This is a genomic window from Priestia aryabhattai (assembly GCF_023715685.1).
Classification (GTDB): domain Bacteria; phylum Bacillota; class Bacilli; order Bacillales; family Bacillaceae_H; genus Priestia; species Priestia aryabhattai_B.
On the sequence record NZ_JAMBOQ010000008.1, the window covers coordinates 1 to 115,343 of the forward strand.

At 37.5% G+C, this 115,343-nt stretch carries 118 protein-coding genes, 1 rRNA gene, 1 pseudogene and 3 riboswitches (1 of these 123 running past the window's edge); of the genes and pseudogenes, 44 read left to right on the forward strand and 76 right to left on the reverse strand.

Annotation, left to right across the window (positions count from 1 at the left end):
• The 5 genes from M3225_RS24365 to M3225_RS24385 all read right to left on the reverse strand — a co-directional run.
• A 16S ribosomal RNA gene (locus M3225_RS24365) occupies nt 1–219 on the reverse strand; the annotation flags it as partial.
• Nucleotides 220–631: 412 nt separating this feature from the next.
• Nucleotides 632–1,408, reverse strand: coding sequence for an enoyl-CoA hydratase-related protein (locus M3225_RS24370; protein ID WP_251398779.1), 777 nt, complete (start codon nt 1,406–1,408; stop codon nt 632–634).
• 38 nt (nt 1,409–1,446) lie between these two features.
• Complete coding sequence (locus tag M3225_RS24375; protein ID WP_251398781.1) at nt 1,447–2,976, reverse strand: fatty acid--CoA ligase family protein; 1,530 nt, start codon at nt 2,974–2,976, stop codon at nt 1,447–1,449.
• Between the two features lie 169 nt (nt 2,977–3,145).
• Nucleotides 3,146–4,135: a lipoate--protein ligase gene (locus M3225_RS24380; protein WP_251398787.1), complete on the reverse strand. Its 990-nt coding sequence runs from the start codon at nt 4,133–4,135 to the stop codon at nt 3,146–3,148.
• Between the two features lie 15 nt (nt 4,136–4,150).
• Nucleotides 4,151–4,882, reverse strand: coding sequence for an MBL fold metallo-hydrolase (locus tag M3225_RS24385; RefSeq protein WP_251398790.1), 732 nt, complete (start codon nt 4,880–4,882; stop codon nt 4,151–4,153).
• 228 nt (nt 4,883–5,110) lie between these two features.
• Between M3225_RS24385 and yhfH the strand changes: the two genes are divergently transcribed.
• Entirely contained in the window at nt 5,111–5,242 is a 132-nt protein-coding gene (gene yhfH / locus M3225_RS24390) for a protein YhfH (RefSeq protein WP_013055337.1), read from the forward strand.
• Between the two features lie 39 nt (nt 5,243–5,281).
• Here yhfH and M3225_RS24395 read toward each other — a convergent pair whose 3' ends face one another.
• The 3 genes from M3225_RS24395 to M3225_RS24405 form a co-directional block, all read right to left on the reverse strand.
• Nucleotides 5,282–6,865 carry a response regulator gene (locus tag M3225_RS24395; RefSeq protein ID WP_251398793.1) on the reverse strand — a complete coding sequence of 528 codons (1,584 nt, stop codon included), beginning with the start codon at nt 6,863–6,865 and terminating at the stop codon, nt 5,282–5,284.
• Nucleotides 6,843–8,663 (reverse strand): cache domain-containing sensor histidine kinase, encoded by a 1,821-nt coding sequence (locus tag M3225_RS24400; RefSeq protein WP_251398797.1) that lies wholly within the window; start codon nt 8,661–8,663, stop codon nt 6,843–6,845. Before M3225_RS24400 ends, M3225_RS24395 begins: the two co-directional genes overlap by 23 nt.
• A 148-nt stretch (nt 8,664–8,811) precedes the next feature.
• The gene (locus M3225_RS24405; RefSeq protein WP_251398800.1) at nt 8,812–10,101 is read right to left on the reverse strand and encodes an ABC transporter substrate-binding protein; all 1,290 of its coding nucleotides are present in this window, start codon (nt 10,099–10,101) and stop codon (nt 8,812–8,814) included.
• 278 nt (nt 10,102–10,379) lie between these two features.
• Here M3225_RS24405 and M3225_RS24410 point away from each other — a divergent pair, with 278 nt between their 5' ends.
• A complete protein-coding gene (locus M3225_RS24410; protein ID WP_251398803.1) occupies nt 10,380–12,545 on the forward strand; it encodes a peptidoglycan D,D-transpeptidase FtsI family protein in 2,166 nt (721 codons plus the stop codon).
• 53 nt (nt 12,546–12,598) lie between these two features.
• Here M3225_RS24410 and M3225_RS24415 read toward each other — a convergent pair whose 3' ends face one another.
• The 5 genes from M3225_RS24415 to M3225_RS24435 form a co-directional block, all read right to left on the reverse strand.
• The gene (locus M3225_RS24415) at nt 12,599–13,168 is read right to left on the reverse strand and encodes a TetR/AcrR family transcriptional regulator (RefSeq protein ID WP_251398806.1); all 570 of its coding nucleotides are present in this window, start codon (nt 13,166–13,168) and stop codon (nt 12,599–12,601) included.
• 162 nt (nt 13,169–13,330) lie between these two features.
• Nucleotides 13,331–14,752: a protoporphyrinogen oxidase gene (hemY, locus tag M3225_RS24420; RefSeq protein WP_251398809.1), complete on the reverse strand. Its 1,422-nt coding sequence runs from the start codon at nt 14,750–14,752 to the stop codon at nt 13,331–13,333.
• A gap of 137 nt (nt 14,753–14,889) precedes the next feature.
• Nucleotides 14,890–15,822, reverse strand: a complete 933-nt coding sequence (gene hemH, locus M3225_RS24425) for a ferrochelatase (protein ID WP_251398812.1) — start codon at nt 15,820–15,822, stop codon at nt 14,890–14,892.
• 97 nt (nt 15,823–15,919) lie between these two features.
• Nucleotides 15,920–16,963 (reverse strand): uroporphyrinogen decarboxylase, encoded by a 1,044-nt coding sequence (gene hemE, locus M3225_RS24430; RefSeq protein WP_251398815.1) that lies wholly within the window; start codon nt 16,961–16,963, stop codon nt 15,920–15,922.
• A 196-nt stretch (nt 16,964–17,159) separates the two neighbouring features.
• On the reverse strand, nt 17,160–19,289 hold the full coding sequence (locus tag M3225_RS24435; RefSeq protein WP_251398818.1) for a transglycosylase domain-containing protein: 2,130 nt from the start codon (nt 19,287–19,289) through the stop codon (nt 17,160–17,162).
• Between the two features lie 185 nt (nt 19,290–19,474).
• Here M3225_RS24435 and M3225_RS24440 point away from each other — a divergent pair, with 185 nt between their 5' ends.
• Together M3225_RS24440 and M3225_RS24445 are read left to right on the forward strand one after the other, a co-directional pair.
• Nucleotides 19,475–19,981, forward strand: a complete 507-nt coding sequence (locus M3225_RS24440; RefSeq protein WP_116740346.1) for an antibiotic biosynthesis monooxygenase family protein — start codon at nt 19,475–19,477, stop codon at nt 19,979–19,981.
• Between the two features lie 83 nt (nt 19,982–20,064).
• Nucleotides 20,065–21,453: a hypothetical protein gene (locus M3225_RS24445; RefSeq protein ID WP_251398821.1), complete on the forward strand. Its 1,389-nt coding sequence runs from the start codon at nt 20,065–20,067 to the stop codon at nt 21,451–21,453.
• A 48-nt stretch (nt 21,454–21,501) separates the two neighbouring features.
• On the opposite strand, the gene M3225_RS24450 is transcribed toward M3225_RS24445, so the two are convergent.
• The gene (locus tag M3225_RS24450) at nt 21,502–22,167 is read right to left on the reverse strand and encodes a phosphatase PAP2 family protein (protein ID WP_251398824.1); all 666 of its coding nucleotides are present in this window, start codon (nt 22,165–22,167) and stop codon (nt 21,502–21,504) included.
• A gap of 224 nt (nt 22,168–22,391) precedes the next feature.
• On the opposite strand from M3225_RS24450, the gene M3225_RS24455 reads away from it, so the two are divergent.
• Nucleotides 22,392–23,609: a M20 family metallopeptidase gene (locus tag M3225_RS24455; RefSeq protein WP_308215768.1), complete on the forward strand. Its 1,218-nt coding sequence runs from the start codon at nt 22,392–22,394 to the stop codon at nt 23,607–23,609.
• 113 nt (nt 23,610–23,722) lie between these two features.
• Nucleotides 23,723–24,442 carry an EcsC family protein gene (locus M3225_RS24460; protein ID WP_251398827.1) on the forward strand — a complete coding sequence of 240 codons (720 nt, stop codon included), beginning with the start codon at nt 23,723–23,725 and terminating at the stop codon, nt 24,440–24,442.
• A gap of 39 nt (nt 24,443–24,481) precedes the next feature.
• Here M3225_RS24460 and M3225_RS24465 read toward each other — a convergent pair whose 3' ends face one another.
• Both M3225_RS24465 and M3225_RS24470 read right to left on the reverse strand, forming a co-directional pair.
• Nucleotides 24,482–25,687, reverse strand: a complete 1,206-nt coding sequence (locus tag M3225_RS24465) for an ABC transporter permease (protein WP_251398829.1) — start codon at nt 25,685–25,687, stop codon at nt 24,482–24,484.
• Nucleotides 25,680–26,423, reverse strand: coding sequence for an ABC transporter ATP-binding protein (locus tag M3225_RS24470; RefSeq protein WP_013055321.1), 744 nt, complete (start codon nt 26,421–26,423; stop codon nt 25,680–25,682). The genes M3225_RS24465 and M3225_RS24470 overlap by 8 nt, the downstream gene beginning before the upstream one ends.
• A gap of 691 nt (nt 26,424–27,114) precedes the next feature.
• Between M3225_RS24470 and M3225_RS24475 the strand changes: the two genes are divergently transcribed.
• A complete protein-coding gene (locus M3225_RS24475) occupies nt 27,115–27,549 on the forward strand; it encodes an HIT family protein (RefSeq protein WP_251398832.1) in 435 nt (144 codons plus the stop codon).
• 102 nt (nt 27,550–27,651) lie between these two features.
• Here M3225_RS24475 and M3225_RS24480 read toward each other — a convergent pair whose 3' ends face one another.
• The 3 genes from M3225_RS24480 to M3225_RS24490 form a co-directional block, all read right to left on the reverse strand.
• Nucleotides 27,652–29,547, reverse strand: a complete 1,896-nt coding sequence (locus M3225_RS24480; RefSeq protein ID WP_251398835.1) for an acyltransferase family protein — start codon at nt 29,545–29,547, stop codon at nt 27,652–27,654.
• 303 nt (nt 29,548–29,850) lie between these two features.
• Nucleotides 29,851–30,294 (reverse strand): GNAT family N-acetyltransferase, encoded by a 444-nt coding sequence (locus M3225_RS24485; RefSeq protein WP_251398838.1) that lies wholly within the window; start codon nt 30,292–30,294, stop codon nt 29,851–29,853.
• 17 nt (nt 30,295–30,311) lie between these two features.
• Nucleotides 30,312–30,866 (reverse strand): PadR family transcriptional regulator, encoded by a 555-nt coding sequence (locus tag M3225_RS24490; RefSeq protein ID WP_251398842.1) that lies wholly within the window; start codon nt 30,864–30,866, stop codon nt 30,312–30,314.
• Nucleotides 30,867–31,119: 253 nt separating this feature from the next.
• Here M3225_RS24490 and serC point away from each other — a divergent pair, with 253 nt between their 5' ends.
• The 4 genes from serC (at nt 31,120) to M3225_RS24510 (ending at nt 34,524) form a co-directional block, all read left to right on the forward strand.
• Nucleotides 31,120–32,217: a 3-phosphoserine/phosphohydroxythreonine transaminase gene (serC, locus tag M3225_RS24495; protein ID WP_251398845.1), complete on the forward strand. Its 1,098-nt coding sequence runs from the start codon at nt 31,120–31,122 to the stop codon at nt 32,215–32,217.
• Between the two features lie 124 nt (nt 32,218–32,341).
• On the forward strand, nt 32,342–32,872 hold the full coding sequence (locus M3225_RS24500) for a tryptophan transporter (protein WP_251398848.1): 531 nt from the start codon (nt 32,342–32,344) through the stop codon (nt 32,870–32,872).
• 546 nt (nt 32,873–33,418) lie between these two features.
• Complete coding sequence (locus M3225_RS24505; RefSeq protein ID WP_251398851.1) at nt 33,419–33,814, forward strand: YtxH domain-containing protein; 396 nt, start codon at nt 33,419–33,421, stop codon at nt 33,812–33,814.
• A 113-nt stretch (nt 33,815–33,927) separates the two neighbouring features.
• On the forward strand, nt 33,928–34,524 hold the full coding sequence (locus M3225_RS24510) for an HTH-type transcriptional regulator Hpr (protein WP_014461677.1): 597 nt from the start codon (nt 33,928–33,930) through the stop codon (nt 34,522–34,524).
• 3 nt (nt 34,525–34,527) lie between these two features.
• On the opposite strand, the gene M3225_RS24515 is transcribed toward M3225_RS24510, so the two are convergent.
• Nucleotides 34,528–34,872, reverse strand: a complete 345-nt coding sequence (locus M3225_RS24515) for a DUF1878 family protein (protein ID WP_013055313.1) — start codon at nt 34,870–34,872, stop codon at nt 34,528–34,530.
• Between the two features lie 485 nt (nt 34,873–35,357).
• Between M3225_RS24515 and M3225_RS24520 the strand changes: the two genes are divergently transcribed.
• Entirely contained in the window at nt 35,358–35,537 is a 180-nt protein-coding gene (locus M3225_RS24520; protein ID WP_013055312.1) for a hypothetical protein, read from the forward strand.
• A 35-nt stretch (nt 35,538–35,572) separates the two neighbouring features.
• Here the strand turns inward: M3225_RS24520 and M3225_RS24525 are convergent, their stop codons facing one another.
• Nucleotides 35,573–35,668: a YjcZ family sporulation protein gene (locus M3225_RS24525; protein ID WP_251398864.1), complete on the reverse strand. Its 96-nt coding sequence runs from the start codon at nt 35,666–35,668 to the stop codon at nt 35,573–35,575.
• Nucleotides 35,669–35,704: 36 nt separating this feature from the next.
• Nucleotides 35,705–35,794, reverse strand: a complete 90-nt coding sequence (locus M3225_RS24530; protein ID WP_074682953.1) for a YjcZ family sporulation protein — start codon at nt 35,792–35,794, stop codon at nt 35,705–35,707.
• A gap of 307 nt (nt 35,795–36,101) precedes the next feature.
• On the opposite strand from M3225_RS24530, the gene M3225_RS24535 reads away from it, so the two are divergent.
• Complete coding sequence (locus M3225_RS24535) at nt 36,102–37,025, forward strand: peptidylprolyl isomerase (RefSeq protein WP_251398867.1); 924 nt, start codon at nt 36,102–36,104, stop codon at nt 37,023–37,025.
• Between the two features lie 42 nt (nt 37,026–37,067).
• Here the strand turns inward: M3225_RS24535 and M3225_RS24540 are convergent, their stop codons facing one another.
• The 4 genes from M3225_RS24540 to M3225_RS24555 form a co-directional block, all read right to left on the reverse strand.
• Entirely contained in the window at nt 37,068–37,250 is a 183-nt protein-coding gene (locus M3225_RS24540; RefSeq protein ID WP_251398870.1) for a sporulation YhaL family protein, read from the reverse strand.
• Between the two features lie 65 nt (nt 37,251–37,315).
• A complete protein-coding gene (gene yhaM, locus M3225_RS24545; RefSeq protein ID WP_251398873.1) occupies nt 37,316–38,257 on the reverse strand; it encodes a 3'-5' exoribonuclease YhaM in 942 nt (313 codons plus the stop codon).
• A 172-nt stretch (nt 38,258–38,429) separates the two neighbouring features.
• On the reverse strand, nt 38,430–39,683 hold the full coding sequence (locus M3225_RS24550) for an ABC transporter permease (protein ID WP_251398875.1): 1,254 nt from the start codon (nt 39,681–39,683) through the stop codon (nt 38,430–38,432).
• On the reverse strand, nt 39,676–40,575 hold the full coding sequence (locus M3225_RS24555) for an ABC transporter ATP-binding protein (RefSeq protein WP_251398878.1): 900 nt from the start codon (nt 40,573–40,575) through the stop codon (nt 39,676–39,678). The genes M3225_RS24550 and M3225_RS24555 overlap by 8 nt, the downstream gene beginning before the upstream one ends.
• A gap of 141 nt (nt 40,576–40,716) precedes the next feature.
• Here M3225_RS24555 and M3225_RS24560 point away from each other — a divergent pair, with 141 nt between their 5' ends.
• Complete coding sequence (locus M3225_RS24560; protein ID WP_251398881.1) at nt 40,717–40,902, forward strand: YhzD family protein; 186 nt, start codon at nt 40,717–40,719, stop codon at nt 40,900–40,902.
• 40 nt (nt 40,903–40,942) lie between these two features.
• Here the strand turns inward: M3225_RS24560 and M3225_RS24565 are convergent, their stop codons facing one another.
• The 6 genes and pseudogenes from M3225_RS24565 to M3225_RS24590 form a co-directional block, all read right to left on the reverse strand.
• Nucleotides 40,943–41,215, reverse strand: a complete 273-nt coding sequence (locus tag M3225_RS24565; protein WP_013055305.1) for an HU family DNA-binding protein — start codon at nt 41,213–41,215, stop codon at nt 40,943–40,945.
• Nucleotides 41,216–41,327: 112 nt separating this feature from the next.
• Nucleotides 41,328–42,131 (reverse strand): enoyl-CoA hydratase, encoded by an 804-nt coding sequence (locus M3225_RS24570; RefSeq protein WP_251398883.1) that lies wholly within the window; start codon nt 42,129–42,131, stop codon nt 41,328–41,330.
• Between the two features lie 5 nt (nt 42,132–42,136).
• A pseudogene (locus M3225_RS24575) lies at nt 42,137–42,496 on the reverse strand (AMP-binding enzyme); the annotation flags it as partial.
• Between the two features lie 143 nt (nt 42,497–42,639).
• Complete coding sequence (locus M3225_RS24580; protein ID WP_251398885.1) at nt 42,640–44,139, reverse strand: coproporphyrinogen III oxidase; 1,500 nt, start codon at nt 44,137–44,139, stop codon at nt 42,640–42,642.
• Between the two features lie 148 nt (nt 44,140–44,287).
• Nucleotides 44,288–45,166: a Cof-type HAD-IIB family hydrolase gene (locus M3225_RS24585; RefSeq protein WP_013055300.1), complete on the reverse strand. Its 879-nt coding sequence runs from the start codon at nt 45,164–45,166 to the stop codon at nt 44,288–44,290.
• Between the two features lie 179 nt (nt 45,167–45,345).
• A complete protein-coding gene (locus M3225_RS24590) occupies nt 45,346–45,696 on the reverse strand; it encodes a YlbF family regulator (RefSeq protein WP_251398887.1) in 351 nt (116 codons plus the stop codon).
• 187 nt (nt 45,697–45,883) lie between these two features.
• Here M3225_RS24590 and M3225_RS24595 point away from each other — a divergent pair, with 187 nt between their 5' ends.
• From M3225_RS24595 to M3225_RS24625, 7 genes are all read left to right on the forward strand, one after another.
• Nucleotides 45,884–47,230, forward strand: coding sequence for a YheC/YheD family endospore coat-associated protein (locus tag M3225_RS24595; protein ID WP_251398890.1), 1,347 nt, complete (start codon nt 45,884–45,886; stop codon nt 47,228–47,230).
• Nucleotides 47,227–48,306, forward strand: coding sequence for a YheC/YheD family endospore coat-associated protein (locus M3225_RS24600; RefSeq protein WP_251398892.1), 1,080 nt, complete (start codon nt 47,227–47,229; stop codon nt 48,304–48,306). Before M3225_RS24595 ends, M3225_RS24600 begins: the two co-directional genes overlap by 4 nt.
• A gap of 4 nt (nt 48,307–48,310) precedes the next feature.
• Complete coding sequence (locus tag M3225_RS24605) at nt 48,311–49,660, forward strand: YheC/YheD family endospore coat-associated protein (protein WP_251398894.1); 1,350 nt, start codon at nt 48,311–48,313, stop codon at nt 49,658–49,660.
• Nucleotides 49,657–50,817 (forward strand): YheC/YheD family endospore coat-associated protein, encoded by a 1,161-nt coding sequence (locus M3225_RS24610; RefSeq protein ID WP_251398897.1) that lies wholly within the window; start codon nt 49,657–49,659, stop codon nt 50,815–50,817. Before M3225_RS24605 ends, M3225_RS24610 begins: the two co-directional genes overlap by 4 nt.
• A 66-nt stretch (nt 50,818–50,883) precedes the next feature.
• On the forward strand, nt 50,884–51,093 hold the full coding sequence (locus M3225_RS24615; RefSeq protein WP_251398900.1) for a YheE family protein: 210 nt from the start codon (nt 50,884–50,886) through the stop codon (nt 51,091–51,093).
• Nucleotides 51,094–51,122: 29 nt separating this feature from the next.
• On the forward strand, nt 51,123–52,025 hold the full coding sequence (locus M3225_RS24620; protein ID WP_251398903.1) for a PucR family transcriptional regulator: 903 nt from the start codon (nt 51,123–51,125) through the stop codon (nt 52,023–52,025).
• Nucleotides 52,026–52,164: 139 nt separating this feature from the next.
• On the forward strand, nt 52,165–53,274 hold the full coding sequence (locus M3225_RS24625; protein ID WP_251398906.1) for an ABC transporter ATP-binding protein: 1,110 nt from the start codon (nt 52,165–52,167) through the stop codon (nt 53,272–53,274).
• A gap of 24 nt (nt 53,275–53,298) precedes the next feature.
• Here M3225_RS24625 and M3225_RS24630 read toward each other — a convergent pair whose 3' ends face one another.
• Nucleotides 53,299–53,541, reverse strand: coding sequence for a hypothetical protein (locus M3225_RS24630; RefSeq protein WP_251398909.1), 243 nt, complete (start codon nt 53,539–53,541; stop codon nt 53,299–53,301).
• Between the two features lie 292 nt (nt 53,542–53,833).
• On the opposite strand from M3225_RS24630, the gene M3225_RS24635 reads away from it, so the two are divergent.
• Entirely contained in the window at nt 53,834–54,052 is a 219-nt protein-coding gene (locus tag M3225_RS24635; RefSeq protein ID WP_013055290.1) for an alpha/beta-type small acid-soluble spore protein, read from the forward strand.
• Nucleotides 54,053–54,117: 65 nt separating this feature from the next.
• Here the strand turns inward: M3225_RS24635 and M3225_RS24640 are convergent, their stop codons facing one another.
• Entirely contained in the window at nt 54,118–55,383 is a 1,266-nt protein-coding gene (locus M3225_RS24640) for a hemolysin family protein (protein ID WP_251398911.1), read from the reverse strand.
• Nucleotides 55,384–55,568: 185 nt separating this feature from the next.
• Between M3225_RS24640 and M3225_RS24645 the strand changes: the two genes are divergently transcribed.
• Nucleotides 55,569–56,189, forward strand: a complete 621-nt coding sequence (locus M3225_RS24645) for an NAD(P)-dependent oxidoreductase (protein ID WP_251398914.1) — start codon at nt 55,569–55,571, stop codon at nt 56,187–56,189.
• A 407-nt stretch (nt 56,190–56,596) separates the two neighbouring features.
• Entirely contained in the window at nt 56,597–57,322 is a 726-nt protein-coding gene (gpmA, locus tag M3225_RS24650) for a 2,3-diphosphoglycerate-dependent phosphoglycerate mutase (protein WP_251398917.1), read from the forward strand.
• A 30-nt stretch (nt 57,323–57,352) separates the two neighbouring features.
• Here the strand turns inward: gpmA and thiD are convergent, their stop codons facing one another.
• The 9 genes from thiD to M3225_RS24695 all read right to left on the reverse strand — a co-directional run bounded on the left by thiD (nt 57,353) and on the right by M3225_RS24695 (nt 63,342).
• Nucleotides 57,353–58,162, reverse strand: a complete 810-nt coding sequence (thiD, locus tag M3225_RS24655) for a bifunctional hydroxymethylpyrimidine kinase/phosphomethylpyrimidine kinase (RefSeq protein WP_251398920.1) — start codon at nt 58,160–58,162, stop codon at nt 57,353–57,355.
• Between the two features lie 22 nt (nt 58,163–58,184).
• On the reverse strand, nt 58,185–59,204 hold the full coding sequence (locus tag M3225_RS24660) for a thiazole biosynthesis adenylyltransferase ThiF (RefSeq protein WP_251398923.1): 1,020 nt from the start codon (nt 59,202–59,204) through the stop codon (nt 58,185–58,187).
• On the reverse strand, nt 59,201–59,968 hold the full coding sequence (locus tag M3225_RS24665) for a thiazole synthase (protein ID WP_251398927.1): 768 nt from the start codon (nt 59,966–59,968) through the stop codon (nt 59,201–59,203). The genes M3225_RS24660 and M3225_RS24665 overlap by 4 nt, the downstream gene beginning before the upstream one ends.
• Nucleotides 59,969–59,973: 5 nt before the next feature.
• A complete protein-coding gene (thiS, locus tag M3225_RS24670) occupies nt 59,974–60,177 on the reverse strand; it encodes a sulfur carrier protein ThiS (RefSeq protein ID WP_014461698.1) in 204 nt (67 codons plus the stop codon).
• Complete coding sequence (thiO, locus tag M3225_RS24675; protein ID WP_251398930.1) at nt 60,174–61,301, reverse strand: glycine oxidase ThiO; 1,128 nt, start codon at nt 61,299–61,301, stop codon at nt 60,174–60,176. Before thiO ends, thiS begins: the two co-directional genes overlap by 4 nt.
• Entirely contained in the window at nt 61,285–61,908 is a 624-nt protein-coding gene (locus tag M3225_RS24680) for a thiamine phosphate synthase (RefSeq protein WP_251399149.1), read from the reverse strand. The genes thiO and M3225_RS24680 overlap by 17 nt, the downstream gene beginning before the upstream one ends.
• Before the next feature lie 121 nt (nt 61,909–62,029).
• Nucleotides 62,030–62,131: riboswitch (TPP riboswitch) on the reverse strand.
• Between the two features lie 159 nt (nt 62,132–62,290).
• The gene (locus M3225_RS24685) at nt 62,291–62,506 is read right to left on the reverse strand and encodes a hypothetical protein (RefSeq protein ID WP_013055279.1); all 216 of its coding nucleotides are present in this window, start codon (nt 62,504–62,506) and stop codon (nt 62,291–62,293) included.
• 47 nt (nt 62,507–62,553) lie between these two features.
• Complete coding sequence (crcB, locus tag M3225_RS24690) at nt 62,554–62,943, reverse strand: fluoride efflux transporter CrcB (RefSeq protein WP_251398933.1); 390 nt, start codon at nt 62,941–62,943, stop codon at nt 62,554–62,556.
• Nucleotides 62,944–63,342, reverse strand: a complete 399-nt coding sequence (locus M3225_RS24695) for a fluoride efflux transporter FluC (protein ID WP_251398937.1) — start codon at nt 63,340–63,342, stop codon at nt 62,944–62,946. It lies immediately after the preceding gene.
• A 341-nt stretch (nt 63,343–63,683) separates the two neighbouring features.
• On the opposite strand from M3225_RS24695, the gene M3225_RS24700 reads away from it, so the two are divergent.
• Genes M3225_RS24700 through M3225_RS24710 form a run of 3 tightly spaced genes read left to right on the forward strand, consistent with a single transcriptional unit; the run spans nt 63,684 to nt 65,958 of the window.
• A complete protein-coding gene (locus tag M3225_RS24700) occupies nt 63,684–64,505 on the forward strand; it encodes an amino acid ABC transporter substrate-binding protein (RefSeq protein WP_251398940.1) in 822 nt (273 codons plus the stop codon).
• Nucleotides 64,489–65,193, forward strand: a complete 705-nt coding sequence (locus tag M3225_RS24705; protein ID WP_251398943.1) for an amino acid ABC transporter permease — start codon at nt 64,489–64,491, stop codon at nt 65,191–65,193. The genes M3225_RS24700 and M3225_RS24705 overlap by 17 nt, the downstream gene beginning before the upstream one ends.
• 30 nt (nt 65,194–65,223) lie before the next feature.
• The gene (locus M3225_RS24710; protein ID WP_074897476.1) at nt 65,224–65,958 is read left to right on the forward strand and encodes an amino acid ABC transporter ATP-binding protein; all 735 of its coding nucleotides are present in this window, start codon (nt 65,224–65,226) and stop codon (nt 65,956–65,958) included.
• A gap of 34 nt (nt 65,959–65,992) precedes the next feature.
• On the opposite strand, the gene M3225_RS24715 is transcribed toward M3225_RS24710, so the two are convergent.
• Entirely contained in the window at nt 65,993–66,937 is a 945-nt protein-coding gene (locus M3225_RS24715) for a nucleoside hydrolase (protein WP_251398946.1), read from the reverse strand.
• Between the two features lie 183 nt (nt 66,938–67,120).
• Here M3225_RS24715 and M3225_RS24720 point away from each other — a divergent pair, with 183 nt between their 5' ends.
• Nucleotides 67,121–68,116: an NADPH:quinone oxidoreductase family protein gene (locus tag M3225_RS24720; RefSeq protein WP_251398962.1), complete on the forward strand. Its 996-nt coding sequence runs from the start codon at nt 67,121–67,123 to the stop codon at nt 68,114–68,116.
• Between the two features lie 53 nt (nt 68,117–68,169).
• Here the strand turns inward: M3225_RS24720 and M3225_RS24725 are convergent, their stop codons facing one another.
• The 3 genes from M3225_RS24725 to M3225_RS24735 form a co-directional block, all read right to left on the reverse strand.
• A complete protein-coding gene (locus M3225_RS24725) occupies nt 68,170–68,601 on the reverse strand; it encodes an Rrf2 family transcriptional regulator (RefSeq protein ID WP_251398965.1) in 432 nt (143 codons plus the stop codon).
• Between the two features lie 66 nt (nt 68,602–68,667).
• Nucleotides 68,668–68,997, reverse strand: coding sequence for an antibiotic biosynthesis monooxygenase family protein (locus M3225_RS24730; protein ID WP_251398968.1), 330 nt, complete (start codon nt 68,995–68,997; stop codon nt 68,668–68,670).
• A gap of 123 nt (nt 68,998–69,120) precedes the next feature.
• Nucleotides 69,121–70,530, reverse strand: a complete 1,410-nt coding sequence (locus M3225_RS24735; protein ID WP_251398972.1) for a SpoVR family protein — start codon at nt 70,528–70,530, stop codon at nt 69,121–69,123.
• 320 nt (nt 70,531–70,850) lie between these two features.
• On the opposite strand from M3225_RS24735, the gene M3225_RS24740 reads away from it, so the two are divergent.
• Together M3225_RS24740 and M3225_RS24745 are read left to right on the forward strand one after the other, a co-directional pair.
• A complete protein-coding gene (locus M3225_RS24740) occupies nt 70,851–71,102 on the forward strand; it encodes a YhdB family protein (protein WP_013055267.1) in 252 nt (83 codons plus the stop codon).
• A gap of 210 nt (nt 71,103–71,312) precedes the next feature.
• Nucleotides 71,313–71,921 carry a biotin transporter BioY gene (locus M3225_RS24745; RefSeq protein ID WP_251398973.1) on the forward strand — a complete coding sequence of 203 codons (609 nt, stop codon included), beginning with the start codon at nt 71,313–71,315 and terminating at the stop codon, nt 71,919–71,921.
• A gap of 34 nt (nt 71,922–71,955) precedes the next feature.
• Here M3225_RS24745 and M3225_RS24750 read toward each other — a convergent pair whose 3' ends face one another.
• From M3225_RS24750 to M3225_RS24790, 9 genes are all read right to left on the reverse strand, one after another.
• Nucleotides 71,956–73,710: a phospho-sugar mutase gene (locus M3225_RS24750; RefSeq protein WP_251398976.1), complete on the reverse strand. Its 1,755-nt coding sequence runs from the start codon at nt 73,708–73,710 to the stop codon at nt 71,956–71,958.
• A 162-nt stretch (nt 73,711–73,872) separates the two neighbouring features.
• Nucleotides 73,873–75,552, reverse strand: a complete 1,680-nt coding sequence (locus tag M3225_RS24755; RefSeq protein WP_251398979.1) for a glycerol-3-phosphate dehydrogenase/oxidase — start codon at nt 75,550–75,552, stop codon at nt 73,873–73,875.
• Between the two features lie 187 nt (nt 75,553–75,739).
• Entirely contained in the window at nt 75,740–77,230 is a 1,491-nt protein-coding gene (gene glpK, locus M3225_RS24760; RefSeq protein WP_251398982.1) for a glycerol kinase GlpK, read from the reverse strand.
• Nucleotides 77,231–77,297: 67 nt separating this feature from the next.
• Nucleotides 77,298–78,125, reverse strand: coding sequence for an MIP/aquaporin family protein (locus M3225_RS24765; RefSeq protein ID WP_013055262.1), 828 nt, complete (start codon nt 78,123–78,125; stop codon nt 77,298–77,300).
• Nucleotides 78,126–78,303: 178 nt separating this feature from the next.
• Complete coding sequence (locus tag M3225_RS24770) at nt 78,304–78,858, reverse strand: glycerol-3-phosphate responsive antiterminator (protein WP_251398985.1); 555 nt, start codon at nt 78,856–78,858, stop codon at nt 78,304–78,306.
• Nucleotides 78,859–78,971: 113 nt separating this feature from the next.
• Nucleotides 78,972–80,510: a carbon-nitrogen hydrolase family protein gene (locus M3225_RS24775; RefSeq protein WP_013055260.1), complete on the reverse strand. Its 1,539-nt coding sequence runs from the start codon at nt 80,508–80,510 to the stop codon at nt 78,972–78,974.
• A 123-nt stretch (nt 80,511–80,633) separates the two neighbouring features.
• A complete protein-coding gene (locus tag M3225_RS24780; protein ID WP_251398988.1) occupies nt 80,634–81,383 on the reverse strand; it encodes a L,D-transpeptidase in 750 nt (249 codons plus the stop codon).
• Between the two features lie 209 nt (nt 81,384–81,592).
• The gene (locus tag M3225_RS24785) at nt 81,593–82,387 is read right to left on the reverse strand and encodes a SurA N-terminal domain-containing protein (protein WP_251398991.1); all 795 of its coding nucleotides are present in this window, start codon (nt 82,385–82,387) and stop codon (nt 81,593–81,595) included.
• A gap of 404 nt (nt 82,388–82,791) precedes the next feature.
• Nucleotides 82,792–83,184: a YhcU family protein gene (locus M3225_RS24790; RefSeq protein WP_251398994.1), complete on the reverse strand. Its 393-nt coding sequence runs from the start codon at nt 83,182–83,184 to the stop codon at nt 82,792–82,794.
• Nucleotides 83,185–83,340: 156 nt separating this feature from the next.
• On the opposite strand from M3225_RS24790, the gene M3225_RS24795 reads away from it, so the two are divergent.
• Nucleotides 83,341–84,252: an RluA family pseudouridine synthase gene (locus M3225_RS24795; protein ID WP_251398996.1), complete on the forward strand. Its 912-nt coding sequence runs from the start codon at nt 83,341–83,343 to the stop codon at nt 84,250–84,252.
• A gap of 36 nt (nt 84,253–84,288) precedes the next feature.
• Here M3225_RS24795 and M3225_RS24800 read toward each other — a convergent pair whose 3' ends face one another.
• Together M3225_RS24800 and M3225_RS24805 are read right to left on the reverse strand one after the other, a co-directional pair.
• Nucleotides 84,289–86,307 (reverse strand): methyl-accepting chemotaxis protein, encoded by a 2,019-nt coding sequence (locus M3225_RS24800; protein WP_251398999.1) that lies wholly within the window; start codon nt 86,305–86,307, stop codon nt 84,289–84,291.
• A gap of 140 nt (nt 86,308–86,447) precedes the next feature.
• Nucleotides 86,448–87,323: a cation diffusion facilitator family transporter gene (locus tag M3225_RS24805; RefSeq protein ID WP_251399003.1), complete on the reverse strand. Its 876-nt coding sequence runs from the start codon at nt 87,321–87,323 to the stop codon at nt 86,448–86,450.
• A gap of 334 nt (nt 87,324–87,657) precedes the next feature.
• Here M3225_RS24805 and M3225_RS24810 point away from each other — a divergent pair, with 334 nt between their 5' ends.
• Together M3225_RS24810 and M3225_RS24815 are read left to right on the forward strand one after the other, a co-directional pair.
• Nucleotides 87,658–88,614, forward strand: coding sequence for an L-lactate dehydrogenase (locus M3225_RS24810; protein WP_251399006.1), 957 nt, complete (start codon nt 87,658–87,660; stop codon nt 88,612–88,614).
• A 62-nt stretch (nt 88,615–88,676) separates the two neighbouring features.
• Entirely contained in the window at nt 88,677–90,257 is a 1,581-nt protein-coding gene (locus tag M3225_RS24815; protein ID WP_251399009.1) for a lactate permease LctP family transporter, read from the forward strand.
• A gap of 98 nt (nt 90,258–90,355) precedes the next feature.
• On the opposite strand, the gene M3225_RS24820 is transcribed toward M3225_RS24815, so the two are convergent.
• Nucleotides 90,356–91,258 (reverse strand): quinone oxidoreductase family protein, encoded by a 903-nt coding sequence (locus M3225_RS24820; RefSeq protein ID WP_374109851.1) that lies wholly within the window; start codon nt 91,256–91,258, stop codon nt 90,356–90,358.
• A gap of 415 nt (nt 91,259–91,673) precedes the next feature.
• On the opposite strand from M3225_RS24820, the gene M3225_RS24825 reads away from it, so the two are divergent.
• A complete protein-coding gene (locus M3225_RS24825) occupies nt 91,674–92,204 on the forward strand; it encodes an IseA DL-endopeptidase inhibitor family protein (RefSeq protein WP_251399012.1) in 531 nt (176 codons plus the stop codon).
• A 340-nt stretch (nt 92,205–92,544) separates the two neighbouring features.
• Here M3225_RS24825 and M3225_RS24830 read toward each other — a convergent pair whose 3' ends face one another.
• The gene (locus M3225_RS24830) at nt 92,545–92,814 is read right to left on the reverse strand and encodes a hypothetical protein (RefSeq protein WP_251399015.1); all 270 of its coding nucleotides are present in this window, start codon (nt 92,812–92,814) and stop codon (nt 92,545–92,547) included.
• A gap of 127 nt (nt 92,815–92,941) precedes the next feature.
• Here M3225_RS24830 and M3225_RS24835 point away from each other — a divergent pair, with 127 nt between their 5' ends.
• A complete protein-coding gene (locus M3225_RS24835; RefSeq protein ID WP_251399018.1) occupies nt 92,942–94,084 on the forward strand; it encodes an AI-2E family transporter in 1,143 nt (380 codons plus the stop codon).
• Nucleotides 94,085–94,127: 43 nt separating this feature from the next.
• Here the strand turns inward: M3225_RS24835 and M3225_RS24840 are convergent, their stop codons facing one another.
• Nucleotides 94,128–94,523, reverse strand: a complete 396-nt coding sequence (locus M3225_RS24840) for an SET domain-containing protein (RefSeq protein WP_251399021.1) — start codon at nt 94,521–94,523, stop codon at nt 94,128–94,130.
• Between the two features lie 630 nt (nt 94,524–95,153).
• On the opposite strand from M3225_RS24840, the gene M3225_RS24845 reads away from it, so the two are divergent.
• Nucleotides 95,154–95,924 (forward strand): TatD family hydrolase, encoded by a 771-nt coding sequence (locus M3225_RS24845; protein WP_251399024.1) that lies wholly within the window; start codon nt 95,154–95,156, stop codon nt 95,922–95,924.
• 32 nt (nt 95,925–95,956) lie between these two features.
• Here the strand turns inward: M3225_RS24845 and M3225_RS24850 are convergent, their stop codons facing one another.
• The gene (locus M3225_RS24850) at nt 95,957–96,094 is read right to left on the reverse strand and encodes a lmo0937 family membrane protein (RefSeq protein WP_013055244.1); all 138 of its coding nucleotides are present in this window, start codon (nt 96,092–96,094) and stop codon (nt 95,957–95,959) included.
• 194 nt (nt 96,095–96,288) lie between these two features.
• Between M3225_RS24850 and M3225_RS24855 the strand changes: the two genes are divergently transcribed.
• Together M3225_RS24855 and M3225_RS24860 are read left to right on the forward strand one after the other, a co-directional pair.
• Entirely contained in the window at nt 96,289–96,732 is a 444-nt protein-coding gene (locus M3225_RS24855; RefSeq protein ID WP_251399027.1) for a YfmQ family protein, read from the forward strand.
• 137 nt (nt 96,733–96,869) lie between these two features.
• A complete protein-coding gene (locus M3225_RS24860) occupies nt 96,870–98,171 on the forward strand; it encodes a CitMHS family transporter (protein WP_251399029.1) in 1,302 nt (433 codons plus the stop codon).
• 313 nt (nt 98,172–98,484) lie between these two features.
• Here the strand turns inward: M3225_RS24860 and M3225_RS24865 are convergent, their stop codons facing one another.
• The 5 genes from M3225_RS24865 to M3225_RS24885 form a co-directional block, all read right to left on the reverse strand.
• Nucleotides 98,485–98,997, reverse strand: coding sequence for a GNAT family N-acetyltransferase (locus M3225_RS24865; protein WP_251399032.1), 513 nt, complete (start codon nt 98,995–98,997; stop codon nt 98,485–98,487).
• An 84-nt stretch (nt 98,998–99,081) separates the two neighbouring features.
• Entirely contained in the window at nt 99,082–100,623 is a 1,542-nt protein-coding gene (gene nikA / locus M3225_RS24870) for a nickel ABC transporter substrate-binding protein (protein ID WP_251399035.1), read from the reverse strand.
• Nucleotides 100,624–100,770: 147 nt separating this feature from the next.
• Nucleotides 100,771–100,960, reverse strand: a riboswitch (cobalamin riboswitch).
• Nucleotides 100,961–100,962: 2 nt separating this feature from the next.
• On the reverse strand, nt 100,963–101,967 hold the full coding sequence (ftsZ, locus tag M3225_RS24875; RefSeq protein ID WP_251399038.1) for a cell division protein FtsZ: 1,005 nt from the start codon (nt 101,965–101,967) through the stop codon (nt 100,963–100,965).
• A 359-nt stretch (nt 101,968–102,326) separates the two neighbouring features.
• The gene (locus tag M3225_RS24880) at nt 102,327–102,716 is read right to left on the reverse strand and encodes a tautomerase family protein (RefSeq protein ID WP_251399041.1); all 390 of its coding nucleotides are present in this window, start codon (nt 102,714–102,716) and stop codon (nt 102,327–102,329) included.
• Nucleotides 102,717–102,883: 167 nt separating this feature from the next.
• Nucleotides 102,884–103,042: a hypothetical protein gene (locus M3225_RS24885; RefSeq protein WP_251399043.1), complete on the reverse strand. Its 159-nt coding sequence runs from the start codon at nt 103,040–103,042 to the stop codon at nt 102,884–102,886.
• A 260-nt stretch (nt 103,043–103,302) separates the two neighbouring features.
• On the opposite strand from M3225_RS24885, the gene M3225_RS24890 reads away from it, so the two are divergent.
• The gene (locus tag M3225_RS24890) at nt 103,303–104,256 is read left to right on the forward strand and encodes a TRM11 family SAM-dependent methyltransferase (protein ID WP_251399045.1); all 954 of its coding nucleotides are present in this window, start codon (nt 103,303–103,305) and stop codon (nt 104,254–104,256) included.
• 38 nt (nt 104,257–104,294) lie between these two features.
• On the opposite strand, the gene rluF is transcribed toward M3225_RS24890, so the two are convergent.
• Nucleotides 104,295–105,011 (reverse strand): 23S rRNA pseudouridine(2604) synthase RluF, encoded by a 717-nt coding sequence (rluF, locus tag M3225_RS24895; RefSeq protein WP_014461744.1) that lies wholly within the window; start codon nt 105,009–105,011, stop codon nt 104,295–104,297.
• A gap of 330 nt (nt 105,012–105,341) precedes the next feature.
• Here rluF and M3225_RS24900 point away from each other — a divergent pair, with 330 nt between their 5' ends.
• Together M3225_RS24900 and M3225_RS24905 are read left to right on the forward strand one after the other, a co-directional pair.
• Complete coding sequence (locus tag M3225_RS24900) at nt 105,342–105,917, forward strand: TetR/AcrR family transcriptional regulator (protein WP_251399047.1); 576 nt, start codon at nt 105,342–105,344, stop codon at nt 105,915–105,917.
• Nucleotides 105,918–105,938: 21 nt separating this feature from the next.
• Nucleotides 105,939–107,375, forward strand: coding sequence for a DHA2 family efflux MFS transporter permease subunit (locus M3225_RS24905; RefSeq protein WP_251399049.1), 1,437 nt, complete (start codon nt 105,939–105,941; stop codon nt 107,373–107,375).
• 56 nt (nt 107,376–107,431) lie between these two features.
• On the opposite strand, the gene M3225_RS24910 is transcribed toward M3225_RS24905, so the two are convergent.
• The 4 genes from M3225_RS24910 to M3225_RS24925 all read right to left on the reverse strand — a co-directional run bounded on the left by M3225_RS24910 (nt 107,432) and on the right by M3225_RS24925 (nt 109,295).
• A complete protein-coding gene (locus M3225_RS24910) occupies nt 107,432–107,620 on the reverse strand; it encodes a hypothetical protein (RefSeq protein ID WP_251399051.1) in 189 nt (62 codons plus the stop codon).
• A gap of 185 nt (nt 107,621–107,805) precedes the next feature.
• Entirely contained in the window at nt 107,806–108,051 is a 246-nt protein-coding gene (locus tag M3225_RS24915; protein ID WP_251399054.1) for a hypothetical protein, read from the reverse strand.
• A gap of 70 nt (nt 108,052–108,121) precedes the next feature.
• A complete protein-coding gene (locus M3225_RS24920) occupies nt 108,122–108,373 on the reverse strand; it encodes a hypothetical protein (protein ID WP_251399057.1) in 252 nt (83 codons plus the stop codon).
• Nucleotides 108,374–108,806: 433 nt separating this feature from the next.
• The gene (locus tag M3225_RS24925) at nt 108,807–109,295 is read right to left on the reverse strand and encodes a QueT transporter family protein (protein WP_251399060.1); all 489 of its coding nucleotides are present in this window, start codon (nt 109,293–109,295) and stop codon (nt 108,807–108,809) included.
• Between the two features lie 9 nt (nt 109,296–109,304).
• A riboswitch (PreQ1 riboswitch) is annotated at nt 109,305–109,349 on the reverse strand.
• A 196-nt stretch (nt 109,350–109,545) separates the two neighbouring features.
• On the opposite strand from M3225_RS24925, the gene M3225_RS24930 reads away from it, so the two are divergent.
• From M3225_RS24930 to M3225_RS24940, 3 genes are all read left to right on the forward strand, one after another.
• Nucleotides 109,546–109,956: an Lrp/AsnC family transcriptional regulator gene (locus M3225_RS24930; RefSeq protein WP_251399062.1), complete on the forward strand. Its 411-nt coding sequence runs from the start codon at nt 109,546–109,548 to the stop codon at nt 109,954–109,956.
• Nucleotides 109,957–110,337: 381 nt separating this feature from the next.
• Nucleotides 110,338–111,204 carry a YitT family protein gene (locus M3225_RS24935; protein ID WP_251399065.1) on the forward strand — a complete coding sequence of 289 codons (867 nt, stop codon included), beginning with the start codon at nt 110,338–110,340 and terminating at the stop codon, nt 111,202–111,204.
• A 355-nt stretch (nt 111,205–111,559) separates the two neighbouring features.
• Nucleotides 111,560–111,778: a hypothetical protein gene (locus M3225_RS24940; RefSeq protein ID WP_013055227.1), complete on the forward strand. Its 219-nt coding sequence runs from the start codon at nt 111,560–111,562 to the stop codon at nt 111,776–111,778.
• Nucleotides 111,779–112,033: 255 nt separating this feature from the next.
• Here the strand turns inward: M3225_RS24940 and M3225_RS24945 are convergent, their stop codons facing one another.
• From M3225_RS24945 to iolD, 4 genes are all read right to left on the reverse strand, one after another.
• Entirely contained in the window at nt 112,034–112,822 is a 789-nt protein-coding gene (locus M3225_RS24945; protein ID WP_251399068.1) for a 5-deoxy-glucuronate isomerase, read from the reverse strand.
• A gap of 124 nt (nt 112,823–112,946) precedes the next feature.
• Nucleotides 112,947–113,981: a LacI family DNA-binding transcriptional regulator gene (locus tag M3225_RS24950; protein ID WP_251399071.1), complete on the reverse strand. Its 1,035-nt coding sequence runs from the start codon at nt 113,979–113,981 to the stop codon at nt 112,947–112,949.
• A 60-nt stretch (nt 113,982–114,041) separates the two neighbouring features.
• A complete protein-coding gene (gene iolE, locus M3225_RS24955) occupies nt 114,042–114,938 on the reverse strand; it encodes a myo-inosose-2 dehydratase (RefSeq protein ID WP_251399073.1) in 897 nt (298 codons plus the stop codon).
• 85 nt (nt 114,939–115,023) lie between these two features.
• Nucleotides 115,024–115,343 carry the end of a 3D-(3,5/4)-trihydroxycyclohexane-1,2-dione acylhydrolase (decyclizing) gene (gene iolD / locus M3225_RS24960; RefSeq protein WP_251399074.1) on the reverse strand. The gene runs 1,615 nt beyond the window's last position, so the window shows 320 of its 1,935 coding nt (coding positions 1,616–1,935); the start codon falls outside the window, past its right edge; its stop codon occupies nt 115,024–115,026.

Genomic DNA, 115,343 nt, shown 5'->3' on the forward strand with positions numbered 1-115,343 from the left:
AAACCATCTTTCAATCATCTCCCATGAAGGAGAAGATCCTATCCGGTATTAGCTTCGGTTTCCCGAAGTTATCCCAGTCTTACAGGCAGGTTGCCCACGTGTTACTCACCCGTCCGCCGCTAACGTCATAGAAGCAAGCTTCTAATCAGTTCGCTCGACTTGCATGTATTAGGCACGCCGCCAGCGTTCATCCTGAGCCAGGATCAAACTCTCCGAAGAAATGTTTGACTTGCTCAATTTAAAAAATAAAAATTAACGTTGACGTTTGTCGCTTTGTTCAGTTTTCAAAGTTCAACCGCCGCTCTTAAGCGACTTTATTATCTTATCAAGTTATCAACTTAATGTCAACAACTTTTTAAAATTCTTTTTTTCAGCTTCGTTGTTACCGTTATGTCTCAACGACGCTTTCTAATAATAAAATACATCTTTATTAAAGTCAATAGTTTTTAAGAAAAAAATCCAAAATTATTACTTCTTGATTTAGATAGTTATTTTATCTAGATCATATCATCATATTATAGGCAAAAGCTAGGTTTAAACTTTGCCTTCTATATTCCTGAACCCTTTACTTTTTTCAATTTCTTCATTTATGAAGAAGTTGAAAAAGAGCTGTCCATTAGACAGCCCTTTCTTATTTCCCTTTAAAAATAGGTCTTCTCTTCTCAGCAAATGCTTGAAGTGCCTCCAGACGATCTTCTGTCGGAATCGTTAATTCATATGCTTTTCGTTCAATTTGCAAACCAGTCTGCAAATCTACCTTCATTCCTTCTTTGATAGCAAATTTTGCTTGCTGAAGTGCAATTGGCCCATTTTTCAATAAAAGAGAAATAAAAATATCTATTGTTTCTTCTACTTCATATCCAGGAGCTACCTTCGTTACTAGACCACATTCTTTCGCTTCTGATGCTGAGAGGCGCTGAGCCGTTAAAATTAGTTCCAGTGCTTTTGCTTCCCCAACTAAACGAGGGAGACGCTGTGTTCCTCCTGCGCCTGGTATAATCGCTAAGCTAGTTTCCGTTAAACCCATAAGCGCTTTTATTGAAGCAATCCGGAAATCACATGCTAAAGCCAGCTCCATTCCTCCTCCAAATGCATATCCATTGATGATTGCTATCGTTGGCTGAGGAAGCTGCTCTATCTTAGAAAACACTTCTCCTATTTTGTAAATATTGCGCTTTACCTCTTGATCAGAGAGGGTTTTACGTTCTTTTAAATCAGCACCTACACTAAAAGATTTTTCACCTGCTCCTTTAAATGTCACAACTCGAATATCTTTTTGAATACGAATTTCTTCAATTACTTCTTCCAATTCTTTAAGCATATCGTAATTAAAAGCATTCATCGCTTCCGGACGGTTCAGTATCACATGGCCCACGTGTCCCTTCATTTCATAAGAAATAGATGACATCCTTTTACCACCCCCTATTTGGAATCGCTTTCATTTTATCATTCCTGAGATACCTGTTGCTTCAGTGCACGCCTTAAAATTTTTCCCGTTGTATTTTTAGGAAGTTCTTTTAAAAATTCAATTTCACTTGGCACTTTATATTTAGCAAGGTGCTCTTTGCAGTAGGCAATAAGCTTCTCTTCCGTTACCTCTTGATTATTGCAAACCACGTAACACTTCACACATTCACCTAAAGAAGGATCAGGGACTCCGATAACAGCCACTTCTACAATATCCGGATGCGCATACATCACTTCTTCTACTTCGCGAGGATAAACATTATATCCTCCTACAATAATTAAATCTTTTTTACGGTCAACGATATAAAAATAACCTTCCTTATCCATTCTTGCTAAGTCACCTGTATACAGCCAACCATCTCGGAGCGCATATTCCGTGTCTTCAGGAAGCTTGTAATAACCTTTCATCACATTAGGGCCTTTCACAACAAGCTCACCGACTTGTCCTACTTCTACTTCTTCTCCTAGTTCGTTTACCACTTTATTTTCAACATTCATAATAGATGTACCTATAGAACCGGCTTTTCTCTCTCGGTCAATCGGATTAAAACACGTCACAGGAGAAGCCTCAGATAATCCATACCCTTCTGCTACCATTACCCCAAATTTACGTTCAAAATGAGTTAAAAGCGCCACCGGCATTGATGCCCCGCCTGATATACAAAGCCTTATAGTGCGGAAGTGCTCTTTTTTCCCTTTGTCATGCTGAAGTAAGAAATTATACATTGTGGGAACGCCGGCAAAAATAGTCGCTTGTCGATTTTGAATTAATTCAAATATAGAAGATGGACTGAATTTTGGTTCAATTAATATCGTTCCTCCGTTCATTAAAGGCGCATTTAATGAAACAGTTAAACAAAATACGTGAAACATCGGCAAAGCAGCTACGACTCGGTCATTCCCATTTATATTTAAATAATCTGCTACGTCTTGAGCATTTGAATAAATATTCTTATGCGTAAGCATAGCTCCTTTTGGTCTTCCAGTTGTTCCTGACGTATACAGAATGATGGCCACATCTTCTTCTTTTAACTCCAGAAAATCATATGTAGCTTCCCCTCTGTTTACAACTTGCGAAAACGTGTGAAAATAAGAAGGTATATTTTCCACTTTATCTGTTGTTTCACATAAAATAACATGTTCCAAAAATGGAGTGTGTCCAATGATTTTCTTTAAGATAGGGAGAATTAAATCAACCGCAACAACTGCTTTTACATCTCCATCCTGAAGCATGTAGCTAATTTCATCCGCTGTGTAAATAGGATTAATGGGTATAACAGTAGCTCCTACTCGAAGAGCACCGTACAATCCAATAACAAAATGAGGCGAGTTGCCGACAATCAAAGCGATATGATCTCCTTTTTTTACACCTAATTGCTTCAGACCATTAGCAAACTTAGATACCGATGCATCAAGTTCTGAATAAGATGTTTCCTGGTCCATAAAAACATATGCCGATTTTTGCGGAAATTGCTCAGCTGTTTTATGAAGCTGTGCTGACAAATTCATCTCATAACTTCCTCCTTTTAATAACGAATGAATGAACACCCATTCATTATTAAGTCATAATAATGTAAAAATTCTTACTTCTTCTATTCTATTATAATGTTACTGCTGTTCTATTGACAAGACTCATCTGTTTAAAAAGAAAAAAAGCCTGATGTAGCAGACTTTTTTCTTAATAGATTAATTCAACAAACTCTTCTTTTGTGATATTACCAAAATAATGTGGAATATCGACGTCTTCTAAAGCTTGTTCAATAGAAGCTTTTTCATAACGAACACCTGTTAATTTTCCCTGTACTTCCTGAACATCGCCCACTCCAAAGAAATCTCCATAAATGGTGCAGGCATCAATTTTCCCTTTATTCACTTCTAAACGAACATCAATTTGTCCCACAGGAAAGCGGTGAGAGTGCTGTAAGTTAAATTTAGGTGATTTTCCATAGTTCCAATCCCATGACTGATAGCGCTCTTTAGAAATTTGATGAATCGTTTCCCAATCTTTTTCCATTAGTTTATATTCTGTTATATTTTCTTCTCCTTCAAAAATATACCGAAGCAACATTTCTCTAAATTCTTCCACCGTTACTTTCTGTTCTAAAAATTCACTGATATTCGCTACTCTATTTCGAATGGACTTAATGCCTTTGGATTCAATTTTATCTTTTTTTACTTTTAACGCTGATACGACGTTTTCAATTTCTGAATCAAAAAGAAGAGTTCCATGACTGAACATTCTTCCTTTCGTCGAAAACTGCGCATTTCCAGAAATTTTCCGTCCTTCGGCCATTAAATCATTTCGTCCGCTTAACTCAGCATTAACACCTAATTTCTTTAAAGCTTCCACGACTGGCTCGGTAAACTTTTTAAAATTATGAAAGCTATTCCCATCATCTTTCGTAATAAAGCTGAAGTTTAAATTTCCTTTATCATGATAAACGGCACCCCCTCCCGATAGACGTCTCACTACGTGAATATGCTGATCTTCAACATATTTTGTATTAATCTCCTCAATGGTGTTCTGGTTTTTCCCAATGATAATAGAAGGTTCATTAATATAAAACAGCAGATATGTCTCATTTATATCTAAATACTTGAGTGCATACTCTTCAATTGCTAAGTTAATTCGGGGATCATAATTTTTTTGATTATCAATAAATAACATTCATTTTCCTCCTTGTTATTCCCATACATATCCTGATTCAGCTAACGTAAGCGTACCTCTATAATGAGCAGCGGCTTCCTCTACTAGCTGTTGATGTTCTCCGTAGTGCGGAAGGTGAGTAAGCATAAGGTGTTTGACACTTGCTTTTGAAGCAAGTGTACCGGCTTCTGTACTCGTCATGTGTCCAGCGCCGCTTCCATCTTGATTGGCATAAAAATTACATTCACAAATAAGAAGATCTGCATCCTCTGAGAAGGAAACAAACTCTTCTAAATAACTGGAGTCCGCTGTGTACACAAAGGTTTGATTGCCAGCACTTATTCTCATGGCATAACAAACAACTGGGTGTTTCGTTTTCATAAACTCGATTGTAAAAGGCCCAACTTCAAGTTTTTGACTCGGATCATACTCTACCCCTTTAGTAATTCCTTTGTGAGTAAGTTTGTTGAAGCTTTCCTGATCATATGTATGTCCGTAAATAGAAAGTTCCCTAACAGAGTTCCCTAGATGAGTCTGAATGAGGCGAGCATATTGAAACACTCCGATATCAGCCACGTGATCATGATGATAATGAGATAAAATCATAGCATCTATTTCTTCTGGCTTTGCATATTTTTGCAGCTGAGCCAATGCACCGCTTCCGCAATCAACAAGCAGCTTAAATCCATCGTGCTCAACTAAATAGCTAGAAGTAGCTTCTGAAACAGCGGGATATCCTCCCCAAAAACCAATAACAGTTACTTTCATTTCAATCACCCTTTCGTACTATTTTTATTACGTTCAGTATACCCTACTTTTTTTTGAAAACTAACTGAAAGGCACCTGTTTCCGGCATTTTATCGAAATAACTCATTGTTATATAACAAATAACTACTTAGAATAACAAAATAGGCTAAATTGTTATAAAACATAATTGACATTTTATCATCTGTTATAATACAATGTTAGTAACAAAAGCAACGGAGGGGATTTAAAATGTTAGAAAAAATGACTGAATTTTTCAAAAGATTACCCAACAAAAAGTGCGTAGAATGCGGCAACGACATCGAGGAACAGCATGAGTGCTACGGAAATAAATGCGATCACTGTCTAGATATAATGAAATAAGAAAAAGCTGAAACTGTTATAAAACAGTTTCAGCTTTTTTTATACGATCAAACTGCGATACTCATTGGGCGTAATGCCTTCTACTTTTTTAAATACTTTTCGAAAGTATTTATCATCATGATATCCAATCATATTCGCAATTTCATAGATTTTTAGTTCTTCATTTAGTAAAAGTGATTTAGCTTTATTCATTCTGACTTTCACCATATAATCTGAAATGTTTTCTTGAAACTCTTGCTTAAACTTTCTTGAAATATATTCACGGCTTAAATAGAAGCGTTCCGATATTTCTTGGAGCTTCACATCTCGATGAAAATTATGCTGCAAATATTGTTCGATCTCGTAAATAACGTCGCGATTGTTTTGCTTGTTATATCTTTTTACCACTTTTAAAAAGCGCCTTACTTCACGCTTCTTTCTCTCTACATATTTTTCCAGCTGAAACTGTCCATCTTGGTTATAGAAAAAAGAAAGAACATATTCAGGACCGTTATTTATCGTATAAGGGATGTGATATCTTTTTAACCAATGCTGACTTAATAGCTGATATTCCTGCTCAAAGTGTAGAATTTGCTTTAATGATAGATAATTTTGTGCTTCAAAAGCTGTGATAATTTCGTTGAATACCGGCAAAAACGCTTCAAACTTCCCTACTTGAAGCGCTTCTTCAATTTCACTGTTATAATCCATCATATTTATTAATAAAGCGCTCGCTAAAACGTCTTGCTCGCTGTAAACCTTCACTTTATTTTGATCGAGGACATTGCTTAATAAAAGCGAGTTTTTCGCATGTTCATAGGATTTCATTAGCTGATCAATAGAAGAGACTTTGCACCCTCTTGCAATCCGACAGCTCACTTCTAACGTACGGCGAATTGCTGTATGTAAAGCCGTCAGCAAAGAGGAAATACTTTCAAAGTCATTCCAAAATATAATGATGATTTCCCACTTATTTGATAAATAACGGAAGGCTACCCCGTTTTCTTCTGCCATCAGCATTTCATTGATTACATTTAAAATTGAAAAATAGGCTAAATCCCGGTCACCGCCAAAAGAACGAATAATGGATTCATCTACACGTACGATACCCACTTCATATTCTCTAGTCAGATGGAAACCAAACTCTTCATAGATTGATTGATTTAGCAAATAATTGTTCATTAACTGCGTTAGTTTTCGATCTCGATAAATCGGCTTCATTTCATTAATTAAACGATAACTGCTATTATGAACTTTTCTGGACTCTTCTTCTTTTTTCCATTGAGTTACAGCTCGTGTAAGCGTATCATTTAAAATCGAAGGATCTACTGGTTTTAGAATATAATCTGTACTTCCAAAATGAATAGCTTTACGCATATAATGATAGTCATCATATCCTGTTACCACAATGGTTTTGCTAGAAGGTGAATTTTCTTTAATCCACTCTAACAAAGCAATTCCATCGATATTAGGCATTTTCATATCTGTAAAAATGATTTCCGGTCCATGATCCTCGATAAGTGCAATCGCTTGCTCACCGCTATCGGCTTCTATCACATCTGTAATTTCATGTTCTTCCCACTGCCCAAGCAGCTTTATTCCTTCTCTTACATGCTCTTCATCATCCACGATTAATACTTTCATCACTATCCCTCTTTTCTTCAATTGTTGTTAGCGTTATGATAACGGTAAAATCGTGATTCTCTTTACTGCTAATTTGCATTGAAGCATGATCTCCATAGTAGATGCGAAGTCGTTCATAAATGTTTTGCAACCCAATATGCTCATCTGTTTGATGATACGATTGCTGAAGTCTCGTTTTTAATTGATTCAACTCTTGTTGCCCTATGCCTTTTCCGTTATCAGAAACAGTTAGAACCAGTTCTTCTCCGTTCAACTTCGCTGAAATCAACAGCTTTCCGCTTCCTGTGCGGGTTTCGAATCCATGCTTAAAAGAATTCTCAATAAGAGGCTGCAAAATCATTTTCGGTATTCGCATAAGCTCTGCCTCTTTTTCGATATCTAACTCATACTCAAACTTTGAACCAAACCGCTGTTTCTGAAGACTTAAGAAAGCTTTTACGTGATCGACTTCTTGCTTTAAGCTAACGATATCCTCTTTCATATTCATACTGTACCGCATAATGTGCGAAAGCGAGGTTAATAAAGAATATACTTCAACTGCTTTATGCTTAAGAGCAAGAGTTCCAATCGATTGAAATGCGTTGTATAAAAAATGCGGATTAATTTGTGACTGCAGCACTTTTAGCTGCGTTGATTTATTTTCTAACTCCAATCGAAATTTACGTTCAATCAAGTCATTAATTGTTCCCACCATAGAGGTAAAATGCCTTCCTAAAACACCAAATTCATCGTTTCCAAGCGATTTAAAACGCACCTCAAATGATCCTTTTTCCACTTCTTTCATATTGCGAATTAACACGTTAATCGGCTGTGTAAAACGCACGGATATAAAGAGCGTAGCGATAACGAGCATGCACAAAAATGGTAGGCCAATTAATACATTCATAAGTGCTGTCTTCCGCGCATCCTCATATAAAACACTGTAAGGAATTCGCTTCACAATGTATAAGTCCTCAAAAGGCTGTTTAAGCTTTTCATACATTAATACGCCTGAGAAGCTTTTATCTTCCCATTCCATGCTGTGATCTTCTTGAGACGTAAGCACCTTTAGCCATGGGTAGTTTTCGTTTTTTCCAATAACCTTTGAATCCGAGGAATACAAAACTTCCCCTTTATTGTTCATCAAATAAAAATCTTCTGACTCTTCATTATATAGACGCTGCGATATAGATTGAATTTGTGTCATGTTAATGTCTAAAGATAGATAAGCTAACAACTTGTCTGATGGAATTTCATCAATCCGCTGATGAAAGCTAATAACTTGATTCGGTAGTGAATCAATTAACGTTGATAAATTATTGTAGCTATAAATTTCATGGGTAGGCTCAACTGCAAGAAATTTATGATTTTTATTTAAATAAGAATAGTAAGGCTGAGTGTAAATATCATCGTACTTCCCTCTGCTACTCACTTTCGAATTATAAGCCGTATACGAGTCATGCCCGTTTTCAATATAAAGATGGAGCTGTTCAATCTCAGGACGAGTATTATATAAATAAAGAAGAGTTCGTGATATTTCCAGTTGATTGGCTCCTAAGTCACTCGACACGCCTTCATCTAACACTTTAATAAATGGGTGATAGCCGTACAGCCTTTTCGTAATATTAGCAATTTCATTTAAGTAATCGCTCAAATCATTGCTTCCATTTTTAATAACTTGATAGTTGGTAGAAATAAATCGATTCTTAACCGTTTCTTTTGTGTATTGATACGTAAAAATTGTTGAAATTAAAAATGGAATAACTGTTGCGAATAAGAAAAACAAAATTAATTTCTTGCGTATGCTCCAGCCTTTCACAAACAACCTCCTTTGACTAATGTCATACATTATGACTATTATTATACATTAAAAGCGCTTTCAATTAACTATTATTTTTCATAACTATGAATCTAACCAGCTATTTTTTTACACCAAAAAGTCCGCGTTTTCCACGCGGACTTTTTGGTTATTTCTTCATTTTGGCCCAGATCTTATCTAATTTCTTCATAAACTCTTCTTCCGTCATTTGCTTGCCTGCATAGGACTGCATTGCTGCTCCGACTTCTTGAACCGTTCCTTCTGGATACTTGAACCAGTTCCAAGATAATGTTTTACCTTCTTCAGAGTATTTTAAGATATCATCAGATAAAGAATCGATTCCTTTTCCATCGATGTTTTTGAACGCTGGAATGAACTTGAACTTTTCAACTAAGAATTTTTGACCCTCTTTAGAAGAAACCATCCAATTTAAGAATTCCTTCGCTGCTTTTTTATCTGCATCTGGCGCATTTTTGTTCACTACCCAGTTATTTGGAACTCCGATTGCTAATTTATCATTTTTCTTCGCATCGTTGCTGATTGGCATTGGGATAAAGCCCATTTTCATGTCCGGATTGATTTTCGTAATCATATTTACCGTCCAGTTACCTTGTTGCATCATTGCTGTTTCACCAGAAGCAAATTGAGTAACTTGTGTATTATAGTCTGTCGTTAATGGATTTTTATTTCCATACTTTAACGTTAAATCGAACAGATTCATAAATTGCTTAAACGTTTCATTGCCTTCAAATTTTGCTTTTCCTTCGTTTAGGCCTTTAATAAACGCATCTGGATCGTCTTGCTGCGCCATTGGAATATTAAATAAGTGGTTACCTAGCACCCACCACTCTCCGTATCCATTAGAAAATGGCGTAATGCCTTTTGCTTTAAGCTTTTTAGAAGCTGCTTCTAATTCTGACAGCGTCTTAGGCAATTCTTTAATGCCTGCTTTTTCAAATAAATCCTTATTATAAATAAAACCATAACCTTCTAAGTTTAGCGGCTGACCATAGATTTTTCCGTCCATTGTCATCGGTTCTTTGGCGATATCGTATAGATTATCTACCCACGGCTGATCAGATAAATCTTCTAATTTATCCTTCCACGTTTGCGCTTCTTGGAAACCTCCATTATTAAAGATATCGGGTTCATTTCCAGAGGCAAACTGTGCTTTTAATGCTGCACCATAGTCCGCACCTCCGCCGACTGTTTGGATGTTAAACTTTACGTTTGGATGTTCTTTTGTATATTCATCCGTTAATTCTTTCAGCTGATCTGCAATTTCCACTTTGAACTGGAACATATCAATAACAACTTGATCACCTGAACCAGCTGATTTACTTGCTTTTGAATCCGTACCTGAGTTTGAACATGCTGTCGCAAATAAAAGTGATGTTGCTAACATGCCAGACATTATTGAAAGCCTTTTCATTTTCATTCGTTTTGCCCCCTTGATATCTATCTCTCTTTATTTTACCGATTCTAGGACATTTGAACAGGTAACAATATTGAACAACCGAGTGGAAAATATTGAACACCGCCTTCAGCACGCTTCGACAGCTCTCTCTTCTTCCACAAAAACTTCTATAAATTTTTTATCTGTTTTATTCCACCTAATAACATTTATAGACAAAATTATGTTAATATGTAGAGTGATAGATTCATAAGAAAATTTATGAATTTTTTAACTTGCATAAACAAAGTGAAGGGGTTTACATGAAAACTAAAAAGCGCAAAAAAACACATGTCTCATTTCGAATTAACTGGCTGTTTATTGTGGTTTTCCTGCTTTTTTCTGCACTCATTTTACGATTAGGCTTCGTACAGATTGTGTACGGAGAGAACTATAAACGAGAAGTTGAAAAAACAGAAGATGAAACGGTAGATTCACCGGTTCCTCGCGGAAAGATGCTAGACCGCTATGACCGCGTTATCGTGGATAATAAACCGTTGAACGCTGTCACGTACACGCGTTTGAAAGGAGTCACTCAAGAAGACAAGCTAAAAGTAGCTAAAAAGCTTGCTACTCTTATTGACGTCCCTGTTACAACAGACGTGTTTGGCAAATCGGGTAAAAAGAAAGATAAAAATACGATTAAGCTAACAGAACGCGACTTAAAAGATTATTGGATTGCAACTCATCCAAAAGCAGCAGCGAAAAAAATTACCGCAGCGGATAAGCAAAAAGTAAAAGAAGGTCAACTTTCTGAAGATGATTTGTATCCTCTTCAGCTGAAGCGCATCACAAAAAATGAACTTCTATCGGTTAAAGACGACCTTGAAGTGATTGCCATTAAAAGCAAGATGGAAGGCGGGTACGCGTTAACCGCTCAAATTATTAAAAGCGGCTTAACCGATAAAGAGCTTGCCGTTATTAGTGAGCAGCTGGGTGACTTACCGGGCGTCGATACGACAACTTACTGGGACCGTATGTATACATACGATGACTTACTTAGTACGCTGCTTGGAAAAATCACATCAGCTGATGAAGGATTGCCAAGCGAAAACCTACAGTACTATTTATCACACGGCTACAGCCGAAATGACCGAGTAGGAAAAAGTTATTTAGAAAAGCAGTACGAAGACGTTCTTCGCGGTCAAAAAGCTCGCGTGCAAAACGTCACGGACCGCTCCGGCAACTTAGTGAGCCAAGAGACCGTTACAGAAGGTCAGCGGGGCAGTGACTTAATTTTAACAATTGACATGGAACTGCAAAAGCAAGTCGAAGATGTTTTAACAAAAGCTGTGACATCCGGTGCTGCTGGTTCACGATTAATGGACCGAGCGTTTGCTATCATGATGGATCCTCATACAGGAGACATTTTAGCGATGGGAGGAAAACAGCTTGTTACCGATAAGCAAACCGGAGCACGTAAAGTACAAGACTTTGCTCTTGGCAACATGACAACTTCTTATGAAGTAGGTTCTGCGGTTAAAGGAGCGACCGTTCTTGCCGGACTTGATTCAGGTGCTATTCAGCCTGGTACGGTTTTTTACGATGCGCCGCTGAAGTTTGCTGGAGGAACAATTAAGAAATCGTCTCATCCAATTGGAGCAACAGGAATTCAAAAAGCTTTGGAACAATCATCAAACGTATTCATGTACCGTACGGTTATGAGCATGGCTGGTGAAACGTATCGTCCCGGAGGCAAACTGAACATTCCATCGTCTACCTTTACCAAGCTGCGCTCATACTATAGTCAGTTTGGCCTTGGAATTTCAACGGGAATTGACTTAGAAAATGAATCAACGGGTATTCGCAATACCGTAACAAACGAACCAGGTAAAGCGCTGGATTTTGGTATCGGACAGTATGATACGTACACACCGCTTCAGCTTGTTCAGTATATATCGACAATTGCTAACGGTGGATATCGTATGAAACCTCACTTAGTAAAAGAAATTCGCGAACCCGAACTTGATAGCGAGCTAAAAGGAAGTATTCAAAGTTCTGTTGAACCAGAAGTGCTAAATCGTATTACAATGAGCGAATCTGAAATTAACATTGTTAAGCAAGGGTTTCGACGTGTAGTAACCAATGGAACTGGACGTGTATTAAATGGTCCAAAATACTCAAAGTACAACATCGCTGGTAAATCTGGTACAGCGGAAACCTTTAACAAAGGCGTAAGCGTCCGTAACTCTACATTCGTTTCATACGCGCCTTATGATAATCCCGAAGTAGCCGTAGCGGTTGTCATCCCTTCTGCTTATGTAGCAGGTACATCTAATACGTTAAGTAAAACTATTACAGGCGATTCTATTAAAGCTTACTTCGACCTTAAAAAAGAAGGCGAAAAAGAAGTAGAACAAAAAGAAGAAGATGCAAAAACAGGGAATACAGAATTAAACGGTGTAAAAAAAGATACCACTGAACAATAAAAAAAGGTCTCGTCATGAGACCTTTTTTGTTTTCTCTATGAAAAAAGCCCATCTCACTGAGACAGACCGCGTAAAAAATATAGCTCGATTAATTCAGCAATTTTTTCTTCTGAGAGCGGCTCATGCCGTTTTTCCCAATCATAGACAAGTGCAATGTACATTTTAAATAGTAAAAAAGCGGTGAGCTCCGGGTCGCACGGTTTGATTTCTTTTTTAGAAATCGCAATTTCAATTTTGTTTTTTATATAAGTCAAAATTTCTTCTTCTACTCGCACCAGCACTTCTTGCACTGCTGTAGTGCCTAACTGCTGTTCCTGTACCAGCTTCAGCATAAGCTGATGCTCCGTGCGGAATTCTAAGATTCGAAAAATAGCTGCTTGGGCATTTTCAAAAAACGGACGGTTGCTATCAATGACAGTTTCAGCTGCATCTGTCATTTCTCGAATCATTCGTGTAACAATTTCATCGAATAATTCTTCTTTGTTTTTAAAAAAAGTATAAATCGTTCCTTTTCCGACATTTGCAAGCTTCGCCACTTGCTCCATAGTCGTTGCTTTATATCCAAACAGCGCAAATGATTTTGACGCTGCATCAACAACTGATTGCTTTCGGTCTATAGCCATGTTATCCCCTTCTTTCTGACCAAATGAATATTTCAGTCAACAAGTACGGTTTTACTATAGCATAAGTTTCTTTTGCTTTTCAACCACAATTTCTTTTCTTAGTATGACCTTTCTCTACAGGTAGTAGACAAAAAAGTGGAGCATTGATTCACCGCTCCACTTCTACAATTGCTGCACATATTTAACCGCTTTTTTAGCCACATCTTCTCCTTGCTCTACACATTCTGGTATACCTAGACCTTCATACGAGCTTCCCGCTACATAAAGACCGGCAAGCTCTTTTTCAAGCTGTTCGTTCATCGTATCTAGCATATCGTGATGTCCGACCGTATACTGAGGCATAGACTGCTTCCATCTCGTGACCGCGTAAAATTCAGGATCGGCAGAAATTGTGATGAGCTTCTTCAAATCCTCCAAGACAATTTTGAAGATTTCATCGTCAGGCTGATCCACCACAGCTTCGTCTCCGGTTCGTCCAACTAAACATCTCAGCAGCACTTTTCCTTCCGGAACCGCATGCGGCCACTTTTTATTTAGCCACGTGCATGCCGTAATCGTGTAATCACTATTTCTTGAAACGGCGATGTTCATTGCATCTAGATGATCTTGCAGCGCTTCTTGTGCAAAGGCTATCACAACAGTGGCTACTGAAGTAGAAGGCATATGCTTCAGAGGTTCGAATATTTTATATTCCGAAAGCATAGACTGAGCAGCTGCATGAGGAGAAGTTACAATAACGCTGTCTGCTTTTATTACTTTCCCGCTATTTAACGATAATTCATATATGCTATCTTCTTTGTGAATTTTCTCTACTTTTATTCCTTTTGTAATAATATCAGGCTCTAGTGCTTTTTCTACCCCATCTACTAGCGATTGAAGACCTTCTTTTAATGTTAAAAAGACGCTATTTTTTTTAAACTCCGAATCATCACCGTGCTGTGGGTGAATTTCTTTTAGCTTTTTCATTCCAACAATTAAGCTCCGGTACTTATGTTCAGCATGCAGAAACTGTGGAAATGTTGATCTTAAACTCAAACGATCAACGTCTCCTGCGTAAATTCCTGATAATAGAGGCTCAATTAAATTTTCAACAACTTCATCACCAAACCGTCTTCTAAAAAATACACCTAGCGAACGATCATCCTGATTTTTTGTCTTTGGTATAAAAAAATCAGCTGCTGCGCGCAGCTTGCCAACAGGTGAAAATAACCCTGTTGTAATAAAAGGAGATAACTTAGTTGGTATCCCCATTACAGCACCATCAGGCAGCGCATGAGGTGTATCTTTTACTAGAATATAGGATTTTCCCTTTTCATTTCCGACTAGCTCCCTACCTAGCCCCACTTCTTTTGCCAGTTTTGTAGCAGCTAGCTTACGCGCTAAAAATGAATCAGGACCTTTTTCGAATAAATAACCGTCTCGTTTGACCGTTTGGATTTTCCCCCCAAGCCGATGCGTCGCTTCTATTAGTTGAAGATCAATTGGCAGCTGATGATCCTTTATTTTTTTTTGCAAATAATAGGCAGCTGAAAGACCTGTGATTCCTCCACCGATGATGACAACCTTTTTTCGTCTATCCGTCATGTTATCATCGCCTTTTCTGTAAAATTCAATATAAAGAGAAGCGATTATGGAAGTCCATAGCTCGCTTCTTACTTTTCTTTATATTGATTATAAGTTACTTTTCGTCCCTATTCAACGTACAAAGAATCTATATTGACTTAACGGGCAATTCGTTTTAGCACAACTGTAGCTAATCCATCGATAAATTCAGGCTGTGCATTCGGCATTTCAGGGCGGTAGTAATCAGCCCCAATTTCATCTGTCACCACTTTACATTCATAGTCGTTATCATAAAGGACCTCTAAGTGGTCTGCGATAAATCCAACCGGGGTATAGACGAACGATGTATAGCCTTTTTCTTCATGCAATTCTCTTGTTAAATCTTGTACGTCAGGACCAATCCATGGCTCTGGCGTATTTCCAGCACTTTGCCAGCCAATTTCACAATGTTCAATACCGGCTGCTTGTGCAATTAAATCCGCTGTTTCTTGAAGCTGATTTGGATATGGATCTCCTGCTGCAATAATTTTTTCTGGCAAGCTGTGCGCAGAAACAATCAATACGGCTTTTTGACGTTTCTCTTCGTCTATTAAATCAAACGTTTGTTTAACACGCGTAGCCCAGTACTGAATGAACTTTGGCTCACTGTACCAGCTTTCTACGGAATGAATGATTGGTCCTCCTAATTTTTCAGCCGTTTCTTTAGCGCGCCCATTATAAGATTTCACGCTAAACGTTGAAAAGTGAGGTGCAAGCACAATGCTGACCGCTTCTTCAATTCCGTCTTTATGCATCGCTTCTACTGCATCTTCAACAAACGGTTCAATATGCTTTAAGCCAAGATACGCTTTAAATTCAATTTCATCCTGCACTTCATTCAAGCGCTTTTCCAAATTTTCCATTTGCTGTTGCGTAATTTTTGCAAGAGGTGAAATGCCTCCGATTGCTTCGTAGCGGTTTTGTAAATCTTCTAAGGCTTCCAGTGAAGGTTTACGTCCACGGCGGATATGTGTATAGTAACGTTCAATATCTTCTTCTTTATATGGCGTTCCATATGCCATTACAAGTAATCCCATTACTTTTTTACTCATGTGTTCGACACCTCTTTGTTAGATTCAATACTTGTCTTCATTTTGCCATGAATAAAAAGAAAAATTCAAAGTTTAGCGCTCCAAATTATTTGACAATTTATTGTCTATTTGCAGAATATTCATGAATAAAGGTTGTTAAACGCTTCAACGTTTCCGGCTGAACCTGTGGAAAGACGCCGTGCCCCAAGTTAAAGATGTAACCAGGACTGGCCATCCCTTTATCTAAAATTTCTGTTACACGTTCTTCAATAACTTCCCATGGAGCTAACAAAATAGCAGGATCTAAGTTTCCTTGCAGTGTTTTTGTTAAGCCTAGTGCACGTGCTTCATCCAGCTGCGTTCGCCAGTCTAATCCCACTACATCCAGCGGCAGATCGTGCCATTCTTTTGCCAAATGACTTGCCCCTACTCCAAACATAATTAGCGGTACATTTTTTTCGCGCAAAGAGGTAAAAATTCGCTCCATAACAGGTTTTATAAAGTAACGATAATCTGCTACATTTAAAGCACCCACCCACGAATCAAAGATTTGAATGGCTTTTGCTCCAGCGTCAATTTGCGCTTTTACATATGTAATCGTCATATCTGCTAACTTATCCATTAGTGCAAACCATGCTTTAGGTTCCGTGTACATAAATGCTTTTGTTTTATTGTAGTTTTTTGAAGGTCCTCCTTCAATCATATAGCTTGCCACTGTAAAAGGAGCACCGGCAAAACCAATTAGAGGTACGTTTAACTGTTCAGTTGTTAACAACTGAATCGTATCTAATACATACGGAACATCTTCTTCCGGTGTAATTTCTCCTAGTTTTTCTACATCGCTTAAAGATTGAATTGGATTAGAAATTACGGGACCAATTCCTGACTTGATTTCAACATCCACTCCAATTGAAGGAAGCGGTGACATTATATCTTTATATAAAATAGCTGCATCCACTCCGTACTGTTCAACGGGCAGGCGTGTTACGTATGCCCCAAGCTCCGGCTGGTGAGTGATTTCAAATAGAGAGTACTTCTCTTTTAGCTTTCGGTATTCCGGCTGTGAACGCCCTGCTTGACGCATAAACCAAACCGGAACATGGTCCGTTTTTTCCCCTCTACAGGCTTTTAAAAAAGTATCGTTAAACGTTCCTTGACTCATAATTTCCACCTTTCTCGATTGTCTTCCATCCGTATTTTCTTCGATTAGACAGACAAGAATCAGCAAAGGAACATACCGGTTCCTCTACTGATTAAAGTTTCACGTTATATTCTCTACTTGTCACTATACCCATTTCTTTACGACTTGTATAGCCACCTGCTAAAAATGTCAAAAATTCGCCCTACTCTTCCTTTTTTTATTGAAAAAGAGCCGGTGTTACTTCGTTGGATTTTTTTCCTTTTTGTTTTGTTTGGGAATTGTAAGGAACTACATAATATGTAGGACCGTCGAGCAGATTCACATGCTCTTTTTCAAATGTTCCTTTTCCCTTCACTTTACCAATTACTTCAGCTTTATCTCCTTTTTTCTCATAAACATAATAAACAGCTCTTTTATCGGATGAAGGTGTCCACGATAAATTTACCGTTAGCAAACCAAATGGATGGAATGTTAATTCTTGTTTCAAGTCTTTAACCTGCTCTAAGCGTATTGGTTTTGGCAGATCTTTAACGCCTGCTGGCTTTTGAAATGCAGCTTCATCATAACCAGCTCTTGTTAGAATGTCTTTAAATAATAGAGTCGGATAAGAACTTCCTTTTGTTAAATAATGCTGATCATTTGTAGAATCATATCCCATCCACACGCTTCCTACGACATCTGGCGTATATCCGACAAACCAAGCATCTCTCGTGGCTCCTTTAACATTTGTATACGAAGTAGACCCTGTTTTTCCTGCTAACTCTCCTTTAAATTCTCCATTCTGTGCCGTTCCTTCTCTAACAACTCCTTGAAGCATTTTTGTCATATACCAAGCCGTCTGTTTTGAGAATGCTTGGTGAGTGTCGGGAACAGCTTTTGCAATCACTTTGCCATCTTTATCTTTTATTTCCTGAATGAAGTACGGTTGGATGTTTTCTCCGTTTTCAGCAAATGCCCGGTATGCTCCTGCTAATTGAAGCGGTGTAATTCCTTCTTTTAATCCTCCAAGAGCAATCGCAAGCCCTTTGTCTTCTAAAGGAATTCCTAGCTTTGTAAGATACTGCTTACTTGTTTCAACTCCCAGCTGATTCAATGTCCAGACAGCGGCTGCATTTTTAGAATCTTTCAGGGCATCGTACATCGTTACCTTTTTAGCATATTGACCGTCTACGTTTTTAGGTGTGTATCCCCCGTAGCTTCTCAGCTTGTCTTGCAGCAAAGAATAAGGCTTGAATTGACCTTCTTCTAATGCAGGGCCATATACCGCAATAGGTTTCATGGTAGACCCTGGCTGTCTTTTGACATTTACGCGATTGAGCGATTTCTGTACATAATCTCTTCCTCCCATAACAGATAAAACTCCTCCGCTTTTGTTATCGACTAATACAAAAGCACCTTGGGCACTATTATCTGTACCTGGAAAATAGCGATTTTCTTTCATCAGCTCGTATGCGGCCTCTTGTACTTTTATGCTCATCGGTACTTTGACCGTATAACCTCCGCGCAGAAGCTCATTGCTCGAAATGCTGTATTTCTTCTCTGCTTCTTGAATAACCATATCGATATAGGTTAAATACGCTGGGTTCTTAGCTCGTTCCTTTATGTTCAACCCCAGCGTTCTTCCTTGTAAACGGACATTTTTTTCAGCTGATAAATAACCTGCTTTTTGCATGGCATTTAACACAACATTTCTACGTTCTATACTTTTTTCTGGATGTAAAATAGGAGAATAAGAATTCGGTGCTTTTGGCAGTGCAGCGAGCAACGCACCTTCTTCTACCGTTAATTCGGAGACTTCTTTATTGAAGTAAAGCTTGGATGCAGCTTGGATTCCATAGGCTCCGTGTCCAAAGTATATTTGGTTCAAATACATTTCAAGCAGCTTTTGCTTACTGTAACGCTGCTCCAAGTTAATGGCAACCACTACTTCTTTTGTTTTTCTAAGCAGCGTTTTATCATTAGATAAAAACACATTTTTAGCCAGCTGCTGTGTCAAAGTACTTCCTCCTTCAACACTTTCTCCAGCCAATATGTCTCGGTATAATGCTCGACCAATAGATTTAAAATCGATTCCGTGGTGTTCATAAAAACGAACATCTTCAATTGAAATAAATGCTTGTTGTACATGCTTTGGAATCTTATCAATTGAAACCAAATCCCGATTTTTTACGTAGAGCTTTGTTAACTCGTCTCCATTTTCATCCACTAATCTCGTAGCCGAGTCCATGACAATCTTTTTCTCATCGATTACATAGTTTCCAAGAAACAAGATGATAATATATCCAATCAATCCTAATAGAAAAATTCCAACTAAGGCAGCAATTGCGTATAAGCCTTTTTTGTACATCGTGCCACCCCTTTTCTTCCGCTAAACTTTTGATAATATGGAAAACAACTTCATCAATGTTTTACTTTACCATCTTCATTAGAAGTTCACAATTTTTGAATTTTCGTGTGTAAAATTTTATAATTTTAGTATGATTTACAATTGTAAATTGTATGCAATTTCCAATTAGAAAGGAAGTATAATCCATGAAGATCTTTATTACTTACGGAACAGGCCCTTATCTTCAGAAGTTGATCGACGAACATCCAAGCGAACGTTTATTACTGCTTCACAAAGATGACGATCAATTTGCACTAGTTCACGAAACAGATGGAGATACAATTTTTAAAGAAGGACATGCTTATGAAGTATTAGATGCTTCTGGAGATCTTGCAGATAGCGGATTTGCTGTACTAAATAATATTTCAGTTACAGATGAAGGTCGCCCTTTGTTTGAACAGCGATTTAGCCAACGAGCTCGTTTAATCGAAAGTGAACCGGGCTTCTCAGCTATTCGTGTGCTTCGTCCACTGCAAAATGACACATACATTATCTTTACAGGGTGGAAAGATGAAAGTTCATTTAGCGATTGGCAGTCTTCAAAAGCCTATAATGAAGCACATAAAAAACGCGGTACGTCAGAAGGCGTGGATCAGCAGCCATCGATTTTCTCTCGCCCTTCTTATGTGACCTCATACCACGTAGTTAAATAAGCAAACATCCTCCTAGTAAGCGAGTATCACAATAGGCACAAACGTCATATTGTATACCACATCACCTATTGGGAGGAATTTTTATGGGCATAGAGCTTGGAGCTCTTCATTGGATGTATGTCCTTTTTATCGCCTTAATTATCGGCTTTATGATTATGCGGCGAGATACGAGTATTCTTTGTATACTCGGGATTTTTTTACTTTCCTTAACAGCCACCTCTTCGTTAAGCCACTCCGTCAGCGCTGTTTTTTCCAGCTTCATTTATGCCATTACAGAACTGCTTCCTACCATTTTAATTATTTCAATCATTGTATCCATGAGTAAAGTCTTAATGGCTACAGGAATAAATGAATCGATGATTTCACCTTTTGCTCGCCTCATTAAAACACCTGCTCTTGCCTATTGGGTTATCGGATTAGTTATGATGACCATCTCCTATTTTTTCTGGCCTTCTCCAGCTGTTGCTTTACTTGGAGCCGTGCTTTTACCAGTTGCCATCCGCGTAGGGCTTCCAGCTATAGGCGTAGCTGTAGCGATGAATTTATTCGGCCACGGCGTTGCGCTTTCAGGAGACTTTGTTATTCAAGCTGCCCCTAAACTAACGGCTGACGCAGCAGGACTTCCAGTTCACGAGGTTGTTCAAGCAAGTGTCCCTCTTGTCATTGTGATGGGAGTTGTTACAACGCTCTCTGCTTTTTACTTTCTAAAACAAGATATGAAGCACAATAAAATTCAGGCTCAACCGACAATTTTAACGAGCAGCTCTTCTGTCCAATCCACACCCCTTTCTTCTTCTATACGCCGTGCTTTAGCCATTGCGGTTCCACTTTTCTTTGCTATAGACGTATGGGCAATGTTCGTCCTTCATTTACAGGGAGGAGATGCGACTGCTCTCGTTGGAGGTACAGCTCTGTTTATTTTAGTGGTGGTTTCGCTTATTGCTCACAAAGGAAAAGGTCTCGAACAAACGACTTCCTACTTGATTGAAGGCTTACAGTTTGGTTTCAAAGTATTCGGACCCGTTATTCCGATTGCAGCTTTTTTCTATTTAGGAGATGTTGGATTCACAACAATCATTGGTGACTTTCTTCCAAAAGGATCACATGGACTTGTAAATGACCTAGGCGTTGCGCTTGCTTCAACTGTGCCGTTAACCGCACAAGTCGCTACTGTAACTATAACTGCGCTAGGAGCTATTACTGGATTAGATGGTTCAGGCTTTTCAGGCATTTCACTTGTAGGCTCTGTCTCTCATTTATTTGCATCTGCTTTAGGATCGGGCGCTGCCACGCTAACTGCTTTAGGGCAAATTGCTGCGATTTGGGTTGGGGGAGGCACCTTGATTCCGTGGGCGTTGATTCCAGCTGCTGCGATTTGCGGAGTCAGTCCGTTTGAACTCGCCAGACGCAATTTAAAACCTGTAGCGATTGGATTAGTCGTTACAACGATTGTCGCGATGTTCCTAGTTTAAACAAAAGCCCCCTTCTTTTTATGAAGGGGGGCCATATGTATATATTTTTTACATACCTTTTGGAAACTCTTTTTCTGCTGAAGGCTTTACATACGCATAAACAAGTGTGTAGAAGAAAATGCCTACAATAAGCCACATAAGTCCTAAGCTGTAGCCAGCTAAAACATCTGTTAAAAAATGTTCTCTTAATAGAATACGGCTCATCCCGATTAATAAAATGATTAAAGTAATTGCACGCTGATACCACTTGGCTAACTTTTGATTGTTCATATGCTTGGTCAGAAAAAAGATAATCAGACCGTAGAGAAGAATTCCCATCATCGCATGACTGCTTGGAAAACTGTCGCCTTCGATGCCTTCAAGAGGACGTCCTCGTTCTACCGCATCTTTAACTGCTTTATTAATAATATCACCGCTTAAAATAAGTAAAAATGCCGATATCATGCCGATATAGTCCTTTTTGAAAAATAAAAAAACGATAAGTACAGCTAAAAGAACAATAATCATCACCTTTGAAGCTAAAAAAGACAGGCCGTGAAAAACAGATGACGTTGACTGAAGAATGATGCTACTCTCTATAGCTGACACAAGCCAATAATCTCCTTGAAAAGAATCTGTCGAGACAGCAAACAACACTCCTAAAAAAACGAGACCCGCAATCCCAAACATCCATACCATTTTTTTGTACAGGGATACAGTTTGTGAATCTACCATATGGTTACCTCCTATTATCTCATGAGAAAATTGGTAAAAAACTCATTCTTTATCCCTATTTCTCACCTTATGTATCTATTATGTATATAAAATATTTCATGATTCAATTACTTTTTTCAATAACAACGCTTACATTCTTTTCTTTTTTATAGATAATGATATAATGATTAAAATGTCAAAAAATTCAAAACTTTATTCAACTTATACAGAAAGGATATGGTTATGTGAATTCCAAGCTACATACTTTACTTGAAGAAAAATTTGATGAAATGGTTCAAATTCGCCGATATCTGCATCAGTATCCAGAACCGTCTTTTAAAGAATTTCAAACCGCTGCCTACATTCGGTCTTTTTATGACAAAATCGGTATTTCTTACCAAGCCAGTGTCGGAGGAAACGGTATTGTAGCAAACATTCAAGGAGGAAACCCTGGTCCTACTGTAGCTTTGAGAGCCGACTTTGATGCCCTTCCTATTCAAGATGAAAAAGATGTACCATATCAATCCACTGTTCCGGGTGTGATGCATGCATGTGGTCACGATGGTCATACGGCTACTCTTTTAGTCCTTGCTAAAGCTCTTTTTGAAATAAGAGATTCTCTTTGTGGTAAAATCGTCTTCATTCATCAGCATGCCGAAGAATACGCTCCTGGAGGAGCCAAGTCCATGATTGAGGACGGATGCTTAGACGGTGTGGACGCGATATTCGGAACGCATTTATGGTCATTAACTCCGACTGGTGTTGTTCAATATCGAACGGGCCCTATTATGGCTGCTGCTGATCGCTTTGAAATTACGATTAAAGGAGCAGGCGGACACGGTGCACAGCCCCACAAAACAAAAGATTCAATCGTCATCGCCTCTCAGCTTGTTGTTAATTTACAGCAAATTGTGAGCAGACGTGTAAATCCAATTGATTCAGCGGTTGTGAGCATAGGTTCTTTTGTAGCGGAAAATGCATTTAATATTATTGCCGATTCTGCTCGACTAATTGGAACGGTAAGAACATTTAACGAAGATGTACGAAATGATGTCGAAAAAGAAATCGAACGAATTGTCAAAGGTACATGCTTAACAGCGGATGCTTCTTATGAACTGAATTATACGCGCGGCTATCCTTCCGTCGTAAACCACCCGGAAGAAACGGCCTTTCTTGCTTCTGTTGCTTCTCAAACCGATGAGGTTCATACAGTCGAAGAAACGGAGCCTCACATGACTGGGGAAGATTTCTCTTATTATTTGCAGCATATTAAAGGGACGTTCTTTTTTACCGGGGCTCAGCCAGAAGGTGTAGATGCTCCTTATCCTCATCATCACCCTAAGTTTGATTTTAACGAAAAAGCAATGCTTATCGCAGCTAAAACGCTTGGTACGGCTGCTGTTGAGTATTTAAGAGAACATGCTCCTTCTAAAAATTCTAAAAACGTCATAAAAGCTAATTAATCATTCAGCAAGCATTTGTCCAGATAAGCAGACGAGTGCTTGTTGTTTTATTTTAGGAAACTTTTTCTCACTTAAAACGTAGTATTTATATCGAATGAAATGAGGTGACTTTTGTGAATACGTATGAAGAAAAAGTGTTACAAGAAGCTGAACACTGGAAATTTAGCATGTTGAAGCGACCTTCTAAATTTCAACGTACCGCAAAATCTTTACAATTTAAAATAAATGAAAAAATTCCTGTTAAAGTCCATATGATTATGACTGAAAGCATAAAAAAAATGGTTGAAACCACGCTTGTTGGATCCGATTTCACCACTAAAAAAAGAGATGTTAGCGGTCTTTCGTTTGAAGAAAAAGAGAAAAAGATTTTGGAGCTCATACCTAAATACAAAAAAACTGCTGCTGTAGAAGGAGCTGGTACTGGTGCAGGCGGCCTCCTTTTAGGTGCAGCAGATTTCCCGCTTCTTCTTTCCATTAAAATGAAGTGCTTATTTGACATTGCTGCTACGTATGGTTTTGACGTAAAAGAAAAAGAAGAGCGAATTTATATGCTGTATATTTTTCATCTTGCCTTTTGCAGCGAAGACCATAGAACTAAGCTCCTCGAAGTAGTAGAAAACTGGGAGAAAAAGAAAGAGGAACTTCTTGAGCTTGATTGGAAAGCTTTTCAACAAGAATACCGCGATTACATTGATGTTGTGAAAATGTTTCAGCTGATGCCGGGAATTGGAGCTTTCGTAGGTGCGTATGCCAATTATCAGCTTCTTGATCATCTCACAAAAGTAGCGATGAACGTCTATCGCTTTCGGATATTATCTTCGTCTCAAAAGTAGTCTAAAAACGTAAAAAAAGCTCCAAATGGAGCTTTTTTTTTACGTTAATTTTTTATTTACATATGCCTTTACAAATAATTGAATAAATATAGCACCTGCTGCCGTGGAAAGCAGTGCGGCAACTATATTAGAAAAAGCCACCACTATGGCGAGCACAAAAATTTGTACATACAGCGCTTTTTTCCATACGTCCAAAAATGCACTTTTTCGCTCTTTAGCTTCAACCGGATAAAGAGAAAGCCATAAAATCTGCTTGTGCTGTTTCCAAAGCGGGAGTAATTGAAAACCCGTCATGTATACGACAAATAAAACAACCACTATATTGCCGTATTGAAACGGCGCAGCTACAATTAAAAATCCGCCAATGACAGTTAAGCGAACGAGCAGACTTAAATAATCTCCTGATCGCAAAAATGTTCTGGTGTACAAGTAATGGTAAGTGGCACTTTGACGAAATCGAATACGTGTTAATAGCCAATCTAAATATCTACGGCGTTTGATTCGCTCTTTTACCTGAGGGACGTCTGTAAATAAATTAGCTAATCGATAAAAATAGCCCATGCGCTTTTCTTCTAAGTCAATTAGCTTTTCCCATTTAATCGGCTTTCTTTTTGTAAGGGAGCGATAATAAATGGCTAGAGCAATTATAATCACCGCTACAATTCCTGTAAAGAATACGTATGCATGCGAAAATAAGAAATACGTAAAAACCGCGTTCAAGAAAAACCTGACGATATAATCTGTCCACTTCGCCCACTTTTCTTCAAACCATACGGCCCACCAAGACATGCCTAAGTTTACAACTTTCAGGATGAGTAATAGCAGAAAAAACACAAAAACGTTTGAGTAAGAATCATGCATTACTTTTACATGAAGAGGCGCTGCTGCACCCGTTGCAAATAATAAAATATAAAGCTGAATCGTAAAGGTAAACCAAAAAGATTTTTTAAAATAAGGCTGCAGCTTCGTCTCCAAAGGAAGTAAAAAGACTAAATCAGGTCGTTTTAAAAACGTTTGAATTTGACCCATTGTTAAAATCAATCCCATTAGGATTGCAATCACTACAGCCGAAGGAAACGCAGGTGTTAGTGTACTCAACCACTGTTGATAATAGTAGGCCAAACCGCCAATCGCAAAAATTAACACTAATTTAATGTGGTCATTTAAGATATATTTTGTATATCTTCTTACATCCACTAAATACTGCTGAAATCGTTGCTTCCATAATGCATCAATCTTACTCATAGCCTTCTTCCTTTGTTAATTCAATATAAATTTCATCAAGAGTAGCATTGCGCATCTGAAATTCTTCTTGAAGATCCTTAAGTGTTCCTTGCGCTCTTACTTCTCCGTTATGTAAAATAACAAATTTATCGCAGTAGCGTTCCGCGGTCGCCAAAATGTGTGTGGACATTAAAATACCTGCACCTTGCTTTTTCATATCCGTCATCAAATCAAGTAAAGATTGAATACCAAGCGGGTCCAAACCTAAAAAAGGTTCATCAATAATATAAAGAGACGGCTGAACCAAAAAGGCGCACATAATCATAACCTTCTGCTTCATTCCTTTTGAAAAATGCGCAGGGAACCATTTTAACTTCCGGTCTAAACGAAATTCTTTTAAAAGCGGCTGCAGACGGGCTTCATATGTTTGAGGCTCAAGTCCATAAGCCATAGCTGTCATATCTAAATGTTCTTTTAATGTTAATTCATCGTATAGCACAGGAGTTTCTGGAATAAAAGTAAACTGACTTCGATAACCTGTTGGGTCTTGTTGAAAGGTTTTATTATTAATGGATACACTTCCTTTTTTTGCTTCCATTAATCCAATAATATGTTTAATCGTTGTACTTTTGCCGGCTCCGTTTAAGCCGATTAACCCAACTAATTCACCTGCATTTACATCAAACGATACATCTTTTAAGACGGGAGTTTTTGTATATCCCCCTGTAATATTGTTAATTTGCAATAAAGAACCCATCACTATCTCCTTTTATTTGTTCTTTTTTGTCTACAAGCGCAAGTGCTATTTGCTCTATTGTACCAAATCTTTTTCTTCCTCACATCGTTTTCAGTTCTTTTCGGTTAATTTTTCCAGAATATAAACGAAATATCGGGACATTCTATATAGGGAAGAAGGAAAACAAGTTATTGATTACAACTAATCATTACAAAGCTTCTTACATTTGGGATGAGGTGTCTACAGCAGGCATATTTCAGAAAACCTTATTGTAAATCGATGTATGTTTGATTCATAAGGGGATGGTAGTCATGAACGTAGTAAGAATATATATAATGGGTAGACAATAATGTTCATTTATTACTGTGTAAATGAGGTGTTTGTCAAAGACCAAGAACGATTTCGTTCACATTGTATATTTTTTTAGCTCAATGCTTAAATGAGGTGTTTGTTAAAGAGAATATACTTTTTCAAGTTACTGTTTCATTAGGCAATGGAATTACGTAAATGAGGTGTTCCTTAAAGATCATATGCTGCATTAAAAGCTATTTTTTCCTTCTTCACATGACGGGATGCATAATCGTTTGCATCCCGTTTTTGTGTATAAAATACGAATGGCTATTTCTTGCCTGCTGATTGCATTTCTACTTTGTGGTAAAATAAACGTACATGTATACCCATACATTTATATTGGTAACGGAAGGTGAACATAATGAGCACACATGATGAAAACTGTATTTTTTGCAAAATTATTCGCGGTGAAATTCCAGGTGCAAAAGTATTTGAAAATGAACATGTATTAGCTTTTTTAGACATTAGTCAAGTAACAAAAGGTCATACGCTGGTGATTCCAAAAGTACATAAAAAAGACATTCACGAACTAACACCGGAAATTGCGCGCAATTTATTTGAAGTGGTTCCTCAAATCGCAAATGCAATTAAAGAAACATACAGCCCAATCGGCTTAAACATCTTAAATAATAACGGTGAAAAAGCTGGTCAATCGGTGTTTCATTATCATATGCACATTATTCCTCGCTACGGGGAAGGCGATGGCTTCGGTGCTGTATGGAAAGAACATACAAGCGAATACACGCCGGAAAAACTTCAGGAAATCTCTGGAAATATTTCTTCTCGCCTTTCTTGAAACAAAAAAAGCTTACACCCGTAAGCTTTTTTTGTTTTATCTATTCATTTGACACACGTTTAATCAGTTTATGATATAAAACATAATGCGGCCTCTCACTCATTATGAACGATTTTCCGCCTTAACTTCTAAATTCATACGCTCTTCAATCAATTTTGTTAATGCCCTTGATCCTTCAGGTACCAAATGGACACCGTCTGATGTAAAGTATTCAGGGTGCTTAGAAGCCTCTGAGTACCAATCAACGAGCGTGACGTGATCAAACTTTTCAGAAGCAGCTTTCAAGTTCTTGTTCACAGTGCTTTCCCAGGAACGAGGAACGCGCGTATTTACTAAGTAAACGTCCGCTTGTGAAAAAGCTTTTAACAGTTGTTCAAGTTCTTCATTCGTAAAATAGCCGTTTGTTCCTAACTCAATAATCACTGCACTGTTCGGATTATTAAATGCTTGATAACTAGGAGTTAGCTGCAGTGCTTCATTGAGCTGCCTTCCTACTTTTCCGTCAATCGTAATACTAAGCGGCATCTCTTTAAGATTAGGAGCAATATCCAGCATGACCGAGTCTCCAATCGCAAGAACATCTCTGTAAGAATTCGGCTGCTGCTTTTCTTTTGCATCTGATTTTTCTTCTCCAGAATTCTTTTCCGCGTTCTCTGCTTTTTTATTCTCCGCTTTGTTCTTATCTTTGACAGAAGTTGAAGCATTTTCTTTGTGATTCGTTTGAATTTTAACCTCTGTCTCTTTTGCTGCAGTCTCATCCTTTTGTTGCGTACTAATAGCAAAGCTTGTCATATCCGCTGTAAACAGTGCCAAAAAGAAAATGAGACTGCCCAAAACCGCTTGTCTCGAACGAGAGAGGTTACGCCATTTAAAAAGCTCTCTCGGGTGGTAGTGCCGGAAATAATAGCGAAAGCCGCGTGTGCGGATAGGCACCTCGATGTAACGGTACGAAAGTTCAGCAATGATAAATGTAATTCCTACTTGTAACAGCGCATGCCAATAGACCGGACGACCAATCTCGGATACAGGTGTTGTAAGAACAATAACAGGATAATGCCACAAATAGATGCCGTATGATCTAGTACCAAGCCACCGAAGCGGTTTAAACGACAGAGCTTTTCCTAAAAAACTACTAGGATGACTAATCGTTGCAACCAACAGAGCAGCGTTTAGACAAATCAGCAGCATTCCACCTTGATAAAGAAAAGATGCATGAGTATACTCATCAACGCTCCATACGCAGAGAATAAATACAAAGAAGCTCACCATACTTACTGCGTTTAATACTTGCTTGCCCGCAGCTGGAAGGTTTTTTGATGATAAACGATACATTGGCCAGACAAATGCGAGTAAACACCCGATTAAAAGGGCAAACAGCCGAGTATCGGTTCCATAATAAATGCGGCTAGGATCTCCTCCTGGCTCATATAAAAAAGACATCAGAATGGCTGAAGCCATTACTCCAGCTAAAATGAAAAGAGAAAGAATTCCTCTCTTTTTGATAAATTTTAAACCCAACAATAAAACGAGTGGCCACACAATATAAAACTGCTCTTCAATAGCAAGTGACCATAAGTTCTTTAATGGTGACGGTGATCCAAAACTATCAAAATATGAAACTTTATGAAAAATAAACCACCAGTTACTCATATAAAAAATAGACGATAATGCATCGCCTCGTAGCGTTGTTAACAATGGCCGGTTAAATAAAATAACCCACGCTGCAGTTAATACTACCATCACATACACAGCTGGAAGAAGTCTTCTCGTACGGCTGATCCAAAAATGCTTCAAATTCTTTAAAGGATTTTCCCAAGATTGCACCAGTAAAATCGAGGTAATTAAATACCCTGATAATACAAAGAAAACGTCAACTCCTAAAAATCCTCCAGATGCCCATCCAAAGCCTAAGTGATAAGCAATGACAGCCATGACAGCAAAGGCTCGAAGTCCATCCAAACTATATATATACCTATTTTTCTTTTCTTTTGCACTCATAAAAATGCCTCCAAGCAATATGTACAACAAATTTCTCTTTCAATAAACATTAAGAATATTACGTAATTGTTACATTTTTGTTACAAAAATCATTATATACAATATTATTACTTTCTTCAATATATCACTTACTTAAAATCAAAGAATAAGTAAAAAGAAACAAATTCATTATCTATCTTATTCATAAACTACTAATTTAGTAGTAGTCATATCGATTCTATCTGCGCAGTACTAAAGCCTAACATCTTTCTTTCACCTTACCCGTTTCGGAAATAGAAAAACTTCACACAATTGGTGAAGTTTCTACGGTGCCTTTAGCATATCTACGTGGGGGAGCCCTTCATCTGAATAAATATCGGAAATAGGTCTAAAACCAAACGATTCATAAAATGTTTGAAGTCTGCTTTGAGCTTGAATTTTAATTGTTTTTTCATGCCACTCATTCTCTAGAAAATCAATTCCTCTTGCTACTAGTTCTCTTCCGAGACCTGTACCGCGCTGTTCTTGTTTTACAATAATGCGCCCAAGAGAAGCTTCCTGATAGCTAATTCCTTTTGGTAAAACTCTAAGGTACGCGATAATTTTTCTATCCTCTTTTTTGAACAAGTGATAAGCAAGTTTGTCTTTTCCATCTACTTCTAAGTAAGCACACTTCTGTTCGACAACAAAAATAGCGGTGCGAACCTGTAAAATTTCATAAAGTTCACCGTTTGTCAGCTCTTGAAATGATTTTATGCACCAAGTCATGATCCGTTCACCTTTTCTTATTGTTCTTTTTCAATTAAATTCAGCGTACGTTCCAGCCAATTGATATAGCTTGTCTCCCGGTCTTGAGCGCGAGATAGCACCAAATAATGACCAAATTGAGGAGAAGAAACGGTAATATGATGATTAACTTGTTCTAAAAGGTCATCCATTCGTTTCTTTAAAAAAGTCAGCTTCACTTTCCTGCTTGATAATTGATTATCTATTTGTTGCTTTAACTCTTCTATTGACATAGATGAAGCAAAATAAGCTTTTAACATAAATTCATCTTTAGTTGTTTCAGGAATAGGATCAATTGTAGTGAGCCACTTGCTTAACTCGTCTCTTCCCTCTTCCGTTATCGAATACATCTTTTTTTCTAATTTCTTGCCTTGAATCACGGTTTCATAGCGAATAAATCCCTCTTCTGTTAATCGCCTTAACTCGGGATAAATCTGGCTGTGCTTAGCACTCCAAAAATTACCGATCTCTTCTTTAAAAAGTCTGGTAATGTCATACCCACTGAGCTCCTTCTGATCTAAGAGCCCTAATATTGCATATTTTAATACTCTCATTCTGTTCCTCCACATTATTTCTTCCATCAGTATAGCATATAAACATTTCATTTACATGTTTGCCAAAACATGTTTGCATATACTTTTCATTTACCTTTTTTCTATTATTTTCTCTTTACAGATTAATTTAAATTTTTGAAAAGTTACCTCCACAATCAATGGTTTTCATGATAGTATAATGATATTCTTTCTGACATCAGTCATTAGCCATTTTGTATGATGAGTGTTCGAACTAATTTGAGGAGGAATTAATGTGATTACGTTAAACAGAGCTTATAATTTTAATGCAGGTCCATCTGCGCTTCCCCTACCTGTCTTACAACTTGCTCAAGAGGAGCTAGTTAATTTCAAAAATACAGGTATGTCTGTGATGGAATTATCACATCGCAGTAAAGAGTTTGAAGATGTATTAACACATGCTAAAGAAACACTCACGGAATTGCTTAACATTCCAGATACACATGAAATTTTATTCCTGCAGGGCGGAGCAAGCCTGCAATTCTCTATGATTCCAATGAACTTTTTAGCTCCTGATCAAGTCGGTGCATATGTGCTAACTGGATCATGGTCAGAAAAAGCATTAAAAGAAGCAAAAAAACTTGGAAAAACAGCAGTGGTTGCTTCTACCAAAGAAGAGAACTACCGCTCTATTCCAGCTTTAAATGATTTAAAGCTTTCAAAAGAAGATATTGGCTACTTGCATATCACGTCCAACAATACCATTTTTGGTACACAATGGGCTGACTATCCTTCTATTGAAGGAGTAGACTTAATTGCTGACATGTCAAGCGACATTCTTTGCCGTCAAATTGATGTATCTAAGTTCTCACTCATTTATGCTGGTGCTCAGAAAAACCTCGGACCATCTGGTGTAACGGTTGTCATTCTGAAGAAAGAATTGCTTAAACGTATTCCTGAAGGTTTACCAACAATGCTGAATTACGAGACACATGTAAAGAGCAACTCTCTTTACAACACTCCTCCAACGTTTGGCATTTATATGCTTTCACTTGTTTTAGATTGGATTAAAGAACAAGGTGGCGTTAAAGCAATTGAAGCTCAAAACCATAAAAAAGCTAAGTTACTCTACACAAGCATGGAACGTTCAAACGGTTTCTATACCCCTCACGCTACAGAGGAAAGCCGGTCAATTATGAATGTAACGTTTACTTTACCAAACGATGAGCTAACAGCTGCATTTTTACAGCAAGCAAAAGAAAAAGGCTTCGTAGGATTAGCTGGACACCGTTCAATCGGCGGATGCCGCGCTTCTATTTATAATGCTGTACCGCTTGAAGCATGTGAAGCTCTTGCCGTCTTTATGGATGAATTTGCACAGGCAAACGCATAATTGGCAGAATTAACTGATTCTTTTTTCACATAAATATGTTATAATCAGTATGTAAATATATGCAATGGGCATAGGCGCACTATTGGTATATTTCGAGCTTAGCTTAGAAGAGGAGAGATGAGAAATGAATACAAAAGTTTTAGTTTCTTTAGCGTTATTAGTCGGAATTGGAGCGGTTCTCCACACGGTGGTACCTCCTATTTTATTTGGAATGAAGCCAGATATGATGTTAACAATGATGTTTTTAGCAATCCTGTTGTTTCCTAGCGTAAAAAATGTAGTACTAGTAAGCTTCACAACAGCTTTTATTTCTGCATTAACGTCTAGTTTCCCGGGAGGACATATTGCAAACTTAGTTGATAAACCAATTACAGCATTTGTTTTCTTTGCATTATTTATGCTTGTGAAAAGAACAACAGGCATTAAAACACCAGTTGCTGCTGCTTTAACAGCTGTTGGCACACTCGTATCAGGAACCGTATTCTTGTCAGCTGCCGCGCTAATCGTCGGCTTACCGGGCGGAAATAGCGTCATGGCACTTGTTGCTGCAGTTGTATTACCTGCAACAGTAGTTAATACAATCGTTATGGTCGTTATTTATCCAATTGTTCAATCCGTTCTAAAACGCACAAGTATCAAAGCAAAATTATCGTAACGTCAAGAGCCTGATTTAATTAAGAATCAGGCTCTTTTTTTACACCAAAAGCTGAGGTCCGCCAAGCTTGGCGGACCTTTAATAAAACGGTTCATTTATAGTATGTTGCTGATTTTTTAGTGACAGCCTACAGTTCGACTTTTAACTTTTTGTTTAAAAAGAAATGATACAGGATTCTTTCACTTAAATTTCATTTGCAGCTAATACAATAGGTATGAAGACTTACTCTGTAATAAAGGTTTAAGTTCCCCATCCTAGGTTACATAATAAAGTATAAGAGCCAATAAAAAACTCGCAAAAGCCACTGTCGCACATGTAAGAGACTTTTGTTTAAGCACATGTTTAGGCGGATATGAAGCCGTTCTAGTCGTAAGGCTAAACCATTTAAAAGCAGCCAGAAAAAAACTCAGGCTGATCATCAAAAGAATGAATAAAGCTATCCCATGTTGATAACCTCCTTCTTTTGTATAAATCTATGCTATTTTTTTATGATTATGTCAGAAGGAAGTGTTAGCAATTACTTTACTACATAGGAGGAAATAAACAATGAGTAGAATGAAAAAACTAGCAGCTGGAGCAGCAATCGGAAGCACCGTAGCCGCTATTACAACGCTTCTTGTTACTCCATATTCAGGACGAGAACTTAAACAGCGTGTAAGTTCTCGAAAAGACCGAGTTAACGCTTCACAACAAGAGCTCTCAACAAAAATAAAAGCTGTTTCTCAACAAGTACAAATGACCGCCAGAGAAGGAAATACTATAGTGAAAAATATCGCAAGTGACCTTTCTACTACCATTGGTCAGTTTAAAAAAGAAATTGTTCCTCATAAGGAATCCATTCAGCATCATTTGGAAGAAATCCAAAATTCTTTGTCAAACCTAGAGGAACATGTACAGACAACTAAAAATCCCAATGAAAAAATTGACAAAAAAGAAGGTTAAAACGCCTTCTTTTTTAATTTTTTAAAATTTTGTAAATTTACATCTTTATAATTTTTTATTTTATTGGCATAATAGAAGATAAATAAAAAAAGAGACTAAGTAGGTGGGAGAAGATGAAAAAGACTAGTGATCAAGATTACAGTTTGAAAGAAGCACTTCTATTTAGCCAACGCATTGCCCAATTAAGTAAAGCCCTTTGGAAAACCGTAGAGAAGGATTGGCAGCAATGGATTAAGCCTTATGACCTTAATATTAACGAGCATCATATTTTATGGATTTCATATCATTTAAACGGGGCTTCCATTTCCGAAATTGCCAAGTTTGGAGTTATGCATGTTTCTACTGCATTTAACTTCTCCAAAAAACTAGAAGAACGAGGTTTACTTGAGTTTTCTAAAAAAGAAAGCGACAAGCGAAATACGTACATTCAGCTGACAGATAAAGGCGAGGCCATTTTATTAGATTTAATGGAACATTATGAACCTTCTAATAATTCAGTGTTCAGCGGCGCACTTCCGTTGCGCGACTTGTACGGCAAATTCCCTGAGTTTATGGAACTAATGACCGTCATCCGCAAAATTTATGGTGAAGATTTTATGGATATCTTCGAGCGATCTTTCCATCATATCGAAGAAGAATTCACTGAAGAAGATGGCAAACTTGTCAAGAAAGATAAAGAAAACCACCAGGAGACTATTTCAAACTCTTAATGGTTAGTCCCTTATCCATTGAATAATTTCAAAAAATTCATTCATCACGTCTTGATAAGAAGGTTGATAACGAAGCGATTCGACCGTCTCTCTAGGATTTAATTTATAATTCAGCATGCCAACAAATTGTGTAAGAAGCGGAACAAAGTCTGTTAGGCCTTCCGCTTTTTGCTCAATATATTCGTTTTTTGTATCTTCACACAGAATTAAAATTTCCTCTACTTCCTTCTTTGTAAGCTGATTTCTTACCACTAAATCAATAAATGGTTTAGCTTCTTGTTCAGATGTCCCAGATAACAGTTTTATGTAATATTCTAAACGTGATACTCGAGATTCTAAAGTTTCCATCCGCTTCCCCTACTCCTTCAACGTTCATATACCTCTACTCCATATTGTACATGATTCATTCATGTTCTTCCAAATAATTCTTTCTTCGTCATTCACATTTCATGTTTAAGTCGCACCGTATAAAGATTTTCATATACTGATTATATACTCACTGCATATATTAATATAAATCCCTCTGTCCTTTTTAACAATCCCTTTGGCACAATGGCTAACTGTCACTCATTTCTTATCCATTCACTTTGCTATTTGGTTTAAAACCTATTTCTCAATTTCTCAACTTCTCAACTACCCTTTATAAAATAAAAACCGCATTTCTATGTAAATACCTTTTGAAATTCTTTGCTCAACTGTATATATAACTATCTATTTTACCGCTTTTTTGGTAATGTTAATATAGATATTTGTAAATTCATACAAAGCTGTACTATATAAATGACTATAAGACTTTTTGTCTTCGTCACACTGATTTTGTTAGGGGGATTTTTATGTACATATTCTTTATTGTATTTGCACTATTCATTTTATTCTACATCAATGCACTAACAAATACATTGTGTATTCAAAAAGAAATTCCAGCTGAAAAACAGCCTAAAGTTTTTCGTACGATTAATGTATTAATTACCATTTTATTAGTTTCATCTTATATTGAAGTATCATTTACATAAAAAACGGTGAGATGTCTCACCGCTTTTTTATAGGCTTAGCAAAAACAGCTAGCTCCGATGATAACTAATAAGATGAATAATACGACTAATAGCGCAAATCCACCGCCGTATCCGCATCCGTAAGAACCCATATCTATCGCTCCTTTCCTTTTAAATTCACCTGTTTCTTAGTGGTAACATGCACAACCGACAATGACTAATAAGATAAATAGCACAACTAATAGTGCAAAACCGCCTCCATATCCGCATCCGCTCATTTGAGCACCCCCTTTGTTTACTAATACTGCATCTTATGCATCAGCTCAAAAAACGTCTAGGCTTTTAGCCCAAACTCCATAATTTATTTCTCTTGCTTCTCATTTGCAGATTACTCTGTGAGTTTGTCCTCCATTTTGAAAACGCTTTATAAAAAAGCAATCATAAGCGTATATTTACTCAATGATTAGTGGAAAATAAATGTAAATTTGCGTGGTTTTAACTTCATTTGCTAACATCAGGAAATGTGATATAGTAAATCTTGAGTCAAGCTACATAAGTAAAAATGATGAGTAGGAGTGTTTACGTATGAAAAAAAGCTTAGTTGCACTAACAACGGCAGCCAGTCTCGTTGCTTTATCAGCATGCAGTGGGGGAAGTGATGCTTCAAATGCAAACGATTCTTCAAAAGTAATTGTAGAAACAAAAGCAGGCAATATCACACAAGGTGATTTGTACAAACAAATGAAAGACACAATCGGACAAGACCAATTTAATACACTCGTACGAAGCGCTACAGAAGAAAAAGTATTGAGTGAAAAATATAAAGTAACGGATAAAGAGCTTGATCAGCAGTTGAGCATTTTAAGAGAACAATACGGAGATCAAGTGGATTCAGTTATTGAGCAAAAAGGTGAAAAAGAAGTCAAAGATATGCTAAAAGTAGATATTCTTCGTGAAAAAGCTGCTACAGCAGGCATTAAGGTATCAGACAAAGAACTGAAAAAAGCCTATGATGAGTATAAAGCTCAAAAACCTCAAATTCGCGCAAGTCATATTTTAGTAAAAGACGAGAAAACAGCAAACGAAGTAGAAGCAAAAATCAAAAAAGGCGAGGACTTTGCTAGTCTGGCAAAAGAATATTCAACCGATCAGCAGTCTGCAGCTAACGGTGGCGATTTAGGTTACTTCGGTGAAGGCCAAATGGTTAAAGAGTTTGAAGAAGCTGCTTATAAACTGAAAAAAGGTGAAGTAAGTAAACCAATCAAAACAGAGTACGGCTACCATATCATTAAACTAGTCGATAAAAAGAAAGTAGAATCGTTTGACAAAAAGAAACCAGAACTTGAGCAGCAAATCAAACGTTCAAAAGTAGATCAAACAGAAGCAAACAAGAAGATTCAAAAAGAACTTGATAAAGCAAAAGTAAAAGTCAAAGATAAAAATGTAAAACCAATTTTCGAAGAAGGTGCAACAGATAGTCAATCTGGCGTAGAAACTCCTCAGCAATAATGCTAAGAGCCTGTCACTCATGTGACAGGCTCTTTTATATAATCAGATGGAATCGCTGTTGCGTTTTTCTTTTTCCACTTGCATTCTTTCTATGAATACTTGTCCCTCTTTTTCAATAAATGAATCATCCACTTGCTTATCATGTTGTGCAGCACGAATCGCCATAAACCCACTAAAGAAAATGCCTGCTACAACTAAATAAATCCAAATTGGTAGTGTCACCATATATTGATCCCCCATCACAGTTATTTACAACCACTATATGCGAAGGAAGAAAGACTTATACCATTTTAATCAATCGTTGGTTTATAAAATGATCGATTATCAAGAGCAAAAATACGCTCTGTAAATTCACCTGGCTTCACTTTTGTTAATGCTCGGTCAAGCATATTCATTTTGGCGTCTACATTGTCAATCAAATGAAGCATCTCAGCCTCTTTAATTAACGGCTTTTTCGGACTTCCCCACTCTTCCTTACCATGATGGGATAATACAAGGTGCTGAAGAAGCATGACCTCTTCTCCTTCAATCGCTAATTCCTCTGCTGCTTTTCCAATTTCATTAACCATAATTGAAATATGGCCAAGTAAGTTTCCTTCGACTGTGTATATCGTCGAGACAGGACCTGAAAGTTCAAATACTTTGCCAAGGTCATGAAGAATAACTCCAGCATACAGCAAGTCGCGGTTTAAGCTTGGGTAAAGGGTTGAAAATGACTCAGCCAGCTTCAGCATAGATACCACATGATAGGCAAGTCCCGATACAAACTCATGGTGATTTTTAGTTGCTGCTGGATATTCTAGAAATTCCGTTTGATATTTTTTAAACAAATGGCGAGTAATGCGCTGGACATTCGAATTTTTCATTTCAAATATACTCTTTGTAATATGTTCGACCATTTCTTCTTGAGGTAAAGGCGCTACTTCTAAAAAGTCGGACGTGCGCACTCCGTCTTGCGGCTGTGCAGGACGAATGTTACGTATTTTCAGCTGGTTGCGTCCGCGGTAATTCATTACTTCTCCAGCAGCTCGCACAATCTTTTGAGCAGCATAATTTTCCTCGTCGTCTGGGGATGCATCCCACAGCTTGGCTTCAATATCACCCGTTTTATCCTGTAGGATTACCGTTAAAAATGGCTTTCCATTGCTTGCAATTCCTCTCGTTGAGGATTTAATTAAAAAATAAAGATCAACTTGCTCTCCTACTTCGTATTGAGCAATTCCTTTTGTCATGACCTTTTCCTCCTTACCACTTCATTCTATGTATTTGATAACAAAGCTCTTATAGCTTCGTCCGCTTATTTACAGCTCTTTACATTTCATTTTACCATCGCTTGGCACCGAATGCACGGGTGGACCCTTTTTCATAAAAGATACCGAGAAGAATCTTCTCGGTATCTCTTCTTTATGTTTCTTTTTTCGTTAGCTGCAGCGCCTTTTTAATATCTTTAAAAGAGGTAGATTGCCCATACATAAGGACTCCTCCTTTATACACACGGGCACCAAATATAGCTAAAGCAGTAATCGTCACAATTAAAATTCCTATAGATACACTCACTTCCCAGACAGGAACATTTAACATACCTACACGCAAAAACATAATCATCGGAGCAAAAAATGGGATAAAAGATGTGACCGTAATGATCGTTGTTTCAGGATCACCAAGTCCAAACATAGCAATTAAAAAAGCGGCCACAATCACAAGGGTCATGGGCGTAATCATTTGCTGTACATCTTCAATACGGCTCACAAGAGAACCTAAAAAAGCGGCGAGCGTAGCAAAAAGAAAGTATCCCAATATGAAAAAGACAAATGCATATATGAATGTAGTCAGCGGAACATCATTAAATCCGAGATAAGAAAAGATACCGTTATGATTTGTTTCTACACTGGTTTTTAACGATGTGTAACCCACGCTCAGTATAACTGCAAGCTGTGTTAAGCTGAGCAGTGCAATTCCAATGATTTTAGCAAACATTTGTGTAATAGGTGATACGCTCGATACAAGGATCTCCATAACGCGGGATGATTTTTCAGTAGCTACTTCCATCGCAATCATGCTCCCATACATGATGACGGCAAAATAAATAACAAACAGTAGAACATACACAAGACCTCTTGCTTGATTTAGCTCTTGTTCTGTTTTGGCATTTTCAACTAACGCTTCTTTTTTAAATGAGACCGGGCTGTAAAGCTGATCAATTTGCTTTTCTTCTAAACCAATTTTCACTGTAGCCATAGCCACTTTTGTTTGCTGTACCGCCTGTTCTAAGGTAGAAGAAAGATTTGATTCGGCCAAAGAGTTAGCTTTGTACACAGCTTGAGGCAGCTGCTTATCGTTTAAAGATAAAATTAAATAGCTATCGAGCTGCCCGCTTTTTACCGCTTGCTTTGCCTTAGACTCAGACGTAAATTCTTTTAAATGAATGTCTTTATCCATTGCATTTACATTTTGTTTGAACAAAGTATATACGCTTTCCACTTCATAGATGACACCCACATTTGTTCCATTATCGTCTGAATTAAAAACTTCGATAATTTTCTCCATATTTGTAAGAGCAACTAGAATAAGAGCAGTAATAATCGTCGTAATAATAAAAGATTTTGTTTTTAATTTATTAAGATATGTATGAAAAACAATGACCCAAAATTTATTCATAGGAAGCACCTACCTTTTCAATGAAAATATCATTTAATGAAGGCTCTTCCACTGCGAATTTAGATACAAATGAAAAGTGTTTGAGTTCTTGAAAAATGAGTTGTGATACGGATTCATGTTGGATTTGAACAATCATGCCCTCAACAGTTTTTTTTACCTTTACAACGCCTTCAAGCTCCGTAATTCTCTCAAACGGACCTTTTCCATGTACAATGACGTTTTTCTTTCCAAATGAACGCTTGATCTCCGGTAGCCTTCCATACACAACAGGCGTACCATGGTGCATAATACATAAATATTCACAAAGTTCTTCCACATGTTCCATTCGATGACTTGAAAAAACAATCGTTGTTCCTCGTTTTTTTAAATCAAGTACCGCTTCTTTTAATACCTCTACATTTACAGGATCCAAGCCGCTAAAAGGTTCGTCTAAAATAAGCAGTTCGGGACGATGAATAACAGAGGCAATAAATTGAATTTTTTGCTGATTTCCTTTGGATAGCTCTTCTACTTTTTTTGAAGCATATTGAGGAATATTAAATCGAGATAACCAGCGCTCCATTTCTTGCAGCACGTTAGCTTTTTTCATCCCGCGCAACCGTCCTAGGTAAACAAGCTGATCCTTGACTTTTAATTTCGGATACAATCCTCTTTCTTCTGGGAGGTAGCCAACCAGATGACTTCTACTGTAAGTTAAAGATTTATCATTCCATTGGATGTGACCTGAAGTTGGTTCAATGAGCCCTAAAATCATTCGAAACGTCGTTGTTTTTCCAGCACCGTTTGCACCTAAAAAACCAAACACTTCGCCTTTTGGAATTTGCAAGGATAGTTCATTTACAGCTGTAAATTCACCGTACCTTTTTGAAACTTCACGGATAGAAAGAGACATTTAATTCCTCCTTTGTAAATAAACCTATGTTTATTGTATGGAAAAAAATGATATCTGTAAACCTTAGCAGGATTTAGGTGAATAGGACGAGAAATATGTTGAATATGCTTACAATTATACTATAAGAGGAGAGTAGATTTTATGAGTACTTACACATTAACCGCTTTTGAAAAGTCAGGAGAAAAACTAGTAGATGAAAGTTTCGAAGCAGCTTCTGAGACAGAAGCAAAGGCTATCGGCACCAAAAAGTTAGAAGAGCTTTCCTATTTAGAAAAAACGCATCGATGCGTTAACTCTAGCGGAAAACTTGTATTATTTCATCGTTAATATAAAACGCCGGAAAGGTTTAGCTTTCCGGCGTTTTATATTACTTTACAGCTTCTTTTAGTTCTTTACCAGCTTTAAATGCCGGTACTTTTGATGCTGGAATTTGCATTTCTTCACCCGTTTGAGGGTTACGGCCTGTACGAGCAGCACGCTCGCGTACTTCAAATGTACCGAAGCCGATTAACTGAATTTTTTCACCTTCACCTAGCGTTGATGAAATTGTTTCTAATAGTGCGTCAACTGCTTTAGATGCATCTGCTTTTGTTAACTCTGATTTTGTTGCCACTGCGTTTACTAAATCTGTTTTGTTCATTTCCAATCACCTCATTAGTTTCTACATTATCTTGTGTTACCACTGTTTTGCAACTTTTAAACATGCTCTATCAATATGATAGACAAAAATATTGGCTTTTAAACTAGTTCACTTAATTTTCGGAAATATCTTTTTCACTTTGATTAAAAACAGGCGCTCGCTTTTCCAGAAACGCACGTACACCTTCCTTATGATCCGAACTTTGGCTCATAGCAAACTGACTTCTTTTCTCAAGCGCAAGCACTTGCTTTAATTGTAAAATAGATGTCTCCACATAAATTCGCTTTGTTTCCTTCAAAGCACGTGAAGGTTTTTTTAGCCAATATGAGAGATAATCTTCTACACGCTTCGCCAAATCTCCTTCTTTTATTTCATCAATTATGCCAAATTGATGAGCTTCCTCTGCTTTTAATGTCTTTCCTTCCCAAATCAGCTGTTTCGCACGATGAGAACCGATGCGCTTTTCTAGTAAAAAGTGACCGCCTCCATCTGGAATTAGAGCAATACCGATAAAGTTCATCGCAATTTTCGTATGTCTTTCTGCAATAATATAATCAGAAGCAAGCGCGATGCTGAGCCCTAACCCTGCAGCAGCACCGTGCAGTACACTTATAGTCATTTGAGGCAGGCTATACAAAGTCAGCACGGCTTCATTAATCAAGTCCATTACCTGCTCAAAACGTTCTGATTGTGAAGGTGACGTCATCATATTAATATCTCCGCCTGCTGAAAATACTTTTCCGTTTCCCTTTACTACTAAAAAGTCCGCTTCGCTTTCTTCCACAACTTTTAAACATTGAATAAACTGCTCTAGTACTTCTTCGTTCAATGCATTTAACGCATCCGGCCTGTTAAATGCAATTGTGGCAACACGCTCTTGCAAAACTAGCTCTACTACTTTTAATTCGACAGTCATATTACTCACCCTTTCTGATAATGATTGACGACTTGTTCACGAAGCGTACGTTTTAAAAACTTTCCTACTGTTGTCTTTGGGATTTTATCCATAAATAAAAATTCATCTGGAAGCCACCATTTTGCGAACTGCGGCGCTAAAAATTCGAGCAGCTCTTCTGACGAAACGACACCTTTATATACATCTTTTAACACGACACAAGCAACTGGACGCTCTTGCCACATCTTATGAGGGATTGCTATGACACAGGCTTCGAAAACAGCCTTATGAGCAATAAGCGCATTTTCTAGATCAACCGATGAAATCCATTCTCCTCCGCTTTTAATTAAATCTTTTGTTCAGTCTACGATTTTGATTGTTCCCTGATGGTACGGTTAACTGTACATTCATCATTAAGCGGCACCTCGCATCGTCATAATAAGAAAACGCTTACAACTTTTTTATATATTCAACAGATTCCGACATTTCCCTGCTGAAAATAAAAAAAGATCACTAATAAGTGACCTTTTTATTTACTAAACAATTCATCTAAAATCTTGAGTTTCTCTCGTGTGTAGTGCTCGAATCCATCGTTGTACGATTTTGGGTCTTTGGGATTCGCAAACCTTGTAATAATGTCTGTTTCTGGATGTACAAACTTACTAGATGCCCCGCATCCAAGGCCAATAATCGTCTGCTTTTCTTCCATAATCATGATATTGTACAGGCTCTCTTGACCAGGGAATGAATATCCAACGTTCTCTAAATTACCTAAAATATTTTTTTGGCGATATAAATAATAAGGCTCATACCCTTGTTCTTGAGTCCACTCAGTCGCTAAATCCATCATTTTACCAATTTCATAGCGATCTGCCACCTTGTATTTCCGTTTATTTTGAGTCATTTCAGACGCACGTTTAAACGATAGCGTATGAACAGTTAAAGATTCAGGAAGCAATTTTTTAGATTCATCTAGCGTATGCTGAAATTCTTCTACACCTTCATTTGGAAGCCCAATAATTAAGTCCATGTTAATGTTATTCATCCCCATCTTTCGAGAAAGATGAAATTTATCAATTGTTTCTTTTACTGTATGATGACGTCCAATAGCTTTTAAGGTTTCTTGAATATAAGACTGCGGATTTACACTAATACGATCAATATTCCATTTGTTCAAAACAGCTAGCTTCTCTTCCGTAATCGTATCGGGCCTTCCTGCTTCTACCGTAATTTCACGGATATTTTGTACATCCGGGAACGATTCATACATCTCTTCATACAGCATGTCCATTTCTTCAGCGGTAATGCTCGTTGGCGTGCCTCCGCCATAATAGACGGTTGTAATCTTGACGTTATTGTCTTTTAGCCATTTTCCTACTTCACGCATTTCGTAATGCAAGCCGCCTAAAAATGACGTAACGGATCCTTGACGACCGTTAATCGCATAAGCTGGAAATGTACAGTAGGCACACTTCGTCGGACAAAACGGAATACCTATATAAATGCTGACTTCGTTCTTTAACTCATGTAAATCGGGAATAGCTGCTAGTTGACGATCCACAATATGCTGCATTAAATTAATTTTGTCATCGGTGATTAAATATTCTTCCTTTAGCTCACGATGCGCTTGTTCTTTACTTTTGCCTGACTGCAGTTTCATATGAAGCAGCTTAGTCGGGCGAATACCAGTTAAAATACCCCATTTTTGAACAATGTTTGTATACTCCTGTAATACGGATAAGTAAACGCGAAGCACCACATTTTTTATTTGCTTAAATTTTTCTTTTTCTGTTTCATAAGGGGTAAATGATTTAGAAAGCTCTTCTGTAAACACCTTGTCCGTTTCAGCGTCATGCAGCACTGCTTTCGCATAAATTTCCTCATGAACTTTTAGCTCTATTTCAACCTTCAGCTGAGCTTCATTATCATCCTCAAAGGAAACGTTGCTTTCTTCAAAAAACAAATCTGAAATTCGGTGAAGCGGACGTAAAAAACGCTCATCTTCTATACCTTTTATATAAATGTTCAATATAATCACCTTTCAAATCAATTCTATCTAAGTAATCAGTTTACAAAACCTACGTATGTCCGGTCAAGATGCTCAGCTCAAGGGAATACGCGGACATGAAAGAAACAGAAAAAAAGCCACTTTTTCCAAGTAGCTTTTCATCCTTTATTTATTTTAAACGAAAGCTGTCAATTTGATGAAGATAACCAAGACGCTGCTGCTTTCTAAATAACTCTTTCACCATGTAGGCTACACCATTTTCGTTATTAGAACGAGTAACCCAATCCGCAAGCATTTTTAATTCTGTTGGCGAATTGCCCATCGCCACACCCATTCCCGCATGTTCAATCGTTTCTAAATCATCATAGCAATTTCCAATCGCTACTACATCTTCCATTGGTATCCCTAGACGATTTGCTACATAACGAACGCCGGCGGCTTTTGTGGCTCCTTTTGGTGTAATATAACATCTATTTTCATTTGGATACGAAAACCATTCAATATCCGGTACTGCACTAGCAATTGTTTGCTCGGCGTATTCTTTTTCTCTACGATCTGCAAAATACACTTCTATTTTCGGAGTAGAAACAGGTTCATCACGAAGCGTATCTCCTAATGAATCTACGAACTGCACGGGATAAAAGAGTGGTTCTCCCGTTTTTAACACACTTTTAGCTACAATATTATTAGGAAGCTTTACACGATTTCCAATTGAAAACCTTTCATGTAAAATGCGGACATGACAATTAAAATTCTCAAAAAGCTGAATGAGGTTAAATGTTTTTTCCTCGCTAATTCTCTTATCTAGTATCGGTTTGTCTATCGATGTTCCGATAAAGGCACCGCTATGAGTAATTAGCATTGCTGGATGAACTTTAAGTGACCGAGCAATTTTTTTAGCAGACGGGAAATGCCTGTTTGTTACTAACGTAACGTAAACACCTTTATTTTTCACAAATTGAATTGCGTCTTTCGTTTCTTTTGTAACGCGCCCTTGGCTATTTAAAATGGTTCCATCAATATTCAACGCTAGCAATCGATAAGCCATATGAGAACCCCTTCTTTCATAGATGTCTAATCCGTTAGGATACGGTTATAAATGACCTTTTCATGATAGTCGGCATGTGTAGCCTTGTTACTAAGCTTATGAGCAGAACTGCACAATTAGAAGAAATTTCCCCATAAAAAAAGAGGAAAAGATTTCTCTTTTCCTCTCTTCTCTATCTCTTATTCAGCCGCACCGTAAAGCTCTTCAAGTGGCTTCATGATAATTTTGTTTAATTCACCAATTACCATGCTCATACGTTGCTCAGCTTCCATTAGCTTCGCGATATTTTGATCCTGTTGAACGATTGCAACTGTTTGTTGAGCTTGCTGAACTTCTTCTTCAGTAATTTCTTGGCCCATCATTTGCTTTTGTTGCAGCTCCATTTGCATTGTACGGAAACGCTCAAATAATTGTTTTGAACCTTCATCAGCGTTTACTGCTGCATATAAGTTTTTTAAGTTTGTGTAATCATCGCTTTGGCGAATTGCTTTTTCTAAATCATTTGCTACATCATGTAAGTTTACAGACACGTTAAGTTCCTCCTAATTAAGTTCTATCATTTCTTGACTTCCCTAACTATAACAAATTATTATATAAAATTCAGCTTAAGACCTTTATTTTCTCAAAAAACGATAAATTCTCTTCACAGATTGGGCTAATTCCTCATAGTATATATCAGCATTCGCCTACTAAAGAAAAGAAAAAGAGGATTCGTTTATGAATACTTTTACCATTTCTCTAAAACCACTAGAGAAACATATGAGCAACGACATTTACATTAGTTCTGCTCTGTTCTCCCGTGTGAAGTGCAAGCACGAGTTTACGTTAACAGTAGGCTCCATCACGAAAGAAGTCAAAGCCACCGTTTTTCAACACCGAGAATGCTGTTTCATGATGTCAGAAGCTCTATTTACAGACTTTCGCTTTCCGTATGAAACGCATCAGCTGAGAGGCATTTACGAAGAGAACACGTTTAGGGTGGGACCCGTGATTAGCATCGTAACAGAAGTTCGAGAAGATGAAGAACCCTTTGGCTCCATTTCTGTATTTTGTAAGGAAATTGTTCAAGCTTGCAAGGAGTTAGGGTGTTTTTGCTATGTGAGCAAATTGAGCGACGTGAAGTCATTGTCTCCTAAAGGATATGTTTATCGTGCTGATCAATGGGTTTATTCAGACGTTCCCTTTCCGGAAATCGTACACAACCGGATTCATGCCAGGAAAACGGAGCAAACCGCTGATTTCCAAACCTTTAAAACATTTTTGAAAGAGCATGACGTTCCTTTTTTTAACGCACGCTACTTAAATAAATGGACGGTTTTTCAACAGCTTAAAGATGTCGTACACTTGCTTCCCTATTTGCCAAAAACGTATCAGCTTCGTTCACGTCAAGATCTTCTTGACGCTTTGGAACTTCATGACGATGTTTTTCTGAAGCCTGTTCATGGTAGCCAAGGAAAAAATATTTTTAAAATTTCAAAGAAAGAGAAGTATATTTTAGACTATACAACGTTTACGCAGACGTATGAAAAAGAATATGAATCTCTCTATGACTTATTTGAAACGCTTTATAGTCAATTAAAAAGGCAAGGATTTCTGATCCAAGAAGGAATTTCACTGCAGACATACAAACAGTGCCCTTTTGATTTCCGCATTCTCTGTCATAAAAAAGACGACTTGACGTGGAAAATCACGTCCATTGTCACACGTGTATCAAAACCCGGCAATTTCGTCTCAAACCTTGCCCGTGGAGGAGATATTCATCCTCCTCAGCAAGTTTTAACTCAGCTCTATGATTCAAAAACTATGCGCCATATCCTTTCACTTTTGAAGGAGATTGCGATTGAAATTTGCACACAGCTTTCTCATCCGTCTGAACTTTATGCAGAATTTGGTATTGATTTAGCGATTGATCAAGAAGGAAAGCCTTGGATTATTGAAGTAAATGTCAAACCTTCCAAACAATTAGCTTCAAGCGCTTTCTCTGTCCGTCCCTCAACAAAAGCACTGCTTGATTATTGTCTGCATGCAACGAATTTTCAATTTGCCAAGGAGGATTTACAATGATTTCATTAGGCTTTTTAACTATTCACCCACAGCAAGAAGTAGAGTACGTGACCGAAATTGCTAAACATGCTGCTGAGTTTTCGATTGAAATATACCGTTTCACCCCTTTTAACATTCATCCTAATACCGAAAAGATTGAAGGCTTCCGCTACGATTTACAACAAAAGAAATGGATAGAAGATTCATTCTTACTTCCTTCGTTTATTTACGATCGCTGCTTTTATCGAAAAGACTCGCTGTCTAAAAAGGCTCGCCCTATTGTAAACTGGCTTAAACAGCGGGACGATATTACATTTTTAGGTCATGGATTGCCCAATAAGCTAGATGTCTATGAAGTAATTAAAAAAGATAGCTATTTATCTTCATATATTCCTCCTACCACTCCAATCGAAAGTGTAGAGCAACTTGTTCAGCTGCTTCGCACAAACGATAGCCTAATGATTAAACCTGCCAACGGCTCACAAGGTAAAGGGATTGTAAAATTAAGACAGCGCGGGCGTGAAATTGAAGCTTCTTATCAACAAAATGACATTGTAAACACCATTATATTTTCCTCTTTTCAGGAGTTTAAGGACTGGTTTACGAAAACGACCCGTGATGCATTGTATATTGCTCAGCCCCATATTTCATTTTTCCCTTATGAACGCACTCCTTTTGATATAAGATTGCTATTACAAAAAGGAAACGATGGTACTTGGAAAGAAATTGGAAGAGGAATTAGACAAGGTGAACGGGACTCCATCGTAACAAATGTAAGCTCAAGAGCGTCTATTGTACGTTTTGAGAACTTGCTGCCTCGCATCCCTCGCGTTCATCGTCAATATGTAATGGATGAAATCAACACCATTTGTAAAACGATTCCGTCCGTTCTGGAAAATCATTTTCCTTCTCTTTTTGAATTAGGCATTGATTTATGTATCTCGAGAGACTTTAGCATCTGGATTCTAGATTTAAATTCGAAACCGGGAAGAAAAATAGTAATGGAGACAGCACCTGAACAAAAAGAAGTCATGTATAAAAATGTCCTGTCTTACTGCGTCTATTTAGCTAACACACTATCGTATCGTAAGGAGTAATGCTATGAAAAAAACTCTTACTCGCCTTGTTTTAGTAGAGCAGCTAGGCTGCGATCTTTCTGTTCCTGCATCTCTTTACAAAGACGCCTTGAAACAAGCAGCTTTTGGAACAATGACAGCTCCATGCCTTATACAACCTTCAGAACGTCAAGAAATTCAGATTTCAGCTGAGCTAATGACAAAACTGCAAATTCCTTTCGCCCATATGATGCACCCTATTATTGTGAATGAGACCATTCACTTAGGACCTTTAATTGGTGTGTTATCAGCTGGTTTTACCGGTTCTCTACTGCGACCAATTGGAAAGCGTTCCCTACACTTAGCTAAACTTCTTTCTACTGCAAGTATAACAGGGGGACTGCCTTTTATTTTTGGAACTCATCATATCAATTGGGAAAGCGGGACTATAAACGGCTATTTTTATGAAGAAAGCGGTTGGACACAGCATGAAATTCCGCTTCCCAACGTCGTATATAATCGTTTGCCAAATCGAAAAACAGAGGGGTTAGCTCCTTTTAAGTTCATTAAAGAAAAGATGATGACTGATTACGGCATTCCATTTTTTAATCCTGATTTTTTCAACAAGTGGGAAATTCATGAGCTTTTAAAAATGAACGAGCAGACAGCCTATTTGTTACCTTACACGGTTGAAAGCCCTTCGCGTGAGCAAATAAAAAAACTTCTGTTCCTTCATCAAACCGTTTATTTAAAACCGAAAAACGGAAGCTTAGGCCGCGGCATTTATACCCTATCTTTTAAGGATTCCATGTACACGCTGACTTACAAAGGAGAAAAAGGTCTTCATGTTCAAGAAAAAGAAACCTTAGAGAAGCTATTATCAGAATTTGAATATTTACTTACTAATCCTTCCTACATTGCTCAGCAAGGTATTTCACTGATCAAAAAAGAAAAGCGCTGTGTAGACTTTCGCGTGCATACGAATAAAGACGGGAATAACCAATGGGTGCTTACTGCTTTAGCTGCTAAAGTAGCCGGTCCCAACAGCATCACTACGCATCTTGATTACGGCGGAGAAATTGAAGCTACAGCCAAAATATTCACCAACCCTTCTTACAAAAAAGAAATTGAAAATAAGCTAAAAGAAGCCGCTATCTTAATTAGTCATGTGCTCGAACAGGAGTTGAACGGATTAATTGGAGAGCTTGGATTCGATTTTGGAGTGGATTATCAAGGAAACGTGTGGCTATTTGAAGCTAACTCTAAGCCCGGTCGCTCTATTTTTTCACATCCTTCCTTACGAAAAGCGGATCAACAAACTAGAAAACTTTCTCTAGAATATGCGATTTACTTATCTGGATACTATCTAAATACACCTGCAGGCATCAGCATATGATTACAATTTACTATCATAAAGAAAAGCAGCAGTGGTTTCATAATAACCCTTCAGCATCTTACACATGGGGAGTTCAAGAAATTGAACTTCCCTTTACTCAAAACATTTCTTCTACTCAAGCTTTTCTTCGTTTCCAAAGAGAAAAAGCGGGCCCTATTGTGGGAGTTTTAACGAACAAAGATGTTTTGGAAAAACTGAATATAAAACAGCGCCCTTTATTAGAACTCTTACATCATACCCTGCAAGAAAAAGGGGGGCTTCTGGCTTTATTCGCTGAAGAAACAATGTTTCACCACTTCTTTGAAGGATATTGTTTTGACGGTGCAAAGAAACAGTGGATCAAAACAACTTTGCCGCTGCCAAACGTTATATATAATCGTTATCCAGGAAGAAAATCAGAAACTAAGAAACTGAAATCTTTACACCAAAAGATAAAAAGCAGGCACATTCCCCTCTTTAATTCCGCTTTTTTTTCAAAATGGAAAGTGTATCAGTTATTTTCAAAACATCCACTATTATCTCCTCACCTGCCTAAAACCTATCTTTTAACGCCCGAAATAGATATTGCTACGCTGTTGCAAAAGCACTCTTCCCTTTATTTTAAGCCTATTAACAGCAGTAAAGGCGCTGGAATTTTTCGATTATCTTCCCATAAGCATACGATTATTTATCAAGATCATAAACGCAAAGAAGAATTTTCTTCTTTACAAGCAATTGACCTTCCCAGGTCTGCTTATCTCATTCAAGAAGCTATTGAGACGCAACCATTCAACGACCGGCGCTATGACTTACGTATTTTAGCGCATCACAAAGATAGTGGATATGTTATTAGCGGCGTCGGTATTCGACATAGTCCCTATCAATCCATTACAACACATACTTTAAACGGCGGAAGCATTTCACCTTTTCAAGATCTTGAAGATGAAATAGATACTTCCTTCCTCTCGTCTTTTGTAAATACGTGCGGGCAAGTCCTTCAACAGTCCTTCCCTCTAGTTGAAGAATTTTCTCTTGATATGGCAAAGTCAGCCCAAGGGCAGTATTATCTGTTTGAAGTGAATGCAAAACCAATGATTTTTGATGAAACAGACATTCAAACGCAAGGTGCTAAACACATATGCGACATATTTTACAAATTAACAAAATTTTTAGATTAAATGATTTTTCATCTCCTTTTCTCATGGTAAGCTTATAATAACTACTTGAGAAAGGAGATTTTCTTTATGGTTTCACATTTCCAGGTTAAACCACTGTATCAAAATAATCGAATGCCGGGCTGGCACATCTCGTTTTATATGAATCGGGTTTATTATGAGGCTGATTATTTAAAAGATGGACAAATTGTATGGAAAACTGCACTTTCTAGTCAAATAGATGAAACGCAATTAATTGATTATATTCATGAGCTTATGCTTTTTCACGTTTATGAATAGTAAGCTTTCACCGAAAGGACCGAGCACAGATGAAACAGCTGCACACACTACTTGGGGATAAAATGATTAAGGCTAAAATCCCTTCTCAATTTGAACGATACAAATGGTTTTCATATGATAAAGGCTTTATTGGAATTGAACACACGGCTCTATCTCAAAAAGAGCAGGCGTTACTTTCTGCTTTTTTAACCCCTTATGATGAGGAAGTTTCTTTGCTGACGCCAGAACAATTGTATTGGTCAAACCTGTTATTTGAAGCACCTGAAAAAGTCATTCACTCTCATCATACGCACCATTCTTTTCGCTTCACCCAGTTTTTAATTAAACGTTTGTTTGAACAAAAAATAGAGTTTGAAAATGCGCTTCACGCTTTGTATTCTACCTCCATTACTGTGTTGTGGATCGATAAACAATCAGGTGTCGTTATCGAAACCTTTGATGATCCTAATGACTTAACTGAAAATTTATCAGATTCTATCGAGGTGCTATGTCATGATTTTGAAACTTCGATTCAGTTCTTTGAAGGACAAATTCACTTTTTTCCGTCTTCACCTCAATTAATTTTTGAGCGTGAAAAGAAATGGTTTTATCAAATTAAGCATACAGTCGAACAAAAACATGTTATCCATTTTACCGACGTTTTACCCCATTTGGTTCTGCAAGAGTCTTCAGGGGCAATCCAAAATCATATGATCCATTTACTTGATTTAGTAAAAGATGACGGAGATCTTTTAGAAACGATTAAGGTTTATTTAGAATGCAATTTAAACGTATCTCTTGCTGCTAAGAAACTGTACATGCATCGCAACAGTTTGCAGTATAGAATTGAGAAATTTATTGATCGCACACACCTTGATATCAAACACTTCACAGGAGCTGTGTCTGCTTACTTAGCCATTCTTGCTTTAAAAAATTCGCAGGATGAAAAATAAAATGAAAGGGTTTTCGTAAATAGTGCACGAAAACTCTTTCTTTTTTTTGTGCATGTTTACCATTTACCGTTTCATTTAAAAAAATTACACTAGAGTTAAGAAAACGGTTTCACGGAGTACATACAAGGGGGAAATGGAAATGGCTGAATTACGTTTAGAACATATTTATAAAATGTATGATAAAGATGTGACGGCGGTAAAAGATTTTAACCTTCACATTCAAGATAAAGAATTTATTGTATTTGTTGGTCCTTCAGGCTGTGGGAAATCGACAACGCTTCGTATGGTTGCTGGGCTAGAGGAAATTTCAAAAGGCGATTTTTATATTGACAGCAAGCGTGTAAATGACGTTGCTCCAAAAGACCGCGATATTGCAATGGTATTCCAAAACTATGCATTGTATCCGCATATGAGCGTATATGACAACATGGCTTTTGGGTTAAAACTTCGTAAATTACCAAAAGATGAAATCGACCGCCGCGTAAAAGATGCCGCTCGTATTTTAGGGCTTGAGCAATACTTAGAGCGCAAGCCAAAAGCATTATCTGGAGGACAGCGTCAGCGTGTAGCTCTAGGTCGTGCAATCGTTCGTGATGCTAAGGTCTTCTTAATGGACGAACCTTTATCAAACTTAGACGCGAAATTACGTGTACAAATGCGTTCTGAAATTGCGAAACTTCACCAGCGTTTGGGTACAACGACAATTTACGTAACACATGACCAAACCGAAGCAATGACAATGGCTTCTCGTCTCGTTGTTATGAAAGATGGTATTATCCAGCAGGTTGGTACACCAAAAGAAGTATATGAAAAACCTGAAAATGTATTTGTAGGCGGGTTTATTGGTTCTCCTGCTATGAACTTCTTAACAGGAACGTTAAAAGACGGAAAGGTTCAAGTAGGAGATTCCCTTCTTGCAGTTCCGGAAGGCAAAATGAAAATACTTCGTGACCAAGGATATTTAAACAAACAAATTATTTTAGGCATCCGTCCTGAAGATTTCCATGATGAGCCTGTATTTATTGAATCTTCACCTGGCACAAAAGTTACAATCAAAGTCGATGTATCCGAGTTAATGGGGGCTGAAACTATGCTTTATTCTAAACTTGGCGGACAAGATTTTGTAGCACGCGTGGATTCAAGAACAGATATTAAACCGCTTCAATCTCTAGACTTAGCATTAGATATGAACAAAGCGCATTTCTTTGATGCAGAATCAGAACAGCGCATCCGTGCTGAGCACGAATAAAAAAAGACCTCTAGGGGTCTTTTTTTATTCCTGTATTTGCTTCAATTCTTCACTATGACAAGCAGAGCAGTAAAAGAGATGAATACATTGATGATTTGCTAAATCACTAGGATACCCATTTTCTACTTTTAACTGATCGATTTCCATATAAGCACTGTAATCATCAAAATAGTCGCTGACTTTTCCCATATCCCCCAGCACTTCTCCACATGTTTTGCACGTCATTTGTACATCACTAAACCCATTACATAAGGAACAAATCGACATCCGCACACCTCGCTTTACCTGATCAATATGTACCTATAATATGCACGGAATAAAACTCTCTTACTCTTTATCAGACTCCATATAAATTTTCTATAAATTACCAAAAACTTTCTATGTATATGTTTTTTTGCCTTTCGCCATAATACTAGTAACAACCGAGCACAACAGCTCGCAAACATTGAGTTACGCCGCGGTAGGCAAGCAGATCTAATCGATGCATCTGCTCGGCTGGTTCAACTCCAGCTAACTCAACCATTACAATCTATTTTATCTAACGAGGAGATGAATACACATGGCAAATTATCAAAACGCATCAAACAGAAATTCATCAAACAAGTTAGTAGCGCCTGGTGCTCAAGCTGCTATCGATCAAATGAAGTTCGAAATCGCTAGTGAGTTTGGTGTAAACTTAGGACCAGATGCAACAGCTCGTGCGAACGGATCTGTTGGTGGCGAAATCACAAAACGTTTAGTACAATTAGCTGAGCAAAACTTAGGCGGCAAGTACTAATATTAACTAATTTCATATTATGGCTTTAGCGCTCCAAGATCTCTTGGAGCGCTTTCTAGTTTCTTTTAATCAGCTTCCTCTTTCTTACTCGCAAATGATTTTACGGAAACTTTGCGAATACGTCGATTTTCTACTTCCTTAACGGTAAACAGAATCTCTTCATATGAGAAAAAGTCTCCTTTAGCAGGAATATGATCAAACTGCTCATATATCCATCCCCCTAAGGTATGGCAAGTACTGTCAGGAGAACTAACCGCTACATAGGTTAAAAATTCATCAATAGGGATGTCGGCGTTAAATTCGTACTCCTTTTCCCCTATCTGCTGTACATACTTAACAGCTTCATCATGTTCATCCCAAATCTCTCCTACAATTTCTTCTAATATATCTTCTAAGGTAACAAGACCGGCCGTTCCACCAAACTCATCAACTACAATTGCCATGTGCACCTTACTTTTTTGGAGCTCTGGCAATAGAACAGATATTTTCATGGATTCTACCACAAAAATAGGTTGTCTCAACAAATCGCGAATAGAAATCTCTTTTCCTTGGACTAAACAAGTTAAAAATTCTCTTTCTGATAAAATGCCAATAATATTATCAATATGATCTTCGTATACAGGGACTCTCGAATATCTCTCCTTAAGAAACATTTGACAAATCGAATCAATATCGGCATTTACGTCAACAGCTGTGACATCAATTCTAGGTTTTAAAATTTGCCCCACCACAATGTCATTAAAATTGAGTGAACGGTGAACCAGCTCTTTTTCAATATTATTAATTGTCCCTTCTTCTTCACTTAAATCTACCATCACTTTAATTTCATCTTCTGTAATGGTTGGTGTAGGAGCAGACGCTAATAAGTGAGAAGCTCCTTTTTTTACCTGTAAAAATAAGAAGGAAATCGGGGTTAATAATTTAATAATAATAAATAACAATGATGAAATCATCAGCGCAAAAGATTCGGCATGCTCTTTCGCCAGCGACTTCGGCAAGACTTCACCAAAAATCAAAATGATGATGGTCATAGCGATGATACTAATCACAAGTGCTAGGTTTCCTTTAAACACATCGAGGGCAATTTTAGCTGCCAAAGAAGACGCAGCAATGTTTACGGCAACATTGCCTACTAAAATTGTCGACAGCGTCTGCTCAAAGTGTTCAGCAATCTGCAGCGCTTTTTTACTTCCTCGATATTTTTTCTCAGCGTAATGTTTTAAACGAATTTTATTTACACTTGAAAAAGCTGTCTCAGCAGATGAAAAAAAAGCTGATAACACAAGCAAAACGACTAATATCATCATTTGATTCAGAGGCAAGTCTCCCAAAAGACATTCACTCTCCTATTTTTTTGATTTTTCTGTCTTTTTATCATATCAAATTTTTTTGTTGTTGAATATTTCATTCATCAACTTTGTATTACTTTATGCCGCGTATGCTTTTTATTATGAATAAGTATGCAGATTGTATATCCTAAAGAATAGATACTATCTTTTATAGAGGGGTGTAGCCAATGAAAATTTTACTATTAGGCTCTACAGGACGAGTTGGACAGTCTTTATTAAAAATGATGCTAAAAGATGAAAACGAAGTTACTGTACTTGTCAGAGACCGTAATAAGCTAAAGGTTAGTCATCCAAACCTACATATCTTACAAGGAGATGTACTTCATCAAGAAAATATCAACTTTGCCCTCAAGCACCAAGACATCGTAGTCAGCGCGTTAAATACAGATGGAGCAGAGACGATTTCAAAAAGTATGCCGCTTATTATAAACAGCATGAAGCATTACGGCGTTCATCGTATTCTTACTATTGGAACTGCAGGCACCTTACAATCACGAACAGAACCAGAAAAGTATCGTTTTCAATCAAATGAATCAAAGCGTAAAACTACTAGAGCAGCAGAAGATCATTTAAAAGGATACTTACGCTTGAAGGAAAGTGACCTAAACTGGACTGTTATATGCCCAACATACTTGCCTGATGGTGAAATAACAGGCACGTACCGAGTGGAAAAAGATATTTTACCTGCAGATGCCGTTAAAATTTCAACGGGAGATACCGCTCACTTTACTTACCATGAGATATGGGCTCAAAAATTTTCCAAATGCCGCGTTGGAATTGCCTATTAAAAAATAAGGAGAACTTTTCGTTTTCAAAACGAGAAGTTCTACATCCAAAAAATACCAATAATAGCTAATCCACCTAGAACAAAACCTCCTATTTGACCAACGAGAGCCGGTGTCCAAACAGGCTTTCCTTTTTCTAATGTGCTAATATCACGCTTCATTTGATAAATTTTTTCTTTTAAATCTTCAATCTGGCCGTGCAGCGCTTGAATCTGACGATCTTGGTCATTTATCCACTATCTTTTCCCTTTTTTATTTTTATCATATGCGTAAAAAGGTAAAGCTTTACTTTTCGGCATCACTTTTTCTAAATGATAAAAACTCCTTTCCCCGTCTTTAGGATAAAAAAATCTTGCCTTCTCATAATAAAAAAGAATATAGTCCTTAGTCACTGTTGAAAGGAGAACATGATGATAAAACTTGTATTGATTCGGCATGGACAAAGCGTATGGAATCTTGAAAATAAATTTACTGGCTGGACGGATGTAGACCTTTCTAAAAGTGGATTACAAGAAGCGCGAGAAGCTGGAAAAGTATTGAAGAAAAACGAGTATGAGTTCGATATTGCCTATACTTCTGTTTTAAAACGATCCATTCGCACTCTGTGGATTATCTTACATCAAATGGACTTCATGTGGATTCCTGTATACAAATCTTGGAGATTGAATGAACGACACTACGGAGCTCTTCAAGGCTTGAACAAAGAAGAAACCGCAAAAAAATTTGGTGAAGAGCAAGTTCATTTGTGGAGAAGATCGATGAACAAACGCCCTCCTGCTTTAGAGACAACAGATATTCGCTATGAAGCTTCCAACCCTAAGTATAAGGACTTAAGTAAGGGGCAATTTCCTGTAACTGAAAACTTAGCTGATACAGAAAAGCGAGTTCTTGAATACTGGGACGAAACCATTGCTCCTTCTATTAAAGCTGGCAAAAAAGTCATTATTTCCGCTCACGGTAATACGATTAGAGCTCTGATGCAGTATTTGGATAACATTTCACCTGATGGCATTGCGAACTTAAATATTCCGACAAGCGTGCCGCTTGTTTATGAGCTTGATGATAGTTTAAAGCCCATTAGACATTATTATTTAGGCATCGATGGAGAGATTCCTACACATATTCATTCTTCATAAAAAACGTGCCTAGATTGTAGGCACGTTTTTTTATGTGTTTGAACGAAAGTGTTTTCTATATGCCCAATGGTTAGTAGGACCGTGTCCGGAACCAATTTCAAGCGTATGCTTAATCGCGTAGTGAACAAAATCTGAAGCGATTTGGACCGCTTCAACCACGCTTTTACCTTTTGCTAGTTCAGCAGTGACGCAAGCGGCAAACGTGCATCCCGTTCCGTGCGTATGCTTTGTATTCATCTTTTCATGCTTGATTTCAACGTACGTATGACCATCATACACTAAATCAATCATATCTTGATGAGATTGGTCGTGTCCGCCTTTAATCACCACATGCTTTACACCTAGCTCATGCATCTGTTTTGCCGCTTCTTTTCTGTCTTCAATCGTTTGGATTTCTTTACCCGTGATGACTTCCGCCTCTGGTATGTTCGGTGTAATAACTTCACAAAGAGGCAATAATTCTTTTAGAGCCTGTACAGCTTCTCTCTGAAGAAGCGACTGACCGCCTTTTGCAATCATAACGGGATCGACTACAACGTTTTGCAGTCCGTACTGTTTGATTTTACGAGCCACTGCGTAAATAATATCAGCACTGAACAACATGCCTGTCTTAACTGCATTAGGAAATAAGTCAGTGGCAATCGAATCCAACTGCGTTTCAACTGCTTCTACTTCTAAAGGATAAACTCCTTGTACACCGACTGTATTTTGTGCAGTCACAGCTGTAATCACAGACATACCAAAAACGTCACGCTCTTGAAATGCTTTTAAATCAGCTTGAATTCCTGCTCCTCCACCGCTGTCTGATCCAGCAATGGTTAATGCTTTTGGTACTGTCATGCTTGAAACCTCCATCTCTTTCTTACCCAATATACCGATGATAAAGCGACTTTGCCTCTACTATATCGTTTGTTCCATGGACAAAGACGCGCCCATCTTGAAACATCACTAAACGGTAATCATCTACATAAAAAGAAAGTAGATACGGATTTTGTTCAATTTTATATCCTTTTTCTTTTAATCGTTCACCTAAAGGCTGCAGCGGCTGCTTGGCTGATTTGCCCGGACGAATTTGCACCGTGTTTCTTCCGCATAGCACGGCTGTTTTCGTTTGATTTTCATATTGTAAAAAGGGATACGTTTGTTCACTACCGCATGAGCGGCAAGCAGATTTGCGAAACACGTTCACATTGATGCTCGTATACTCATTTTTCCATACGTCAAACGAAACAAGTTCCCTCCTAAGCGCATTCCAGTCTCCAACTAATATTTTTAACACTTCTGTTACTTGATGAGCGACTACCATTTGTACAGCAGGACTAATGATTCCCACTGTATCACATGTTAATCCTCCAAGCGGTACAGATTCAAGCAAACAGGATAAACACGGTGTTTCACTTGGTATGATGGTATAACTAATTCCATAACTTCCTACACATGCTCCGTAAATCCAAGGAATATCATATTTTTGTGATAAATCATTCATTACAAGACGTGTGTCAAAATTATCGGTTGCATCAATCATAACATCTACCCCCTCAACAAGCTGTTCTAAAACTTGAGGGGTACCGTCTGCTACGTGCGCTTCTACTTTTACATCATGATTAATATCTTGAAGCCGTTTTTTAGCGGCAATTGCTTTTGGGATTCTTTTATCAGCATCTTTTTCACTATACAATTGTTGCCGCTGAAGGTTGCTCCACTCTACATAGTCCCGGTCAATGAGCGTTATTTTCTTTACACCCGCTCGCGCAAGGGCCTCGGCGTTCCCTGTTCCAAGAGCACCTGCTCCTACAATCAGAACATGCTTTTCTTGAATTTGCTGCTGTCCGCCTTTTCCAATAGGTTGAAACAATTCTTGGCGGGAATAACGATTAATCAACCGATACTCATCCCTTCTGTTGGACTGCTTGCCGTTGCATATTGTTTCTTTTCAATGCGTCCTGCTTCAAATGCTGCTCGTCCTGCTTCAATCGCTAGTTTCATAGCACGAGCCATTTTCACAGGATCTTTTGCTCCTGAAACAGCTGTATTTAATAACACACCATCTGCTCCTAGCTCCATAGCTTGAGCTGCATCTGAAGCCGTTCCAATACCTGCATCTACAATTACTGGAACATTTGATTGTTCAATGATAAAACGCATGTTCAACGGGTTAATAATGCCTTGACCTGAACCGATAGGCGAAGCTCCTGGCATAATAGCATGTACGCCTAAATCTTCCAAACGGCGCGCAAGTAAAACATCATCTGATGTGTAAGGTAAAACAGTAAAGCCCTCTTTTAACAGTTCTTCACTGGCTTTTAATGTTTCAACTGGATCAGGAAGTAGCGTTTTATCACATCCAATTACTTCTACTTTCACCATGTCACAAAGTCCAGAAGCCTTTGCTAATTTAGCAATACGTACCGCCTCTTCTGCATTTTTTGCTCCAGCAGTGTTAGGCAAAAGAGTGAAACGCTTCACATCAAGCGCTTCTAATAAATTAGGCTGGTTTTGATCAAAAATATCCATTCGTCTAACAGCAAATGTTAAAATTTCTGTTTCCGACTCTTCTACCGCTTGACGCTGAGTCGTAAAGTCCGGAAATTTCCCTGTTCCTAATAATAAACGTGAATTAAATGTATATTGTCCAATTTTTAACATAATCTTCATCCTCCTCCGACAAATGAAACAACTTCTAATGTATCTCCATCTTTTAAGCTTGCATCGCTATGTTCTTCTTTTTGCAAAATGTTCTTGTTTAACTCAACAATTACAACTCGCTCATGCAGGTTCTGAGCCTGTAACAGGTGCTCGACTGTTTCAATTTCATCTCCGACAGTGACGGTCTTACCATTAATAATTAGATTCAATGAACTCCCTCCATTGCTCTCCTTAGCTGAAATGATGTAAAAAATGAATGATTCGGACTTTTCCCTAACAAAGCATCAGCCATAATTTGTCCGGTTGCAGCACTTAATAAAATACCGTTTCGGTAGTGGCCAAACGCCATGTGGAGATTTGCTACCTCAGGATGCTCTCCTAAATAAGGCCAACCATCATTTGTTTGTGGACGAAGACCTGCCCATGCTTTTTCAAATGTTGCTTCTTTGATAGCCGGCAGGAGCGTAACGGCTTTATTTAGCAAAAATTGAATACCCTGTGCAGAAACCGTCTTGGTAAAATCATGCTGTAGCTTAGTTGCCCCGATTACGATTCTTCCGCCTGCTTTAGGCACTAAATAAAAACCTTCATCTAAAAAAATCGTTTTAGAAAGCAGCGGCTTATGACTTTGAAGAGCAATACACTCTCCTTTTACAGGAAACACCTGCCCTAAATGTTCAGAAGAAATAAAGCGTTTAGCCCATGAGCCTGCTGCAATAACTACTTTTTCTCCATAAAAAAATCCTTTAGACGTCTGTACACCTTTTACTGTTTCATTCTCCATAATAAGAGAATGAACGTCACAGTATTCGAATACATCTGCTCCGTGATACAAGGCTCCATGAGCAAGAGCTTGCGTTAACTTAACCGGAGCTAGCTGACCGTCTCCGGGTATTGTAATTGCTCCGTGTATGTCTGGAGAGAGACCCGGTTCTAACAAGCGCGCTTCTTTTACATCGATCCATCTTACATGTTCATCCCATCGATGATGCTGAGCGGCTTTTTTCTTTAATACGTGTGCATCTTCTTCTGTTACAGCCACTTTTAATAAGCCTTTTTGAATAAGCTCTACGTCGATTGCCGTTTTTTCTTTTAGTTCCTTAACCAGTTCAGGAAACATGCTTCTGCTCCTAATAGCTAAGTCTAAAAGAGGACCTTCTTCATCAATTTCAGCTTGAGCGCCTAAAATACCAGCGGCTGCACTTGAAGCTTCACAACCGATTTGATTGCGCTCAAGAATGGCTACTGACGCTCCTTGTTTTGACAAATGATAAGCAATAGAAGAGCTGATTATGCCTCCTCCGATTAACAGTACATCATAATGCTTCTTCATTTTCTCCACCTCCAGATGTCCATATATGAGAATATTGTTTGATCGCTTTGAGCGGATCTTGCGCAAGCATGACACCAGACATCACAGCTATACCGTGTGCTCCTGTTTGAAGTACCTCTGCGGCATTTACAGGTGTAATTCCTCCAATGGCAATAACCGGTATTTGCACAGCGTCTACTACTTCTTTTAGTGCTGCTATCCCTCGACCTTTTAATCCTTTTTTTGAATGAGTTGAATAAATATGTCCGTATAGAATGTAGTGAGCACCATCTTTTTCAGCTTCTAGGGCTTCTTCCACGGAGTGAACTGATTTTCCGACAATAAGAGAAGGAAATGCGTCTATAACAAACGAAACGTCTAAGCTATGATAGGCAAGCTGTACTCCCTTTGCTTTTAAAGCATGTGCTACATCAACTCGATCATTTACAATAATTTTAGAGTGACAAAATGGCAGGCTTTCTAGTAAACATTGAATCTGCTTTGCCGTTTTCTTTTTTTCTCTAATATGAACAGCGCCCGCAAAAGGCGCAATAGCTGTTAAAATTTCCTGAAGCTCTTCGATTGGCTGCTTATCTGTTGTAATGACATGAAATTTAGGAATATCCACATGATCGAAACCTTTCCATTCAGAATAAAGAGAAATTTCAATCACTTCATCTTGTGCAGAGGGCTTTATTACATACAAAGAACCACTCTACAACGTAGAGTGGTTAGCATGTATTGTTATGTAAACATGATCGCCACTTCCCTACGCTGGTCCAAACCAGATCAGGTTCAAAGGGTCCGAAATACATTCGTCTCAGCTCCAAAGAGCTCCCCTAGTGATTGCTATTTATTGATTTTGTTTTTGCACTTAAAATTATAACACAACTAGATGTAAATACAATATCCCTTTGTGTTCTTACAGCTCTCTTCCTTTTATATATGTATTTTTTAAGCCTCTTTATGTAAGAGGCCCGACGCATCGCACCATTCTGCTTTTTATATGGTTAGTAATCAGTATAGTCGTCAAATTCTTCTTTGTCTTTTTCCTTTTTCCGATCCCATATAAACAGCAGGAGTAACATAATAAAAGTTAGAATATAAAAACCGTAAAAAATAAATGCCGCCACAACATTTATAAATAAAAATAAAAAACCGATGATTTGACCTGCAACAGCCACAATCAACAAAATGTATTTCCAAACTTCTGCTTTTCTATCCATTCTATACTTCTCCGTCTTTTTGTTTTTCCCTACTAGAAACGTTCTCTTTACTTAAATAAAAACGTTCCTGCCAGTAAACCGACTGTAAATAAACCAATTGTTCCAAATGCTGAAATCCCCACGTACGCCAACATTTTCCGATAAGATTTTTCTCGAATTAACTGCACGGTTTCCACACTAAACGTTGAAAAAGTGGTAAAGGCACCCAAAAAGCCAATGCCAATCATTAAAAATATTGAATCATCATAAGCATGACTCGGAACCTTTCCATAATAACTGCCGTAAAAAAGACCAAGCCCAAACGCACCGAGCAAGTTTACAAACAGCATTGATACTGGAAAAGGAGGGTTTGAAACTGTTTTTGTAACTTTTAAACCCAAAAGATAACGGCATATTCCTCCAGCTGCCCCGCCAAGTGCCAAGCTCACTATGCTCATTTACTTCACCTCATGTAATTTCACTAAATTTTCCCCTGCCGCTTCACCGCATAGATAGCCTGCTAAAGCAAGAAGAACCCCACCTACTAAAGAGACAATGACATAAATAGCTCCACCAAATAAATGGTGCTGAGTGAGAGAAATGACGTCTCCTGCAAACGTTGAATACGTTGTAAAACCGCCGCACACGCCAACACCTAGACCAAGCTTTATCCATTCTTTTGGCTTTTTCCACGCAAAAAATCCTGTTAATAGGCCTAATATGAAGCTTCCTAATAGGTTTTCAATTACCGTTCCTATTGGATATCCCGTATATAATAAGGAAAGATTCAGCAAATAGCGTGCATATGTACCAGCGATAGCACCAAAGGCAATTGAGATTAAATTTATGGCTTTCATCATATCGCTCCGTTTCATAAATTCTTCTTTAAGTGTACCATAAGGAATTTATTTCTACCTTAACATTTAACTATATGTTTATTGCACCAAAAGTCATGAAAAAATGAAAGAGAAAATCGTCGCATGAAACTTCCTTTTTACTCCTTAAATCTTCCTTAAAAATCCACTTAATCCAAATTTAAAAATCTTTCTGTATCCTGATGACAAACGGTGTATAGAAGGTATATTTCCCTTAGTTTAAGTCACATTAATCGTATAAGTTTTTTTTGTTGACTTTTGCTGTGTTCTTGTTTAGTATCACAGAGTATCATTTCCTATAAGAATACTAGGGGGTTTAGAAAATGAAGAAATTTGCTGCACTTTTGTCGCTACTATTAGCTTTCACAGTTGTGCTTGCCGCATGCGGTTCTAGCTCAAAAAATGAAGCAAACAATGGAGACAATAAGTCTTCACAAGAAGATTTATACAATAAAGTGAAAAAAGATGGCGTATTAACAATTGGAACTGAAGGTACATACCCTCCGTTCACTTTTCATGATGACAAACAAAAGCTAACTGGGTTTGATGTAGAATTGGCTCAAGAAGTGGCTAAACGTCTTGGCGTAAAAGCTGAGTTCAAAGAAACACAGTGGGATGGCATGTTTGCTGGATTAGATGCTAAACGCTTTGACATGATTGCTAATGAAGTTGGTATTCGAGAAGATCGTCAAAAAAAATACGATTTCTCTGACCCATACATCCAGTCAGGCGCTGTATTAATTGTTCGTAAAGACGAAAAAGATATCAAATCATTTAAAGATTTAAAAGGAAAAAAGTCAGCACAGTCATTAACAAGTAACTACAAAGACATGGCTCAATCTTACGGTGCAAACATTACGAGTGCCGAAGGTTTTGCTCAAGCCGTAGAACTAATGAGCGCAAAACGTGTTGATGCTACAATCAACGATAAATTATCGTTCCTTGACTATAAGAAAAAGCACCCTAACGCACCTATCAAAATCGCGGATGAGAAGTCCGATGGTGCTGCAAGCGGCTTTATGTTTAGAAAAGACAGCGGTAAGTTAGTGGATGAAGTAAATAAAGCATTAAAAGATATGAAAAAAGACGGAACATACGCAAAAATTTCCAAGAAATGGTTTGGCGAAGATGTTTCTCCTAAATAATATTATTCCTGATGGAGAGCGATTGAATCAATTGATTTCAATCGCTCAATCATCTCTCTTACCAATGCTAAAGGGAGCTATTCAATATTCTATTCCACTAACATTAATTACGTTTGTACTTGGTATTATTTTAGCTGTTTTGACAGCCTTAGCTCGTTTATCATCTATAAAAATTTTAAATATAATTGCGCGCATCTATGTATCAATTATTCGCGGTACACCGCTGCTTGTGCAATTATTTATTATTTTCTACGGATTACCTAACTTAGATATAACGATTGATCCATTTATCTCTGCTATTATTGGATTTTCATTAAGTGTAGGCGCTTATGCATCTGAAATTATCCGAGCAGCGATTCAATCTATTCCTAAGGGACAGTGGGAAGCTGGGTACTCACTTGGTATGACCTATTCCCAAGCATTAAGACGGATTATCTTACCGCAAGCAGCACGTGTATCGATTCCGCCATTATCTAACTCTTTTATTAGTCTTATTAAAGATACGTCACTTGCATCGCTTATTCTTGTTTCTGAGATGTTCCGTAAAGCTCAAGAAATTGCTTCAACTAACTATGAGTTTTTACTTCTTTATAGTGAAGCAGCGCTTTTGTACTGGATTATGTGTACAATCTTATCCATTATCCAAGGACGCATTGAGATAAGACTAGATCGTTACGTATCTAAATAACCGTTTCAAGTAGCTAAAGGAGTTTTTCATATGATTAATATTAAAAATTTGCATAAATCATTTGGTGATTTGCAAGTATTAAAAGGGATTGATTTAGAAGTTGAACAGGGCAAGGTAATTGTATTAATCGGTCCTTCTGGATCCGGTAAAACCACTTTTTTACGTTGCTTGAATCTTTTAGAAATCCCAACAGACGGTACGATTGAACTTGATAAAAAAAGCATGAATTTTACCAAACCTGTTCGCAAAAAAGACATTACTTCATTTCGAAGCCTAACAGGTATGGTATTTCAAAACTATAACTTGTTTCCTCATAAAAATGCGCTTGAAAATGTTATGGAAGGTCCTGTAATTGTGAAGGGTGTTTCCACTCAAGAAGCAGAAAAGAGAGGAAAAGAATTGTTAACACGCGTTGGCTTAGGAGATAAGCTTGACTTTTATCCTTTCCAACTATCAGGCGGACAACAACAGCGTGTTGGCATCGCCCGAGCAATGGCAATGGATCCAAAAGTTATGCTGTTTGATGAGCCCACTTCAGCTCTTGATCCTGAGCTTGTAGGAGATGTTCTTCAAGCGATGAAAGACCTGGCAAAAGAAGGAATGACGATGGTTGTGGTAACTCATGAAATGCGCTTTGCCCGTGAAGTAGCAGATGAAGTTATTTTTATGGATCAAGGTGTCATTATGGAAAGAGGTACACCGGATCAAATATTTTCAAATCCTCAACAAGAGCGGACACGTCAATTCTTAAATATGATTCATTAAAAAGGTTGCACACTTTCATGTGCAACCTTTTTCTTTATTTCGCTACTGCTTTTTTCATTAAATCTGTAATGTACGTAAAGAATGCTTCAGCTGTGACATCATACACGACGTCTACAGGTCGACCCTCTTCAGAAATTTCTGTTCTTCCTTGGCTCGGTGTTTCTGTATGCACAATACTCGAAACGTTTTTTACCTTCACAAGTGCTGAATTCCCTGTAAATGCTGTTGTGAGTACATCCCACAAATAATAAGTTGAATTGGTTTCAACATGCACAAGCGGCGGGCAGGCCGCGTAGCACTGCCCTACAAAGTCTACTCCTTCATACCTGCGAAGTGAAGCCCACATTTGACGAATAGCCGGCGTTAATGGAACTTGATTCGTGCTTTCTAAAGCAACCATCTCAATTTTAATTCTGCTTTCCCATACTTTTGCTACTGCTTTTGGATCCCAAAAAGCATTCCATTCCGCCGTTCCATCATGTTCAGGCTCTTGCACATTTCCTACTTCTTGAAATGTACCGCCCATCCACACCAACTTGTCAATTTTCTCTTCTATTTCTGGCGCTTTTTCAAGTGCTCTTGCCAAATCAGTTAACGGTCCTGTAAATAATAAAGTCGTTTTTCCGGCTGTATGCTGTAATGTTTCAATTAAATGATCGTGAGCAGGCAGCTGACTTATTTTTGTTTGTACTTCCCCTTTTTCATTTAAAATCGGCAGTGCATCTACATAAAACGTATGCATGCGCCATTCTTTTGGAAATGGGTTCATACCGCGTGAAGTAGATTTGGCTACCTCGATATCATAACTTCCAAAACGGTCAATAATTTTTTGGCTTGCGCTGATACCTGGCTCTAGGTATCCGTCAGCAGGAATAACAGATACCCCTGTTACCTTTACATCATCCATTTGCAGCAGTAAAAAAAGTGATACTAAATCATCAATACCTGCATCATGGTTAAAATATATGTTTGTACTCATTTCTCTTCTCCTCTTTCCTATGTATTGCTAACCAATGTTTAGCTATACCGCTATTTTATAATGAAATGATCCGTTTCGTAATCAAAGTATTATGAACTTCTTTTAATATTTTCTATAATGGGTATAGAAATAAGGTAATCTATGTATAGACATATATATATCAGTAGAGAAAGGAGAAATAAAATGGAGCAATCATTTTCAGCATTAGTGGTAGATAAAAAAGGTGAAGAACAAGTGGAGGCGTCCGTCCAAGAACTTACGCTAAACGATTTGCCAGAAAACGATGTACTTATTCACGTTCATTATTCAGGGGTGAATTATAAAGATAGCTTAGCCAGCATCGCAAACGGCAATATTGTGACAAGCTATCCGTTTGTCCCAGGAATCGACCTAGCAGGAGTCGTTGTATCTTCTAACAGCTCTGATTTTAAAGAAGGCGATCGTGTCATCGCAACAAGCTATGACATTGGAGTATCACATTTCGGAGGCTACAGTGAGTATGCGCGCATACGCAGCGAATGGATTGTCCCTCTTCCTGAAAATTTGACGTTAAAGGAAGCAATGATTATCGGAACAGCTGGCTTTACAGCTGCTTTATCTGTACATCGCCTAGAGGAAAACCATACTAGTCCATCTAACGGCTCTGTGCTTGTAACAGGCGCTACGGGAGGCGTGGGAAGCTTTGCGGTTGCCATTCTTTCAAAATTAGGCTACACAGTGGAAGCAAGTACAGGAAAAAGCTCGGAAGCATCTTATTTGAAAGAGCTTGGCGCTTCATCTATTGTAGCGCGTGAAGACGTTTATAACGGCAAATTAAAAGCATTAGGCAAGCAAAAATGGGCCGCTGCAGTAGATCCTGTGGGCGGAGAGCCTCTAGCTTCTGTCCTCAGTCAAATTCAGTACGGAGGCTCTGTAGCCGTCAGCGGGCTAACAGCTGGAGGCAAAGTGCCAACAACCGTCTTTCCATTCATTTTAAGAGGGATTAATTTGTTAGGTATCGATTCTGTTTACTGTCCAATGCCTACTCGAAAAGAGATTTGGAATAGACTCGCTAATGACTTTAAGCCTGAAAGCTTTGAACCTTTCATTCAGCAAGAAATTTCATTACAACATCTCCCTCAGGTTCTTCCTACTTTACTAAAAGGACAAGCTCGAGGACGAACAATTGTGAAGCTATAAAAAAAACGGAGAAACCTAGGTTTCTCCGTTTTTTTAAGAACAGAAGCATGTTGCTATGCATCTATTTTTGATATTAAATCCGTCACTAATTCTTTCATGGTCACATCGGCTAAGACTTGTTCCATAGCATCTTGAGAACGTTTTAAAATCAATTCAAGTACACTTTGAATATTGGCTCCTACAGGGCAATCCACATTAGGACTTTCATGCACTTGAAACAATTCTCCTTCTTCCACTGCCGCCACCGCTCGGTAAACGTCTAACAACGTTATCTCTTCTAAGTCTTTCAATAGATAAGCTCCGCCAGCTCCGGCTTTTACGCCCACGAGTCCCGCTTTCTTTAACATCCCAATTACACGTCTTATGACAACAGGATTTGTATTTACACTGTTGGCAATCCACTCTGAGGTACTAGGATGACTGCTATCTACTTTAATTAAAGACAGTATGTGAACGGCCACGGTGAATCGGCTGCTAATTTTCATTGCTCTCACTCCTAGTTAGTTGTAATCATTATAGTTACAACATTTATGAAAGTCAAGGGTGCTCTTTTAAGAAAGAATGTCTTCTTCTACCACCTCAAAAAAACGCAGCGTTTTCTTGACTTCCATCGCTTCAGAAGATGCTTCCGTTTTCTTTTTATTCGCTTCTTTATGTTCATTTACATGTTCTTCTCTTGAGATCCACGCTTGAAAGAACTGTTTTTCTTTCCACTTGGATACAAAGACATATTCAACTTTATCTGCGGAATCTTTTTTCCAGCATTCGAACGATAAGTTTCCTTTGGCTGCCTCAATTTCCGTTTTGTTTTTCTTAGCTTTTTGCTTGAGCTGTTCTTCAAATTTCTTTTCTGTTTCAAAACTTGCGTTTACAACAAACATCTTATCCCCCCTAAATGAAAAGAATTCTCATTCGATTATTGCATAGTAATTTTATTTTTTCAATTTATATGGATAATAAGTTACAGAAGCACAAAAAGACCGCTGTTTAAGCGGTCTTCTTTTTTACAAATGTTTTCTATGCACTGTTTTCCCATCATACGTAAAGGCGATTGGCTTTCCTTCCATTACCGTTTCTAAATGAACTGGTCTGCCCCAAAGCTGATGAACATAAGGTACCACTTTTTCTAAGTATTTGACATCTAATTCAATTCCTTCATACCAGTGTTTTAAATAAAGCTCTCCATTTTTTAAATAGTCTCCATTGGTTACTGTAATGTAAGGAAATCCTCCGTTTACGCGCATATTAACAAGCTGGTCTCTAACTTCCGTCCATTCTTTATCGACAATTTTATAGTCTTTTCCTTGTTTTTGGAATAAGTACATATCCTCGCGCATGACTAAATCTTTTGTTAAGTAATTGCGGATGAAGGAAATATCTGATTCAACTTCACGTACCTCAAACATCTTCTCTCTTCCTGATCCGGGCTCCACGCCCCGGCGAATCATATCTTCTGTTGGATTGTTGTAGCGTTCTTCAATGTCTTCAAATATTTTTAATCCTAAATAATATGGATTGATTCCCGTCTTAGATGGCTGCACAACCCCTGCATTTAGCTTGGCGAATTCTATTGCTTCATCACTCGTTAAATCCATTTCTCGAATAATGCGCTGATGCCAGAAAGAAGCCCAACCTTCATTCATAATTTTTGTTTCAAGCTGCGGCCAGAAATAAAGCATTTCTTCTCGCATCATCGTTAAAATATCCCGCTGCCAATCCTCTAAATACGGACTGTATTCTTCGATAAATAATAAAATGTCTTTTTCAGGCTGAGGCGGAAATTTTTTAAAAGACTTTGGAGGTTTTGGTTTTTTCTTTTCTTTATAATCCAAATTCCATAAATCATCATAAGGAGAAATGATTTCTTCTTCCGATGATTCTACATCATTTATGCTCCAAGAAAGCTTGGCACGCATAAGAGACGGATCAATATGTTCCTGAATCGATAAGACAGCATCCAAAAACTTTTCTACTTCACGCTTACCGTGCTTTACTTCGTATTCTTTAATTCGATCAGCGGTCGCTGCCATACTTTCTACCATATCCCGCTTAGTGTTGGCAAAACGGCTGTTATTTTTAAAGAAGTCACAGTGGGCTAACACATGAGCTACAATTAATTTATTCTGAATAAGCGCATTGGAATCCAATAAAAATGCATAACAAGGGTCTGAATTGATAACTAATTCATAAATTTTACTCAATCCAAGATCGTAGTGTAATTTCATTTTGTAAAATTGTTTTCCAAAGCTCCAATGTGAAAAACGAGTTGGCATCCCATATGCACCAAACGTATAAATAATATCTGCCGGGCAAATTTCATAGCGCATCGGATAAAAATCTAAACCGAAACCGCTAGCTATTTCCGTAATTTCATCAATCGCACGGTATAATTGCTTATAATCTGCTTCTTTCACGACAGCTCCCCCTTTCACTCCTTACTTCAATCTATGTACAAACATGTCAATTCATGTGTTTTCATCAAAAAGAAGCTTTATTTTTTCAAGAAAAGGGGATTTTTATTTAGTTGTCTTAAATAATGGATGCAATATAATTGTTACCCTGCATTATTCTTTGCCTTTTTATCATTTATCCGGTGCTGTACGTTTATTCTTCTTACATAACGACTACAATCTCTTTTAATTATGCACTGGTCTTTTGCCCAACATTTACAGCGTAAGAATTCCCGCAAATATCATACACTAATTTCAACTCCTCAAAAGGAGGAACGTTATTAATGGATGTAATTGATTATGATCGAGCTTTATATTACACACACCGTTCACAATGGGATAACTTATTAATTTTAATGGTTCGAACAGACGACGATTTTCTTTCAAAAAAGATTGAACATTTTTTGCACGCCTACAATTTTGAACGAAACTACCGCATCATTCAAGAAGAGCTTTATTCTTTACTACGCTACATTGATCATGCAACGGAATATTCGGAGCACAACCCGGAACTCCTGGAAGAATCATTGTACTAGTATTTTTAATACACACACTTGGACAAAGAAGGGATGAATTCCCTTCTTTATTTTTTTATGTTGCACTAAAAATATGCATACTTCATTTCCAAAAACATCAAATGATATATGTAAACACGTTTACTTTTTTTGTTGACATAAAAATAGATTCGACGTACAATCTTCAGTACATACGCTAAGATATTTCAGTACATACTGGGAGGAACATATATGAAGACTAAAAGGTTTCGCACATTAGATTTAACACTAGCCGGTATGTTTGCAGCTCTTATGGCTATTGGTGCAAACATTACTTCTTGGGCACCTTTTTTACAAGTAGGGGGCGTGCCTCTTTCACTTCAGCCCTTTTTTGTTATATTAGCAGGACTTTTACTTGGGAGCCGAATGGGTTCTATTTCAATGATTGTATATGTATTAATTGGCATTGCCGGCGCTCCAGTATTTGCTCAATTTAAAGCGGGCATTGGTATTTTATTTGGAAGCACCGGTGGCTTTTTGCTTTCTTATATTGTGGCTGCATTTATCACAGGAAAAATTATGGAAATGCGCGGTAAGCCGACTTTTTCTATCTTTTTAATTTCATCGTTAGTTGGTATTGCAGTTATTTATTTAATTGGTACTACGTATATGTATGTAGCGGTTAATTACTGGCTTGAAGCTCCTGCCATGACATATGCAGCCGCTTGGAAGATTATGTCGTGGTTTGCAGTAAAAGATCTTATTTTTACTATCTTGGGGGCTATGCTTGCCCCGCGAATTTATAAAGCCTTACAATCTTCTTCGTATTTATCAAATACGCAATCAAATAAAGTATCATAAAAGAAGCCTGCTCAAGTTTGAGCAGGCTTTATTTTTATACCGTTTTCACTTTATCTAAGACACGTTCTACTTCACCCATTACAGCTGTTTGTACAGCTTCTAAATGAGCAATGCTCGTTGTTTCATCTTCTGACACGACGCCAAAATAGAACTTCACTTTTGGCTCTGTACCAGAAGGACGAAGGCAGAACCAAGAACCGTCTTCTAAGATATATTTTAATACATTTGATTTGGGTAATGTAATCTCTTCTACTTTTCCTGCTTTAATATGCTGGCGCTCACTTAATGTATAATCCTCTACAACCGAAACATTTAATCCTGCAATGTCAGTAGGAGGCTCATTTCTAAATGTAGCTAAAATATGCTGAATTTGCTCAGATCCTTCTTTTCCTTTAAGCGTTAAAGATTTCAGACCTTCACGATAGAAACCATATTTAGTAAACACCTGCTGAAGCGCTTCATATAGTGTCATGCCCTGCTTTTTATAATAAGCGCAAGCTTCTACTGCTAGAATGGCTGCTTGTACAGCGTCTTTGTCACGAGCAAAATCACCAATTAAATAGCCGTAGCTTTCTTCATAACCAAATTGGAATGTATACTCGCCCGTTTGCTCATATTGCTTAATTTTTTCACCGATAAATTTGAAACCTGTTAGAGTGTCAACAACTTGCAATCCAAATGAACGAGCAATTTGTGCGCCAATTTCTGACGTTACAATCGTTTTTAACACAACGCCATTAGCAGGCAGCACGCCTTTTTCTTTCTTTTGAGAAAGCAAATAGTGAAGCAATAAAGCACCCGTTTGGTTTCCAGTTAATAACGCATATTCGCCGCTTGGATCTTTTACAGCAATTCCCAAACGGTCTGCATCTGGATCCGTCGCGATTAAGATATCTGCATCAATTTCTTTTCCTTTACGAACAGCATACTCAAATGCAGCTGGCTCTTCAGGATTCGGGGATTTAACCGTTGAGAAATTTGGGTCAGGAAGTTCTTGTTCTTCAATAACCGTGACATTTTCGTAACCGATGGATTGAAGCGCGTTGCGAACTGGCTTATTAGCTGTACCATGTAGAGGTGTAAAAACTACCTTTAAGTCTTTACCTGTTTCAGAAGCTAGCTCTGGATGAATTAAAATCGTTTTTAGTTTCTCATTGTATGCTTCGTCAATCGCTGAACCAATCATTTCAATAAGACCTTTTTCTTTTAGCTCCGCTTCAGATTGAACTGCTAATGTAAGTTCATTTTCTACGGCATTTACAAAGCCAACTAGTTCATCAGCTTCTTTTGGTGGCAGCTGACCACCGTCTGGACCATATACTTTGTATCCGTTGTATTCAGGAGGATTGTGGCTCGCTGTAATAACAATACCCCCAAATGCGTTTAACTCACGCACCGCAAATGAAAGTTCAGGTGTTGGTCTTAGCTCTTCAAATACATACGTTTTAATTCCGTGACTTGCTAATGTTTTTGCTGCTTCCATCGCAAATTCAGGTGATTTGTGGCGAGAATCATACGCAATGACTACGCCTTGCTTGATAGCTTCTTCGCCAGCTTGTTTAATATACTTAGCAAAGCCTTCGGAGGCTTTTCGGATTGTATACGTATTCATACGGTTTGTACCCGCACCAATTTCCCCACGCATTCCGCCTGTTCCAAATTCTAATGTTTTGTAAAAACTATCTTCTAGTTGTTTTTCGTCACCTTTGATTGCGTCTAAATTCTGACGTAATTCAGAATCTAAATTTGGATGATTAATCCAAGATGTATACGTTTCTTTCCAACTCATAAAAAAGCCCCCTTATATAAATGTAAATATGTATGAAAAGAGAAAAACGAATAATCGCCTTTCTCTTTTTTTAACCGTCATATTATATTTCTTCGTCAAAATTTGACTTCCTGCTATTATATTATGGCTGTATTGACAAATTTTGAGGACTTTTTTATTTTATCATGAAATACCTGTCATACGGTTAACTTTTTCATCTACTGGTACAACTGCGTCATGAAGGTGCTGTTCTAATTCATCCGTATAAGCTTTTATTTGCTCAGGCGTCCACTTTAACTCTTCGGCCATATGAGCAATCACTTGTTTTTTCCAGCTTCTTACCCAGTTGATATCAAAGAATAAAGCGCCCGTACGTCGAATAAAGAAGTCCACTGGTTTTGAAACCATTTCTTCTTCTATGCCATATTGAATTTGCAGAAATACACTAGCTGGAAGGTCGCTGTTTTTTAGCTGATCCGGTCGTTCAATCATGTAGCGGTATACTTTATCTACGTTTGAGCCATAACGTTTTACAAGCTTTTCAGCAGCGTCACGTGATAACCCTAATTTAATACCTTCCTTGACTTTTTGCTCTACAAACGTTGAGAAGCCACCTGAACCTCCTACATTCCCTCCAGAAATCGGTAAATGTTTAGTTTGACAGCTTTCAAACTCGCGTCCTTCTGTTTTAAAATCTTCAGCTACGCGATTTACGACAATTTCAGCCATTTTACGGTACCCAGTTAATTTCCCGCCAGCGATTGTAATTAAACCTGATTCTGATGTCCAGATTTCATCTTTACGCGAAATTTCAGAAGGATCTTTTCCTTGTTCGTGAATAAGTGGACGAACACCCGCCCAGCTCGATTCTACATCGTCTACCGTAATATCAACCGTTGGGAACATGTAGTTAATCGCATCAACTACATATTGACGGTCTTTTACAGTCATACGCGGATGTCTAGCGTCTTCTTTATAGACCGTGTCTGTTGTGCCCACGTACGTTTTTCCATCACGCGGAATTGCAAACACCATACGTCCATCAGGTGTATCAAAATAAATGGCTTGTTTTAACGGAAAGCGCTCTTGATCAATAACTAAGTGAATTCCTTTTGTTAATTGAAGCTGCTTGCCTTTTTTTGAATTATCTTTTTCGCGCAGCGTGTCCACCCATGGACCTGCAGCGTTGACGATTTTTTTTGCATAGATATTATATTCTTTATTCGTAAGCTGATCACGAACAACAGCCCCTACTACTTTTCCTTTATCATAGATGAAGTTTTCCACTTTTGTGTAATTCACTAAATCTGCTCCTCTTGCGGCAGCTTCTTTAGCTACTTCAATCGTTAAACGTGCATCATCTGTTTTATATTCAACGTAGTACCCGCCGCCTTTTAAGTCTTTAGATTTCACCAATGGCTCGCGGCTAAGCGTTTCTTCTGCGCTAAACATTTTGCGGCGCTCTGAGCGTTTTACACCAGCTAAGAAATCATATACGCGCAGTCCAATTGAAGTTGAGAATTTACCGAATGTTCCACCCGTATGGAAAGGTAACAGCATCCACTCTGGAGTCGTTACATGAGGGCCATTTTCATATACAATAGCACGTTCTTTACCAACCTCAGCTACCATTTTAACTTCAAACTGTTTTAAATAGCGTAGACCGCCGTGAACAAGCTTCGTTGAACGACTAGATGTCCCTGCTGCGAAATCCTGCATTTCAACTAATGCCGTTTTCATGCCTCGATGAGTCGCATCAAGTGCAATACCTGACCCAGTAATTCCCCCACCAATTACTAGTAAATCATATTGATTTTGTGTCATGTCTACCAATTTATTCGAACGTGTTTGACTTGAAAACATACGTCATTCCCCTTTCATTTTTTAAAGATATCAAAATTTCCCAATATACAAAAAAGAGAGACCACAAATCACATATATAGTATGCCTACATATGGATCTGTGGTCTCTCCGATTCTCCAACCAATTTATTAACTTGATTAAATTATATCATACATGCGCTTTTAATTAAAGAGTTTTCATCAAATAATTACTTAAAAGCCATTGTTGCATGTACGGCTTTTTTCCAGCCACTATATAATTCTTCACGCTTTTCTTCTTCCATATTTGGTTCGAAAGATTTTTCCATATTCCACTGCTGCGCAATTTCATCGCAATCTTTCCAGTAGCCGACCGCAAGACCCGCTAAATATGCTGCCCCAAGAGCCGTTGTTTCATTCACTTGAGGACGCTCAACCGGAACGTTTAACACATCACTTTGGAACTGCATTAAGAAATTATTCTTAACTGCTCCTCCGTCTACACGCAATGTTTTTAATGTAATTCCAGAGTCTGCTTCCATCGCACTTAATACATCTCTTGTTTGATAAGCTAGTGATTCAAGCGTTGCACGGATAAAGTGTTCTTTTTTTGTACCACGAGTCAATCCAAACATCGCTCCCCGTACATCGCTATCCCAATAAGGTGTTCCAAGTCCTACGAAAGCTGGCACAATATATACGCCGTCCGTAGACTCTACTCGTGTTGCATAGTTTTCAGTTTCAGCCGCATTTTTAAACATTCTTAAACCGTCGCGAAGCCATTGAATAGCAGATCCTGCTACAAAAATACTGCCTTCAAGCGCATATTCTACTTTGCCATTAATCCCCCATGCTAATGTAGTTAACAAACCGTGATCCGACTTAACTGCTTTTTCACCCGTATTCATTAGCATAAAGCAGCCTGTTCCATACGTGTTTTTCGCCATTCCTTTTTCATAGCACGCTTGTCCAAATAAAGCGGCTTGCTGATCCCCTGCTGCTCCAGCAATTGGAATGTTTTTACCAAAGAAATGATAATCTACTGTATGAGCGTATACTTCAGAAGAAGGCTTTACTTCTGGAAGCATGGATTTCGGTACTCCTAAGATATCTAGCAGTTCATCATCCCATTTTAAATCGTAGATATTGAACATAAGCGTACGGGATGCGTTTGAGTAATCCGTTACATGCGCCTTTCCGCCTGATAGCTTCCAAATTAACCATGTATCAATTGTTCCGAATAACAATTCACCGTTTTCCGCTTTTTCTCGTGCACCTTCTACGTTATCTAAAATCCACTTTACTTTCGTTCCAGAGAAGTATGCATCAATTAATAATCCCGTTTTGTCGCGGAACGTATCGTTTAATCCTTTTGCTTTTAATTCTTCACAAATACCAGACGTTTGTCGAGACTGCCATACGATTGCATTGTATACCGGCTTTCCTGTTGCTTTTTCCCATACTACTGCTGTTTCACGCTGATTGGTAATCCCAATTCCTTCGATTTGATCCGCATAAACGCCTGACTCAGATAAACAAGATGCGATAACAGCAAGGATAGAACCCCAAATTTCACTTGCATTATGCTCTACCCAACCTGGTTTTGGGAAGTACTGTGTAAACTCTTTTTGAGCCACATGTACAACTTCACCTTTTTTATTAAATAACATTGCTCGTGAACTCGTTGTTCCTTGGTCTAAAGATAAAATAAACTTTTCCATATCAATATCCCCTATTCTCTGTATAGTGTCGTTTCTTTATTGTACATAGTTAGATGGTAAAGCGCATTCATTTTTTCGGTACTACTGCTGATTGAATCTGTGCTGCCTTTTGTTTAGAAACAGCGTAAATAACAGCTAAAACAATCAGCGCTAGACTTAAAACAACCCATAAGCTGCTTGACATTTTATTTAAAAATGCTGCTTGGTAAAATACTGCTCCGATTGATCCGCCTACTAAAGGACCCACCACTGGTACCCAAGCATATTTCCAGTTCGAGCTTCCCTTTCCGGGTATTGGCAATATAGCATGAGCAATGCGAGGTCCTAAATCACGAGCAGGGTTGATGGCATAGCCTGTTGTTCCTCCTAATGATAAACCAATACTTACGATTAAAAATCCTACTACTAAAGGATTTAATCCATCTGTAAATTTATTTGCTCCGATTGCTAAGATTCCTACAACTAATACAAACGTTCCAATTGCCTCACTTAAAACGTTTGCAAATGGATTAGCAATTGCTGGTCCCGTTGCGAATACGCCTAATTTTGTACCAGCATCTTTTGTTTCTTTCCAGTGTGGAAGATAGTGTAGATAAACAACTGTTGCACCAAGAATGGCTCCAATAAACTGAGCTAAAATGTACATCGGTACTTGTGACCACGGAAAATCACCTGTAATAGCAAGCGCTACGGTTAACGCTGGGTTTAAGTGTGCCCCACTCATATTACCAACCGCATATGCTGCCATGGCTACTGCCATTCCCCATCCCATTGTGATAACGATCCATCCTGAATTAGCAGCAAACGATTTTTTTAAATTGACGCCCGCACATACACCAGCGCCAAGGATAATTAAAATCATTGTTCCAATTATTTCTCCTAAGAATGCTTGCATCTAAATAACCTCCCCTTTGTATGAAAACGATTAAAATGACAAGAAAATAAGAAAATCCACAATACATCCCTCTAATAAAATCATTAAAAGGCTATACCGTGGATCTCCTATTCTCCCTCACATCTATTAACTTATCTAGAAGTTTACTAGATGATGAAAGCGTTGTCAAACAGTTTTTTTAAGTTGAAATACTCCACAGTTCTCTATTTGATGTGGTAACAGCAGAAGCTCCAGCTCTTAAAGCATTACGAACTTCTTCTTCCGTTCGTATTAAACCTCCAGCTAACACTGGAATGCCTGTTTCAGCTTTGACTTCTTGGATTAAAGTGGGCACAATTCCAGGAAGAAGCTCAATATAATCGGGTTTTACTTTCTTCATTAACTCGTAGCTTTTCTTCAAAGCCGTGCTGTCTAATAAAAAGACCCGTTGAATGGCATAGATCCCTCTTTGTTTAGCTTTTAAAATGACGTTTGTTCTTGTCGAAATAATCCCCGCAGGCTTAAACTCCTGACACAAAAAATCAACCGCATACTCATCGTGCTTTAAGCCATGAATTAAGTCTAAATGAATGATTAACTTTTTTTCATGCTTATGGACCTCTCTCATAATTCCTTTTAGCATGCCCACTTGATTGTCTAAAAGAACTCCGTAGTCATAATTACTTACTAAAAACTTTTCCAATTGCTTCATATCTCGAACAGCGGGTAATACCGATTGTCCATGAAAACTCATGTTTTCCCCTCTTTTCCATGGTTAGTCCACAAAATTCATTGTAATAGTTTTTATTATGGCAAAAGTTGAAATAAAAAACACCATGCATTTGCATGATGTTTCTAGAAACTACTTTATTTTTTATATTTAATATTGTAAACGTCATGGCGTCGGTCTTTTAATTGACGAACCGTTCCTGATTGACGCTGGCGACGAAGAATTTCTAAATCTACATCTCCAATAACCACCATTTCAATATTAGGGTTACATTCTCCTACAATGCCGTCTCGTGCAAATTCAAAGTCAGACGGTGCAAAAATAGCAGACTGAGCATACTGAATATCCATGTTTTCTGTTTCAGGCAGGTTTCCAACTGTACCTGCGATAACCGTATAAATTTGGTTTTCGATCGCACGCGCCTGAGAGCAGTATCTTACGCGCAGATAGCCTTGACGGTCTTCCGTACAGAATGGCGTAAAAATAATATTTGCACCTTTATCTGTAGCAATACGAGCAAGCTCCGGAAATTCAATGTCATAGCAAATTTGGATCGCAATTTTACCGCAATCTGTATCAAACACTTCGACTTTATCTCCTGGGCTAATTCCCCACCATTTTCTTTCATTAGGTGTAATATGCACTTTATACTGCTTTTCAATTGTTCCATCTCGGCGGAATAGATAGGCAATATTAAAGATATCTCCATTATCTTCTTCGACGAAGTGGGATCCTCCAATAATATTTACGTTATATTTAACCGCTAAGTTAGTGAATAGCTCAATGTACTCTTCTGTATATTCTGCTACGCGCTGAACCGCTTTGCTTGGAATCTTTTCATTCAAGAAAGACATTAGCTGAGTTGTGAAAATTTCCGGGAATACGCAGAAGTCCGCTTTTGCGTCATAAGCAACATCTGTATAATATTCTACCTGTGTTGCAAACTCTTCAAATGAATTGATCTGTTTCATCATATACTGAACAACACAAATACGCACTGGGAATGACGTTTTAAAATGGCGTTTTGAACGGCGAACGTAATCTACATTGTTCCATTCCATCAACGTTGCATACTTATTAGAAGCTAGATCATCAGGAAGATAACCAGGGTTTATCCGCATTAGCGTAAATCCGTTCATTAGCTGAAAAGATAGCACTGGATCATAAATTTTATGATGAATAACTTGCTCTACATACTCTCTAGGCGACATTTCAGCTGAATGCTTATGGTAATTCGGAATTCTTCCTCCGATGATGATACTTTTCAGGTTCAATTCACGTGCTAAATCTTTACGCGCTTCATATAAGCGGCGTCCTATTTTCATGCCGCGATACTTTGGATGAACCATTACTTCAATTCCGTACAGATTGTAGCCTTCCGGGTTATGATTTGTAATGTATCCTTCGTCTGTAATATCGTCCCACGTATGCTGATCATCGTACTCATCAAAGTTCACAATCAAGCTTGAACAAGATCCGATAATTTCCCCATCGTATTCTGCACATATTTGTCCTTCTGGAAAAATGGCCAGATGACTTTCAAGCTGTTCTTTTTTCCACGGATCCATTCCGGGGAATGATAGCTTTTGAAGTGCTAAAATTTCATCTATATCGTCCGGTTTGATGTTACGAATAATCATTTTTTTCTCGAATTTTGATAAATCTATTGTAGACATACGCTAAAACAACCCTTTCTCTCTCTTCATTAGGCAATTAGTTTCCCTGTTTTTTATTATAATAAACATTATTAAAAATTCAAAAAATACCGTTCATATAGTCAGCTATATGAACGGTATTTTCTATTTGCAAATATCTAATTTTATAGATGTTTTTTTATTGGGATAATTTTCAATAAATCCTGGTCCTAAAGAGACTTTAATGCCATCTATTTTATATACATTATAACTTTCACCGCGATTTAACGTACGAATCTTTACCCATTTTCCTTTTTCTTCTTTTAACAAAATCATCGGTGATTTAATCGTTACAAAACCAATTTGACCTTTTGAGAGCTTTTTCGTTTTGCAAAGATTCTGGGCGACTGGAGCACTGCTTACTTTGTATTTGTTTTTAACAGCAATTGAATCAAAACTTTGAGAATGAAATTGACCAATAACCACTTTTGTACCGGTTTGAACGTGGTCAAACAGCCAGCGTATCTCTTCATCATACATACGAATGCACCCTGAACTTGCGTAGGTCCCGATAGAACTTGGATTATTATTTCCATGAATAGCGTACGTCGTTCCATATGTTCCGCGCGCATTTAATCCTAGCCAGCGATCACCTAGTGGATTCCTAGGATCTCCTCCCCGAATGTTGTCTTTATAATAAGGGCGGTTTTTAATTTTATTCACAATGCTAAAGGTACCCTCTGGTGTATAACTCATCTGCCTCCCTGTCGCAACTTTGAACGTCCTTACTAATTTTCCTCCATCATAAAAAGCAAGGGTGTTAGTAGATTTGTTAATGATAATAAGTTGGTTTGACACCGCAGAAGCATTGCCTGTCAGACCCATCCCTGTGAGCAAAAAAACAAGCCCAACCAAAAAAACAGCCACCTTTTTCATTTATCGACTCCCCCAATTTCTCTTATATCTATATAAGAAAAGTATAGGATGAATGGCAAACCATCAGAACACTTTTTACCTTATAAGTCAAAATACAATAAAATCTTTCACACACCCCTTTTTACTGACAAGAAGCAATAAATGTACATAACAAAAAACGGCCCTTTAAAGGGCCGTTTCGTTTGTATTTAAAGCTTCACTTCAACTTTTGCATTTTTCTTAAGTTCTTCAACTTTTTTCTCTAATGCTTCTTGTTTCTTTTGTTGTTCAAGCTGCTGCTTAATTTGAGGCTTTACGTCTTCAAGTTTTGGCATTTGAGATTGTTCTTTACTGCCGCTTGCTTGACTTTGGCTTTGTTTTGCAAATTGATCATAATAATCTTGAATTTCTTTATCTGTTACTTCTGGTGTTTGGATATCTTTATCTACGTACTGCTGATATTTAATGCTGTCAGCCAGCTCAGACTTTAATTGTGATTGAGTTAATCCTGCATCTTTTAAAGCCGCTTTAAACTGTTTATCTGTCTTGAACTGCTTTTTCGTTTCTTTTAACTTTTTATTTACTTCTTCATCAGTTGCTTTATACCCTTTGTTTTCAGCTTCTTGCAATAGCAGCGTTTGACCTACTAAATTGTCAATTGTTTGCTGTTTTACTTGCTTAGCTGCTTCTTTAGATGTTGGGTCCTGTCCCATTTGTTGATATTGGGCTTGTGACGAAGATAATGCAGCATTATATTCTTCACCAGAAACTTTTTTACCGTTTACAACCGCTACGGTTTTTTTGTCATCTACTTTTTGTTTATCTAATTTTTTCTGCATTTCTTTTGCTTGCTTTTCTTGCTTTTCCTGAGCCTCTTTTTGCTTCTCAGTTTGTGCAGTTTTTTGATCATCACTTTTTGATTGCTTTGCATCATCGTTTGAACCGCATGCTGTTAAAGCTGCAGCAACTAACCCAATGAGCAATGTATACATCAGTTTTTTCATGACTAATCTCCTTTCATAATCCCAAACGATTATTAGCTATTCGAAAAAATCATCTAGGGGGCATTGTATATGATATAGGCGTAAAAAGAAACCATTTAGGCTAATTTTAAACATATGTAATAAGATTGAAACGTTTTGTAATCTTATGAAAGATAAATGCTCTTCTTTATACGACCTGTCTAATCATAACATTATTTAGTATGATTTACATAATTTACAGTTCGTTATACATCTGTATTATTTCAATTTATTCGTTATATGAAAAACGATAGTATTCGATTTCATATTTCTATAAGAACTTTATACGAGTTCAACGATATCACAAGTTCTTTTTTTATCCAATTGAGATCCAAAATTCATTTTAAAAAAAGAAAAAAGCATGCGATAATCATGCTTTTTTCTTTTCAATTTATGTATGAATTATAAAACGATTCATACGAATACGTAACCAAATTGTTTTCTTTTGCAAAACATTCAATAGAAACAGGAAATAAGAATCCGTATTTTTTTAAAATTGCAATATTTTTTTCGAATTGCTCGCAGTCGCTTTCTTCAATCGGCCGGTGTTGAATCGCTTCAATCACGGCAATTATTGTCTGAAGGCTACTAATGACTTGCAATGCTTCATCGAGTAAGCCATTATATAAATGGTCTGGACAATAATCTGGATTTAATAATTCATCAGGATTAAGCTTATCTACAGATACATACCGAGGTAACAAGTCATAGCGAAGCTGTTCAGTCAACTCTTCTATGTAATTCTCCATTTCTGGCGGAGCTGCTTGGGCAATTTTCATGGTTACCCCCCCCTTTTTTCTCTTAACTTATGTCTCTTTATTTAGCATAACATAAACATAAAACGAGAACTTCAGGTAGTTATTTCCTCCTAATTATTTACAAGTTCTTTTTAAAGATTAAAGAATATTTACTAGTACGTAAGGAAGGGATTAAATATGAATATACACGGCCAATGGCTAGAAGATAAAATCGTAAAAAATGATGCAGGTCAAACGATTGAAGATTATTTAAAAACGAAATGGCGTATTCCTAAAAAAACGTTGCATCAGTTTCGGATGAATAAAAATGTTCTTATAAACGGTGAACCTTTCCCATGGAGAAACACTCTTAAGGAAAATGATAGAGTGTCACTCCCTTTTTTTGAAACAGAGCCTAATGAAATAACACCTTACAATGTTGATATAGAGATTTTGTTTGAAGATGAGCACGTACTAATCTTAAACAAACCAATAAACCTAGATACTCATCCTTCATCAGAGCAAGACCAAAAAACTCTTTTAAATGCTGTAGCTGCTTATTTTCAAAAAATAGGCCTCAAAACAAAGCCTAGACACGTTCATCGTTTGGACAGCGATACATCAGGTGCTATCTTATTCACGAAGCATTTTGTAGCAAGCTCTGTGTTTGATCAGCTGCTGGCTGAACGTAAAATTAATCGGACTTATATTGCCCTCGTCCAAGGAATCATAAAAAAAGAGGAAGGAATCGTCAATGAACCCATTGGACGCGATCGTCATCATGCTACAAGAAGAAGAGTATCTAGAACGGGACAAGTTGCCAAAACATCTTATCGGGTGTTAAAACGCAATACAGCAAAAAACGAAACGCTTATTGAACTTTCGCTAGAGACCGGACGCACTCACCAAATTCGTGTTCATATGAGTCACATCGGCTATCCATTACTTGGCGATACGCTTTATGGAGGAAAGAGATTAAAAGAGCAACAGCAAGCTTTACATGCCATTAAGCTTTCTTTTATACATCCATTTACACATCAGCGCGTTTCAGCTGTTGCACCTCCAACTCAGCAAGTTTTTTTACCGTATAGCAATTTGCTTTCCTATTAAACATAAAAGAGCGCCAATATAATATTGGCGCTCTTTCTATTGAATTTTAAATTGACGAATCAAGTTCGCCAATTCTTCACTAATCTCTTGCAGATGTTCAGCCGATTGAGAAACAGTAGAAATAGCTCTAATTTGTTCTTCTGTAGAAGCCGTAATTTCTTCAGTTCCCGCTGCTGATTGCTGTGCAATAGCTGCTATACTTTGAATTGCCGCTACCACGTCTTCCTTATGCTCATCGATACTGTCCATGCTGCTTGTCACATATTCGACAGCCGCCGCCACTTGTTCAATCGTGGTTGCAATTTCATGAAAAGCTTGTTCTGTATCTCCTACCACAAAGTCTTGAGACTTTGAAAGCTCTTCTGTACGGTTGCATTCTTCACACGCAGCTGCGACTTCTCCTTGAATCGCTGCAATCGTATGGCGAACTTGTTCAGTGGCCTGAGAGGACTGTTCAGCAAGTTTTCGCACCTCTTCAGCTACTACCGCAAATCCTTTGCCATGTTCTCCTGCACGAGCTGCTTCAATACTAGCATTTAATGCAAGTAAATTTGTCTGATCTGAAATACTATTAATCGTGAAAATAATAGATTCAATTTCTTTCATCTTATTTGTTAACTCTTCCATTACAGTTTGAACAGCGTGAATCGTTTGAGACGATTCGGTGGTTTGGTTGCGAAGCAGCTGCATTTGTTTTAAGCCTTTTTCATTGATGCTTACAGCTTCAATCGTCATTTTATTAATCTGTGCGTTTTGTTCAATGACTTCTTCAATTTGCGAAGATAAACTCATCGTTTTGTGATTAGTAGAGTCAGCGTCAGAAGCTTGCTGCGTGGCACCGCTGGCAATCTCATGGATAGCTCGGCCGATTTCCTCACTGGATGCAGTTGCTTCTTCAGATACGGCACTCAAGTCTTCAACAGACGTTTTTACTGTCTCAACAGACGTCTGAACCGTGCCAATCAATGTTTTCATTTTAACTACCATATCATTAAATAAATGAGTAAGCTCACCAATTTCATCTTTTGATTTCGTCTTCACCTGAACCGTTAAATCGCCAGCTGTTACTTTGGCTACTTCATTTTTCAAGCGGCGAATCGGATTAGTAATGATTCTTGAGAAAAAGATGGTTAACACCACTGATAATAAGATACCAATTAACGCAATCCACACAATCACAGTCAGTAAATGATGAGCGCTTGAAAGCATTTCATTATAAATAAAGGCATTTCCTATCTTCCAATTCGTCCCTTCAAGAGTGTCATATGCCATTACTCTTTCTTGGCCTTGAAAAGTATACTTCATGAAATCTCTATTCCGGTCTGCTTCGTACATTTTTTTCGTAAATGGCTGATTCATTAAATTTTTTCCAGCTTCTGTTGGATGGACGAGTGCGGTGCCATTTTGATCAAATAAAAATGCATATCCTCCGTGATTTACTTCTGCTTTGCCTACAATTGCTTGTAATGCGTCTAAGTCTAAATCAGTAGCTATAACGCCCAACACCTTTTGAGTATCTGGATCTAAAATAGCCTTTGCAATTGTCACAACCGTCTTTTTTGTTGCTGCATCTTCATACGGATCGGTATAAATAACTTCATCAGGTGATTCTACTGCTTGTTCGTACCAAACTCTTGAAGTCGGATCATAGTCTGAACCATACTCCTGTTTAGGAACAGTATACATTCCTTTATTTTTGGTTCCTATGTACTCAAGTACCAAGTTAGGATACTTTTCTTTAAACTGCGTAAACTCTTTTTGAACTGTATTCCATGTAAAATACGGATTTTTCTCTTGGTTTGTTTGATCTCCTTCTTGCTTAACAAAATTAACGATCACATCATTTTTACTATACATCAGCAAAGAACGACTATACATGTCTAAGTACGTATGAATCGTTTCTTTTAACTCTTTTACTTGACTTTGGGACTGAACTTCTACATCTTTTTCTATTTGTGTTTTGGTAAATTGATAAACAGCCCCTGAAACAACTAATAATAAAATAGCTATCAAAATACTAAAAAATACTACAAGCTTTGCACTTAACTTCTTCATTACCTCACCCTTCTACAAAAATCTTTATATTAATAATAACGGCTTTTCATTTTCATTTTTGAAGAAGTTTTTGTGATTTATTTTAAATTCCCACAAAATAAAACCAGCGCATTCTTTCATAACAAAAGAACGTGCTGGTTTTATTTTTGCTTTTCGTATGCATCAGGTTCAATATGAACAAGCGTATCTTTAATCTGATGCTCGTCGTTCATCATATGTTCAATTTGATCAGCAATTTCATGGCTTTTGATAACATTCAAATGAGGATCTACTTTAACAGTTACATCAATCACAACTTGATTACCAAGCTTGCGCGCTTTCACATCTTCTACTTCTTTTACACCTTCTACAAGCTGGATACTTTCTTTGTAGTGCCCTAACTTTTCTTCATCAAATCCGTCCGTTAAAGAATGCGCGGCTTCTTTAAAAATCTCGATGGCTGTTTTACAAATAATAATTCCCACAGTAAAAGCAGCTACCACATCCAGCCAGGGCAGACCGAATTGTGAGCCAAAAATCCCCACAACAGCCCCTATACTAACAAGTGCATCAGATAAATTATCTTTAGCAACCGCATATAAAGACTGGCTATCAAGTTTTTTAGCAAGCTTAATATTGTATCGATAGACACCACCCATAACAGCAGCAGCTCCAAGACCTACCCAAGCAGCCAGTAAATTAGGCGCTTCAGATTTGTCCATAAATAGTGACTGGCCCGCATCGACCAATACTTCTAGTCCGATTACTATCATAATAAAAGAAGCAATAAGTGAAGAGATATGTTCCGCTCTGGAATGCCCATAGGGATGATCATTATCGCGAGGTTTTTTAGATATTTTTAAACCGATTAAAACGGCAATTGATGCAATAATATCTGTGACATTATTAAGACCGTCGGCTTTTAATGCAGAGGAAGCGGTGACACCCGCAATAATAAGTTTACATGCTGATAAAAAGATATATGATAAGATACTAACCCAAGCGCCTTTTTGGGCTTGCTCATAGTAGTTCTCCATCCCTTCAACTCCTTTATTCAAAATAAGCAAACTTAGTGTAACAAATGGATTTCGTGTGGGTCTATAGAAACATTATTGGCTGTTAACATACAAATAGAGAATGTTAAACTCTTTAGCTTTCTGCAAAACAAGTTGCCTTTACTCAACACTTTAAACGTTTAAGATCTTTCTAAATGTGGCATTTCATGTAGGAGGACCTCTTCTTTCAAATCGCAGTGTGAAATTGTTCATTATTTATTAAGAAGTGTGATTTTTATCACAGCCGAGGTTATTTATTCTTGTTACACTAACATTGTGAAAAACATCACAAAATAAAATTCAAAGGATGATACAAATGAAAACACAATTTACGCCAAAAACACGAAAAGTTGCCGTAATCGGAACTGGCTTTGTTGGCTCAAGCTATGCTTTTTCAATGGTGAATCAAGGTATTGCCAATGAATTAGTATTAATCGATATGAACAAAGAAAAAGCAGAAGGTGAAGCACGCGATATCAATCATGGAATGCCATTTGCCACACCAATGAAAATCTGGGCGGGAGATTATAAAGACTGTGCCGATGCTGATTTAGTTGTTATTACAGCGGGCGCTAATCAAGCTCCAGGGGAAACACGCTTAGATCTAGTTGAAAAAAACGTTAAAATTTTTGAATGCATTGTAAAAGATATTATGAACAGCGGATTTGACGGCATCATTTTAGTCGCAACAAATCCAGTTGATATTCTCGCACACGTTACACAAAAAGTATCAGGGTTACCAAACGAACGAGTAATTGGTTCAGGAACGATTCTTGACACAGCTCGCTTCCGCTACTTGTTAAGCGACTATTTCGAAGTAGATTCTCGCAACGTCCACGCTTATATTATGGGCGAACATGGAGATACGGAATTTCCTGTTTGGAGCCATGCGCAAATTGGCGGTGTGAAGCTCGAACATTTTATCAATACTGCCGCTATTGAAAAAGAACCGGATATGCAGCATCTATTCGAACAAACCCGCGATGCGGCTTACCATATTATTAATCGAAAAGGAGCGACTTATTACGGAATTGCGATGGGGCTTGTACGCATCACCAAGGCTATTTTAGATGATGAGAATTCTATTTTAACGGTATCTGCTTTATTAGAAGGACAATACGGTATTTCTGATGTGTATATCGGCGTACCAGCCACTATTAATAAAAACGGCGTGCGCCAAATTATTGAATTGAATTTAACTCCTCACGAACAGCAGCAGCTCGAGCACTCTGCTAGCATTCTTAAGCAAACTCGCGACAGAGCTTTTGTGTAACATCTAAAGATTTTTGCGGGGGACTCCCCCGCTCCCTTGTTTTAAATATTTAGTAGAGGTGTATGAATATGACGTGGACTCAGGTATATAATCCGTTAGATAATATTTGGCTTTCTGCACTAATTGCACTCATTCCCATCATCTTTTTCTTTATTGCTCTAACTCTTTTGAAATTAAAAGGACATATAGCTGCCGGTATTACGGTGATTCTTTCTATGACTATTGCTATTTATTTTTATGGTATGCCTACCTCAATGGTCTTAGGAGCCACTGGCTATGGATTTCTGTATGCACTTTGGCCCATCAGCTATATTATTATCGGAGCGGTGTTTTTATACAAACTAACTGTCAAAAGCGGACAGTTTACTACCATCAGACAATCTATTATTTCAATAACCGATGACCCGCGCTTGCAAATGCTGCTTGTTGCTTTTTCCTTTAATGCTTTTTTAGAAGGTGCAGCGGGATTTGGAGCTCCAATTGCAATTACAGCAGCGCTTCTAGTTGGACTTGGGTTTAAACCGTTAAAAGCAGCTGCGCTATGTTTAATTGCTAATACAGCTTCAGGAGCGTTTGGCGCCATGGGGATTCCCGTCATTGTCGCAGGACAAGTATCTGACATTGATCCAAAAGAAATTGCTCATTTTCTTGGTACGCAGCTTCCAATTATTTCTTTTGTTATCCCTTTTTTACTTGTCTTTATTATGGATGGTATAAAAGGATTAAAAGACGTATGGAAAGCAACGAGCATCACAGCCATTTCCTATGCACTGACACAGTATTTAACTGTTACATACATCGGCCCTGAACTTCCAAATATCACATCTTCTATTGTAAGTTTGCTTGCTCTTGCTTTTTATATTAAACGAACAAGCCCGGCAGCAGCTAAAAGCTTCAGCCTGTCACCAAAGCAAATTTTAAAAGCGTGGTCTCCCTTCATTCTACTAACGATACTCGTTACGGCCTGGAGCCTTTCTTTTGTCAAAACGGTGCTTGAACATATGAACCTGCTTATTAACGTCCCATTTTTACACAATTATGTGATTAAAGTAGCGCCTTTAGTAAAGGATCCTACGCCTTATGCTGCTGTCTTAAAAATAGACGTGTTTGCAGCAACAGGTACAGCAATTCTTATTGCTTGTATCCTTTCAGTTTTCTTGCTTAACGTATCGCCAAAAGTGGTATGGAGTACTCTTTTAGAAACCGTAAAAGAATTATCAAGACCTATTATTACTATTATGATGGTCATTGCTTTTGCCTTTATTTCAAATTATTCAGGACAATCTTCTACACTTGGATTGGCGCTCGCTACATCGGCTGCTTATTTTCCATTTTTATCTCCATTTCTTGGCTGGATTGGCGTTTTTCTAACAGGGTCTGTCGTATCAAATAATGCGTTGTTCGGCAATTTGCAGCTAACTACAGCTCAGCAAATTAATGTCTTGCCAATTATTCTCATAGCAGCCAATACTGCCGGCGGAGTGATGGCTAAAATGCTTTCTCCTCAATCAATTGCTGTCGCTGCCGGAGCAGTGGGATTGGCTGGAAAAGAAAGTGAACTTTTTAAATACACGCTCAAATACAGCATGGGATTTTTGATACTAGGAGGGTTTGTTACCTTTTTATTGGCTTGGTGGTTATGATAGAAAACAGCTAAAAATCCTGTTATTACCGTGTTTCTTTCATTTAAACAAACGTTTGATTATATAAAAAAATCCCCCGTTAGCCCTGGGGGATCTTTTTATTCTGAAATAAGTAAACCTATATTGCCAAATTGTTCCCCTTTATCTAATCGTTCACAGGCGGCAACTGCCTCTGATAGCGGATAGAATCTATCAACGATTGGTTTAATTTGATGTTTCTCTATAAAATCCATCATGTCCACGAATTCTTCCCGGCTCCCCATAGACGTACCAAGTATATTAAATTGAGGATAAAAAATGGTTCTTAGAGGCAATTCAACTTCATTTCCAGAACTCGCTCCAAAATTAACAATTCTTCCATTTGGCTTTAATATTTCAAAATACGTCGGAAATAAAGCTGCCCCCACACTATCAAGTATGATATCTACTTTTCTATTTTTGATTTCTTCTTTTAGATTACTTCCACTATCTAACGCATAATCCGCTCCATACTTTAATGCTTGCTTTCTTTTTTCATTACTTCTAGAAGTGACTGTTACGTTAGCTCCGATAGCTTTTGCAAATAGCATCCCATAGGTCGCGACTCCGCTTCCTATACCAGGAATAAGTAGATGTTCTCCTCTTTTTAATTGACCTTTTGTAAATAGGGCTCTATAAGCAGTTAAAGCCGATAATGAAAGAACCCCCGCCTGTTTCCAAGATAGATAAGGTGGCTTTTGCACAACGTTATCCTCTTCTACGATTACACACTCCGCAAACGTTCCATTTTTTAAACCTTTTACGTCTTCTCCTACTTCTTCTATAATGCCTGCACCATCTGAACCGGGAATAAACGGCTTATCTCCTTTGTCTCGATTGTTCATGACAAACAAGTCTCTCCGGTTTAAACCCGCTGTTTTTAGCCTTATTTTTATTTCTCCTTTTTCAGGGTTCATCTCCTGAAGATCCCTGCAATTCATACCTGCTATTCCACTTTTCTCACTATGTATAATGGCTTTCATGATTTCGCCTCCCTCTTACCTACTCTACTAACAAGCTGGAAATCACAAAAGGAATATGCCCCAAAAAAGGAAGAACAGTTTTTAAATTCACTTTTTCACCGTTTTATCTTTATTTTTATGTATAGTAAAAGCACTTCACTTATTTTATTGCATTTTTGTTACAAAAAAATTCATTTGTAACAAAAGGAATGCAAAAGGAAACAAACCTCTTAAAACCGCTGTTAATTCAACATTTATCGACAATTATCTTACTATATCTACTTTAGAAACTAGTAAAAAACTAAATAAATTTAAGAAAAAAAAGACAAAACACTTTCTTTTGTTACAGATTTATTGTAATATAAATGTAACAAAAGAAATATAAAACACATAATTGTTACATAAATAATGCTAATTAATTAGGAGTGAGTTGGAAATGAAAAAAATTGGACTAGTTTTATCATCAATCGCTATTTTCTTTACACTAAGCACTGGAGTTACGGCACAAACAACATCTCAAACGATAACGGATGCAAATGCTGTCAAAATTGCAGCTAGTGCCAGCAATCATTTCTGGAATGCTCTGCACGGTTATAAAAACAAACCATGTACAGAACGTACATTTGAATATAAAGGAACTGAGTACGTGTACCTTTGCCCTGAATTTGATACAAAAACTGAGCTATCAAGCTACTTATCTGAGACATTTACAAATAGTGCAGTAGAAAAAGGATTAACAAATTACGGCTACATCACATATAACGGCAAACTTGCTCATCCAGTCGGCGACGGATTCAGCATGTTAGAGTGGTCAAAAGCAAAAACAAAGCTTGTGTATCAAACAGCAACAGTTCGCTCTTATGAATTCACAGTTCCAACTGTAGATGGCGGCAGCGTAAAACGCACTGTCACATTCTATCAATCTGGTTCACAGTGGAAAGTAAATAAATTTGACGCTGTTCAATAATAAAAAAAGCAGATCTGCTTCAGCAGACCTGCTTTTTTCTTTTTTATTTGTAACATAAATAAAACTTCTACTTACAGCGCTCTAATAGCTGTAAATAGAAGTTGAGATCACAAGTTTAAGTAAATCAAATTTTGTCGAATCCTGTAGAAATAGTGATAAGTTACGTTTTATATTACAGGCTAAACTGCTTGTTGTCAACATGATTTAACAAAAAAATAGAGCGGTATATACTAACCATAATAAAGACTTTTTGATAACACTGTTGTTGGGCATTATTCTATACATATATCAATGGAAGCAAGAAATAAATGCTTTTCATTTTTCATTAAAAATAAAGATATTAGCTTGGGTTTTGTTCATGTGCTTCTGGATTATCATGTACAGGGTGCGCTCCTGGGAATAATCTTTGAGCTTTTTCATGAAGATTTTTGTTTTCATAATTAAATGCGCTATACGTTCGTTGGCCTTCTTCCCACGAAGTAGATTTCCCCAATTTTTGATTAAATGGAGAGCCGAAGGGACCGTCTGGAAATTCTTCAGCGGTTATATACTCGTGGCTTTTTTCTACTGTAGAGAAATCATCATACGATGGTTGTTTTTGTTCTTTCAATGACTTCACCTCTTCTTTCTAGAAGATTTTCTACTAGTATGCACACTTCTTTGTAAAAAACTCTCTTAAATTAGTCTAAATCAGGGTATGATAACTATACATTTATTTTTTAAAGGAGTTGAACAGCTTGGAGCCTAGACCTCAGAAAGGAACTTTTTTCCGAGAAAAAATCTTAAATAATAAATTTGTTGTATATACAATTATTATTTTTATTCTCAGCATGACTATTTTTTCGTTATCAAAAATCGGATTTATTTTAATTCCTATCTCTATTTTTATTAAAACAATCGCACTGCCGATTATCTTAGCAGGAATTTGCTTTTATTTATTTAATCCGCTTGTTGACTTTTTAGAACGAAAAGGTGTAAAACGAATTATTTCAATTCTTGTTTTATACATAGTAATTATCGGCGCATTAGCCATTATTATTTCATCGGTTATTCCGCCGCTAAAAGATCAGATTCAGCGTCTCATTGATAATATCCCTGAGCTGACACATGATGTTCAGCATGCGGTGACGAACCTTTCGAATAACCGATATGTCGAACAAGGTCTTCAGTCGGCTAACACGGACCTAGATAAGCTTTCAAAGGATGCATCAAAACACTTGAGTAAATATGTTTCTGGATTTTCAAGTGGTATTGTGAACTTTGTCGGCACTATTACAGAAATTATATTATCTGTTGCAGTTTTACCCTTTATTCTTTTTTACTTGTTAAAAGATGGAAAAAATCTACCTAATTACATTGTAAAACTGCTTCCAAATCGCTCTCGTTCTGAGGCTAAATTTATTTTAGCCGACATGAACCACGCATTAAGTGCATATATTCGCGGGCAAATTTTTGTTGCGATTTGTATAGGTGTACTGCTTTTCATTGGCTATCTGATTATTGGATTAGATTATGCATTACTTCTAGCGATTATCGCCATGGTAACCAATGTTGTCCCTTACCTTGGTCCTATTATCGCCATTATCCCAGCAATTATTATTGCGTTTATTACCTCTCCTTTTATGCTTGTAAAACTAGCCATTGTCTGGGCAGTTGTTCAATTACTTGAAGGTAAAGTAATCTCTCCGCAAATTATGGGAAGAAGCCTGGCTATTCACCCAATTACAGTTATTTTTGTCATTCTAACGGCCGGAAATTTATTCGGAATCATCGGTATTATTTTAGCCGTCCCTGGATATGCAGTTTTAAAAGTCATTATCACGCATATTTATCAATTCATTCGTTTGAATTCTACTATGTATCCAGATAAAAAAGCATAATAAAAAGCCCATCGAAAATCGATGGGCTTTTTATTATGCTTTTTTACTTCTGTTCGTCTTCATCTTCACGATCAAACCAAAGGAGCTCTTGATCATCTACATCTCCGTTATAGTTGATGAGAATTTCTTCCCCTGCTTGGATATCCGTATACGCATAAAAATCAAAGGTATGATTATCAAAATTAATTTCATACGTAGCATTCGGTGTATACGAATGATTAAACAGCATACCGTATCCCAAAAGAATAGCCGTGTGATTCACTCCATACTCAAAAGCATAATCGGCTAGTGTTGTCTTTTCAATAAAATCATGCTCTTTATTAGGATAAGCGATAACAGGAGCTTCGTGAATAAGCGTTCCTTTTTTGATATCCTGCTTAGCAAATACACCTCTATTAAATTCTCCGTCGCTTAGCGCAGACGCTTTTATTTCGATCATATTCGTCACCTATATATTCTTTCTTCTAAGATTTTTTTCTTCCTTAAGCTTGACAGTTTCTGATAATGAAATCAACTGTTTTTCATAACCACTTGAATATAAGCTGAAGAAGTGCTTATCATACGCGCTTATGGAAGCGCTTACCTTGAGATACGATTTTGTTTTATCTTAGACATGGAAACGCAATGCCCTTGTACGTACTCCTTTTTTAGGTGTATTTAATCCTTAAAAGATCGTTTTTCTCTGTGATATAATCGTTTATGCTGCTTTTTTATTAATCTATGATTCTTATTACTAATTTTATCTTATGTTAAAAAGAAGGATTCAAATGAATTTAAATCACAACAAAGATGGTGTGATGTATGCGGTCCTTTCTTATCTTATACGGGGCTCGTGCCAATTTATTGGAAGCTGGTTCAACACGTAGCATCAGGGGAGATTTTAGCTCAGCGCATTTTTTTGGTCTTTTATTTTTATTTGGTTAGCTCTTGTTATTTATAAGTTTTCATCTATTACCAAATGGGGGAACGGAAGTAAAAAACAAATAAAAAATGAGATGGAAGCCTAATAGAATCATACATTTTCTTACGTATTATTTCTAAACAAAATGGGCTGGAAGGAGTGGTATTTATGAAACGAATCATTGACTCTCATATTCACCTTGATCAATATGAACCGAAAAGTTGGAAAGATATAATTGAGAAAGATCTTTCGTTACAAGCGCTCATTTCTGTATCTTCTACATTACACTCTTGCCAACTTAACCAAAAAATCAGCAAATTGTATTCCCGCGTGAAACCCGCCTACGGATTTCACCCTGAACAAATGTTACCTTCTTCAAATGAATTAACGCAGCTGTTTGCTTGGATTGATCAAAATAATGAAGAAATGATAGCTGTTGGTGAGATTGGTCTGCCTTATTACTTAAGTCAGAAATATACTCTTTCTCTAGAACCCTATTTGGAGCTACTCGAAGCTTTTATTATCCATTCAAGAAAATGGGAAAAGCCATTAATTCTTCACGCTGTATATGAAGATGCTGAGATCGTGTGCGACTTATTAGAAAAGCATTCTGTGTCTAAAGCTCACTTCCATTGGTTCAAAGGAGCTAAAAAGACCGTTGAACGAATGAAAAACAACGGTTACTATATTTCAGTTACACCTGATATTGTATATAAGCCTAAAATCCAAGCGCTTGTCACGGACTACCCTCTTGACTATTTGATGGTCGAAACAGACGGTCCGTGGCCATTTGAAGGACCTTTTCAAAACCAGATAACGGTTCCATCAATGATGCATCAGTCCGTTCAACAAATAGCACGTCTCAAAAGGATTTCTGTAACGGAAGCATATGATTTTTTATATCAAAATACATCTTGTTTTTATAATCTCTCCACATAAAAGGCCTTTCCCTAAGGAAAGGCCTTTTATATCTAAATTCGTTTCACAAGTTTTACGATTAGCACAATCACTGCAATAACAAGAAGAATGTGTATGATGCCGCCGCCAATATGAAAAACTAATCCTAACAACCAAAAAATAAATAAAAGTCCAATAATCGTCCACAACATAATATTTTCTCCTTTTTTTATATGTAGTATTTGTTATAATTTTATATTTCCCTAAATGTGCATAAATAAACGCATTTTATATACATCTTTTCACTGAGGAAGGTTCACATAATGTACAAAAAGCAATCATGTTCTCTGTGGTAAAATAAGTATGTAATCTTATTTAATTTAAACTATAGCGGAGATGATTAACTATGACATGGATTGTAGTACTTTCCATCATTCTTGTAAGTGCGCTCAAAATATTAGTAACGTGTCTTCCAACTCCAGTTGTCAAATGGCTTATGACTAAATTTCAATTGCATCCAACACTTGATGATCAAAACGTTACTATCACAGTTGATGGGAAACATTTAGAAGGCAAAGATAAAATTCAAGTGATTGATTATTTTAATAAAGCAACATTTTTTAAACAATATTATGTCCATGAAGGAAATAAGGACTATTATAAACACTTAGAAGACAGTGAAACTCCACTTGTTATCGATACGAAAAAAGGTAAAAACGATGTTCGATTATGCGTATACAGTTATCATGATCATGTCGACGTTGTGAAACAGTATAAAAAGAAGATTATTGCCTACAGTCTGCTGTCTGATCACCTTCAAAAGCAGTCCATAACAGCTGACCTAGCTTAAACCAGTCGCCTATAAGGCGGCTTTTTTAGTTTTGAATTTGAAGCTATCATATTTAAAAACACCAAACTTTAACATTAAATGTAATGCTATAATATTAATTAATATAATTTTCTAACTTTTTTAAGGAGTGATAGATAATGCTTTCTTTGTTAGGGTTTGGAATGATTGCAACTTTTCTTTTTCTCGTCATTAGTAAACGCTTGTCCGTGGTTGTTGCTTTTATTTTTGTCGCTATCCTCTTCGGCGTACTTGGAGGTTTTAGTGCTGATATGGGAGATATGATGATGAAAGGTATTTTAAAAGTAGCTCCTACAGCCATTATGATCGTTTTTGCTATTTTATATTTTGGACTAATGATTGACGTCGGTTTATTTGATCCTATGATTTCTCGTATCCTAAACATTGTGAAAGGCGATCCTTTAAAAGTCGTAATGGCAACTGCAGTTATTACAATGCTCGTTGGCTTGGATGGAGATGGCTCTTCTACATTTTTAATTACAGTTTCTGCCTTGCTTCCTTTGTACACAAAATTAGGAATGAACCGACTAATACTTGCTTGTGTTATTAGTTTAAGCGCAGGTGTTATGAATATGATTCCTTGGGGAGGGCCTCTAGTAAGAGCCGCAGCAAGTTTACAATTAGAAGTATCAGATCTATTTAACCCTCTGATTCCAACTGTGGCAGCAGGATTGATGTGGACTTTATTTTCAGCATACTTACTCGGAAAAAGAGAGAAAGCGCGCTTAGGAACAATTCATTTAAAAGGTTCATCAATGGCTTTTGCTGAACAGCTTTCAGTTCATGAGACACCTGCGAAGCCACCTAGACTCTTTTGGTTTAATGCCTTATTGACACTGTGCTTAATGGCTCTATTGATCATAGACATACTCCCTATTCCCATTTTATTTGCCATTGCCTTTGCCATTGCTTTATTTGTTAATTTTCCTCATCCAAAAGAACAGCAAGAAAGAATCTTAAGTCATGCAAACAGCTTCGTAATGGTTAGTACATTAGTTTTTGCAGCCGGAATCTTTACAGGCGTTTTTACAGAAACAAAAATGATGGATGCTATGGCTAATACAATTGTCAGCCTTACTCCTGAATGGCTAGGCTCTCACCTTCCCTTAGTTGTAGCAATAACGAGCCTTCCTCTTAGCTTTGTATTTTCACCTGATGCTTATTATTTCGGCATTTTACCTGTTATTAGCCATACAGCAGCTAATTTTGGTGTAGACCCTGTAGAAATAGGACGAGCAGCTTTATTGGGACATTCCACAACTGGGTTTCCTCTATCCCCTTTAGTGCCTGCTACTTTCATTCTGATTGGGCTGGTTGAAGTAGATTTCGGCGAGCATCAAAAGTTTCTTTTCAAATGGGCCTTTGGGACAACTATTGTCATGACGATTACAGCCATTTTAACGAGCGCTATTTCCCTTTAGACTCCAACCATAAAAAAGAAAGCCGACTACCATAAGGCAATCGGCTCACACATGTAGGATATTGATTTAACACTAACAAAGTACAACACAACACTAGTAATTATATAATATATTTCACTTTTTTGAAAGCGATTTCATATATATTTTTAAAAATATTTTATTATTTATTTTTCATAGAAAAAAACCACGTCTCAGCCAATTCGAAACGTGGTTCTTTTCTGTAAGGACTTGCCCTACAGGATATAAATGTAGATTACATTCATTATAGCATGAGCCTGTATACAAATTCTATGGTAATTACTGTATGATCCAGCTACATTATGACCGTTTGCATTTTTCTGTCCATGTGCAGCGTATTCCATAGTTCATCCTGTTCAGCTAGCCTTTTGACAAAGCCTTGTGAAGTCCAAAAAGGAACAGCCCCAGGTAAAAAAGGATGAGTATGTAGATACAGCGTGTCATAAAAATGAAGTTGGGCAAATTGTTCAACTGCTTTTAACAGCTGCTGTCCGATGCCTAGACGCCGGTACGCTGGATCCACATAGCATTTTACAATCTCGGCTGCAGTTCTATGTTCATATCGCTCTTTTAATGCATGAAACCGTCCATCGTAAGCGTATAAACCAATTGTTCCAATTACTTGTTGATTTTCCGTGACAGCTGCAAAAAAAGCAGCGCCTTTCGCTAGAACATAACGCTCATTAAAATGAAGCAAATCCACAGGAAGTTGATTTTTTTCCAGCATAGGAAATAGCTCATTTCGCATATTAATGACAAACTGAATCACCTCAGCATCCTTTTCTTTTACTTCTTTAATTTGATACATTTGTACTCCTTGCACGTTTACTGTCACATCCTTTTCTCTATCATTGTATACTTTCTCTTCTCCCTATCCCTGCCTCAATATTGACTAGGGGGTTACATCTAAATGCTGAGTCAGCATATAATACTCGCTTGGATTTGTTGTCCAGTTTTTCACTTTTTGATTATAAGCAACAACAATGTTTGGATGTACAATCGATGATGTAAGCATTTTCCTATTAATCAAAGCGGTTGCTTGCTTAGCTAGCTGATCTCGTTTCGCCTCATCTACTGTTGAATTTAATTGCTGAATCATTTTTGTTAGCTTATCATCATTAATCCGGCTGGCATTTAAACCACCGCCGGGCAAATAATTCGTACTTAAATAATAGCTGGCATCCCCTCTAGGTGCTGTGATAAGGCTGTACAATGCTAAACCCCAATCATCTTTTGCCATTAAATATTCATCGCTGTCCTCAACGAGATTAATCTTAATATTGATTCCTAACTCTTTCGCACTAGATTGTATAAGCTGAGCAATCAAAGGAAGTTCTGGCAAAGAACTGTATGTGACAAGAGAGAGCGATAAGGGCTTTCCGTTTTTGATTGTTTTTCCATTTTTATTTTGATAGCCTGCTTTCTCCAAATACTTTTTAGCAGATGTTATTCCTCTCTGCTTACTAGCAGTATTATCAGCAAAAGGAAATTCAGGTAAAAATGGACCTTGAGCCGCTGCCGCTTGATTATTCATTATGCTGCTGACAATTTCTTTTCGGTTCAATAAGGAATCTATAGCTTTCCTTACATTTTCGTCTTTTAATGCGTCATTGGTTTGATTATAAAGCAATAAATGGGTGCGCACACTAGGTACTCCATTTACTTTGAAAGACGAATCTGTTTGTAAAGTGCCCAAGCTTTCTAACGACGGACGATAAATAATATCTGCTGTTCCGGATTGAAGAGCTGCAACTCGCGCATTAGCATCTTCGTTAAATGCAAAGGTCGCACTTTTCAATTTCACCTTCCCATTCCAATAATTTTCATATCTTTCTAATTTCACTTGATTTCCTTGATCGAAAGACAAAACGTGAAATGGCCCTGTACCAATGGGCTTCTTAGCTATATTAGAAGCTTCAACATCTATAATGGCTGTATTTGGATGCACTAATTCAGAAGGAAATTTAGGCATTGGTTCTTTTAACGTAATTGTCAGCATATGACCGTTCGCTTTCATTTCTTTGATTTTTAAAGCGTTTCTCATCGCATAACTTTGATTTATTGCTCTTTGAAGAGAAGACTTCACGGCATTTGCCTCCAGTGCTTTTCCATTTTGAAACGTGATGTTCTTTCTTATCATAAATGTCCACGTAAGACCGTTATCTTTTGTTTCCCACTTTTCAGCAAGCCAAGGCTTTATTTTTAAATCGTCGCTGATCTTAACAAGCGTCTCCCCCACTCCCGCACGAACTGCTGTATAATCATCATCCATATGCGGATCAAGCGTGGTAGGTGTGAAATTAAATAAAAATGTAACATTTTTATCCGTTTTCTTTCTTTCTTTTATACTCATACTCTCTTCATGAGGCGCGCAAGCAGTGAGGCAAAGTAAAACAAGAAATATTATAGATACGAGCTTTTTATTATTTATCATTCATTTTTCCACCTTCTATTTTAATACACACAAAAAAAGCACTTCTAAAAAAGAAGTGCTTGTCTTCACAACAAATTCAGATAAACGTATCCCTTGTTTATCCTATTTTTGATTCTGCCAAAACACCTCCCTATCCTCGTAGGTTATTGTGTGCTACGATTTATGGCAGGTCTCCTGGCTTCAAGTCACTGCCTTATACCGCCTTCCCGTCTCTAAATAGACAGTGGCTTTTTGGCATAAGGCTCCTTGTTACAGTGGCGGGACCGCTCCGGATTTTCACCGGATTCCCTTTTAAGGCAATTGAAGAACAATTACCACCATAAATGCTGGTTATTTAATTTAGTAGCGTGCTCTTGAAACTCTAGAAGTGGAAGCTGGTGGCGAAATGTCTTCATCATCAAATCCAGTGGCAATAACGGTTACCATCATTTCGTCCTTTAAATCTTCATTAATCACAGACCCAAAAATCATATTTAAGTCCTGATCAGAAGCGGACGTGACAATATCTGCTGCTTCCTGTACTTCATAAAGACTCAGGCTGCTGCCGCTCGTAATGTTCAATAGTACACCTCTTGCTCCATCAATCGATGCATCTAGCAGCGGACTAGAAATCGCTTTTTTCGCTGCTTCAATTGCCCGATCTGATCCAGAAGCTCGTCCGATACCCATAAGGGCAAATCCTTGATTAGACATGATTGTTTTCACATCAGCAAAGTCAAGATTAATCAGCCCCGGAACAGCGATTAAATCTGAAATACCTTGAATACCTTGACGAAGAACATTATCTGCTTCACGGAATGCTTCAAGCATAGGTGTCTTTTTATCGACAATTTCAAGCAAGCGGTCGTTTGGAATCACAATAAGGGTATCTACCGATTCATTCATCGCAGTAATACCGCCTACTGCTTGCTTGGTACGTTTATTTCCTTCAAACTTGAAAGGGCGAGTAACTACTCCAATTGTTAAAGCATTTAGTTCACGGGCAATTTGGGCAATAACCGGAGCTGCTCCAGTACCGGTCCCTCCCCCCATGCCAGCTGTTACGAATACCATATCTGCGCCTTGCAGTACTTCTTGAATTTGTTCTCTGCTTTCTTCGGCTGCTTCTCTTCCTACTTCTGGATTAGCTCCTGCACCTAATCCTCGCGTTAATGCCGCACCAATCTGCATTTTTACATCTGCTTTAGATAAATTAAGCGCCTGAGCATCCGTATTCACGGCGATAAATTCTACCCCTTGTACACCGTGTTCAATCATACGGTTAACGGTGTTATTTCCTCCACCGCCGACTCCAATTACTTTAATTCGCACTAATGGCGATACATCTGCATCAAATCCAAACATTCTAAGTTCCTCCTCAATGATCAAAATTACTTTCTCTTTTTATCCGAAAAAACACGTGAAGAACCTTTTACTCCTATGTTTAACGCGTAACTGTTCTTTTGTTTTACAGATTTTATACATTTCTCTTTTAACCTTTAAATCTTTACATCTTTATGTAAAATTATTGTTGTTCTGAAGTTAGTACGCCGGACTCTTTTATGATTTTTCCATTCAAAACGGCATATAAGCTTATTGTATCATTCATTTGACAGATGTCTGTATTTAATTTTGAGTAAGATGTGACTAAGAGAATAATATTTTTATAGACAAAATGAGAAAAAGCCCTTAGAAATAAGGGCTCCTCTAGATAATAAACCGTTTTATAATTTCCCAGTTAAGAATTGAGCTTCTCCCATGCCAAAGCTCCAATCAGCATTACCGTTCTCAACAATTGAAATCATAATATCGTTTGGCTGAATACCGCAGCTTTCTCCCAGCTCTTTTACAATTAATTTGTAAAGAGCTTGCTTTTGCTCTTCTGTTCGCTGTTTGCTCGTTACACTTATAATAACCAAATCCTTGCTTCTCTCAAAGCCTAGACCTGTATCTTCAATAATCATTTCATGAGCAGGATGCTGATGTACAATTTGATAACGATCGCGTTCTGGGACGCCAAAGGCTTCTAGCATCGCTCGGTGAGTAGCGTCTAGTAATGTTTTTAACTCTTTTTCATCTCTTCCTTCTATTACATCAAATCTAAGTAATGGCATACTAAGTGACCTCCAGCTTTTTGTCTAATGTATTATTGCTTCATCATATCACAACTATCATTTGTGAAAAAAAGATATGCTATTCACAATGTGCTCTCTAGTGAAAGAGACCTCAAACGCTTCAATAAAAGCTGAACCTAATAAAAAGAAATGAGCAGCATAACGGCTCATTTCATCAGTACAAAAATATTTATAATAAGAGCTAAAATACATACAGATACAATGGCAATGAGTACGTTCATCACAAGGTTTTGCGAGGATGTTTTGGCTTGTTTTTTCATATCAGCCCTACTCATCGGTTGCTTTTCATGATCACTTTTAGACATCACTTAGCCTCTCCTATTCATCAAAATGTCAGCAGTGTGTAAATGATTTTTGAGAAACCTTAATCCAGTTCTTTTGTATAAACAACAGCACATGCAGGTTATCACCAGTTATTTTAGCATGTTTTGTCAAATAAGTGGACTGTGAAGCGCTGCAATTTAGTATTCACGGCCAATTGTATTTAAATTCGTTGCTTTTCTCTCCTTTTCTCGCTATTGTTTGAGAAGAAGGATAATTAGATACGATAAAGGATGATACGATATTGAATAAACATACGCAGCTGCCTCAGTATATCTACACATACGCATGCAGCGAAGAGGAACTCTCACTATGTCAATTAGAGAGACGCTCTCTTTTTGAAATAGAAACTGAGAAACCTATCATAAAAAGTTCCGTTAAACTTGATCCAAGCAGAAGCCCTTTTATCAAAGAGCGGTTAGATGTTATGTATGAATCAGATGACCTTGCAGATATTTGCAAACAAGTAGAAGATATTGACCTTGGAGATAAAACATTCAAACTCATTTTTATGAAAATTAATGATTTGGAAAAAGATCAAAAAATAAGTTATAAGGGTCAGCGTGCTATTGAACGTGATGTGGGTTGGCATTTTGTAGCAGAAGCAGACTTGCATAACCCTGACCATTTGTTTGGCATTGTTACATTTGAAGGACGCTGGTATTTTGGAAAATACCAAAAAAGCGAAGCTGTATGGCTGCATCATTTGAAGAAACCGCGTGAATACTCTACAGCACTCAGTACCCGCCTTGCAAGAGCTGTAGCTAACATTGCCGTTCCAAACCCTGAAGGAATCAAAGCGATTGATCCATGCTGTGGTATCGGTACAGTCCTTGTAGAAGCCCTTTCAATGAGCATTGATATTGTAGGACGCGATATCAATCCACTTGTGACCGACGGATCTCGTGAAAATATTGCACATTTCGGCTTAAACGGTGATGTCAAAACTGGACCGATTTCGGATGTTACAACTCACTATGATGTAGCCATCATCGACATGCCTTATAATCTCTACACCCACGCGACGCCTGAAGATCAGCTTTCTATTTTAAAACACGCTCGCCGCTTTGCGGATAAAGTAGTCGTGATTACAGTAGACACGATTGACCATATGATTCATGAAGCTGGCTTTTCTATTTCAGATCGCTGCGTAGCGCGCAAAAGCGTATTTTCTAGACAAGTAGTTATATGCGAATAAAGAAAAGACACCAGTCTAACAGGCTGGTGTCTTTTGATTTACCACTCTTTAGGTTCATAGTCTAATTCTTTAAACAGCTGCGTACGCTCTTTTTTCGTTAAATCTCTCCATTGCCCAACAGGTAAGTTGTTTAAATGGATATTCATAATACGCGTGCGCTGAAGTCGGTATACTTCATATCCGAGCACTTCACACATACGGCGAATTTGACGATTTAAGCCCTGTGTTAAAATAATTTGAAACTCATACTTAGACAGCTGTGTCACTTTACAAGGAAGCGTTTTTGTGCCTAAAATTTTTACTCCCTCAGACATGTTTTTGATAAACTCTGGTGTAATTGGCTTATCTACTGCAACAATATATTCTTTTTCATGCTTGTTTTCTGCACGTAAAATTTCATTAATAATATCGCCGTCATTTGTAAGTAAAATTAAGCCGTCTGAATCCTTATCTAGTCGTCCAACATGGTGAATACGCAAAGGATGATTTACTAAGTCAATGATGTTTCCCTTTACTTTTTTTTCACTCGTACTTGTAATGCCGACTGGTTTATTAAGTGCAATATATACATTATTTCGAGCAATTCGAAGCTGTTGGCCGCTTACTCGAATATCATCGCCAGGCTTAACTTGATCTCCGATTTTTGCAACCTTTCCATTAACGGTTACTCTTCCTTCACTAATTAACTTATCCGCTCCGCGTCTTGACGCCTTGCCAGATTCGCTAATAAATTTATTCAGTCTCAGGTGAATCACAACCTTACATTTAAAAATTTTAAAACCTGTCTCTTCTATTAGAAACAGATATGTGTCAATTTCTATACCGTCCCTATCGTAACATGCTATACGCTTCTCGTCTTCTTTTAATTTCATTACTTGATCATATTTTTTTAACACGAATAAAAGTATAGCCACAAAATACTTTGTAACCTTATTCTTAACATTTCAATCAATGCTTACACCTGTGAAACTTACGTCAATCTCCACTTATATACAAGACCTAAACGTCTGGATTGACTGATCAGTATAGAGTTGCTACCATTATACTGACCGATCAACTAGTAAGTATATGAGGGAGCTGTTTTCATGGAATCAACCAATTCAAAAGAAAAAATTTTAAGCGCTGCTGCTAAACTTTTTCGCAAAAAAGGCTATCACGCCACCAGTCTAAGTCAAATCACAAAAGAAAGCAGCGCTCCAAGAGGATCTATTTATTATTATTTTCCGGATGGAAAACAACAATTAGCAAAAGAAGCCATTCAAAAAACGGGAGAAAGAGTTAAAGCTTATATAGAAAAATCCCTAGCTTCTCATGAAGATGCAGCCTCAGCCATTCAATATCATATAAAAATGATGGCTGATCGAATGTTTGAGCAAGTAGAAAATGAAACGGATATCTCCCTCGCCGCTATGTCGAGCGAAGTATGGTCATCAAACGAAACGCTTCGTATGGCCTGTGAAACCGTGTATAACGAGTGGGAACAAGTTTATGCAGATAAATTAGTTTGTTCAGGTTATGAACAAGAGGAAGCAAAACAACTAGGTTCAGCTATACAGTCTTGGATTGAAGGTGCTTATACTCTTTCATTAACTAAAAACAATACGCTCCCTATGCAAATTGTAGCTGATCAAATTAGAAAGCTATTTGCAAACAAAAACTAATTTAGTAAAAGGAGGTCACTTATGACGCAAACAGAAGAAAAAATGAGTACACAAAGTAAGCTTATCCTTTTTATTTTGATTCTAGGAAATTTTTTATGCTTAATTAGTGAAACTGTAATGAACGTCGCCTTGCCAAGTATCATTTCAGATTTTCACATTAGGACGAGCTCAGCTCAGTGGTTAACTACCGGATATATGCTTGTGATCGGCATATCCATCCCAGTGTCTGCTTTTTTAATTCAACGTTTTACATTAAGACAGCTGTTTGTGACAGCTATGAGCTTATACTTAATTGGTTCCTTCATTGGCTTTATCACTCCATGGTTTTCTCTACTTTTTGTGGGGCGCATGATTCAAGCATTAGGAACAGGCATTATTTTACCTCTTGTGATGAGCACAATGCTAACACTCGTGCCGGTTAGCAAACGCGGCACTGTAATGGGTATTTTTAGTGTAGCCATTTTATTTGCACCCGCAATTGGACCGGTCCTTTCAGGATTAATTATTCAATATTATTCATGGCGAATTATATTTCTAGGTCTTTTAATTGCCGCGGCGCTTATTTTCCTATTTGCTCTTTTCAAACTCAGTAACGTTTCTGAAACATCTAGACCAACGATCCACATTCCGTCTGTTATTCTTTCTACAATTGGGTTTGGAGGAGTTGTTTATGGATTTAGCGCAGCTGGTGAAGAGACAGGATGGGGTAACCCTATTGTATGGCTTACCCTCATCATTGGCGTCGTAGCTCTTGCTTTATTTATCAGACAGCAAAGCAAGCTGAATTCTCCAATGATTAATATGAAGCCTTTTACATCATCTGTGTTTTCAAGATCTATTTTCTTAATGTTTCTCATTATGATAATTCAGTTTTCGATGATGTTACTTTTACCGCTTTATTTTCAAACCGCTGTTAGACTGTCTCCTTTGCAAACAGGTTTTCTTATGCTTCCGGGAGGAGTAACGCTGGCTCTAACAGCTATGGTCGGAGGGCGTTTGTTTGATAAAATTGGATTTAAACCGCTGCTTTTAACAGGCTTAGTCCTTTTAACGGTTATCTTAAGTTTGTTCACTACCATTTCAAGCGAAACAACCACAACGACCGCGGCCATTTTATACGCTGCCTTTACAATTGGCGTAGGTTTAAGCATAGGACCCGTGATGACGCTTGCTTTAAATCAAGTACCTAAACCGCTTCACGCTCACGGTTCAGCCATTTCAAATACCATTAACCAAGTTTCAGGTGCTATTGGACCCGCTTTGTATACAAGTATTATGACCATGGCTTCTCAGCACTTTATTCAACAATCAAATGAAACAAATAAAATGCTGTTACAAATAAAAAGTATGACAAGCGGGGTTCATACTGTCTATTATGTAGCCATTGCTTTCGCCGTCGTTTCGTTCCTGATCGCTCTTACGTTAAAGAAAAAAGATCAGCAGCTTGACACGCAATAAGTAAGAAACTAACAAGAGCTGCTCATGATTTGAGCAGCTCTTATTACATTCAGAATTTATGTTACAAATGTAAGGGTAATCATAAACACTACTAATAAAAAGATAACAATACTATTCTTTCTTTTTACCCTCCATGTTTCAATAGCGCCTACGATTCCCCCAATGGCTAAAAGAAAAACACCTATAACGTGCAGAGAAAATAGAGATAACACTCTGCCTAAACTCGCCATAATTCCTTCGGACAATATAAATCCTATTGTTACAATAGATTTTAAAGATGTTAAGTCTCGTATAGCTTCTTTTTTTCAGTTTTACTCAGTTTAAAGTACTCTACTATACTAAAAACAGGGGGTGTTCCCCATAAAATAAAGAAGATAACTAATTTATCCGTGTCTACACTCACTGTTCATTCACCGCCTTTATCAATCCCTCATGCACTTTTCCTAACCCATTTTTTAGAGATAAAAAATGCGGCTGTAGCTGCTACAGCCGGAACCACAAAAGCAAAGCTAGCAGAATAACTGCCGAACGTTCCTTTACTTGATAAACCTTCAATTGAACTCCACATACCCGAGCTTTCTGGAACATATAAGAGCGTAAGAATCATGCCTGACAGTAGTTGAAAGCTACCTAACAAAACGATGAAGCTAATGATGAATATTCCATATCTCTTCAATGAAATCCCCCCTTGATTTATATACGATTTCACGCCTTTTAAGTTCCACTACTTAACAAATACCCATATGTTATTCTTGCTTCAAGGATCCTCCAAAAGAAAATTGATGGTATTCATCAAGCTCATTCCAATACCCTATGCACTTTACATCAGGCTCATTAATAGCTAAAGCTTCTTTATTAATGCCTTTATAAGGAAGAAATGCAGTTAACTTCACCTTTTGTTTTGGCTTAATATTTAACTTATTGCCTTCTTTTTTTGAACATCCGGAAAATAAGATTGCTAACGTTAATAAAATAAGAATTCCTAACTTGCTATTCAAAAAATAATCCCCTCTCTAGTAACAAAGATTATTTTACCATTAAATAACTTAAAAAGTTATTTAATGGTAAAAAGACAACTAAAAAAGCAAACCGTCATAGGTCTGCTTTTTTAGTTGCTACGCATAGGTAATGTGGTGTTGTGCGAAAAACTTTTCGATAAGGAGTTTGCCAACTGTATGTATATCGTAACAAAAGAAAAAAGGGTGCGCTGTGAGATTTGTTACTCCCTCTTTCAAAATAGTCTAATCGGATACTTACTATTGCCTTACGTAAAAAGAGCAGAACACAAATGCGACCTGCTCTTTCTACATGCTAGATATGGGTAATTTGTCCATGCGTGAAAAGCTCTTCAATAAGGGGTTTATCACTACATCTATAGAATAACAAAGAAAAAAAGATGTGGCTGTGAGATTTATCACAGCCACATCTTTTTTAACCAACTAGCTTATTAAATTGTACACGTTTATTAATTGCCACCATAATTGGCGCTCCAACAAGCATAACGACGAACTCACCAACGGCTGTTGTTAACCATGTAAAGAAAAATGGTAAATCAAATGCCAGGTGCAGCTCAAACGCAATAATAAACATCGTAAACGTAAACACAAGTGTATTAACAAGCATACGAGCCCACATATTTTTAATGTAGCGCATAGAAAAAATTGTAATGAGTAATGATAGCACAGATTGTCCTACCCCAAATACCAGGTCATAAGCGACCATTGGTGAAAAAAACAAATTCGTCAGAAATACTCCTAGTACAATGCCGTACATGTACTTTTTATTAAACACAATTAAATGATTGAACATTTCCGATATACGAAATTGGATATTGGTGAAGCCAAACGGCTGAATTAGCATGCTAACAGCAATATACATAGCAGCTAAAAGACCGTTGACGCAAAGTGTTCTTATATTCATCTTACTATTCTCTCCTTAGTTTTTTAACGTGGGATGGTTACGAACCACGTAAACACTCAAAGAATCATACAGCAAGCTTAAGCTTTCGTCAATCTAGCTGTTTACAAACTACTGCCGCTTTCTATATCTTGCATATTGACTGCTCTTTTTTCTTACTTTTCTTTAGTATAAAATAGAAGACGTATCAGTATACATAGGTGAAATCAAGTAGTGAACCCTTTTGATTTGAAATACGAAAGGATTTGTAGCGATGTTAGATAATACAGATAAGCACATACTAGAAGAGCTGTCAAAAAATGGGCGTATAAAGATGAAAGAATTAGGAGAAAAAGTGCATCTAACCGGACAAGCCGCTTCTGCTAGAGTATTAAAGTTAGAAGATGAAGGCATTATCAAAGGCTATACAATTAACATCGATGAACGAAAACTTGGCTACACCGTTCATACGTTTTTAAATATCTATACGCAGAGCATTCATCATCATCCCTATCTCTCATTTTTAGAAAGTCAGCAGGAGTACGTCATGAACAACTTTAAAATCAGCGGCGATGGTTGCTACTTACTAGAATGCAAATTTCATTCAAATGAAGAATTAAATGATTTTTTGACAGAGCTAAATCAGCATGTGAATTACAAACTTTCAATCGTCATTAACAAATAAATTTTTAAAAAAATAGAGGTATATTAATTTATGAAAATGACAATCCTAATAACGTATTCCCCCTATTCCAATAAATTTGAAAATCCTTTGCGACGGCGCAAAGGATTCTTTTTTTATGTAGGAAACCGCCTTCTATTTTTTGAAAAGTTGAACATCTCTCATAGCGTTGACATAGCGTTCAGAGGTTTATATAATCGGTGACATCGAAGCATAGAAAAGCAGGATTAAGACCTATACACGTATCGTAATTCTTCGTCTTAGAAGTTGATCAGTTATATAACTAGACAATTTCTAAGACGTTTTTTATTTTATCATTTGTGAAACACTAGTAAAAACAAGATTCCACATGAAAATATCCTAATTATCAAGGAGGTTTGCATATTGAAAACAATCTATAAAGACATCATTTTAATTATTGCCGGAGCGCTTTTAGTTGCTGCATCGATTGATTTTTTTGTCATTCCAAATAAATTAGGTGACGGAAGTACGGTTGGTATTGCTCTTGTTTTATATTATTTATTTCATATCCCTACAAGTATCAGCACTTTCCTTGTGAACCTTATATTTATTGCCTTAGCCTATAAATTCCTAACAAAAAAAACGATTCTTTATACTATTCTAGGAGCTGTCATGACGTCCGTTTTCCTCGGTCTGGTCAGTTATATTCCCTTTCACGTTCACGACATGATTTTAGGAATTGTATTCGGCGCCTTACTAATGGGAACCGGACTGGCTCTCATTTTTATCGCGGATGGGTCTACCGGTGGAACAACTCTTTTAGCTTATTTATTAAACTACACAAAAGGCTATAATATCTCTAAAAGCATGTTCTACATGGACAGCGTTATTATTTTAGCATCAGTTTTTGCCATTGGCGTCAACAACACCCTCTATACCTTTATATTCGTCTATCTTTGTGCCAAAATCGTCGATATTGTTATCGAAGGTTTCCACAACAAAAAAGCAATGACCATTATGTCTGATCAATATAAAGACATAGCGCAAGTTATCACCAGTGAATTTGGAAATGCAGCCACAATCTTTTACGGATATGGCTACTACGCCAATAAAGATAAACGTATTATTTACGTTGTTATTAAAAAGAACGAGCTATTAAAAATTAAAAAGAAAATCCAGCAAATTGACCCGAATTCTTTTATTGTCATCCACGAAGTAAAAGAAGTTGTCGGCGGGAAATTTGGCTTTATCGGCAATTCGCCTCATGAAACAAAAGCCGCTACTAAATAAAAAAATCCACCTGATGGTGGATTTTTTTATGAAAAAACCGTTAAGAAAAACGAAAAGATACCTGCTAAAAAGTAAACCGCCCCCAAAGCAATTGCTCCTGTAACGGCCGTAAATACACTTAATCCGATAGCCATCTTCATTTTCATTCTCATCCACATCCCTTTTTAGATTAGTAGTATAAGCATGTCCAAGGATAGAAGATTTATAACTATGCCATCCTATTTATTTCGTATATTGATGCAACAATTGTCTATCCAATCTGTTCTAAAGTCAGCAGTAACGACATAATGTATAGGAAGGATTTCATATACACATCTTTGTATCACATATATCATATGAAATTAGGTGAGATAAAATGGTGGCTGTCCACTTTTTTGAAAACAGAAAGCTTCTATTGAGCCAGTTGCGGGAAAATATTCCTTCTACGGGTGATGATTTAAAGATTAAAGGACGAAAAGGAACCGTCGTGCTTGTGAATGACATCGATGAAAAAAATGTTCACGTAGAAGTTGCTCTAGAAAAAGTAGTTAAAAAGAACTTAGCGTTAGATAATGCTAAAAAGAAAAGGAGATAAGCGGCTTACGCTTATCTCCTTTTCTTTTTAATTGACATAAGAACCGCGTGTATCTTTTGCTTCTGCTTACAAAAAAAGAGACTCCTAAAAAAGGAATCTGCTAAAAAGAGCGATATCATCGCCTGAATATTAATACAAGCTATATTTTAACATATAAAAACATATTTTACAAAAATAAACTATTATTTTACACATAATTATTTTTTATTGGAGCTTTTTCAATATTTAGAACCCATTTCATATAAAGGTCGTTATTTATTTTTCAGGCCAAATTTTCGCATCCGGTTTCAATAACCATTTATGCTCTTCTTCCATGATACGGTCTGTCCACGGATTATTGTCAAGATGGCGAATCATCCAGCAGAAGTACATCGCATAGCCGGGAGCCGTTGCTTGAGGGTGATCCAATTCACCAGGAATTGTAATAAAACTATTATCAACTACACGGTACGCATCTTCTCCGACCATTGCGCAGCCAAACCCTTGTGGCTTGTCAAAACGATAGTAATATACTTCAGGCTGGTCATGATGATGAGGCGGATAACTCGACCATCTTCCTGGATAAGAAATAACTTCTCCAATAACAAGGTTAGAATAAGGAGCGTTATTGTAGTCAAAAATTGTTCGAATTACACGCTGAGCAGTACCTTTCCATACTCCTTCACCAGCCACTGTATTTTGACAATCTTCAGGCGTATATAATTTTGATGAAAATTCTTTTTCATTATCCGTTTTTTGAACTAGTACTTCACTATTGGCAAGCGCGGTAATTTTAACATCCACATTTTTCGAAACGTGCAAACACCAAGGCTCCTCTTCAAAAAGGGACTGACGCTGAATTTCTTTCGAATGGCCTTCCCACTCTAGCTTTACCTTTCCTTCTAGTAAAAGAATAGCCGTTTCGTTGCTGCTGTCTAGTAAAGTTTCCTCTTTTCCTTGGGGCATGTTATAAATCCCAATATCCATCAGCATTTCTTTGTGCTGACCGGCCATTTCTGTAAGTACGTTGTATCCTTTATTTAATTCACCTAATTTACCTAACATGCTTAACTTCCTCCTTTATGTAGTAGGGCAATCAGAATTTACTTATCACTCAGTTTTTTTCCATAGGCTCTATAAATTCTTTTGAATATGTGACTAAGATGATTTTTATTAGTAGCAATATTCTTTATCGTGACCAATTATTTATGGAGTTTCTGGCGTCTCTTCGTAACGGAGCCGTTGATTTTCGGACAATCAATTTCGGCTCAAGAAGCAAATGTTCTTTATGCATAGTTGGATATTCCATTTCTCTAACCAGCAAATCCACTACGTTTACAGCCATTTCCTGTGTTGGTTGTGCTACCGTCGTCAACATGGGCGTGATGGTAGTAGAAAGAACCGTATTATCAAATCCAATGACTGATAAGTCCTTCGGCACATCAATTTTAAATTCCTTTGCCGCTTGCATAACGCCGATAGCCAGTAAATCGTTACAAGCAAAAATAGCCGTCACTTTCTCCTTTAATGAAAAAATTCGCTTAGCACTTTCATATCCTTTTTGAATACTTGCCTCGGTCGTAATAACGTGCTGAGGTGATACGATGATTCCATTTTCTTGCATGGCGTCTCGAAAAGCATCTAAACGGGCATGATTACTTTTTGCATTTTCTGTAATAATTGCAATTTTTTCATGATGTAAAGACAGTAAATAATCAGTCGCTAAATAGCTTCCTTTGTAGTTATCCACTGTCACTGTATTAACGGATATATGAGGAATTTCTGAAGCAATAACGCTAATCGGTATATCTTGCTTAAGCATATTTTTTAAAAGATTAGCATTTCGAAAAGCCGAAGCTACAATTAAGCCGTCAATTCTTTGACGAATTAACAGCGATAAATACTTTTTCTCTTTTTCCGCCTCGTTATCGGTATTGCACATTACAACGTGGAAGCCTCGCTCATGACTTCGGTCTTCTATGCTTCTTGCCAAGTCGGCAAAAAAAGGGTTGGAGATGTCGGGTACGAGAAGCCCAATCGTTTTAGTGGGCTTTCCTGTTAAAGCAGATGCCACGACGCTTGGGTGGTAATTCAACTGCGCCATAACCTCAATTACTTTTTGTCTTGTTCTTTCACTAATATGACCGGTTTGATTAATGACTTTTGATACGGTAGAAATTGATACTCCTGCTTCTTCAGCCACACTATAAATGGTTGGTTTCATTCCCCCTCCTCCTTTCACTTTATAAGCACATAAAAGGCGTTAAACCTTTTACATTCGAAATTAAAGACCGCTTTTTTCTTTAATAAAGTTTCTCGCTTTTAGCGCATATTCAAAAGGATTAGCGAGCGCTGGATCCTGTTCTGCTTCTACAACAAACCAGCCGTTATAATCCGAAGTGGCCAGCGTAGTAAACACTTCATCAAATTCAATAGCTCCGTCACCTGGAACAGTAAAGGCTCCTTCTTTTACCGCTTGCAAGAAGCTCAGCTCTTGTTCTTTTACTCTATCAACTACTTCTTGGCGAATATCCTTTAAATGAACATGTTTAATACGATGTAAATATTTTTTTAAAATATAAAGAGGTTCTTCTCCTGAAAAGACAAGATGGCCCGTATCAAATAACAGCGAGACAAGCTCTGGATTAGTAAGCTCCATTAGCTGCTCAATTTCTTCTGTTGTTTGTACGCCTGTTCCCATGTGATGATGATAGACAATATGCATACCTTTCTCTCGGGCTAGTTTCCCAAGATAATGCAGGCCTTCTGCAAGTCTGTTCCACTCTTGTGGCGTGAACACAGGCTTTCCTTTAAATAAAGGAACATCCATCAGCCCTTGAATGCTGTGTCCTTGTTCAGACACAACGATTACTTTTGCTCCCATTTCGTATAAAAAATCGCGATGTTCAATAAATGGAGTCACCGTTTCTTCCAGCGGCTTTGTCGTTAAAAATGTACTAAACCATGCGCTTGCAATTTCTAAGTTCCGCAGCGATAATGCTTTTTTTAAGATGGAAACGTTTCGCGGATATTTGTTTCCTACCTCACTTCCTTTAAAACCGGTTAAAGCCATCTCACTGATACACTGTTCAAATGTATTTTCAGCTCCTAGTTCAGGTAAATCATCATTTGTCCAAGCAATTGGAGCAATCCCCAGTTTGACCGTATTTTCCTTGAACATCTCTTCCTCTCCCTTGTATGAAATTAAAAACGCTTTTACATGTACTGAATGTTTCTCTTCAACATCCGCAATATTTTTCTGGTTCTTAATAAACCCTTGCCATTTCAAGTTTTTTCACTTTATCTTTATAAGCTTCTTGTACATGCTGATTTCCAGATACCTCTGCTACTCCTACATGCCACCATGATTCATAACCATTCGTCATAGTTTTTGGCAGCACTTTAATATCAATTAGCGTAGAAACCTCTTGCTTTTGTGCATCTGCTATCGCCGTTTTTAATTCTTCAAGAGAACTTACACGATATGTTTTTACACCGTAGCCTGCGGCGCTGGCTGCAAAATCAATTTTCATCACGTTTCCGTTTAGCTTTCCTGTTTCATCGTTTCGATAGCGAAACTCTGTTC

Excerpts from the sequence above, each read along its gene's own strand:
- M3225_RS24370 (WP_251398779.1), bottom strand. The coding sequence starts at position 1,408 with ATGTCATCTATTTCTTATGAAATGAAGGGACACGTGGGCCATGTGATA.
- M3225_RS24375 (WP_251398781.1), bottom strand. The coding sequence starts at position 2,976 with ATGAATTTGTCAGCACAGCTTCATAAAACAGCTGAGCAATTTCCGCAA.
- M3225_RS24380 (WP_251398787.1), bottom strand. The coding sequence starts at position 4,135 with ATGTTATTTATTGATAATCAAAAAAATTATGATCCCCGAATTAACTTA.
- M3225_RS24385 (WP_251398790.1), bottom strand. The coding sequence starts at position 4,882 with ATGAAAGTAACTGTTATTGGTTTTTGGGGAGGATATCCCGCTGTTTCA.
- yhfH (WP_013055337.1), top strand. The coding sequence starts at position 5,111 with ATGTTAGAAAAAATGACTGAATTTTTCAAAAGATTACCCAACAAAAAG.
- M3225_RS24395 (WP_251398793.1), bottom strand. The coding sequence starts at position 6,865 with ATGAAAGTATTAATCGTGGATGATGAAGAGCATGTAAGAGAAGGAATA.
- M3225_RS24405 (WP_251398800.1), bottom strand. The coding sequence starts at position 10,101 with ATGAAAATGAAAAGGCTTTCAATAATGTCTGGCATGTTAGCAACATCA.
- M3225_RS24410 (WP_251398803.1), top strand. The coding sequence starts at position 10,380 with ATGAAAACTAAAAAGCGCAAAAAAACACATGTCTCATTTCGAATTAAC.
- M3225_RS24415 (WP_251398806.1), bottom strand. The coding sequence starts at position 13,168 with ATGGCTATAGACCGAAAGCAATCAGTTGTTGATGCAGCGTCAAAATCA.
- hemY (WP_251398809.1), bottom strand. The coding sequence starts at position 14,752 with ATGACGGATAGACGAAAAAAGGTTGTCATCATCGGTGGAGGAATCACA.
- hemH (WP_251398812.1), bottom strand. The coding sequence starts at position 15,822 with ATGAGTAAAAAAGTAATGGGATTACTTGTAATGGCATATGGAACGCCA.
- hemE (WP_251398815.1), bottom strand. The coding sequence starts at position 16,963 with ATGAGTCAAGGAACGTTTAACGATACTTTTTTAAAAGCCTGTAGAGGG.
- M3225_RS24435 (WP_251398818.1), bottom strand. The coding sequence starts at position 19,289 with ATGTACAAAAAAGGCTTATACGCAATTGCTGCCTTAGTTGGAATTTTT.
- M3225_RS24440 (WP_116740346.1), top strand. The coding sequence starts at position 19,475 with ATGAAGATCTTTATTACTTACGGAACAGGCCCTTATCTTCAGAAGTTG.
- M3225_RS24445 (WP_251398821.1), top strand. The coding sequence starts at position 20,065 with ATGGGCATAGAGCTTGGAGCTCTTCATTGGATGTATGTCCTTTTTATC.
- M3225_RS24450 (WP_251398824.1), bottom strand. The coding sequence starts at position 22,167 with ATGGTAGATTCACAAACTGTATCCCTGTACAAAAAAATGGTATGGATG.
- M3225_RS24465 (WP_251398829.1), bottom strand. The coding sequence starts at position 25,687 with ATGAGTAAGATTGATGCATTATGGAAGCAACGATTTCAGCAGTATTTA.
- M3225_RS24470 (WP_013055321.1), bottom strand. The coding sequence starts at position 26,423 with ATGGGTTCTTTATTGCAAATTAACAATATTACAGGGGGATATACAAAA.
- M3225_RS24475 (WP_251398832.1), top strand. The coding sequence starts at position 27,115 with ATGAGCACACATGATGAAAACTGTATTTTTTGCAAAATTATTCGCGGT.
- M3225_RS24480 (WP_251398835.1), bottom strand. The coding sequence starts at position 29,547 with ATGAGTGCAAAAGAAAAGAAAAATAGGTATATATATAGTTTGGATGGA.
- M3225_RS24485 (WP_251398838.1), bottom strand. The coding sequence starts at position 30,294 with ATGACTTGGTGCATAAAATCATTTCAAGAGCTGACAAACGGTGAACTT.
- M3225_RS24490 (WP_251398842.1), bottom strand. The coding sequence starts at position 30,866 with ATGAGAGTATTAAAATATGCAATATTAGGGCTCTTAGATCAGAAGGAG.
- M3225_RS24500 (WP_251398848.1), top strand. The coding sequence starts at position 32,342 with ATGAATACAAAAGTTTTAGTTTCTTTAGCGTTATTAGTCGGAATTGGA.
- M3225_RS24505 (WP_251398851.1), top strand. The coding sequence starts at position 33,419 with ATGAGTAGAATGAAAAAACTAGCAGCTGGAGCAGCAATCGGAAGCACC.
- M3225_RS24510 (WP_014461677.1), top strand. The coding sequence starts at position 33,928 with ATGAAAAAGACTAGTGATCAAGATTACAGTTTGAAAGAAGCACTTCTA.
- M3225_RS24515 (WP_013055313.1), bottom strand. The coding sequence starts at position 34,872 with ATGGAAACTTTAGAATCTCGAGTATCACGTTTAGAATATTACATAAAA.
- M3225_RS24520 (WP_013055312.1), top strand. The coding sequence starts at position 35,358 with ATGTACATATTCTTTATTGTATTTGCACTATTCATTTTATTCTACATC.
- M3225_RS24525 (WP_251398864.1), bottom strand. The coding sequence starts at position 35,668 with ATGGGTTCTTACGGATGCGGATACGGCGGTGGATTTGCGCTATTAGTC.
- M3225_RS24530 (WP_074682953.1), bottom strand. The coding sequence starts at position 35,794 with ATGAGCGGATGCGGATATGGAGGCGGTTTTGCACTATTAGTTGTGCTA.
- M3225_RS24535 (WP_251398867.1), top strand. The coding sequence starts at position 36,102 with ATGAAAAAAAGCTTAGTTGCACTAACAACGGCAGCCAGTCTCGTTGCT.
- M3225_RS24540 (WP_251398870.1), bottom strand. The coding sequence starts at position 37,250 with ATGGTGACACTACCAATTTGGATTTATTTAGTTGTAGCAGGCATTTTC.
- yhaM (WP_251398873.1), bottom strand. The coding sequence starts at position 38,257 with ATGACAAAAGGAATTGCTCAATACGAAGTAGGAGAGCAAGTTGATCTT.
- M3225_RS24550 (WP_251398875.1), bottom strand. The coding sequence starts at position 39,683 with ATGAATAAATTTTGGGTCATTGTTTTTCATACATATCTTAATAAATTA.
- M3225_RS24555 (WP_251398878.1), bottom strand. The coding sequence starts at position 40,575 with ATGTCTCTTTCTATCCGTGAAGTTTCAAAAAGGTACGGTGAATTTACA.
- M3225_RS24560 (WP_251398881.1), top strand. The coding sequence starts at position 40,717 with ATGAGTACTTACACATTAACCGCTTTTGAAAAGTCAGGAGAAAAACTA.
- M3225_RS24565 (WP_013055305.1), bottom strand. The coding sequence starts at position 41,215 with ATGAACAAAACAGATTTAGTAAACGCAGTGGCAACAAAATCAGAGTTA.
- M3225_RS24570 (WP_251398883.1), bottom strand. The coding sequence starts at position 42,131 with ATGACTGTCGAATTAAAAGTAGTAGAGCTAGTTTTGCAAGAGCGTGTT.
- M3225_RS24585 (WP_013055300.1), bottom strand. The coding sequence starts at position 45,166 with ATGGCTTATCGATTGCTAGCGTTGAATATTGATGGAACCATTTTAAAT.
- M3225_RS24595 (WP_251398890.1), top strand. The coding sequence starts at position 45,884 with ATGAATACTTTTACCATTTCTCTAAAACCACTAGAGAAACATATGAGC.
- M3225_RS24600 (WP_251398892.1), top strand. The coding sequence starts at position 47,227 with ATGATTTCATTAGGCTTTTTAACTATTCACCCACAGCAAGAAGTAGAG.
- M3225_RS24605 (WP_251398894.1), top strand. The coding sequence starts at position 48,311 with ATGAAAAAAACTCTTACTCGCCTTGTTTTAGTAGAGCAGCTAGGCTGC.
- M3225_RS24610 (WP_251398897.1), top strand. The coding sequence starts at position 49,657 with ATGATTACAATTTACTATCATAAAGAAAAGCAGCAGTGGTTTCATAAT.
- M3225_RS24615 (WP_251398900.1), top strand. The coding sequence starts at position 50,884 with ATGGTTTCACATTTCCAGGTTAAACCACTGTATCAAAATAATCGAATG.
- M3225_RS24620 (WP_251398903.1), top strand. The coding sequence starts at position 51,123 with ATGAAACAGCTGCACACACTACTTGGGGATAAAATGATTAAGGCTAAA.
- M3225_RS24625 (WP_251398906.1), top strand. The coding sequence starts at position 52,165 with ATGGCTGAATTACGTTTAGAACATATTTATAAAATGTATGATAAAGAT.
- M3225_RS24630 (WP_251398909.1), bottom strand. The coding sequence starts at position 53,541 with ATGTCGATTTGTTCCTTATGTAATGGGTTTAGTGATGTACAAATGACG.
- M3225_RS24635 (WP_013055290.1), top strand. The coding sequence starts at position 53,834 with ATGGCAAATTATCAAAACGCATCAAACAGAAATTCATCAAACAAGTTA.
- M3225_RS24645 (WP_251398914.1), top strand. The coding sequence starts at position 55,569 with ATGAAAATTTTACTATTAGGCTCTACAGGACGAGTTGGACAGTCTTTA.
- gpmA (WP_251398917.1), top strand. The coding sequence starts at position 56,597 with ATGATAAAACTTGTATTGATTCGGCATGGACAAAGCGTATGGAATCTT.
- thiD (WP_251398920.1), bottom strand. The coding sequence starts at position 58,162 with ATGACAGTACCAAAAGCATTAACCATTGCTGGATCAGACAGCGGTGGA.
- M3225_RS24665 (WP_251398927.1), bottom strand. The coding sequence starts at position 59,968 with ATGTTAAAAATTGGACAATATACATTTAATTCACGTTTATTATTAGGA.
- thiO (WP_251398930.1), bottom strand. The coding sequence starts at position 61,301 with ATGAAGAAGCATTATGATGTACTGTTAATCGGAGGAGGCATAATCAGC.
- M3225_RS24685 (WP_013055279.1), bottom strand. The coding sequence starts at position 62,506 with ATGGATAGAAAAGCAGAAGTTTGGAAATACATTTTGTTGATTGTGGCT.
- crcB (WP_251398933.1), bottom strand. The coding sequence starts at position 62,943 with ATGAGCATAGTGAGCTTGGCACTTGGCGGGGCAGCTGGAGGAATATGC.
- M3225_RS24695 (WP_251398937.1), bottom strand. The coding sequence starts at position 63,342 with ATGAAAGCCATAAATTTAATCTCAATTGCCTTTGGTGCTATCGCTGGT.
- M3225_RS24700 (WP_251398940.1), top strand. The coding sequence starts at position 63,684 with ATGAAGAAATTTGCTGCACTTTTGTCGCTACTATTAGCTTTCACAGTT.
- M3225_RS24705 (WP_251398943.1), top strand. The coding sequence starts at position 64,489 with ATGTTTCTCCTAAATAATATTATTCCTGATGGAGAGCGATTGAATCAA.
- M3225_RS24710 (WP_074897476.1), top strand. The coding sequence starts at position 65,224 with ATGATTAATATTAAAAATTTGCATAAATCATTTGGTGATTTGCAAGTA.
- M3225_RS24715 (WP_251398946.1), bottom strand. The coding sequence starts at position 66,937 with ATGAGTACAAACATATATTTTAACCATGATGCAGGTATTGATGATTTA.
- M3225_RS24720 (WP_251398962.1), top strand. The coding sequence starts at position 67,121 with ATGGAGCAATCATTTTCAGCATTAGTGGTAGATAAAAAAGGTGAAGAA.
- M3225_RS24725 (WP_251398965.1), bottom strand. The coding sequence starts at position 68,601 with ATGAAAATTAGCAGCCGATTCACCGTGGCCGTTCACATACTGTCTTTA.
- M3225_RS24730 (WP_251398968.1), bottom strand. The coding sequence starts at position 68,997 with ATGTTTGTTGTAAACGCAAGTTTTGAAACAGAAAAGAAATTTGAAGAA.
- M3225_RS24740 (WP_013055267.1), top strand. The coding sequence starts at position 70,851 with ATGGATGTAATTGATTATGATCGAGCTTTATATTACACACACCGTTCA.
- M3225_RS24745 (WP_251398973.1), top strand. The coding sequence starts at position 71,313 with ATGAAGACTAAAAGGTTTCGCACATTAGATTTAACACTAGCCGGTATG.
- M3225_RS24750 (WP_251398976.1), bottom strand. The coding sequence starts at position 73,710 with ATGAGTTGGAAAGAAACGTATACATCTTGGATTAATCATCCAAATTTA.
- M3225_RS24755 (WP_251398979.1), bottom strand. The coding sequence starts at position 75,552 with ATGTTTTCAAGTCAAACACGTTCGAATAAATTGGTAGACATGACACAA.
- glpK (WP_251398982.1), bottom strand. The coding sequence starts at position 77,230 with ATGGAAAAGTTTATTTTATCTTTAGACCAAGGAACAACGAGTTCACGA.
- M3225_RS24765 (WP_013055262.1), bottom strand. The coding sequence starts at position 78,125 with ATGCAAGCATTCTTAGGAGAAATAATTGGAACAATGATTTTAATTATC.
- M3225_RS24770 (WP_251398985.1), bottom strand. The coding sequence starts at position 78,858 with ATGAGTTTTCATGGACAATCGGTATTACCCGCTGTTCGAGATATGAAG.
- M3225_RS24775 (WP_013055260.1), bottom strand. The coding sequence starts at position 80,510 with ATGTCTACAATAGATTTATCAAAATTCGAGAAAAAAATGATTATTCGT.
- M3225_RS24785 (WP_251398991.1), bottom strand. The coding sequence starts at position 82,387 with ATGAAAAAACTGATGTATACATTGCTCATTGGGTTAGTTGCTGCAGCT.
- M3225_RS24790 (WP_251398994.1), bottom strand. The coding sequence starts at position 83,184 with ATGAAAATTGCCCAAGCAGCTCCGCCAGAAATGGAGAATTACATAGAA.
- M3225_RS24795 (WP_251398996.1), top strand. The coding sequence starts at position 83,341 with ATGAATATACACGGCCAATGGCTAGAAGATAAAATCGTAAAAAATGAT.
- M3225_RS24800 (WP_251398999.1), bottom strand. The coding sequence starts at position 86,307 with ATGAAGAAGTTAAGTGCAAAGCTTGTAGTATTTTTTAGTATTTTGATA.
- M3225_RS24805 (WP_251399003.1), bottom strand. The coding sequence starts at position 87,323 with ATGGAGAACTACTATGAGCAAGCCCAAAAAGGCGCTTGGGTTAGTATC.
- M3225_RS24810 (WP_251399006.1), top strand. The coding sequence starts at position 87,658 with ATGAAAACACAATTTACGCCAAAAACACGAAAAGTTGCCGTAATCGGA.
- M3225_RS24815 (WP_251399009.1), top strand. The coding sequence starts at position 88,677 with ATGAATATGACGTGGACTCAGGTATATAATCCGTTAGATAATATTTGG.
- M3225_RS24820 (WP_374109851.1), bottom strand. The coding sequence starts at position 91,258 with ATGAAAGCCATTATACATAGTGAGAAAAGTGGAATAGCAGGTATGAAT.
- M3225_RS24825 (WP_251399012.1), top strand. The coding sequence starts at position 91,674 with ATGAAAAAAATTGGACTAGTTTTATCATCAATCGCTATTTTCTTTACA.
- M3225_RS24840 (WP_251399021.1), bottom strand. The coding sequence starts at position 94,523 with ATGATCGAAATAAAAGCGTCTGCGCTAAGCGACGGAGAATTTAATAGA.
- M3225_RS24845 (WP_251399024.1), top strand. The coding sequence starts at position 95,154 with ATGAAACGAATCATTGACTCTCATATTCACCTTGATCAATATGAACCG.
- M3225_RS24850 (WP_013055244.1), bottom strand. The coding sequence starts at position 96,094 with ATGTTGTGGACGATTATTGGACTTTTATTTATTTTTTGGTTGTTAGGA.
- M3225_RS24855 (WP_251399027.1), top strand. The coding sequence starts at position 96,289 with ATGACATGGATTGTAGTACTTTCCATCATTCTTGTAAGTGCGCTCAAA.
- M3225_RS24860 (WP_251399029.1), top strand. The coding sequence starts at position 96,870 with ATGCTTTCTTTGTTAGGGTTTGGAATGATTGCAACTTTTCTTTTTCTC.
- M3225_RS24865 (WP_251399032.1), bottom strand. The coding sequence starts at position 98,997 with ATGTATCAAATTAAAGAAGTAAAAGAAAAGGATGCTGAGGTGATTCAG.
- nikA (WP_251399035.1), bottom strand. The coding sequence starts at position 100,623 with ATGATAAATAATAAAAAGCTCGTATCTATAATATTTCTTGTTTTACTT.
- ftsZ (WP_251399038.1), bottom strand. The coding sequence starts at position 101,967 with ATGTTTGGATTTGATGCAGATGTATCGCCATTAGTGCGAATTAAAGTA.
- M3225_RS24880 (WP_251399041.1), bottom strand. The coding sequence starts at position 102,716 with ATGCCATTACTTAGATTTGATGTAATAGAAGGAAGAGATGAAAAAGAG.
- M3225_RS24885 (WP_251399043.1), bottom strand. The coding sequence starts at position 103,042 with ATGTCTAAAAGTGATCATGAAAAGCAACCGATGAGTAGGGCTGATATG.
- M3225_RS24900 (WP_251399047.1), top strand. The coding sequence starts at position 105,342 with ATGGAATCAACCAATTCAAAAGAAAAAATTTTAAGCGCTGCTGCTAAA.
- M3225_RS24905 (WP_251399049.1), top strand. The coding sequence starts at position 105,939 with ATGACGCAAACAGAAGAAAAAATGAGTACACAAAGTAAGCTTATCCTT.
- M3225_RS24925 (WP_251399060.1), bottom strand. The coding sequence starts at position 109,295 with ATGAATATAAGAACACTTTGCGTCAACGGTCTTTTAGCTGCTATGTAT.
- M3225_RS24930 (WP_251399062.1), top strand. The coding sequence starts at position 109,546 with ATGTTAGATAATACAGATAAGCACATACTAGAAGAGCTGTCAAAAAAT.
- M3225_RS24940 (WP_013055227.1), top strand. The coding sequence starts at position 111,560 with ATGGTGGCTGTCCACTTTTTTGAAAACAGAAAGCTTCTATTGAGCCAG.
- M3225_RS24945 (WP_251399068.1), bottom strand. The coding sequence starts at position 112,822 with ATGTTAGGTAAATTAGGTGAATTAAATAAAGGATACAACGTACTTACA.
- M3225_RS24950 (WP_251399071.1), bottom strand. The coding sequence starts at position 113,981 with ATGAAACCAACCATTTATAGTGTGGCTGAAGAAGCAGGAGTATCAATT.
- iolE (WP_251399073.1), bottom strand. The coding sequence starts at position 114,938 with ATGTTCAAGGAAAATACGGTCAAACTGGGGATTGCTCCAATTGCTTGG.